The sequence below is a fragment of the Staphylococcus sp. CWZ226 genome, assembly GCF_018986355.1.
Classification (GTDB): Bacteria; Bacillota; Bacilli; order Staphylococcales; family Staphylococcaceae; genus Staphylococcus; species Staphylococcus simulans.
The window spans coordinates 57672-173014 of sequence record NZ_JAHMSB010000004.1; the positions used below are offsets into that span (position 1 = coordinate 57672).

118 protein-coding genes, 1 tRNA gene, 1 other RNA gene and 1 riboswitch (2 of these 121 cut by a window edge) are annotated in these 115343 nt (G+C 35.7%); of the genes, 27 read left to right on the forward strand and 93 right to left on the reverse strand.

Annotated elements, in window-relative coordinates; genetic code table 11:
* The 6 genes from dltB to hepT form a co-directional block, all read right to left on the reverse strand.
* Positions 1–851 carry the 5' portion of a D-alanyl-lipoteichoic acid biosynthesis protein DltB gene (gene dltB / locus KRR19_RS04470; protein WP_023016016.1) on the reverse strand. The gene continues 364 nt to the left of window position 1, outside the view, so 851 of the gene's 1215 nt are visible here — the first part of the coding sequence; it begins with the start codon at positions 849–851; the stop codon falls past the left edge of the window.
* Positions 848–2302: a D-alanine--poly(phosphoribitol) ligase subunit DltA gene (dltA, locus tag KRR19_RS04475; protein ID WP_070848745.1), complete on the reverse strand. Its 1455-nt coding sequence runs from the start codon at positions 2300–2302 to the stop codon at positions 848–850. The genes dltB and dltA overlap by 4 nt, the downstream gene beginning before the upstream one ends.
* 16 nt (positions 2303–2318) lie before the next feature.
* Positions 2319–2471, reverse strand: a complete 153-nt coding sequence (locus KRR19_RS04480; RefSeq protein ID WP_002481629.1) for a teichoic acid D-Ala incorporation-associated protein DltX — start codon at positions 2469–2471, stop codon at positions 2319–2321.
* Positions 2472–2896: 425 nt separating this feature from the next.
* Complete coding sequence (locus tag KRR19_RS04485) at positions 2897–3862, reverse strand: 2-hydroxyacid dehydrogenase (protein ID WP_023016018.1); 966 nt, start codon at positions 3860–3862, stop codon at positions 2897–2899.
* 8 nt (positions 3863–3870) lie between these two features.
* On the reverse strand, positions 3871–4650 hold the full coding sequence (locus KRR19_RS04490) for a TIGR01457 family HAD-type hydrolase (RefSeq protein ID WP_023016019.1): 780 nt from the start codon (positions 4648–4650) through the stop codon (positions 3871–3873).
* Positions 4651–5085: a type VII toxin-antitoxin system HepT family RNase toxin gene (hepT, locus tag KRR19_RS04495; protein WP_023016020.1), complete on the reverse strand. Its 435-nt coding sequence runs from the start codon at positions 5083–5085 to the stop codon at positions 4651–4653. It abuts the gene before it with no gap.
* A gap of 103 nt (positions 5086–5188) precedes the next feature.
* Between hepT and KRR19_RS04500 the strand changes: the two genes are divergently transcribed.
* Positions 5189–5482 carry a DUF3055 domain-containing protein gene (locus KRR19_RS04500; protein WP_002481625.1) on the forward strand — a complete coding sequence of 98 codons (294 nt, stop codon included), beginning with the start codon at positions 5189–5191 and terminating at the stop codon, positions 5480–5482.
* Between the two features lie 54 nt (positions 5483–5536).
* Here the strand turns inward: KRR19_RS04500 and KRR19_RS04505 are convergent, their stop codons facing one another.
* The 7 genes from KRR19_RS04505 to KRR19_RS04535 all read right to left on the reverse strand — a co-directional run bounded on the left by KRR19_RS04505 (position 5537) and on the right by KRR19_RS04535 (position 12376).
* A complete protein-coding gene (locus KRR19_RS04505; protein ID WP_156666746.1) occupies positions 5537–5926 on the reverse strand; it encodes a YutD family protein in 390 nt (129 codons plus the stop codon).
* 174 nt (positions 5927–6100) lie between these two features.
* Positions 6101–7030: a lipoyl synthase gene (gene lipA, locus KRR19_RS04510; protein ID WP_002481623.1), complete on the reverse strand. Its 930-nt coding sequence runs from the start codon at positions 7028–7030 to the stop codon at positions 6101–6103.
* Between the two features lie 82 nt (positions 7031–7112).
* Positions 7113–8432: a bifunctional metallophosphatase/5'-nucleotidase gene (locus KRR19_RS04515; protein WP_105978192.1), complete on the reverse strand. Its 1320-nt coding sequence runs from the start codon at positions 8430–8432 to the stop codon at positions 7113–7115.
* A gap of 14 nt (positions 8433–8446) precedes the next feature.
* Positions 8447–9271: a sulfite exporter TauE/SafE family protein gene (locus KRR19_RS04520; protein ID WP_002481621.1), complete on the reverse strand. Its 825-nt coding sequence runs from the start codon at positions 9269–9271 to the stop codon at positions 8447–8449.
* Between the two features lie 11 nt (positions 9272–9282).
* Complete coding sequence (locus KRR19_RS04525) at positions 9283–10131, reverse strand: DUF72 domain-containing protein (protein WP_156666747.1); 849 nt, start codon at positions 10129–10131, stop codon at positions 9283–9285.
* Positions 10132–10251: 120 nt separating this feature from the next.
* Positions 10252–11322: an NAD(P)H-dependent flavin oxidoreductase gene (locus KRR19_RS04530; RefSeq protein ID WP_156666748.1), complete on the reverse strand. Its 1071-nt coding sequence runs from the start codon at positions 11320–11322 to the stop codon at positions 10252–10254.
* Between the two features lie 13 nt (positions 11323–11335).
* Positions 11336–12376, reverse strand: coding sequence for a hemolysin family protein (locus KRR19_RS04535; RefSeq protein WP_216733480.1), 1041 nt, complete (start codon positions 12374–12376; stop codon positions 11336–11338).
* 279 nt (positions 12377–12655) lie between these two features.
* On the opposite strand from KRR19_RS04535, the gene KRR19_RS12350 reads away from it, so the two are divergent.
* A complete protein-coding gene (locus tag KRR19_RS12350; protein WP_367874713.1) occupies positions 12656–13030 on the forward strand; it encodes a DUF1828 domain-containing protein in 375 nt (124 codons plus the stop codon).
* Between the two features lie 603 nt (positions 13031–13633).
* Here the strand turns inward: KRR19_RS12350 and sufB are convergent.
* The 12 genes from sufB to KRR19_RS04600 all read right to left on the reverse strand — a co-directional run bounded on the left by sufB (position 13634) and on the right by KRR19_RS04600 (position 24287).
* Positions 13634–15031, reverse strand: coding sequence for a Fe-S cluster assembly protein SufB (sufB, locus tag KRR19_RS04545; RefSeq protein WP_002481616.1), 1398 nt, complete (start codon positions 15029–15031; stop codon positions 13634–13636).
* A gap of 198 nt (positions 15032–15229) precedes the next feature.
* On the reverse strand, positions 15230–15700 hold the full coding sequence (sufU, locus tag KRR19_RS04550) for a Fe-S cluster assembly sulfur transfer protein SufU (protein ID WP_023015332.1): 471 nt from the start codon (positions 15698–15700) through the stop codon (positions 15230–15232).
* Positions 15690–16940, reverse strand: coding sequence for a cysteine desulfurase (locus KRR19_RS04555; protein WP_176745483.1), 1251 nt, complete (start codon positions 16938–16940; stop codon positions 15690–15692). Before KRR19_RS04555 ends, sufU begins: the two co-directional genes overlap by 11 nt.
* 189 nt (positions 16941–17129) lie before the next feature.
* Positions 17130–18437 (reverse strand): Fe-S cluster assembly protein SufD, encoded by a 1308-nt coding sequence (gene sufD, locus KRR19_RS04560; protein WP_216733481.1) that lies wholly within the window; start codon positions 18435–18437, stop codon positions 17130–17132.
* A gap of 65 nt (positions 18438–18502) precedes the next feature.
* On the reverse strand, positions 18503–19261 hold the full coding sequence (gene sufC, locus KRR19_RS04565; RefSeq protein ID WP_002481612.1) for a Fe-S cluster assembly ATPase SufC: 759 nt from the start codon (positions 19259–19261) through the stop codon (positions 18503–18505).
* Positions 19262–19620: 359 nt separating this feature from the next.
* Complete coding sequence (locus KRR19_RS04570) at positions 19621–20448, reverse strand: MetQ/NlpA family ABC transporter substrate-binding protein (protein ID WP_023015351.1); 828 nt, start codon at positions 20446–20448, stop codon at positions 19621–19623.
* A gap of 24 nt (positions 20449–20472) precedes the next feature.
* A complete protein-coding gene (locus tag KRR19_RS04575; protein ID WP_002481594.1) occupies positions 20473–21168 on the reverse strand; it encodes a methionine ABC transporter permease in 696 nt (231 codons plus the stop codon).
* Positions 21161–22186: a methionine ABC transporter ATP-binding protein gene (locus tag KRR19_RS04580; protein ID WP_002481593.1), complete on the reverse strand. Its 1026-nt coding sequence runs from the start codon at positions 22184–22186 to the stop codon at positions 21161–21163. Before KRR19_RS04580 ends, KRR19_RS04575 begins: the two co-directional genes overlap by 8 nt.
* A gap of 100 nt (positions 22187–22286) precedes the next feature.
* Positions 22287–22395, reverse strand: a riboswitch (SAM riboswitch).
* Between the two features lie 53 nt (positions 22396–22448).
* The gene (locus tag KRR19_RS04585; protein WP_002481592.1) at positions 22449–22745 is read right to left on the reverse strand and encodes a thioredoxin family protein; all 297 of its coding nucleotides are present in this window, start codon (positions 22743–22745) and stop codon (positions 22449–22451) included.
* Entirely contained in the window at positions 22742–23104 is a 363-nt protein-coding gene (locus KRR19_RS04590; protein ID WP_002481591.1) for a toprim domain-containing protein, read from the reverse strand. The genes KRR19_RS04585 and KRR19_RS04590 overlap by 4 nt, the downstream gene beginning before the upstream one ends.
* Before the next feature lie 291 nt (positions 23105–23395).
* On the reverse strand, positions 23396–23776 hold the full coding sequence (gene gcvH, locus KRR19_RS04595; protein ID WP_156666407.1) for a glycine cleavage system protein GcvH: 381 nt from the start codon (positions 23774–23776) through the stop codon (positions 23396–23398).
* A 154-nt stretch (positions 23777–23930) separates the two neighbouring features.
* Complete coding sequence (locus KRR19_RS04600) at positions 23931–24287, reverse strand: arsenate reductase family protein (RefSeq protein WP_002481589.1); 357 nt, start codon at positions 24285–24287, stop codon at positions 23931–23933.
* Between the two features lie 142 nt (positions 24288–24429).
* Between KRR19_RS04600 and KRR19_RS04605 the strand changes: the two genes are divergently transcribed.
* Entirely contained in the window at positions 24430–24750 is a 321-nt protein-coding gene (locus tag KRR19_RS04605) for a thioredoxin family protein (protein WP_156666408.1), read from the forward strand.
* 68 nt (positions 24751–24818) lie between these two features.
* Here KRR19_RS04605 and KRR19_RS04610 read toward each other — a convergent pair whose 3' ends face one another.
* The gene (locus tag KRR19_RS04610) at positions 24819–25361 is read right to left on the reverse strand and encodes a nitroreductase family protein (RefSeq protein ID WP_002481587.1); all 543 of its coding nucleotides are present in this window, start codon (positions 25359–25361) and stop codon (positions 24819–24821) included.
* 73 nt (positions 25362–25434) lie between these two features.
* The gene (aroD, locus tag KRR19_RS04615) at positions 25435–26160 is read right to left on the reverse strand and encodes a type I 3-dehydroquinate dehydratase (RefSeq protein ID WP_057510585.1); all 726 of its coding nucleotides are present in this window, start codon (positions 26158–26160) and stop codon (positions 25435–25437) included.
* A 407-nt stretch (positions 26161–26567) separates the two neighbouring features.
* Here aroD and KRR19_RS04620 point away from each other — a divergent pair, with 407 nt between their 5' ends.
* The gene (locus KRR19_RS04620; RefSeq protein ID WP_002481585.1) at positions 26568–27083 is read left to right on the forward strand and encodes a GNAT family N-acetyltransferase; all 516 of its coding nucleotides are present in this window, start codon (positions 26568–26570) and stop codon (positions 27081–27083) included.
* A 224-nt stretch (positions 27084–27307) separates the two neighbouring features.
* Here the strand turns inward: KRR19_RS04620 and KRR19_RS04625 are convergent, their stop codons facing one another.
* From KRR19_RS04625 to KRR19_RS04635, 3 genes are all read right to left on the reverse strand, one after another.
* A complete protein-coding gene (locus KRR19_RS04625) occupies positions 27308–27511 on the reverse strand; it encodes a sterile alpha motif-like domain-containing protein (RefSeq protein WP_023015356.1) in 204 nt (67 codons plus the stop codon).
* Positions 27512–27979: 468 nt separating this feature from the next.
* Complete coding sequence (locus KRR19_RS04630) at positions 27980–28837, reverse strand: TPM domain-containing protein (RefSeq protein ID WP_156666409.1); 858 nt, start codon at positions 28835–28837, stop codon at positions 27980–27982.
* Complete coding sequence (locus tag KRR19_RS04635) at positions 28834–29415, reverse strand: LemA family protein (protein WP_002481583.1); 582 nt, start codon at positions 29413–29415, stop codon at positions 28834–28836. Before KRR19_RS04635 ends, KRR19_RS04630 begins: the two co-directional genes overlap by 4 nt.
* Before the next feature lie 217 nt (positions 29416–29632).
* Here KRR19_RS04635 and KRR19_RS04640 point away from each other — a divergent pair, with 217 nt between their 5' ends.
* Both KRR19_RS04640 and KRR19_RS04645 read left to right on the forward strand, forming a co-directional pair.
* On the forward strand, positions 29633–30937 hold the full coding sequence (locus KRR19_RS04640) for a TrkH family potassium uptake protein (protein WP_002481582.1): 1305 nt from the start codon (positions 29633–29635) through the stop codon (positions 30935–30937).
* Positions 30938–31055: 118 nt separating this feature from the next.
* Positions 31056–31802 carry a hypothetical protein gene (locus KRR19_RS04645; protein ID WP_156666411.1) on the forward strand — a complete coding sequence of 249 codons (747 nt, stop codon included), beginning with the start codon at positions 31056–31058 and terminating at the stop codon, positions 31800–31802.
* A 74-nt stretch (positions 31803–31876) separates the two neighbouring features.
* Here the strand turns inward: KRR19_RS04645 and KRR19_RS04650 are convergent, their stop codons facing one another.
* On the reverse strand, positions 31877–32080 hold the full coding sequence (locus KRR19_RS04650; protein WP_002481579.1) for a cold-shock protein: 204 nt from the start codon (positions 32078–32080) through the stop codon (positions 31877–31879).
* Between the two features lie 362 nt (positions 32081–32442).
* Between KRR19_RS04650 and KRR19_RS04655 the strand changes: the two genes are divergently transcribed.
* Positions 32443–33255 carry an oxidoreductase gene (locus KRR19_RS04655; protein ID WP_105978163.1) on the forward strand — a complete coding sequence of 271 codons (813 nt, stop codon included), beginning with the start codon at positions 32443–32445 and terminating at the stop codon, positions 33253–33255.
* 68 nt (positions 33256–33323) lie between these two features.
* Here KRR19_RS04655 and KRR19_RS04660 read toward each other — a convergent pair whose 3' ends face one another.
* On the reverse strand, positions 33324–33932 hold the full coding sequence (locus KRR19_RS04660; protein ID WP_023015360.1) for a flavin reductase family protein: 609 nt from the start codon (positions 33930–33932) through the stop codon (positions 33324–33326).
* Positions 33933–34375: 443 nt separating this feature from the next.
* Here KRR19_RS04660 and KRR19_RS04665 point away from each other — a divergent pair, with 443 nt between their 5' ends.
* Positions 34376–35065, forward strand: a complete 690-nt coding sequence (locus KRR19_RS04665; RefSeq protein ID WP_207021110.1) for a DUF4352 domain-containing protein — start codon at positions 34376–34378, stop codon at positions 35063–35065.
* Between the two features lie 105 nt (positions 35066–35170).
* On the opposite strand, the gene ssrA is transcribed toward KRR19_RS04665, so the two are convergent.
* From ssrA to KRR19_RS04720, 12 genes are all read right to left on the reverse strand, one after another.
* Positions 35171–35531: a transfer-messenger RNA gene (ssrA, locus tag KRR19_RS04670) on the reverse strand.
* 145 nt (positions 35532–35676) lie between these two features.
* Entirely contained in the window at positions 35677–36147 is a 471-nt protein-coding gene (gene smpB / locus KRR19_RS04675; RefSeq protein ID WP_002481575.1) for an SsrA-binding protein SmpB, read from the reverse strand.
* 63 nt (positions 36148–36210) lie between these two features.
* Positions 36211–38574 (reverse strand): ribonuclease R, encoded by a 2364-nt coding sequence (rnr, locus tag KRR19_RS04680; RefSeq protein ID WP_002481574.1) that lies wholly within the window; start codon positions 38572–38574, stop codon positions 36211–36213.
* Between the two features lie 43 nt (positions 38575–38617).
* A complete protein-coding gene (locus tag KRR19_RS04685) occupies positions 38618–39358 on the reverse strand; it encodes an alpha/beta hydrolase (RefSeq protein ID WP_023015362.1) in 741 nt (246 codons plus the stop codon).
* Positions 39359–39451: 93 nt separating this feature from the next.
* Positions 39452–39688 carry a preprotein translocase subunit SecG gene (secG, locus tag KRR19_RS04690; RefSeq protein ID WP_002481572.1) on the reverse strand — a complete coding sequence of 79 codons (237 nt, stop codon included), beginning with the start codon at positions 39686–39688 and terminating at the stop codon, positions 39452–39454.
* An 88-nt stretch (positions 39689–39776) separates the two neighbouring features.
* Complete coding sequence (locus tag KRR19_RS04695) at positions 39777–40244, reverse strand: hypothetical protein (protein ID WP_002481571.1); 468 nt, start codon at positions 40242–40244, stop codon at positions 39777–39779.
* A gap of 192 nt (positions 40245–40436) precedes the next feature.
* Entirely contained in the window at positions 40437–41741 is a 1305-nt protein-coding gene (gene eno / locus KRR19_RS04700; protein ID WP_002481570.1) for a surface-displayed alpha-enolase, read from the reverse strand.
* Positions 41742–41834: 93 nt separating this feature from the next.
* Positions 41835–43352, reverse strand: a complete 1518-nt coding sequence (gene gpmI / locus KRR19_RS04705) for a 2,3-bisphosphoglycerate-independent phosphoglycerate mutase (RefSeq protein WP_002481569.1) — start codon at positions 43350–43352, stop codon at positions 41835–41837.
* Between the two features lies 1 nt (position 43353).
* Positions 43354–44115 (reverse strand): triose-phosphate isomerase, encoded by a 762-nt coding sequence (gene tpiA, locus KRR19_RS12210; protein ID WP_002481568.1) that lies wholly within the window; start codon positions 44113–44115, stop codon positions 43354–43356.
* A 39-nt stretch (positions 44116–44154) separates the two neighbouring features.
* Positions 44155–45345 carry a phosphoglycerate kinase gene (locus KRR19_RS12215; protein WP_002481567.1) on the reverse strand — a complete coding sequence of 397 codons (1191 nt, stop codon included), beginning with the start codon at positions 45343–45345 and terminating at the stop codon, positions 44155–44157.
* 266 nt (positions 45346–45611) lie between these two features.
* Complete coding sequence (gap, locus tag KRR19_RS04715) at positions 45612–46619, reverse strand: type I glyceraldehyde-3-phosphate dehydrogenase (protein WP_002481566.1); 1008 nt, start codon at positions 46617–46619, stop codon at positions 45612–45614.
* A 53-nt stretch (positions 46620–46672) separates the two neighbouring features.
* Positions 46673–47698, reverse strand: a complete 1026-nt coding sequence (locus KRR19_RS04720) for a sugar-binding transcriptional regulator (protein WP_002481565.1) — start codon at positions 47696–47698, stop codon at positions 46673–46675.
* Positions 47699–48001: 303 nt separating this feature from the next.
* Here KRR19_RS04720 and KRR19_RS04725 point away from each other — a divergent pair, with 303 nt between their 5' ends.
* A complete protein-coding gene (locus tag KRR19_RS04725) occupies positions 48002–48226 on the forward strand; it encodes a hypothetical protein (RefSeq protein ID WP_002481564.1) in 225 nt (74 codons plus the stop codon).
* Positions 48227–48270: 44 nt separating this feature from the next.
* Here the strand turns inward: KRR19_RS04725 and KRR19_RS04730 are convergent, their stop codons facing one another.
* The gene (locus KRR19_RS04730; protein ID WP_070626604.1) at positions 48271–49059 is read right to left on the reverse strand and encodes a DUF4887 domain-containing protein; all 789 of its coding nucleotides are present in this window, start codon (positions 49057–49059) and stop codon (positions 48271–48273) included.
* 583 nt (positions 49060–49642) lie between these two features.
* On the opposite strand from KRR19_RS04730, the gene KRR19_RS04735 reads away from it, so the two are divergent.
* Positions 49643–50545 carry a TIGR01777 family oxidoreductase gene (locus KRR19_RS04735; protein WP_002481562.1) on the forward strand — a complete coding sequence of 301 codons (903 nt, stop codon included), beginning with the start codon at positions 49643–49645 and terminating at the stop codon, positions 50543–50545.
* Positions 50546–50894: 349 nt separating this feature from the next.
* Here the strand turns inward: KRR19_RS04735 and clpP are convergent, their stop codons facing one another.
* Entirely contained in the window at positions 50895–51479 is a 585-nt protein-coding gene (clpP, locus tag KRR19_RS04740) for an ATP-dependent Clp endopeptidase proteolytic subunit ClpP (protein WP_002481561.1), read from the reverse strand.
* 148 nt (positions 51480–51627) lie between these two features.
* Between clpP and KRR19_RS04745 the strand changes: the two genes are divergently transcribed.
* Positions 51628–51699, forward strand: a tRNA-Arg gene (locus KRR19_RS04745).
* A 638-nt stretch (positions 51700–52337) separates the two neighbouring features.
* Here the strand turns inward: KRR19_RS04745 and KRR19_RS04750 are convergent.
* The 17 genes from KRR19_RS04750 to KRR19_RS04830 form a co-directional block, all read right to left on the reverse strand.
* Positions 52338–52697 carry a hypothetical protein gene (locus tag KRR19_RS04750; RefSeq protein ID WP_216733483.1) on the reverse strand — a complete coding sequence of 120 codons (360 nt, stop codon included), beginning with the start codon at positions 52695–52697 and terminating at the stop codon, positions 52338–52340.
* An 81-nt stretch (positions 52698–52778) separates the two neighbouring features.
* Positions 52779–53087 carry a phage head closure protein gene (locus KRR19_RS04755; protein ID WP_216733484.1) on the reverse strand — a complete coding sequence of 103 codons (309 nt, stop codon included), beginning with the start codon at positions 53085–53087 and terminating at the stop codon, positions 52779–52781.
* A gap of 101 nt (positions 53088–53188) precedes the next feature.
* Positions 53189–54832 carry a terminase large subunit gene (locus KRR19_RS04760; protein WP_216733485.1) on the reverse strand — a complete coding sequence of 548 codons (1644 nt, stop codon included), beginning with the start codon at positions 54830–54832 and terminating at the stop codon, positions 53189–53191.
* Positions 54825–55145, reverse strand: a complete 321-nt coding sequence (locus KRR19_RS04765) for a hypothetical protein (protein ID WP_060804154.1) — start codon at positions 55143–55145, stop codon at positions 54825–54827. The genes KRR19_RS04760 and KRR19_RS04765 overlap by 8 nt, the downstream gene beginning before the upstream one ends.
* Before the next feature lie 134 nt (positions 55146–55279).
* Positions 55280–55573 (reverse strand): hypothetical protein, encoded by a 294-nt coding sequence (locus KRR19_RS04770; protein ID WP_060804153.1) that lies wholly within the window; start codon positions 55571–55573, stop codon positions 55280–55282.
* Positions 55566–55847, reverse strand: a complete 282-nt coding sequence (locus KRR19_RS04775; RefSeq protein WP_060804152.1) for a head-tail connector protein — start codon at positions 55845–55847, stop codon at positions 55566–55568. The genes KRR19_RS04770 and KRR19_RS04775 overlap by 8 nt, the downstream gene beginning before the upstream one ends.
* Positions 55848–55912: 65 nt before the next feature.
* Positions 55913–57145 carry a phage major capsid protein gene (locus tag KRR19_RS04780; RefSeq protein ID WP_060804151.1) on the reverse strand — a complete coding sequence of 411 codons (1233 nt, stop codon included), beginning with the start codon at positions 57143–57145 and terminating at the stop codon, positions 55913–55915.
* A 1-nt stretch (position 57146) separates the two neighbouring features.
* Positions 57147–57713, reverse strand: a complete 567-nt coding sequence (locus KRR19_RS04785) for an HK97 family phage prohead protease (protein ID WP_213471842.1) — start codon at positions 57711–57713, stop codon at positions 57147–57149.
* A complete protein-coding gene (locus KRR19_RS04790; protein ID WP_216733487.1) occupies positions 57700–58908 on the reverse strand; it encodes a phage portal protein in 1209 nt (402 codons plus the stop codon). Before KRR19_RS04790 ends, KRR19_RS04785 begins: the two co-directional genes overlap by 14 nt.
* A 97-nt stretch (positions 58909–59005) precedes the next feature.
* Positions 59006–59338, reverse strand: coding sequence for a hypothetical protein (locus tag KRR19_RS04795; protein WP_216733488.1), 333 nt, complete (start codon positions 59336–59338; stop codon positions 59006–59008).
* A 320-nt stretch (positions 59339–59658) separates the two neighbouring features.
* Entirely contained in the window at positions 59659–61107 is a 1449-nt protein-coding gene (locus tag KRR19_RS04800) for a DNA primase family protein (protein WP_216733490.1), read from the reverse strand.
* Complete coding sequence (locus KRR19_RS04805; RefSeq protein ID WP_216733514.1) at positions 61104–61973, reverse strand: primase alpha helix C-terminal domain-containing protein; 870 nt, start codon at positions 61971–61973, stop codon at positions 61104–61106. Before KRR19_RS04805 ends, KRR19_RS04800 begins: the two co-directional genes overlap by 4 nt.
* Positions 61974–62113: 140 nt before the next feature.
* Positions 62114–62395 carry a type II toxin-antitoxin system toxin TscT gene (tscT, locus tag KRR19_RS04810; protein WP_216733491.1) on the reverse strand — a complete coding sequence of 94 codons (282 nt, stop codon included), beginning with the start codon at positions 62393–62395 and terminating at the stop codon, positions 62114–62116.
* The gene (locus KRR19_RS04815) at positions 62396–62806 is read right to left on the reverse strand and encodes a pathogenicity island protein (protein WP_216733492.1); all 411 of its coding nucleotides are present in this window, start codon (positions 62804–62806) and stop codon (positions 62396–62398) included.
* A gap of 1 nt (position 62807) precedes the next feature.
* The gene (locus KRR19_RS04820; RefSeq protein ID WP_216733493.1) at positions 62808–63011 is read right to left on the reverse strand and encodes a pathogenicity island protein; all 204 of its coding nucleotides are present in this window, start codon (positions 63009–63011) and stop codon (positions 62808–62810) included.
* A 16-nt stretch (positions 63012–63027) separates the two neighbouring features.
* Positions 63028–63273 carry a DUF771 domain-containing protein gene (locus KRR19_RS04825; protein ID WP_060804141.1) on the reverse strand — a complete coding sequence of 82 codons (246 nt, stop codon included), beginning with the start codon at positions 63271–63273 and terminating at the stop codon, positions 63028–63030.
* Between the two features lie 3 nt (positions 63274–63276).
* Positions 63277–63486, reverse strand: a complete 210-nt coding sequence (locus tag KRR19_RS04830; RefSeq protein ID WP_216733494.1) for a helix-turn-helix domain-containing protein — start codon at positions 63484–63486, stop codon at positions 63277–63279.
* 171 nt (positions 63487–63657) lie between these two features.
* Between KRR19_RS04830 and KRR19_RS04835 the strand changes: the two genes are divergently transcribed.
* From KRR19_RS04835 to KRR19_RS04850, 4 genes are all read left to right on the forward strand, one after another.
* The gene (locus KRR19_RS04835) at positions 63658–64242 is read left to right on the forward strand and encodes a helix-turn-helix domain-containing protein (protein ID WP_216733495.1); all 585 of its coding nucleotides are present in this window, start codon (positions 63658–63660) and stop codon (positions 64240–64242) included.
* Positions 64243–64270: 28 nt separating this feature from the next.
* Positions 64271–65326 (forward strand): site-specific integrase, encoded by a 1056-nt coding sequence (locus tag KRR19_RS04840; RefSeq protein WP_216733496.1) that lies wholly within the window; start codon positions 64271–64273, stop codon positions 65324–65326.
* 939 nt (positions 65327–66265) lie between these two features.
* Complete coding sequence (brnQ, locus tag KRR19_RS04845) at positions 66266–67579, forward strand: branched-chain amino acid transport system II carrier protein (protein WP_002481560.1); 1314 nt, start codon at positions 66266–66268, stop codon at positions 67577–67579.
* Positions 67580–67834: 255 nt separating this feature from the next.
* A complete protein-coding gene (locus KRR19_RS04850; RefSeq protein WP_156666954.1) occupies positions 67835–69019 on the forward strand; it encodes an MFS transporter in 1185 nt (394 codons plus the stop codon).
* A 54-nt stretch (positions 69020–69073) separates the two neighbouring features.
* Here the strand turns inward: KRR19_RS04850 and whiA are convergent, their stop codons facing one another.
* The 19 genes from whiA to fakB1 form a co-directional block, all read right to left on the reverse strand.
* A complete protein-coding gene (whiA, locus tag KRR19_RS04855; protein WP_002481558.1) occupies positions 69074–70018 on the reverse strand; it encodes a DNA-binding protein WhiA in 945 nt (314 codons plus the stop codon).
* An 18-nt stretch (positions 70019–70036) separates the two neighbouring features.
* Positions 70037–71035: a gluconeogenesis factor YvcK family protein gene (locus tag KRR19_RS04860; RefSeq protein WP_002481557.1), complete on the reverse strand. Its 999-nt coding sequence runs from the start codon at positions 71033–71035 to the stop codon at positions 70037–70039.
* Positions 71022–71945, reverse strand: coding sequence for an RNase adapter RapZ (rapZ, locus tag KRR19_RS04865; RefSeq protein ID WP_002481556.1), 924 nt, complete (start codon positions 71943–71945; stop codon positions 71022–71024). The genes KRR19_RS04860 and rapZ overlap by 14 nt, the downstream gene beginning before the upstream one ends.
* A gap of 165 nt (positions 71946–72110) precedes the next feature.
* Entirely contained in the window at positions 72111–73067 is a 957-nt protein-coding gene (gene trxB / locus KRR19_RS04870; protein WP_023015366.1) for a thioredoxin-disulfide reductase, read from the reverse strand.
* Positions 73068–73173: 106 nt separating this feature from the next.
* A complete protein-coding gene (locus KRR19_RS04875; protein WP_156666953.1) occupies positions 73174–74613 on the reverse strand; it encodes a tetratricopeptide repeat protein in 1440 nt (479 codons plus the stop codon).
* Between the two features lie 20 nt (positions 74614–74633).
* Entirely contained in the window at positions 74634–75116 is a 483-nt protein-coding gene (locus tag KRR19_RS04880; RefSeq protein ID WP_057510215.1) for an acyltransferase, read from the reverse strand.
* An 11-nt stretch (positions 75117–75127) separates the two neighbouring features.
* Complete coding sequence (gene lgt, locus KRR19_RS04885; protein WP_023015369.1) at positions 75128–75955, reverse strand: prolipoprotein diacylglyceryl transferase; 828 nt, start codon at positions 75953–75955, stop codon at positions 75128–75130.
* A gap of 5 nt (positions 75956–75960) precedes the next feature.
* Positions 75961–76893 carry an HPr(Ser) kinase/phosphatase gene (gene hprK / locus KRR19_RS04890; RefSeq protein ID WP_002481551.1) on the reverse strand — a complete coding sequence of 311 codons (933 nt, stop codon included), beginning with the start codon at positions 76891–76893 and terminating at the stop codon, positions 75961–75963.
* A 188-nt stretch (positions 76894–77081) separates the two neighbouring features.
* Positions 77082–79931, reverse strand: coding sequence for an excinuclease ABC subunit UvrA (uvrA, locus tag KRR19_RS04895; RefSeq protein WP_156666952.1), 2850 nt, complete (start codon positions 79929–79931; stop codon positions 77082–77084).
* A 10-nt stretch (positions 79932–79941) separates the two neighbouring features.
* Positions 79942–81924 (reverse strand): excinuclease ABC subunit UvrB, encoded by a 1983-nt coding sequence (gene uvrB / locus KRR19_RS04900; RefSeq protein ID WP_002481549.1) that lies wholly within the window; start codon positions 81922–81924, stop codon positions 79942–79944.
* Between the two features lie 329 nt (positions 81925–82253).
* The gene (locus KRR19_RS04905) at positions 82254–82496 is read right to left on the reverse strand and encodes a CsbA family protein (protein ID WP_023015372.1); all 243 of its coding nucleotides are present in this window, start codon (positions 82494–82496) and stop codon (positions 82254–82256) included.
* Positions 82497–82502: 6 nt separating this feature from the next.
* Positions 82503–83144, reverse strand: a complete 642-nt coding sequence (locus KRR19_RS04910) for a YfbR-like 5'-deoxynucleotidase (RefSeq protein ID WP_002481547.1) — start codon at positions 83142–83144, stop codon at positions 82503–82505.
* A 328-nt stretch (positions 83145–83472) separates the two neighbouring features.
* A complete protein-coding gene (locus tag KRR19_RS04915) occupies positions 83473–84408 on the reverse strand; it encodes a COG3942 and LysM peptidoglycan-binding domain-containing protein (protein WP_002481546.1) in 936 nt (311 codons plus the stop codon).
* Between the two features lie 328 nt (positions 84409–84736).
* A protein-coding gene (prfB, locus tag KRR19_RS04920; protein WP_216733498.1) for a peptide chain release factor 2 occupies positions 84737–85853 on the reverse strand; the annotation gives its coding sequence in 2 pieces (ribosomal slippage) (positions 84737–85780 and positions 85782–85853; 1116 coding nt in all).
* Positions 85854–86010: 157 nt separating this feature from the next.
* Entirely contained in the window at positions 86011–88539 is a 2529-nt protein-coding gene (secA, locus tag KRR19_RS04925) for a preprotein translocase subunit SecA (protein WP_023015375.1), read from the reverse strand.
* Between the two features lie 337 nt (positions 88540–88876).
* Positions 88877–89440 (reverse strand): ribosome hibernation-promoting factor, HPF/YfiA family, encoded by a 564-nt coding sequence (gene hpf, locus KRR19_RS04930; protein ID WP_002481543.1) that lies wholly within the window; start codon positions 89438–89440, stop codon positions 88877–88879.
* A gap of 71 nt (positions 89441–89511) precedes the next feature.
* A complete protein-coding gene (locus KRR19_RS04935) occupies positions 89512–90192 on the reverse strand; it encodes a ComF family protein (RefSeq protein ID WP_156666950.1) in 681 nt (226 codons plus the stop codon).
* The gene (locus KRR19_RS04940; protein WP_156666949.1) at positions 90179–91486 is read right to left on the reverse strand and encodes a DEAD/DEAH box helicase family protein; all 1308 of its coding nucleotides are present in this window, start codon (positions 91484–91486) and stop codon (positions 90179–90181) included. The genes KRR19_RS04935 and KRR19_RS04940 overlap by 14 nt, the downstream gene beginning before the upstream one ends.
* An 88-nt stretch (positions 91487–91574) precedes the next feature.
* A complete protein-coding gene (gene fakB1 / locus KRR19_RS04945; protein ID WP_002481540.1) occupies positions 91575–92471 on the reverse strand; it encodes a fatty acid kinase binding subunit FakB1 in 897 nt (298 codons plus the stop codon).
* Between the two features lie 157 nt (positions 92472–92628).
* On the opposite strand from fakB1, the gene KRR19_RS04950 reads away from it, so the two are divergent.
* Positions 92629–93270, forward strand: a complete 642-nt coding sequence (locus KRR19_RS04950) for a YigZ family protein (protein ID WP_002481539.1) — start codon at positions 92629–92631, stop codon at positions 93268–93270.
* A gap of 66 nt (positions 93271–93336) precedes the next feature.
* Here KRR19_RS04950 and KRR19_RS04955 read toward each other — a convergent pair whose 3' ends face one another.
* Positions 93337–94398 carry a glycosyltransferase family 4 protein gene (locus KRR19_RS04955; protein ID WP_002481538.1) on the reverse strand — a complete coding sequence of 354 codons (1062 nt, stop codon included), beginning with the start codon at positions 94396–94398 and terminating at the stop codon, positions 93337–93339.
* Positions 94399–94641: 243 nt separating this feature from the next.
* Between KRR19_RS04955 and gdpS the strand changes: the two genes are divergently transcribed.
* The 4 genes from gdpS to pepT all read left to right on the forward strand — a co-directional run bounded on the left by gdpS (position 94642) and on the right by pepT (position 98393).
* Positions 94642–95706 carry a GGDEF domain-containing protein GdpS gene (gene gdpS / locus KRR19_RS04960; RefSeq protein WP_023015380.1) on the forward strand — a complete coding sequence of 355 codons (1065 nt, stop codon included), beginning with the start codon at positions 94642–94644 and terminating at the stop codon, positions 95704–95706.
* A gap of 162 nt (positions 95707–95868) precedes the next feature.
* On the forward strand, positions 95869–96633 hold the full coding sequence (locus KRR19_RS04965; RefSeq protein WP_002481536.1) for a threonine/serine exporter family protein: 765 nt from the start codon (positions 95869–95871) through the stop codon (positions 96631–96633).
* Positions 96634–96654: 21 nt separating this feature from the next.
* Complete coding sequence (locus KRR19_RS04970; RefSeq protein WP_031262607.1) at positions 96655–97149, forward strand: threonine/serine exporter family protein; 495 nt, start codon at positions 96655–96657, stop codon at positions 97147–97149.
* Between the two features lie 14 nt (positions 97150–97163).
* Entirely contained in the window at positions 97164–98393 is a 1230-nt protein-coding gene (pepT, locus tag KRR19_RS04975; protein ID WP_156666929.1) for a peptidase T, read from the forward strand.
* Between the two features lie 117 nt (positions 98394–98510).
* Here pepT and KRR19_RS04980 read toward each other — a convergent pair whose 3' ends face one another.
* The 3 genes from KRR19_RS04980 to KRR19_RS04990 all read right to left on the reverse strand — a co-directional run bounded on the left by KRR19_RS04980 (position 98511) and on the right by KRR19_RS04990 (position 101239).
* Entirely contained in the window at positions 98511–99650 is a 1140-nt protein-coding gene (locus KRR19_RS04980) for a glycerate kinase (RefSeq protein ID WP_002481533.1), read from the reverse strand.
* Positions 99651–99882: 232 nt separating this feature from the next.
* Entirely contained in the window at positions 99883–100203 is a 321-nt protein-coding gene (gene ytxJ, locus KRR19_RS04985) for a bacillithiol system redox-active protein YtxJ (protein WP_002481532.1), read from the reverse strand.
* Between the two features lie 133 nt (positions 100204–100336).
* Positions 100337–101239, reverse strand: a complete 903-nt coding sequence (locus tag KRR19_RS04990) for an EMYY motif lipoprotein (protein ID WP_156666930.1) — start codon at positions 101237–101239, stop codon at positions 100337–100339.
* A 107-nt stretch (positions 101240–101346) separates the two neighbouring features.
* Here KRR19_RS04990 and KRR19_RS04995 point away from each other — a divergent pair, with 107 nt between their 5' ends.
* The 3 genes from KRR19_RS04995 to KRR19_RS05005 all read left to right on the forward strand — a co-directional run bounded on the left by KRR19_RS04995 (position 101347) and on the right by KRR19_RS05005 (position 103193).
* A complete protein-coding gene (locus KRR19_RS04995) occupies positions 101347–101874 on the forward strand; it encodes a GrpB family protein (protein WP_057510206.1) in 528 nt (175 codons plus the stop codon).
* A gap of 76 nt (positions 101875–101950) precedes the next feature.
* Entirely contained in the window at positions 101951–102874 is a 924-nt protein-coding gene (gene murB / locus KRR19_RS05000) for a UDP-N-acetylmuramate dehydrogenase (RefSeq protein ID WP_023015383.1), read from the forward strand.
* On the forward strand, positions 102867–103193 hold the full coding sequence (locus tag KRR19_RS05005) for a CHY zinc finger protein (protein ID WP_107587317.1): 327 nt from the start codon (positions 102867–102869) through the stop codon (positions 103191–103193). Before murB ends, KRR19_RS05005 begins: the two co-directional genes overlap by 8 nt.
* Positions 103194–103308: 115 nt before the next feature.
* Here KRR19_RS05005 and KRR19_RS05010 read toward each other — a convergent pair whose 3' ends face one another.
* From KRR19_RS05010 to nrdI, 7 genes are all read right to left on the reverse strand, one after another.
* Positions 103309–104337, reverse strand: a complete 1029-nt coding sequence (locus tag KRR19_RS05010) for a ferrated catecholamine ABC transporter substrate-binding lipoprotein SstD (protein ID WP_002481528.1) — start codon at positions 104335–104337, stop codon at positions 103309–103311.
* Positions 104338–104422: 85 nt separating this feature from the next.
* A complete protein-coding gene (locus tag KRR19_RS05015) occupies positions 104423–105181 on the reverse strand; it encodes an iron ABC transporter ATP-binding protein (protein ID WP_002481527.1) in 759 nt (252 codons plus the stop codon).
* Positions 105181–106140, reverse strand: a complete 960-nt coding sequence (locus KRR19_RS05020) for an iron chelate uptake ABC transporter family permease subunit (protein WP_002481526.1) — start codon at positions 106138–106140, stop codon at positions 105181–105183. The genes KRR19_RS05015 and KRR19_RS05020 overlap by 1 nt, the downstream gene beginning before the upstream one ends.
* Positions 106130–107086 carry an ABC transporter permease gene (locus KRR19_RS05025; protein ID WP_207021120.1) on the reverse strand — a complete coding sequence of 319 codons (957 nt, stop codon included), beginning with the start codon at positions 107084–107086 and terminating at the stop codon, positions 106130–106132. Before KRR19_RS05025 ends, KRR19_RS05020 begins: the two co-directional genes overlap by 11 nt.
* 318 nt (positions 107087–107404) lie before the next feature.
* Positions 107405–108379: a class 1b ribonucleoside-diphosphate reductase subunit beta gene (nrdF, locus tag KRR19_RS05030; protein ID WP_002481524.1), complete on the reverse strand. Its 975-nt coding sequence runs from the start codon at positions 108377–108379 to the stop codon at positions 107405–107407.
* Between the two features lie 112 nt (positions 108380–108491).
* The gene (gene nrdE, locus KRR19_RS05035; RefSeq protein WP_023015386.1) at positions 108492–110597 is read right to left on the reverse strand and encodes a class 1b ribonucleoside-diphosphate reductase subunit alpha; all 2106 of its coding nucleotides are present in this window, start codon (positions 110595–110597) and stop codon (positions 108492–108494) included.
* Positions 110560–110961 carry a class Ib ribonucleoside-diphosphate reductase assembly flavoprotein NrdI gene (gene nrdI, locus KRR19_RS05040; RefSeq protein WP_216733499.1) on the reverse strand — a complete coding sequence of 134 codons (402 nt, stop codon included), beginning with the start codon at positions 110959–110961 and terminating at the stop codon, positions 110560–110562. Before nrdI ends, nrdE begins: the two co-directional genes overlap by 38 nt.
* Positions 110962–111845: 884 nt before the next feature.
* Between nrdI and KRR19_RS05045 the strand changes: the two genes are divergently transcribed.
* The 4 genes from KRR19_RS05045 to KRR19_RS05060 form a co-directional block, all read left to right on the forward strand.
* Positions 111846–112733: a DMT family transporter gene (locus KRR19_RS05045; RefSeq protein ID WP_107547365.1), complete on the forward strand. Its 888-nt coding sequence runs from the start codon at positions 111846–111848 to the stop codon at positions 112731–112733.
* Positions 112734–112735: 2 nt separating this feature from the next.
* Entirely contained in the window at positions 112736–113239 is a 504-nt protein-coding gene (queF, locus tag KRR19_RS05050; protein WP_002481520.1) for a preQ(1) synthase, read from the forward strand.
* A 181-nt stretch (positions 113240–113420) separates the two neighbouring features.
* Positions 113421–114944, forward strand: coding sequence for a peptide MFS transporter (locus tag KRR19_RS05055; RefSeq protein WP_216733501.1), 1524 nt, complete (start codon positions 113421–113423; stop codon positions 114942–114944).
* A 294-nt stretch (positions 114945–115238) separates the two neighbouring features.
* Positions 115239–115343, forward strand: partial view of a peptide MFS transporter gene (locus tag KRR19_RS05060; RefSeq protein ID WP_002481518.1) — the 5' portion only. 1398 nt of this gene lie beyond the right edge of the window; the window shows 105 of its 1503 coding nt (coding positions 1–105); it begins with the start codon at positions 115239–115241; the stop codon falls past the right edge of the window.

A 115343-nucleotide genomic window follows, 5' to 3' on the forward strand; every position in this document is an offset into this window, starting at 1 on the left:
TTCGCTTTAAACGGCTGGTTAAAGTTCGGCGGTGTTTTGATACCGTAAATGTAACTAAACGCAATCGCGAACAAACTGTAACCTGCGAAATCAAAGAATAAATACATGCTGTAGGCATACATATATAACCAATAGTTTGTGAAACCATGTAAGTGCAATTGCAACGGCATCACACCGTATTGATTCACAAAATACGCGATAATATATTTATATAAGAACCCTAGCATAATCATATGCACTGCTTTTAAGATTAAACCACGGTATTCATCTTTAGTCGGTACTTTTTTATCATCTTTTACAAATCGTTTATAGCGGTCAATCGGTCCAGATGAAATCGTCGGGAAGAATGAAATGAATTGGAAAACTTTCCCCCACTTGATTTCTTTAATAGAACCGTCACGAATTTCCATAATCAACTGTACACTTTTAAAGGTAACATAAGAAATACCTAAAAAGCCGACAAATTGGATTAATTTGTGTTCGTGGAATTGAATTTGCTGACCACCGAGCCATGTACTTGTCAATACTTTAACAATGGCTAACGGCAAAATTGATAATGCCATCACGATAAAGAATTTTAAGAAAGTATTCTTCTTAGGTCGCGAATGGTAATACCACATAATTAAAAGTGCTTGCCAAACCACATATATTATAAAGCTAATCAGTTGGATACTTAAATATTTCTGCCCGAACAAGTTCAACTTATCGGAAGAAAAGATAATCACAACCATGATTGCTGTACTGATACCATTATAAATATAGCTTCGCTTACCTAAGAAACCTAAGATAATAACAGGTATAAGAATAATAAATGCAATCAGGAAGAAACTAAACGTACCATAAGGAATCATGAATTCAATTCCTCAGCGATTTGTTTACGGTCTAATTTACCGTTATTTGTTAATGGTAATTGATCCATCCATACAAATTTTCTTGGAATCATGTATTCGGGTAAGCTGGATTTCAATTGTTGTTTAAGATCATGCGAATACTGCGCATTGTCTTCCACTGTTTGTGTCGGTACGACTGCGCCGATTAATTGAACGACTTTGCCGTTTTTATAAATCGGTACGACTACCGCTTCTCTCACTAAATCTGACTGTCTCAACAATGCTTCGATTTCTTCAAGTTCCATACGATAACCATTCATTTTGATTTGGAAATCAATACGTCCTTGGATGAACCATTGATCATCTTCAAATTTTGCTTTGTCTCCTGAACGATAGACACGTACGCCATCGACGTTACTGAAGACTTCTTTAGATTTTTCTTCGTTTTTTAAATAACCTGCACTGACACTGTTGCCTGCAATCAGCAATTCACCTTCCTCTGTTGTTGAAAGTGTTGTGCCAGGGCGTGCTTGGCCGACTGGAAGCGGATTGAAACGTTCCAAAATTTCTTGTGTAATCTGTACACTAGTAACCGCTACAGTAGCTTCTGTCGGACCATACGTATTATAGACTACTGCAGATGGGAAGCGTGTAAGCAACGCTTGTGCAGTACGATGCGGCAGAATTTCTCCACAGAAGAAGAACTCTTTCAAGCTTGGATATTGTTTTTCATCTAATGTTGGCAATAATAAGCACATTTCAATAAATGAAGGTGTTGAAACCCAAACATTGATTGGAGTCGCTTGTAACATATCATTCAGCAATTTAGGCTTTTTAATCATGTCTTTATCTACTAAATTCAATGTACCACCAGTAACTAAACATGGATAAATTGCCATCACTGATAAGTCGAATGAAAATGGTGCTTGGTTCAACCATTCCAGATTTTCACCGAATTGATTCAAATCTTTCATCCATGTCGCAAATTCAGTTAAGCTTGCATATTCAATTTGAACACCTTTAGGTTCGCCTGTTGAACCTGAAGTGAAGATTGTATAGACCACATCTTCAGCTTGCATACGTGGTTCAAATGAAGCATTTGAAGCTGTTTCTAAAGCTTCGATAGTTAAGACTTTGCCATGTTCAAAAGTTAATGCTTGTTCTGATACATCAAAAATAAATTCAGGTTGTGTTTTTTCAATAATCATTGCCGTACGATCTTCAGGTACTGAAGTATCAATCGGTACATAACCGCATCCTGCTTTAATACCAGCCATCATCCCTACGATCATATAAGGTGACATATGGCCATATAACACAACTGGTTTTTGACTCTCTTCGATAAGAGAAGCCAATTGGTCAGATTTCTCATCTAATTGTTGATACGTTAAAGTATCATCGATGTGTCTTACCGCCACTGTATCCGGTTGTTTATCTGCGAAATGTCGTAATACACTAATAATATCTGTCATAACTATACTCCTTTAATTAGAATTCATTGTATATAAAGTTATTGTGTGTGTCTCCTGAGCCATATATCAAATACAATGTAATAAATATCGCTAAATAAAGAGCAGTCAATAAATATGGTTTTAATTTGTTAAATGTTTCTGAAGTAGTATTTTGTTCTTTGGATTTCATCTTACACCCCTCTATCTCGGTCATCTTTTTCTCTTTTTTGCGACTCTATGCTTCCTGCTGAATGTCTTCTCCAATTCAACAAAATTATAATTCATTATAATCTTTTTCTCATGTATTTTCAATTGTATATTGGAAAAACCATACAATCTTTTTCATTTGTTCATAATTAATACAGACCAAGTTTGGTGTTCTGTACCAATGCGCTATCAGCCGGTTTTATATCTATTAAATGCACTAATATTTTAGCATTTACAGTTTACTTCTCTTCGGTTGGAAATACAATCCTTTCCACCCTAACAGAATTGTAATGCTTTTTATTTGCTTGTCACATCCGCCCTCAGCCCTATCACAAAATTAAAATGTAAAATAAGAAAAATGCAGTGATACACACTGTTCGTATGTACACTGCATTCTTTTTCTGTTTATTATTTATCAGTAACTGGTGTAATAGCCGGTTGGCCTTGCAGTACTGATTTCACATTATTAATAGAAAGTTGAATCATTCTATCACGCGTTACAACTGACGCACTACCAATGTGCGGTAAAGCAGTAACGTTTGGTAATTGTAATAACGGATGATCTGCACGGATTGGTTCTTCTCTGAATACATCTAAACCTGCACCGCCGATTTCACCCTCTTTTAATGCTTGCAGCAAGTCATCTTCAACAACCGTTGCACCACGGCCGATATTGATAAATATTGCATCATTACGCATTTTCTTAAAGGCTGCCGCATTAAATTTATCTTTTGTTTCCTCTGTTAAAGGTGCTGTACATACGACAAAATCACTGTTTTCTAACAGTTCATCAAATGAGACATAGAGTACACCTAATTCTTTTTCAGCTCTACGGTGACGACTGCGGTTATGATACATCACGTTCGCTTCAAAACCTTTTAAGCGACGTGCAAAGGCTTTACCGATATCACCCATACCGAAGATACCTACATTGGAACCATGGACATCTTTACCTGCAAGCAAGTAAGGTCCCCAGCTTTTCCATTCATCATCTTTAATATACTTTGCTGCTTCTACGATTCTGCGTGCTGTCGCAAGCATTAATGTGAAGCCGAGCTCTGCTGTTGTTTCAGTTAAGACACCTGGTGTGTTCGTTACGGTTACACCATGTTCTTCTGCTAAAGCAATATTGATGTTGTCATAGCCAACAGCCATGTTCGCAACGATTTTTAAATTAGGTGCCGCTTCTAATGTTTCTTCATCAATTCTTTCACTTAGCGTGATAAATGCTGCTTCTGCATCTTTGATTTCTTCTAAGAATTTTTCGCGCGGCATCGGAACGAATTCTTCATCCCACATTTTCACATCCGCAAATTCTTCTAATTGTTGAATAAATTTATCTGGTACTTTACGTGTCACTAACACTTTGGTCATCGTAACACCTACCCTTCTAAGTCTTTGATTACCTCATTCAAATCTTTGAATGTGTAAGTTGGTTGTTGATCTTTTTCTGCTAATTCTTCCTTACTTGTTACACCTGTTTGTACATGAATCGTATCAATACCTGCGTTGATACCTGACATAATGTCAGTTTCATATAAATCGCCGACCATTGCGACTTCTTCTTTCGGCAAATTAATAACATCCATTGCCATATCCATAATAATCGGCTGTGGTTTACCGATAAACGTCGGTTGTACTTTAGTAGATGTTGTAATCACACTTGTGATTGCGCCATTACCTGGTAAGAAACCACGTTCATTCGGAATAGATATATCTTGGTTTGTCGAAATAAACTTCGCACCATTACGCACACCGAGTGTACCTTGTGAGAATTTATCATAATCGACTTTAGTATCTAAACCGACTACGACATAATCCACATGTGTGTCATCAATCAATGTTAAACCTTGATTTAATAATGCTTGACGAAGTCCGCCTTCACCGATGACATAAATGGAAGCTTGCGCATTTTCTTGTTTAATATAATGTGCTGTTGCTAAAGCAGATGTAACTACTTCTTCTGGTTTCGCTTCAATGCCGAATCCAGCTAATTTCTTCACAACATCTTCTGGCACTTTAGTAGAATTGTTTGTCACATACAAATGTGGAATGTCGTGTTGGTTTAAATAATCAATGAATTGCTTAGCGCCGTCAATTTCATCAGCGCCTTTATACATTGTGCCATCTAAGTCAATCAGATAACCTTTGTATTGTTTCATTTATTTCTGGTCTCCTTTTCCAAATGCTGTAACGGGTACATTTTCATTGTTTAAGAAATTGATGACTTCATCAATAAAACGTTCATAGTCTTTAAGTGAAGCATCAAATAAAGGGATTAAATCTTTTGTATCTAATTGATCATATTGATGTACAAATCGTTTACGTACATCTACGGTTTGATTGATACCTTGTTGTGTTTCTTTAGAAATCACACCTTCTAATTCTAAAATGTCAATGACATCTTTATAATTACCTGGATCTCTTAAAACAAAACCATCAATGACCATATTTCCAATATCTACGGAAGACTCAATCAGCATTTGTGCAATTCTTTCAAATGCATAATGGTTCTCTTTATTTTCTGAATAATCTTCTGTTAACTTTTGTAAGTAATTCAGCTTATACGTCAATTTATCTTTATCAACAAAATACATGTTATTCAACTCCTCATCCCCTCAATCATATCACATCTTTGCAGTACAAATCATTTCTGTTTATACTTGAGAAAAGAGAATGTACAAAGGAGTCAATGAAATCATGATAGAGATGTTTTTATACGATGATAACGAAGAAGCTGATGTACAATATGTTGGAATGGTCGGAGAAGAAAGTCGTTATGATTTAATGATGTTCCAAACCAATCGTCATTACGGAAAAGTACTTGTACTTAACATGCAGACAAACAAATTTGGAATTATTGGACCAGACGACTTAGCAGAAGATGGTTATATTGCTTATACATTAGGTGTCAGTGAAGCAGAGGGAGAAGAACTGACAGCATATTTAAAAGATGTCATCCCTAGTGGCACATTTGATAGTGGAGAGTACTAATATTAAACACTAATAACAACTTTAAAATTGATATAACAAAAGGACAGCTATCGATCAGCTGTCCTTTTGTTTTTGATCAGAAGGTAAACTTGGCGCAATTTTAACATCATGTAATTTATCTGATGCATCGACTTCTATTTCTTCTTGTGCACGCAGTTTTTTCAGTTCACGTTCAGGAATGCGACGTAAAATAAAATAAGCACAACCGAAGTTGCAGTATTCTAGTAAGTAATCTTGAATCGTCGCAAAGCGTTTACTGATTTCTACTTTTTTATTAGAGTCTTTGTAAAAACCTTTGAGTCTTAATTGTTCATAGCCGAAGTCACCGACTACAAAATCATATTTATCTAGTATTTCTGAATAACGGTTCGCAAATTGTTCTTCATCGAAACAATCACGATATTGTTCGATCATTTCGAAGTATTTATCTCCTACTTTTATCATGTATGTCACCTATCAATTCTATTCTTGAGCATTTTTGCTTGTTTCAATGTCTCGTGTGTTATTGACTTCAATCTTGAAGATTTACTTATATTATACATTATAACAGTAGTTGAATGACGAAAGAAGCGGACTGATTCAGCCCGCTTCTTCCCCATTCAAATCTATACTTATCAATTATGCTTCAGTTGATTCGTTTAATTTTTCTTCACCAATACGTTGTTTTTCTTTCGCAGCTTCGTTAACTTGCTCATCTGCGTGGTAAGAACTACGTACTAATGGTCCAGCTTGGCAATGTTTGAATCCTTTTTCCATTGCTACTTTTCGTAATTTACCGAATTCTAATGGTGAATAGTATTTTTCAACTTTCAAATGTTTACGTGAAGGTTGTAAGTATTGTCCAATTGTTAAAATATCTACATCTGCTGCACGTAAATCATCCATTGTTTCGTGAAGTTCTTCAATTGTTTCGCCTAACCCAACCATGATACTTGATTTCGTTGGAATATCTGGTTGTAATTCTTTAGAACGTCTTAAGAATTCTAAAGTACGGTCATATGTTGCACGCGCACGAACTCTCGGAGTTAAACGACGTACTGTTTCGATATTGTGGTTTAAAATATCTGGTTTAGATGCCATTAATGTTTCAAGCGCATCATAGTCGCCACCCATATCTGATGGTAAAATTTCAATTGTCGTATATGGATTACGTTCTCTTACTTTTCTTACTGTTTCAGCATAAACGTTTGAACCTGCATCACGTAAATCATCACGCGCAACTGCTGTGATTACCACGTGTTTTAAGTTCATAATTTCTACTGACTCTGCTACACGTTCCGGCTCGTCTAAGTCTAATTCGTTAGGTAAGCCAGTTTTAACTGCACAGAAGCGGCAAGCACGTGTACATACTGCACCTAAAATCATAAATGTAGCTGTTCGACGCTCACCCCAACACTCATGTATATTCGGACACTTTGCTTCTTCGCAAACAGTGTTTAAATTCTTCTCACGCATCATCTTCTTAAGACCAGTATAGTTCTCGTTCGTGTTCAGCTTTATCTTCAACCAGTCCGGTTTACGTAAAATCTCATTATTTTTTGTAGCCATTACAACACATACCCTCCTGTGTACTCATCTTCATCTTATTATAACGAATTTATAACAAAATGAAAACGCTATAAGTCATAATTCATAATTCTAATAATTTCTGTTTGAAAATATCTCTTAAAAATTCTGGCATCAAATATTCTGTCGGCAAGTTTTTAAATAGAGGGAAATAACGTCCAAACGTATACATATCAACAGTTCCTAATGTATAGATGTAATCATCAACAATCTCTTCTCCTTGAACAAAGAAACGAGATTCTGATTCAATATAACCCATTTGATATAAAATATAACCGCCGAAAATATCGCCTCTAAATCCTAAACCTTGCGCATGTTCGTGCATATACGCTTGTTCTTCAGCTGTTAAGATAACTTGTTTTAAATCACGGCCTGTAATTTTGATACGTACTAAATTAATCGGATGCGGCAACATTTGATGCACATCATATTCAGTGACGTTCGGCCCTTCGATGCCTTTGACTACTAACCCAGCGTTAATAATTGCACAATCTGCATGTGTGAACTCACATACACTTTCTGCAAGTAAATACGCTGTTTTGGTAATCATATCTGTTTTTCTTTTTAAGTTTACAGGATGATCAACTAAAGGCGTACTCATCAATGCTCTACCTTCTTCTTTAAAGTTCGTTTCAACTTCTGGCAAGGTGTCTTCAGGATGCAGGATTGCTGTTTTATGTACGACTTTCTTATTTTCAATCGTTAAATTAACTTCACCTAAGAAATGACCGTATTTTCCTGCTGCTGCCATTAAAACACCATTTTTCATTTCGCCTTCTTCAAAATAATGATGGGTATGACTACCAAAAATAACATCAATTTCAGGAATCTCTTCACATAATTTACGGTCGAAGAAGATACCGCAATGACTCATGATCATCAATACATCATAATTACCTGCTTGTTTCTCTACCTCATCTTTTATCGCAGCCATCGGATCAGTAACAACCCAATCTAAAGCACGATAGAACGGTGTGAAAGGTGCAGTTGCGGCAACAAATAAGATACGTACACCTTCAATTTCTTTAATATAACTCGATGTAATATGGTGTGGCAAATGGCCATCTTCATCAAACACATTACTGCAAGTAACCGCAAAATCAGCATCTTCATATAATGCGTTTAAATCTTCATGTGAAATGGTCATCCCTTCATTATTACCGATTGTCGCAATATCACAATGTGCGTCATTTAATAATTCTATATTTTTAAGGCCATGTGTTGCTTCTGTTACAGGTGCTGATAAATCAACATGGTCGCCGATATCTATATAAAGTGAAGGATGGTCTAGTAATGGTCTATGCTCTGCCATATACGCAGCAATACGTTCGTAAGCATGCAGATGGCTGTGAATATCATTCGTATGATAAATCGTTAATTTCAAACTCGACGCCTCCTTTAAAGCAATGATTTAATAATAAGATAAACCCCTAATAACAGCATCACCGTTCTCAGTAAAGCAACCACTGTATTAGATTTGATAGATTGGTTGATTCTAACACCGATTTTAGCTCCGACATAACTTGAAATAACTAAAACAAGCGCATAATGCCAAGCAACGTGACCTTGGAAAGTATGTCCGATAGAACTCATCACACTAGAGAAGAAAATCATCATCATACTTGTACCTACCGCAACGTGCGGTGGGAATCTGAACACTATCAACATTAACGGTGTCATCAAAGCGCCTCCACCGATACCGAAGAGTCCTGTTGTAATTCCAATGAAAAATGTTACCACGAATGCAAATACAGGCGGCACGTGATAATGATAAATCGTCCCATCTTTATCTACATATGTTTTTTCATACTTTTTCTTTTCAAAGAGTTTGATCGGCTTAATTGAATTACGTACTAATAATAAAATCGAAACCAGAATCAAAAACATACCGAAGTACAAATTAAATGAATCTAACGTTAAATAACGACTGATAAATGAACCGAATAAGGAGCCTGGTAATAATCCGAATAAGAATATATAACCATTTTTTGTATCTACTTGCTTAGATTTTAAATACCCTAATGTAGACACTAAACCTGTCACAATTAAAATAATTGAGGAAGTTCCAATCGCTATTTGAGGCGTAATCCCATGGAGTAAATCATGTTCCACACCTAAATAGACTAATGTCGGAACTATAATTAATCCGCCTCCAATTCCGACAAGCGAGCCTAAAATCGCTGATAAGGCTCCTATTAAAATGAGTAAGAGAATACTCACCATATCATCACTTCCTAAAATAATTTAAGCTGCTGCGGTGCTAAGCCTTCGTAGTCAATACCAAGAATTCGTTGAAATTCTTTCGCATTGTTTGCTGCGTGACCGCCTGAGTTGTTATTGAAAACTACATAAATCTTTTTAGCTTTTTGTTGAACAATACGCACATGTTGTGCAAGTTCTTCTAACTCTTCTGTTGTATAGTCATATAAATAGCGGACATCTCGCCACGCTTCGTCTGTCATATCTTGCTTAGTCCAACCATGACGGTTACGTCCATGATAACGTACAAAGGCTGTATCCGTTGTAATGCGGTTGACGAAAGGTGCTGAACCTTCCCCGACTTGCGGTTCATCGACAATCGCATGAATCAAGCCTTGTTCTGTTAAAAAGGTTAAAGTATGTTCTTTCATCTCCCCTTCAAACCAAGTTTGATTTCTGAATTCTATACAAACCGGCACATGTTTTAAATGTTCACGTACATAACGTATGTAATTAATATTTTGAGTCTTGCAGTCAAACCATGGCGGAAACTGAACAAGTACCATCGCAAGTTTATCCGCTTCAATTAATGGTTGAATCATTAACTTGAACTCTTCAAAGAGTTCATTTCGTGTCTCAGCAAAGTCTTTAAAATCCGCATGCAAAGTCAATGCTTGATGAATTTTCACCACAAACTTAAAACGATCGGGTGTTTCTTTTATCCACTTTCTAATATTGCGTTCGGGTTGAATCGCATAATACGACGCATCTAATTCTACCACTGGAAAATGACTCGCATAAGTCTTTAATTTGTCTGTTTTACGACTTAGATCAGTATAAAGAGAATCGTGATCTCCCCACCCTGTCAGTCCAATATCTATCATACATAATCACCAATCTCATTCTATCATATTTTATGTTTAGAACCTGTTCACTTCATCTTAGAATTGAAGTAAAAATAAGTACTGCGCAATGAACAACGCAGTACTTATTCCTCTTCATCTCTATGATTGAAAACGCATATCTTCAATTTGCTGCACTATAGATTCAACGACTTCATTCGCTTTACGGCTTGTCGCAAGTCTTGGTGTCTGACCACTCCATAATGACATTAATGAATGATCATGATTGGCAGTCGATGCTTTACGGATTGCTGAAGTCAATTGGTTTTGAATTGGATATTCTGGCACTTCTCCACGAAATGTAGACAGGTAATCTACAAAATCATTACGGATACCTCGTGCCATTTTGCCACTGAAAGCATTTGTTAATACGGTTGATGTTTCTGTGCTATTTAAAATTGCTTGCTTATACGCAATATCTGCACCGCTTTCTTGTGATGTTAAGAATGCTGTTCCCATCTGTACACCTGACGCACCTAAAATCAGACTAGCAAGTACACCCCTGCCGTCCATAATACCGCCTGCTGCGACTACAGGTATAGACACTGCATCAGCTACTTGCGGCACAAGTGAAATACTGCCAATCATTGGATATTCTCCATCTTCTTGTTTTAAAAATGATCCACGATGTCCGCCTGCCTCACTACCTTGTGTCACAATAATATCAATACCCGCTTCTTCATTCACAATTGCTTCTTCAACAGAAGTCGCGGTACCCATCACTATCATATGATGTTCATGCATTTTACGAATTAAATGGACATCTGGAATACCGAATGTAAAACTAACAATGGGTACACGTTTTTCAATCAAGATATCAATTTGTTGTTCAAGTTGTTGTGTTTCAGATAAATTCACTACGGGTTGTTCTAAATCCAATGCACGACGATAAGGATTTAACCATGCATTCATTAAATCAACTTGCGCACGCTTGATATGTTTTTTACTCGGCACAAATAAATTAACCGCAAAAGGTTGAGTGGTTAATAATTTAACTTTATCTATTTCCTCCGCAAGTATTTCTGAACTGAAATACCCTGCGCCTATCGTTCCTAAGCCTCCGCTATTACTCACACTAGCGACTAATTCAGGTGTTGTATTGCCTGCCATTCCGGCTTGAATAATTGGATACTTGATTCCAAGTTGTGCAGTGATTTTTGTATCTGACCACATATGTGAACACTCCCTATAAAGATGATTGATTCGCTTTTGGCTTTTGTCTTTTTTTCAAACGTTCATCGACTTTATTTTGTTCATGTTGATCCATTTCATCTTCAATATCTAAACCAAGCAATTGCTCAATTAAGTCTTCCATCGTAATAATCGCATCCGTACCGCCATATTCATCTAATACAATGGCGATGTGTTTACGTGTCGCAATCATTTTACGCATGACCCACTCAGCTTTATTGTGCTCATTCACAAAAAGTGGTTTAGAAATATAATCTTCTAATGTTTTATCATAGTGACGACTCCATATTAATAAGTATTTTGAATGAAAGACTCCCACAATATTATCAATGTCTTCATCGTAGACCGGATAACGTGTATATGGGTGTGACATAATAATTTCATACACTTCGTCATATGGTGTGTCTTTTGAGAATGCAGTCACATTGACACGTGGTGTTGTATCTACATCTTTAACACGCAATTGTTGGAAAGTTAAAACACTTTGAAGACGATCTCGTTCATTCTCATTAAATGCCCCTTGTGCCCCTGCAATGGTTACCATTGTACGCACTTCTTCTTTAGACATGGTTTGGCTTTGGAATTTATCATTCGCAAGCATTCGGTTAATCAAACCAGTTAAACCATTTAAAATTTTAGTAATCGGCGTTAAGATTACCACAAATAAATGAATTACCGGATAGACTAATTTAGAAATCGCATCAGGATAAGTTGCTGCAATAGATTTTGGTATCACTTCTGAAACAATAATTACCACAACTGTAATCACTAAAGATGCAATCCCCACGTTCCAACCATGTTGTACAGCAAGAATAGTAACTAGCGTAGGCAACACGATATTCGCACTGTTATTTGCGATTAAAATCGTTGTGATAAAATCTCTAGGTTTATTTAAAAGTGCCAATAACCTTTTTGCCTTTGGATCTCCTTTCCTGCTTTCAGTCTGTAATTTCACTTTATTCGCAGCAGTTAATGCCGTTTCACTGCCAGAAAAGAAGAAAGAAACAAAAATTAAAATAATGATAGCTATAATCATGATGGCCGACGCTCCCTTAAAACTCTTATTGACTCTGTCAAAAAGCGTATATTTCTTATTAATTTCCCATCTCTCTATTTATGTAAACCGAACAAGTTCCACGCTTTTCACGAAGTACAATGATTAATTACCATTGTACCGAATTTTCAGATGAATTGTAGTACCTTTAAAAAATACTTTTAATAAAACAATCCCTCTAGGAGTAATACTGCACTTTAACGTTAGATATCTAACCAAGTAGATTTCAAGAAAATAAATTCACATACACTACGCGTAGAAATTCCTTATAAAGATTGCACGATGGATTACATCATTCTTTATGCTATCTTTAGCGATGATAAGCAGACTATCACACTTTGTGACGATGGCTATACACTATTTAATTTAAAATCTCAAAAACCTGAGTTGTTTGAGCAGAAACCAACACTTAAATTACTATACAAATACATTCAAACATTTAATGTAAATATAGATGAAAGCACTGAAGAAATCTATATTGAATGTGTTATACAGAATTTAAATGAATCACTTCAAAGTTTTACTCAGTCAATCATTTGTATAAATAACTTATTCAACAATAAGACATCGATACAGAATTTGTCTCTAAAAGATACAACTAACGACTTTTTATCATTTAATCATTTACTTTTATGAACTAAAATAAAGCCAGAAAGTAAGATACAGTGTAACTGTTTACTTTCTGGCTTTTAAAATATACTTTTAAAATAAGTAAGTGAGATAGTAGATAAAATGAAACGCCATAAATATTACTGCACAAATTATAGAAATCGTGAGAAAACGATCTCCAACGATATCATTATATTTTTTGATTTTCACACTACAAATTATACTTCCAATCGCAAATAACGGGCTGATAATTGTTAACAATATAAATACTGCTGCTAGAATCTTTAACAAAGTTGGATTATTCTTCATAGGTTTCCCCTCTAAACATTTTCTTTATTTTATCACTTACTTATACCACATTTCAGAATTTTACGTCACGTTAAATTTCAATATAAATTGTATGAGTAGACTTTAACATGTCCTAATTTGCTTAATAAATTACCAAAAATCGTATTAACCCTGAACTTGTTTGACATGCCTGACATAATTCTCTTTAAATCTCGGTAAATCTCTATATTGTTTCATTACACTTATCTTTTCACTTAACTTCAGACATTAAAAAGCAGCACACATACGATTAAGTATGCATGCTGCGTATTTTAATACTTATATTCAATGAACACTATTGGATTAACCGATAGAACCTTCCATTTCGAATTTGATTAGACGGTTCATTTCAACGGCATATTCCATTGGTAGTTCTTTTGTGAATGGTTCGATGAAGCCCATTACGATCATTTCAGTTGCTTCTTCTTCTGAAATACCACGGCTCATCAAGTAGAAGAGTTGCTCTTCTGATACTTTAGATACTTTCGCTTCGTGTTCTAATGAAATGTCATCGTTCATAATTTCATTATAAGGAATCGTATCTGAAGTTGATTTGTTATCTAAGATTAACGTATCGCATTCGATGTTTGAACGTGCACGTTTAGCTTTACGTCCAAATTTAACGATACCACGGTAAACAACTTTACCGCCATCTTTTGAGATAGATTTTGAGACGATAGTTGAAGATGTGTTTGGTGCTAAGTGAATCATTTTCGCACCCGCATCTTGAACTTGTCCTTTACCAGCTAATGCGATTGAAAGTGTACTTCCTTTCGCACCTTCACCAGCTAATACACAGTTAGGGTATTTCATAGTCAACTTAGAACCTAAGTTACCGTCAACCCATTCCATGTTACCATTCTCATGAACTAAAGTACGTTTTGTAACTAAGTTATAAACGTTGTTAGCCCAGTTTTGAATTGTAGTATAACGAACGTGTGCATCTTTGTGTACAATGATTTCAACTACAGCTGAGTGTAGTGAGTTTGTAGTGTACACAGGTGCTGTACAACCTTCAACGTAGTGCACTGAAGCACCTTCATCAGCGATGATTAAAGTACGTTCGAATTGACCCATGTTTTCTGAGTTAATACGGAAGTATGCTTGTAGTGGTGTATCTAATTTAATATTCTTAGGAATATAAATGAATGAACCACCTGACCATACTGCTGAGTTCAATGCTGCGAATTTGTTATCTGCAGCTGGAACTACTGAAGCGAAGTATTCTTTGAATAATTCTTCGTTTTCACGTAATGCAGAGTCAGTGTCTTTGAAGACAACACCTTTCTCTTCTAATTCAGCTTCCATGTTTTGGTAAACAACTTCTGATTCATATTGTGCAGAAACCCCAGCAAGATATTTTTGCTCTGCCTCAGGAATACCTAAACGGTCGAAAGTACGTTTGATTTCTTCAGGTACTTCGTCCCATGAACGTTCTGCTTGTTCAGAAGGTTTTACATAGTAAGTGATATCGTCAAAGTTTAACTCTGACAAGTCGCCGCCCCATTGTGGCATTGGCATTTTATAGAATAACTCTAAAGATTTTAGACGGAAGTCTAACATCCATTGAGGTTCTTCTTTCATTTTTGAAATCTCAGTTACGATATTTTCTGTTAATCCGCGTTCTGATCTGAAAATGGACACATCATCGTCGTGGAAACCATATTTGTAATCCCCAACATCAGGTGCTTTTTTAGCCATTTCAATCACTCCTTTTATATAATCAACACGATACATAGACACGTGGCAATATTTCAATCAATTGATAGAACTTCATGATGATTTATAGCTTTCACAATATTCTATTGAATATTGCTACTTGTATAAACCAGTCTATCATGGAACTGACAAGTTAGAAACCACCTTGCCAGTTACTTATTCTTTACCCGTTATGGGTGCTTATTTTGCATTTTCTTCAGAATCAGTATCTGCTTGACCTTCACGTTCCACAGTACCTTTTTCTAAAGCTTTCCAAGCAAGTGTTGCACATTTAATACGTGCAGGGAATTGAGAAACACCTTGTAATGCTTCAATATCTCCCATATCTTCAGTTAATTCATAATCTTCGCCAAGCATCATTTTAGAAAATTCTTGACTCATTTCTAATGCTTCTTTTAACGAATGACCTTTAACTGCTTCAGTCATCATAGATGCACTAGACATTGAAATTGAACAACCTTCACCATCAAATTTAGCATCCTCAATAATGCCATCAACAATATCGAAAGTAAGGTGAATTCGGTCTCCGCATGTTGGGTTATTCATATCAACAGTTAAAGAGCCGTTATCTAATTTACCTTTGTTTCTCGGATTTTTATAATGGTCCATAATTACAGATCTATATAGTTGATCTAAATTATTAAAATTCATATGAGAAAAACTCCTTCGTTTGGTTTAAAGCGTAAATTAATTGATCAATGTCTTCTTTTGTATTATAGATATAGAAACTTGCTCTTGCTGTTGAAGATTGATTCAACCATTTCATTAATGGTTGTGCACAGTGATGTCCTGCACGTACAGCAACACCTTCTGTGTCTAATGCCGTCGCAACGTCATGTGGATGAATGTCTTTCAAGTTGAAAGTAATCACACCAGCACGTCTGTCTTTTGGCGGACCATAGATTTCTAAGTCTTCAATCGCATCCATTTGTTCGTATGCATATTCAGTCAACTCTTTTTCATGTTGATGAATCGCATCAAAACCAATGTTTTCAAGGTATTTAATTGCTTCAGCTAAGCCAATAGCTTGTGCAATTAAAGGTGTACCTGCTTCGAATTTTGTTGGCAAGTCTGTCCAAGTTGCTTCATATTTACCTACGAAGTCAATCATGTCACCGCCATATTCGATAGGTTCCATATCTTTAAGCAGACTGCGTTTACCATATAAGACACCAATACCTGTAGGACCAAGCATTTTGTGTCCACTGAAACTGTAAAAGTCTACATCTAAATCTTGCACATCAATTTTCATGTGTGGTGCTGCTTGTGCACCGTCCACACTGATAATTGCACCATGTTCATGCGCAACTTTCGCAATTTCTTTCACATCGTTGATTGTACCTAAAACGTTAGATACATGTGCAATCGCTACAATTTTAGTGTTGTCATTAATTGTGGCTTTCACATCTTCGATGTTTAATTCACCTGTTTCTGTCATCGGGATGAATTTTAAAGTTGCACCTTTACGGCGTGCTAATTCTTGCCAAGGTACGATGTTAGCATGATGTTCCATTTCAGTTACGACAATTTCATCGCCTTCTGAAACATTCGCATCACCATAACTACGTGCAACTAAGTTAATAGAAGCTGTTGTACCTCTTGTGAAAATAATTTCTTCAAAGTAACGTGCATTAATGAAACGTCTTACTGTTTCGCGTGCACCTTCATAACCATCTGTTGCTAATGAGCCGAGTGTGTGTACACCACGATGCACATTAGAATTGTAACGTTTATAATAATCGTCAATCGCTTCGATTACTTGAAGTGGTGTTTGACTTGTCGCTGTTGTATCTAAATAAGCTAAGCGTTTGCCATTGACTTGTTGTTTCAAGATTGGAAAATCTTCAATAACTTCATTAACATTTAGTGTTGTTTCGGCCACTATATCCACAGACCTTTCTTCATTAATAATCACTTGTCGTACAAAATAACTTACAAGCTGACAGGATTTAATGAATAATAATTGACTGCGAACAGGTTATTCAAAAGCGTAAAGAGAAGGAGGAATACGACGCAGTGATGCACATATCATCAGCTGACTTCCTCCTGTTTTTAATCTCTCCTGCCTAGCTTATACTTTTTATTTTGATACTCGTAATTCAATAACGTCACGTAATTGACGTTTTACATCTTCTATTGGCAGTTCTCTTACTACTGGATCTAAGAAACCATGAATAATTAAACGTTCAGCTTCTTGTTGAGAAATACCACGACTCATTAAATAGTAAAGCTGTTCGTCATCAACACGACCAACTGAAGCTGCGTGACCTGCTTCTACGTCATCCTCATCGATTAATAGAATTGGGTTCGCATCTCCGCGTGCTTTTTCAGAAAGCATTAACACACGTGATTCTTGGTTCGCAACTGATTTTGAACCACCGTGTTTGATATAACCGATACCATTAAAGATAATAGTCGCTGCTTCTTCAACTACACCGTGTTTAAGAATGTAACCATCTGTTTCTTTACCGTATTGAACGATTTTAGATGTTACGTTTGATTTTTGATCTCCAGTACCTACTGCTACTGATTTTAATACACTTGTAGAACGGTCCCCAATTAAATTAGTTGTGTTATCAATAATTTGGTTACCTTTGTTCATTAATCCAAGTGCCCAGTTAATTGATGCATCCGCTTCAGTAATACCACGACGAACAATATGGCTAGTGAAACCTTTATCTAAATAGTCTACTGCACCATAAGTGATTTTAGAGTTCGCACCAGCAATCACTTCAGAAACAATGTTCACTTGATTGCCTTCGCCACTTGCATCTGACAAGTAGTTTTCAACATAAGTCACTTCTGCACTTTGTTCAGTCACAATAATAACGTGATTGAAAAAGCTTGCATTTTCATCATCATGTAAAACTACATATTGAATTGGATGTTCAACGACTACATTTTTCGGTACATATACGAATAAGCCGCCATTGATTAATGCAGTATGCAACGCTGTTAAACGGTGTTCATCTACGTTAACCGCATCTTTCATCAAATATTTTTGAACTAAATCTCCATGATTCACTAAAGCATCTGCTAAGCCTTCAATAATTACACCGTCTTTTTTCGCTTCTTCTGAAACGTGTGTATAAGCAAGTGTATTATTGTGTTGAATCACTAAGTTTTCAGTTTTTTCAACATCAATGATTTTTTCAATTGAATCTGGAATTTCACTGATATCTTGATAAGTTTCAGCTTTTGTTTCGAATTGTTTAAATGAGTCGAAATCCCATTTTGTGATTTTAGTTTTATCTGGTTTTGGCATTTCTAAAGTTTCAGTTAGTTTCAACGCTTCTTTACGTAATTCTGTCATCCAAGAAGGTTCATTTTGGGCTTGTGAATACTCAACAAGTTCTGCTTCAGAAATGTTCAAAGTTTCAGTCGTCATAACTTAATATCCTCCTAACGATACTTATAACATTTAATCGGTTGTTTCTTCTTTACGTAAATGATTTACGCTTCGCTGAATTCTTCTTTAACCCATTCATAACCTTCATTTTCTAAACGATGTGCTAATTCTGGACCACCAGTTTTAACGATTTTACCGTTGTACATAACGTGTACGAAATCAGGTGTAATGTAGTTTAATAAACGTTGATAGTGCGTAATGATTAATGAACCGAAGTCATCTCCACGCATTTCGTTGATACCTTTAGACACAACTTTTAACGCATCGATATCTAAACCTGAGTCAATTTCGTCTAGGATAGCGAATTTAGGTTGTAACATCATTAATTGTAAAATTTCGTTACGTTTTTTCTCGCCGCCTGAGAAACCTTCGTTAAGGTAACGTTGCGCCATGTCTGGATCCATATCTAGGAATTCCATTTCTTTATCTAATTTCTTAATGAATTGCATTAAGTTGATTTCTTTACCTTCTTCACGTTTAGCATTAATTGCTGAACGCATGAAGTCTGCGTTTGTAACACCAGTAATTTCTGATGGATATTGCATTGCTAGGAATAAACCTGCTTTTGCACGTTCGTCAACGTCTAATTCTAAAACGTTAACACCGTCAAGTAATACTTCACCTTTAGTTACTGTGAAAGCTGGGTGACCCATGATTGCTGCTGATAAAGTAGATTTACCAGTACCGTTAGGTCCCATAACTGCATGAATTTCTCCCGTGTTAATTGTTAAGTTAACACCTTTTAAAATTTCTTTATCCTCAATAGACACGTGTAAGTCTTTAATCTCCAATGTTGATGGCATTAAAAGTCCCTCCGTAAACATAAATAGTATTTCAATTACTAGTTTATAATAATTTTAATCTGTAGTCAAAACTGCACTACATTGGTACATTTATAAATTATAACGCAATTAAACCCCAGAATAAACCTTTTAAGTACCTAAATAAAAAGAATTCTCAAATTGTAATGAGTTTCGTTAAAGCGTTTCAATGTGAAATGTTGCACGAATTTCAAAGCTACTGATTCTCATTTTCTGTCCTTCTATTATCATTACCCATATCTTTGTCACATATTATGATAGGGTATCCTTGCTTCCTATACTATTAATAGACGCAAAAAATCACTCCCAAGCATCTATACTTGAGAGTGATTAATAATTTCTTATTCAGCTGGGATCACAGCACCATCATATTTTTTATTGATGTAATCTTTAATATCTTGAGATTGTAATGCTTTGATTAAAGCTTTGATTTTTTTATCTTTTTCGTGACCTTCTTTAACCGCTACTAAGTTTGCGTATGGGTTATTATCAGGTTTTTCAAGAGCGATTGAGTCTTTTTTAGGGCTTAATTTTTGTTCAATAGCGAAGTTAGAGTTGATAATTGCTGCATCAACATCTTCGTTTTGATAGATTTTTGGTAAATATTCAGCTGATTGTTTGTTGTTGAATTTGATATCTTTTTTGTTTTCTACGATATCACTAAAGTGTGCATCTTGGATTTTAACGCCTTTTTTCAATTTGATTAAACCTTCGTCAACGAAGAATTTCAAGAAACGTCCTTCTTCAGCTGGGTTGTTAGAAACATAAACTGTTGCACCTTTTGGCAATTCTTTTAAGCTTTTATATTTTTTAGAGTATACAGCCATTGGTTCTAAGTGAACGTTACCAACAGATACTAATTTGTACCCTTTATCTTTTTTCTCAGTGTTTAAATAAGGTGTGTGTTGGAAGAAGTTCGCATCCAATTCACCGCTGTTTACTAACTTGTTAGGTGTTGTATAGTCGTTGATTGTTTTGATTTTCAAGTCATAACCTTCTTTTTTCAAGATAGGTTTAGCTTGTTCTAAAAGTTCAGCGTGAGGCGCTGGTGAAGCACCAACTGTGATTGTTTTAGAATCTTCGCCTCCTGCTGATTTATCCTTACTGCCACATGCTGCTAAAACTACAGTTAATACTAAAACCGCTAAAATACTAATAATTTTTTTCATTGGATTGATCCTTTCAAAATAGAATTAACGTTTATCAATTTTATTTGTAGCCCAGTCACCCACAAATTGAATGATGAACACAAACACTAAAATAAAGATTGTTGAAACTAAAATGACATCATTTTGGTTTCGAGTAAAACCAGTTAAATATGCTAAGTTACCTAAACCGCCTGCACCGATAACACCGGCAACTGCAGTAGAACCTACTAATGCGATTGCAGTAACTGTAATACCTGAAATCAAGGCAGGACGTGATTCTGGAATTAACACTTTACGAATAATCGTCCATGTGTTTGCTCCCATAGAACGCGCTGCTTCAATAACGCCTTTATCAATTTCTTTAAATGCGATTTCCACTAAACGTGCATAGAATGGAGCCGCACCAATAACTAATGCTGGAAGTGCTCCTGTCGGACCACTGATTGTGCCAAGTAATAAACTTGTGAACGGAATCAACAGCAAGATTAAAATGATGAATGGAATTGCTCTGAATAAGTTCACAATAAATGACACGATTTGATAAAACACTTTTGCTGTCGGTGATTTACTCTTAGCTGTTAGGAATAATAGTACGCCTAGAATTAAACCGATCACGAACGCAAAAATTGTAGAAATGGCTGTCATATAGAGTGTTTCGTATGTAGCCAGCCAAACTTGGTCCCATTGAACATTCGGCATTGTGACCATTTCACGTAATATATCACTGAACGATTTATCCATTACGAACCACCTCCACACCTACATTACGATTCTCTAATTCGTTTTTAAAATCATCAAAAAATTCAGTTTTCAAGTCTGCAATATGTACAATTAGAAAACCGATTGGTCCGCTTTTCGAATGGCGGATATTCGCTTCTAGTATGTTCACATTCAGATTATATTTTTGAGTGATATATGACACAATCGGTTCTGTCGTCTCTTCACCTACGAAGTTCAAACGTACAATATAACCGTTTGTCGACTCTGGAATCAGTTCCTGAATTGATTCATCAAATTGGTCATTCAAGCCTTCTTTAACGAAACGTTTCGTCACTTGATGTTTAGGGTTTTCAAACACTTCTTTAACTTCACCGCGTTCGATGACCTTACCATTTTCCATTACCGCAACTTCGTCGCAGATTTGGCGAATCACATTCATTTCATGTGTGATAATCACGATTGTTAAATCTTCTTCTTTTCTGATTTTTAATAAGAGTTCTAAAATTTCATCTGTTGTTTGAGGATCTAAAGCACTTGTAGCTTCATCACAAAGCAATACTTTTGGATCGTTGGCTAAGGCACGTGCGATACCAACCCTTTGTTTTTGACCACCAGATAACTCTGACGGATATGCTTTTTCTCGTCCTTTGAGTCCTACAAGCTCAACTAATTCTTCCGCTCTTTTTTCAGCTGCCGCTTTATCCACGCCAGCAATTTCCAACGGAAACTTAATATTATCTAACACTGTTCTAGACCATAATAAGTTGAAGTGTTGGAATATCATACTTACCTTTTGACGCTTTTTCCTTAGTTGCGCTTTGCTGAGTTGTCCTAATTCATCTCCATCTATTATGACTTGACCTGATGTTGGTTCTTCTAAATAATTTAAAATTCTGACAAGTGTACTTTTACCGGCACCTGAAAAACCGATGACACCGTAAATGGTACCTTCCGACACATCTAAATCGACATGATCAACTGCCAGTACTTCTTGGTGTTTCGTCTTATATCTTTTGACGATTTGCTTCAGTTGAATCACTACATTCTCCCCTTTCCTTGCAATACCTACCTACAAATTAAAAAAGCTTTCCCTTATCGCTGCTATGAGCATTAAAGAGAAAGCAATTTGAAATTTCTTTCTCTCATCTTCAAAAGCAGTTCAACTTTTTGTGAATTGGCACCATTTCTTATAAATAAGACGGTTGCCGGGTTTCGTCGGGCACATCCCTCCACCTCTCTTGATAAGAGATAACTATTTAATTGATATTTATCCTACCACTTCACTCAGAAGTAGTCAACAACTATTTTAAATTTTCTAACAAATAAGGAACAGACTGAAATGCGTAAATACGGTCTATCTCCTTATCTTTCGACATCACTAACAAAACAGGAACAGATTGAATTTGATAAGCTTCACTGAAGTCAGGATGGAAATTCAAATCTGCTTTGACCAACGGAAGCTGTAAAATTTCATTAGCTATATCTAACATTCTCTCTGAAACTTTACATGTTCCACACATCGGTGTGTAACCGAAAATCAAGTGCTTGTCTTGATCAAAGTTTTGTTTGATATCTGTAATTTCTTGCTTAACGTTCATTTATAAACTAATCCTTTCACGGGTGCTTCACCTTTTACCATAAAGCCATGGTTTCTAAGCACTTTGGCAAGATAAGGGCGCGGACAACGTGCGACTTCAGAATAAGTTCTATCGACAAAGATATGTTCACTTTCTGATAGATAATGTTTAAACCATTGACGGATGCGACGGCCTTCTTTATCTGCATCCACTAATATATAGACAGGACGTTCATATAAGTGTTCTATCATATCGTCAAGTTTATCAATGCCCATTGTGCCGTGCGTACAAATAATTTGTACAGGCTCATCAATCACTTCTTGTACACGCTTTTTATCTGTTTTACCTTCAACAACGATTACTTTTTCTAACAATGCCATATTCACTACACTCCAATACTCTCGTGATATCATTGCTTCATTACTCGCAAACGTAAATGCTTAGGTTCTGCCAACTTATATAAATTTGTTGCGTAAGTTGATACTTTCATTGTAACGCAGGTGTTGTTTTAAAGACACGCAACTTGTTTAACAACTAAATAAACACGATAAATTATGTATTATTCAGCTGTAAAGGTTCAGCACTTTAGCGCTCTAGTTTGTTATAGCCTATTTCAAATAAAAAATAACCCCAAAATACAAAGTATCTTGGAGTTTGGTTTTTAAAGCCGATTATTCACCGATCATTTCTTTGTATTGATCAGCTGATAATAAATCATCTAATTGGCTTGTGTCATTTAATTTTACTTTAACCATCCATGCTTTTTCGTATGGTGATTCATTTACGAATTCTGGACTGTCTTCTAATTCTTCGTTGACTTCAACTACAGTTCCTGAAACTGGTGCGTATAATTCAGAAACAGTTTTAACTGATTCCACACTTCCGAAAGATTCGCCCTCTTCGATATCATCTTCAGTTTCTGGTAATTCAACGAATACGATGTCACCAAGTTCTCCTTGTGCGTATTCAGTGATACCGATAGTTACTGTATCGTCCTCAACTTTAACCCATTCATGTTCTTTTGAATATTTTAATTCCTCTGGCACTGCCACACGAATCCCCTCCTAATTAATAAATGAATACTCTTTTATGATGCCATATGAAACCTTTTCATTCAACTATTTATAGACATCTTGTAGTTTTTTAATTTTTTGTGTAAATAAAGCGCATAGCAATAAGATATTTACTACCTATAATGACTATAAATTAGTTTACCCAAGTATCTTTGTACTCTTTTTCGTTGAAACCAAGTGTGATTTTATTGCCTGAAACCGCAAGTGGTCTTTTAACAAGCATTCCGTCAGAAGCCAATAAATCTAGTTTTTCATCATCAGACAAACTGTCAAGTCTATCTTTCAGACCTAGTTCACGATACTTACCTCCGCGTTTATTGAATAGCTTATCAATTTCAACGCCGGTTTTATCAATAATATCTTGTAGTTCTCTTTTATTAGGGTTTAGTTCTACGATGTCGATAGGTTCATAACTTACACCATATTCATCTAAAAATTTTGCTGCTTTCTTGCATGTCGTACAGTTTTGGTACTGATAAAATCTAATCATCTTTTGACCTCCTTTAACTATTATGTCTAATATACCAAATTTCTAAAAATAACGCTTTAAATTGTCGGTTTAATATTTTTAAATTTACGTTCAAATTCGCTATAATATATATAATAGGATTAGAAAAAGGAGCGAAATGAAAATGGAAGCAATTAAAACACGTGAAGATTTCGATAAAATTATCGAAAGTAACGAACCTGTGATTATTAAATTCGAAGCAGGATGGTGCCCTGATTGTCGCGCAATGGATATGTGGATTGATCCAATTGTTGAAAAATACAACGACTATAAATGGTACAGCGTAAATCGTGACGAATTAGAAGATGTTGCTCAAGATTACGAAGTAATGGGTATTCCAAGTTTACTTGTTTTCAAAAACGGTGAAAAAACAGCACACTTGCACTCAGCAAATGCTAAATCACCAGAGCAAGTTGAAGACTTCTTAAGCGAAACATTTAAATAAGTCATTTAAATAACGTAATATAGACTAAATAAAGCCAAGCTGATTTCAGCTTGGCTTTACTCATATAATTAATACTCTGAAATAAAGTTCTCAGTGTGACGTGGTTTCTTTGGAGGAATCTTCGTGTCCATATCAGTAAGATATAAAAATCCAACTAAATCTTCATCATCTTCGACACCTATTACTTTTCTCACTTTAGGCATGAAAATATATGGCGGTGTCTTCCAGCACGTACCGATACCCGCTTCATGCAACAGCAGCATCAAGTTTTGTGCATAAGCACCGAATGCCAGATGATTTTCAAGATTTTCTTTTTGTCTAGGATCTCGTTTTACAATTAATACGAGCAATCCACCCAATTTTGTCACTGCATCATAGTGACTTTGTTGTTTCTCTGGTTCATTTCTAAATGCATAACGAGAAACAGTTCGACTTAAATCCCCTAGTCTGTCCTTTGAGACATGAATGATTCTCCATGGTTCTCTCATCCCATGATTTGGTGCATCTGTAGAGAGTTTTAGTGCTTCATATAGCGCTGTATCATCTATATGCATATCATGGTCGAATATCTTCACACTTCTTCTTGATGAAATTGCATCTCTTAATTCCACAATCTAACTCTCCTTTATATTAATGATAACCATTATCAATTACAGTATAGATTGAAATACATATTATATCAAATTATTTGTTTGATTCGTATAATGTCAAAATTTCTTTTAATTTAGTAACATGTATTTGTCCTGGCGCTTGCGGCTCTCCCAAGCAACCATAAGAAATACTTCCACCAAATACACCTTGAGCCGTTCTTGATACTAAACCAAGATGAGACATAGATATACCTACTACTTTCATTTTGACACTTTGAGAAGATACATAGAGTGCATCTAACAGATAGGTCACATCTTCAGGATCTTTTGGCATTACTGCTAGTTTTAGATAATCAGCTTCTGTTTTACTCATTTTAAAATAAGTGAATTTCAATTGTTCAATTGCTGGTGTTTCTTCAAAATCATGTTGAGACAGTACCACTTCTAAACCTGCTGCTTGCGCTTCAGCCACTAATTCAGTGATTTTTTCCTTATACGCTTCTTCCCATTCAATATCAATCATGTCATAACCTTGAACTTGCATTAATTCTTGTAATAGCGCATAATAAGATTCTTGCGCTTTATTGCCATTTCCACCTTGTGAAGCTGTGCGATATGTGATTAACAGCTTAACTTTAGGAAGACTTTTTTGTAACGCAGCAATAAGTGTTTCAATCTCAGCAATTTCAATCGTTTGACGTTGGTCAATTCTTAGTTCAATTATATCGATGGCTGCTTGCGCTTCAATCAACTCCATTTGCAACTTCTGTGTTATGTCAGCTTCTGGTGCTATCGTTACAGCAATTTCTACTTGCGTCATCCTATCTACCCCTTGCTTATATAATATGGCCAGTTTGTTTCTTTAATAATAGTTTAACATTAGTCAGCGTATTAGAGTGTAATGCGCGTTATTTTATACTTTTAAACTACCAATCATTAGACAGTTTCATATTAAAAGTTTGCAGATATTTTATTGGCGAAATATTCATGGTGTGATTAAAAACTACTTTAAAATAAGATTAGCTTTTTGATATACCATATATTTTGGTTAAAATCGTCCAATATTGTGAACAATCGCTTTTCAAACTTTACTTTTTTCTTAGGGACACCTATTAAGTGTTGCTTTGATTAAAAGTATATAATAATATTAAATTAAACTTATCAATAATGACCACATTATTAAATTTAAGCAAAAGTTAAGAAAGTCATAAGAGAGGTGTTAAATCCATGAAAGAAATTAGATTACTAAATCCTGATGATTTAGAAGAGGTCTATCAGCTATTTAAAGAAGCTACAAGTGATCCAAAAAATATTTATACTTGGGCGATTTATGATGAGGACAAAGTGTGCAGGGAATATTTCAAAAAGTTGATAGACGCCAATAACAATGCACAATATCTGTTCGGTGTATTTTTTAATAATGAATTAGTGGGAGCTTTGACATTATTCCATCCAATTATAGTTGGAACACAGCATAAAGCTATAATTGAAAATATGTATGTGAAGGATATTGACCATTTGGATGAGAAGTTATTAAATACTGTCGCAAACTTTTGTACTGAACTTCAAATTGAGAAAATTATGGCCCCTGTTGCTTCAAATAATATCAGCGCACTGACTTTCTATAGTGAGTACGGTTTCTCAAAAATAGGTTTTGAAACGAATTCTCGTAAATATGGCGATGAATATATTGATGAGCATTGGTTGATCTATCCTATTAAAAAGGCTGCAGACGTTAATTAATACGTTGTGAAAAACACTAATGAACGCAAAAAAATTCGGTACATTCCCGTGTACCGAATTGATTAAGTAAAGTAAGTTGTAATTAAGTGACCGTAAATCGTAACGGTTACGTTTTATATTACATGACGTTTCGTTATTTGTAAACCATAAATCGTAATTTTTACGATTTATTTTTATCTATAAGAAAAGCAAGTGCACAATTTTGAGATGCACTTGCTTTTCTTTTAGTTACTTTTATATACACTGATGGCTCTGTTAGCTGATTCTAAAAGATGATGTTCAAAATAATTCTCATGTACATAATCATATATATTATCTATATCTGTTTCTTCTTTAGGAAAATTATGATCTCTTACAATGCAATCGGCTAATTGTCCGAATGGCGTATCATCTTCCATAAAAGTAATAATAAACTTATAAAAACTCATGTAACAACCCCACTTAAAGATATTTCTGAATGAAAAAACATTAACAACGATAAATTTCCACCAAAGAGGAAATCATTCTTATCAGTTAAATAGGCTTTTTCAACAGTATAACATAAGCATCGGAATAAAATACAGTTAATAAAAAAATCTTATTTAACAAACAACTGTATTTATATCCAAACCTTTTCTCTTTTGTAACGCAATGTTCGAAAACTTTAAGATGACTTTGTTCTCTATATGCAATCATTTATACATCTTAATTATAAAGTTAGCCTAAACACACAAGAAATACAAGATATTCTTATTTAAATTGATATATTTTATACACATTTTTTACATAAAATTCATAATTTCGTGCGAATCTTTAAATAGTTATGAGTTCAGAATGAACATTACATTTTAAACAATTAAACCTCATAAAAAAGCAGAGCACGAAATGCTCTGCTTCTGATAAATACAATTCGGTTGTTAGAATCCGCGTCCAGCACCTCCGCCGCCGAAGCCGCCGCCTCCGCCGAAGCTGCCGCCGCTGAAACCACCGCCACTTGATGAACCTCCACCAAAACCTCCAGTGCCGACCCACCAAGTACCTGTATTATCTCTTCTGCGACCGCCCCCTCTTGGAGGTCCGCCGCCACCATTTTTAATGGAGATAATAATGATGATAATGATAATAATAAAAATAATACCAAATAAGCTGAATGGCCCATCACCTTCTGATTGGTTTTGCGCTTTAGGTGTATCTTCAGTAAATTTTTCACCATCATAGCCATAAGCTTTGGCTATTTCTTTCCAAATTGCATTATAAAGTTGTGTGATGCCTTGACTGTAATATGCTTTTTGTTTTTCTTTATTATCAGTCTGTCCTGCTTTTTCAGCATAAGGCATGAAGTTATCATCAATCAATGCGCCGACTTTAGCATCATTTAAGACACCTTCTAACCCTCGGCCAACCGTAACTTGAATACCACGATTTTGATATTCATTGCCGTTATCTAAATTGACTAAAATTACAACGCCTCGACTATGCTTTTGATCACCGACTTTATAATGTCGGCCTGCTTGATAAGCATAATCTTCTTTTGGTGTTTGTCCGATTGATTTCATGGTCATCACCAAAATGTCTGAATCTGTACCGTCTTGAAGTTTTTGGCCTTTTTTAGCCATCTCATCTTTATCTTGGCTCGTAATCAAATCTGCGTGGTCTTGTACAAAAACAGGTTGTTCTAATTCCGGAAATTTATCTGATGCCGCAAACATACTTTGTGCGACGAGTAACATCCCAACCCATATGACAGCTAAGACGCTGGCACTTTTTCTGATCATTGAGATGAGTCAGTGCCGAAATCAACTTTAGGTGCTTTGTCTGCACCACTTTCGGCTTTAAAGTATTCTTTCTTATCAAATCCGAATAGCTTAGCTACAATGGTTGTTGGGAAATGGCGAATCGCTTGGTTATATTTGTTAACAGATGTATTGTAATCATTTCGTGCTACTGCAATTCTATTTTCTGTACCTGCAAGCTCGTCACGTAATCCTGTAAATTGTTTATCTGCTTTTAAATCAGGATAATTTTCACTGATAGCTAATAATCTGCTTAATGCAGAATTGACTTCGCCATTAGCTTCCGCTTTCTCTTTTGGTGTTGATGCACCTGCAAGTTTACTACGTGCATCAGAAACTTGTTTAAATACATCTTCTTCATGCTTAGCGTAACCTTTAACAGTGTTCACAAGGTTAGGAATTAAGTCTACACGACGTTGTAATTGGTTATCGATGTTTGAAAGTGCTGTATTCGTATCTTCGTCCATACCGACAAGTTTATTATATGGGCCAATCATTGTAACTCCAATGATGACAATAACAATGCCGATAATAATAAGCGGTGTAAGTATTTTCTTCATATATTTCTCCTTTTGCTTAAAATTATTCATTTTAATTATACAATATTGATACCCTATCTGGCTAAAGTTGAAGATTGCAATCAACCTTTAAAATCTTTACAAAAAATTAATTTTTATTTTTTGGTAATTGACAGATGCAATTACAGAAAATGGATGTATAATAACAGTTGTATTTAAAATATACACCAAAATCTACCCTATTAAAGAAGGTGTTTATGTGGCTTTCCTAAAGAAACCCTTAACTGTTTATTTATTACTATTTCTGAGCACGACATTACTAGGTGCACTGTTATTATATTTGCCATGGACTGGTAAACAATATACATCTTTTATCGATGCATTCTTTGTCGCATCAAGCGCATTTACAGTCACTGGCCTATCAACTGTGGATATTACTTCGCAATTCAACTGGCTTGGTGACCTTATTATTATGTTTTTAATTCAAATTGGCGGTTTAGGGATTGTGACCATTACGACACTCACTTTAATCATAGCGAATCGCAGAATTTCTATGCATGAACGCAAATTAATCATGGTCACTTGGAATGTTGATGAGCCAGGCGGAATGGTTCGTTTAATTCGACAACTAACACTCTATAGCTTGTCTACAGAATTTATAGGCATGTTATTACTTGCCTTATCTTTCGTACCTAGATATGGCTTCGGCAAAGGATTATTTATCAGCATCTTTACCTCTGTTTCAGCCTTTAATAATGCAGGATTTGCATTATTTTCTAAGAATATGATTGGATTTAATGATGATCCAGTTGTTACGCTTGTCATTCCCATTTTAATTATTATGGGCGGGCTGGGACCAGTAGTCATGTCAGATTTAGTAAAAACTAGAAGATTAAATAAACTAAAGCTACATACCAAAGTTGTGCTTTCAACAACATTAGTCTTAATTTTTGGCGGCATGGCGCTTTACTTTTTATTAGAGTTCAACAATACTTTAAAACCTTTCAGTATGTGGGGTAAGCTTGGGACTTCATTCTTTCAATCCGTCACAACAAGAACAGCAGGTTTCCAATCTGTTGACTTAGAATTAATTCATACCCCTACCGCATTAATGATGATGGTACTTATGTTTATCGGCGGTGCACCGTTTAGTGCTGCTGGTGGGATTAAAGTCACAACTTTCATTGTTATGATTATGTTTGTTTATAGTACTTTACGCAATGAAGACCATACCACTATCTTCAGCAGAACAATCAAACCTAAAACAATTGCGAAAGCCATTGCGGTCACAACAGTCAGCTTTATCTTTGTATTAACTGTCACATTTATTGTTAGTCTATTAAATGAAACAACACCTTTCATGAAAGTCATCTTCGAAGTCGTGTCTGCTTTTGGTACAGTCGGCTTAAGTATGAACTTCACTTCTGAATATGGTACATTAACTAAAATCATCATTATTATTGTGATGATTTGCGGTAAATTAGGTGTTGTCACAGTATTAGCACTCTTCATCCCAAGCAAAAAACGATTTTATCAATATGCAAAAGGTAATATTTATTTATAACCTAATCTTCACTAGACCTGTTTTTACAGGTCTTTTTTATTTTGAAAAGGGTTTCATACCATCTGAAAGATGGCTATAGTTAAGTAATACACATACAGAGAGAAAGGTTGTTGATTCAATGAAAAAGTTATTCGCACTCTTAGCCATGAGTATATTAATCGTTTCAGCATGCGGGCAAAATGATGAAAAACCAAAAGAAGATACCGAAGACAAAGCAGTTACTGAAAAGAAAGACAAATCACAATCTAAAAATGAAGAAAATGAAAAGAAAAAACAAACAGACAAAAATCAACAAAAAGAAAATAATACGCAAGACGAACAACAAGCAAACACTGAACAGCAAAATAAAGATGAATCAACTGCAGAAAAACAGAATCAACAAAATCAACAAAGCCAACAAGTTGATTTAAGCAATATCACCGACAGAGCAACTTTAGAAAATGTAATTTATGGTAATTATGCAGAAATTGATAAGATCAAAGCTTATAATAGTGCCGTTGCGAATGGCGTAATTCCACAAGGCAATGTGACAGAAGGTCCTGCCAGTGCCGCATATGAAAGCTCACTGCGTATAGAAAGTGGTGCTGAACAATCTGTCTACAATCAAAATGCACAGTCACAAGCTGAGGAGCCAACAGAAGATGTAAATGCGGAAATCAATGCAGCGCAAACAGAAGAAGAATATATCGATGCTTTACGAAAAAAATATAACGGCGGATTATCTTCAGCTGAAATTCAAACCAAACATGCGATTGAACAAGGATACTATGATGGTGATGAAGCTGAACAACAAGCAGTTTATGATGAAATAGAACGAAGAGAAGCAGACATCGAAGCTGGTAAATTCGATCACTACAAACAATAAATAAGAAGGTAAACAAAAAACAGCACAACAACCTTTTCAGATTGTTGTGCTGTTTTAATCAGTTTAGGTAAAAATTATGACATTTTTACAACGTTTGCAGCTTGTTCGCCACGGTCGCCTTCAACGATGTCGAAGTCAACTTTTTGGCCTTCTTCTAATGATTTGTAACCTTCGCCTTGGATAGCTGAGAAATGTACGAATACGTCGTTACCATCTTCTCTTTCGATAAATCCAAAACCTTTTTCTGCGTTAAACCATTTAACTGTACCACTATTCATATAAAAATCCTCCGTATGTGCTTTTGCACGAATATTTGTAACTTGTTTATAAAAATCAATGGGAGTAAATTCATACGAATTAAAACTGCAAATCAATTTCACGAACAATTACTTAAGTACTATACTACACCCATTATTTAGGTTTGTATACCCTTTTGCCTCATTTCTTCAAAATAATTTAGTTACCACAATTATTCAGACAATATAATCATTAAATTCACAAATATTTGTCATTTAGATGGTGGAAAACGAAACCTATAAACCTATAATAAGTCAAGTAAAATTGATTAGTATGCAATTTAATTCCATAATTCTCATTAATCAGGTATGATTAATTCACTAAATAGAAAAGGAGTGATGATATGACCAAACAAGTCGTATTAATTACAGGTGCAACAAGTGGAATTGGTTTTCAAACAGCACAACTTTTAGCTGATAAAGGATACATTGTTTATGGTGTTGGTAGAAGAATAGAAAAACTGAACGCTTTAAAAAATATACATGCAATAAAAATGGATATTACAGATGAATCATCCATACAAAAAACTGTTGAACAAGTGATTTCAGAACAAAATCGTATCGATATTCTCATTAATAATGCGGGTTATGGTTCGTACGGAGCTATAGAAGATGTAGAAATTTCAGAAGCAAGAAAACAATTTGAAGTAAATCTTTTTGGTTTAGCACGACTCACTCAATTAGTGTTGCCCTATATGCGTAAACAACATTCTGGGAAAATCATTAATATATCCTCGATGGGTGGCCGTTTCACTTCATACTTTGGCGCATGGTATCATGCCACTAAATACGCTTTAGAAGCTTTCAGTGATGCTTTAAGAATGGAAGTTGAGCCATTTGGCATTGAAGTTTCTATTATTGAACCTGGTGGCATCAAAACTGATTGGGGTCATATCGCAGCAGATCAATTAGCAGCATCAGCTAAAGGCGGTGCATATGAAAAAGCGGCTTTGAAAGCAGCAGAAGGTATGCACAAACAATATAATTCTAATTTACTTTCAAACCCTAAAATTATTGCCGATACTATTTTAAAGGCCGCTTCAAAAAAGAAACCTAAAGCACGTTATTTAATCGGTATGGGCGCAAAACCTCTTGTTTTCTTACATGCCATTTTACCAGCAAGACTCTTTGATCACATTGCTAGACGCTTAAGTTAAAAAAGAAAGGTCTAACATTGATAAAATTCATCCATCAATGTTAGACCTTTTTATACAAATAGCGGCTTTTATTTATCTAATAAATCTTCTACAGGCTCACCAATTCTTACATAATGATTACCTACCACACGTGTAATTGGATTTAATTTTTCAACATCCACATAAGCTTTATCTACATCATAAATTTCATCATCAATGTAAATTGATTTTACTTGTCCTACAAGCATGTCTGTTCCTTTTTGTTCATCTCCTAATTCTAAATGATGAACTAATTCACATTCATATCGAACTTTGGCTTCTTTCACACTAGGAACATTCACAACTTTAGAATCTGTTGTTGTAAGATCAGTCATGTCTAGTTCGTTCACATCAGCCCCATAATTATCGCCTGTTTTCACCACATCTTTAACGATATCTTCATCTACAATATGCACCACAAATTCTTTAGTACTTAGAATGTTTGCACTTGTATCTTTAAGTTCCCCATTATCTTTACCTACAGATATCATCAGCATCGGTGGTTCAGGACACACTACATTAAAGAATGCAAAGGGTGCTGCATTTACATTACCTTTTTCATCTTGTGAAGTGACAAAAGCAATTGGTCTAGGTGTCACTGTACCTATCAACATTTTATACATATTTCCTGTTTCTAAGTCTTTTGGATTTATATACATACTCATATCACCTTTCTATTTCATATCCATACATTCTATAATATTTCTGCACCATCATAAATCTTAAGGACTTATACATGAACAAGTCATTTAATTCAGTTCACAAAGATTAATATTAAAATATTTTAGTGATATTTTAATGACACTTTTTTGACAGTCACCTCAATTTTTTTAAATTATTTAGCCCGTTTTGTTAAAAACAAAGATTAAAGTGATATAATTTAAACGTTATAAAATAATTAAGGTAACTATATTGCACTATTTAGTTATCTATTATCTCTTCGATTCTATATAAAGACAGCAATTTAGATACTAACTACTTATTTACATTGATAAATAAGCGGAAATTGTATTTAACTTTACTTGATTCATAAAATCTAAGATTGATAACTGAGTTTTCTTACGCTTAATTATAAAAACAAACAACATCAGGAGGAATCAACATGAAAGAAAAAGAAAAGTGGTATCAGTCAACTTGGTTCACAATTTTAATGCTATTATTTGTATTCCCAGTAGGATTATTCCTAATGTGGAAGTTTAAGAAAAACTGGAAGTTATGGGTAAAAATCTTGATTACTGTGTTAGTTGCAATAAGTGTGGTTAATATGATGACTAATAAGACACCGACTGACAATAACACAAGCAAGACTAAAACAGAACAAAAATCAGATAAACAAGAGGTAAAAAAAAATGATAAAAAACCAGAAACAAAATCATCGAATAAAATGAACGAAGTTGTTAAAGTCGGAAAAATGGAGTTTAATGTAACTAATAAAGCCATTGTAGATCAAGTTGGAGATGTAATGACAAATAATGCAAAAGGCAAATTCATAGTATTAGATATTACAGTTAAAAATAACGGAGATAAAGCTGTAGACATTACCGATTCGTTCTTTAAACTTTTAAGCGATAAAAAAACATTTGAAACTGATGGTTCTGCAACAATCACTGCAAACCAAGCTGTATCGCCTGATGATTTAGGTTTTATTGGTGACAAAATCAATCCCGAAAGTACAAAAAATGCAAAACTTGTATTTGATGTAGCACCTAGTATTGCCGAAAAAGATAATTTAGTATTGCAAGTACAGTCTGGTTTTTGGGGAACAGAAACAGCAAAAATCGAATTAAAATAAATGTCTATGTTCTAAAACAATTTAGGAACGGTGAATTTCTCACCGTTCCTTTTTCTGTAGCAACAAAAAATAAAAGCCTCTAACCGCAATGGTTAAAGGCTCTATGTATGGAGGCGGCGGGATTTGAACCCGCGTCCAAGGATCCTGATACAAATCTTTCTACGTGTGTAGTCTATTATTCAAATTTCACATGATGGTAGGAAATAGACAACCAACATCATGCTAGTTCGATTAATCTCTTCTAGACAGACTTCGAACAGCAGTGCCTAGCGTATCCTACTAAAGTTGAATCACGTTAACAGCACATAGGCGATGCTGTTAGGTGATGCAGAGTGCGATTAGGCAGCTACTGCTAAATTATTGTTTGTTTTGCCAGTTATTATAAACTGTGTGTGTTGATGACGGAGACAACCCTCCGACACGCTTAATAAGCTCTGGGGACCCCTGTCGAATCCAAAACGCCCCCGAAATAATATTAAATAGATTCTATTCACTAGAATCCAATAGCACTCTTTATCATATCAAATATGCATTTAGTAATCAATATAATTGTTTATAAATGATTTTCAAATAAACTAAGAATGCGGGAAGCAGGTTTAACCTGCTTTCCCTTAATAACGATCTTTCATCGCACGCTGCATGTCGCGTTTAATTGCTTTATCTTTAAGATCTTGACGTTTGTCATATTTCTTCTTACCTCTTGCGACGCCAATCAACATTTTACATACACCATGTTTCAGATACAGTTTTAATGGGATAATCGAATAACCGATTTCTCTTGTACGTGTGCCTAATTTTTCAATTTCTCTTTTGTGTAAGAGTAATTTTCTTGGTCGCACTGGATCATGATTAAATCGATTGGCTTCTTCGTATGGCGCAATATGCATATTATGAACGTAAATTTCACCATTTTTTACTTGAGCGAAACTATCTTTTAAGTTTGCGCTGCCACGACGAATCGATTTAATCTCTGTACCTTTTAACACAATGCCCGCTTCAATCGTATCTTCTACATTATAGTCATGTCTGGCTTTACGATTCTCCGCTAAAGTACCAGGAGACTTTTTCTTCTTCTTCGACATCGTGTTCACCTCTTGTTGAAAATTTTATAAAAAGAGAGGAGCGGCCATCCCACTCAATATCTCTTATTTTTTCTTTTTACGCGCTTTTTGTTTTACCTTTTTACTTTTGTAAAACGGTTTGTGGTTCGTGTCCTTTTGTTTATCACGATTACGTTGGTTTTTACCTTTACGCTGTTTCTTCTTACCTTTTTTCTTGTCGCCGCCTAAGCTTTTACCACGTGTTTTCGTTTGAATCGTTGTGCCACGTGCAGGACGTTCATTTGATTTTCTACGTCTTGGTTCAGGCATACCTACGATTTGGAAATCAATCATACGTTGATCAACATCTACGTTGACGACTTTAATCTTCACTGTATCACCGATACGGAAAACATTACCTGTACGTTCACCAATCATTGCCATTTGACCTTCAGCGAATTGGTAATAATCGTCTGTCATACTTGATACATGAACCATACCTTCAACAGTATTCGGTAATTCTACGAACATACCAAAGTTCGCGACTGAGCTGACAATACCTTCAAATTCTTCACCAATATGTTGAAGCATAAACTCTGCTTTCTTAAGTTCATCTGTATCACGTTCTGCTTCGATAGCACGACGTTCACGATTAGACGTATGTTCCGCAATTTCCGGCAATTTGTCTTCCCATTTGCGAAGTTCTTTGCCGCTCATTGAATCTTCAATCAAGTACTTGCGGATTAAACGATGTACTACTAAGTCAGGATAACGACGAATTGGCGATGTGAAGTGCGTATAATAATCTGCAGATAAGCCGAAGTGACCTAAGTTCACATCTTCATAACGTGCCTGTTGCATTGAGCGTAACATCATTGTAGATACAACCGTTTGTTCTGGAAGACCTTTTACTTTCTCATGAATTTCTTGAAGCGTACTTGGAGATACATCTTCTCCTGTGCCTCTTACTAGAATACCGAAGTTCGTAATAAACTCGAAGAATTGCGTTAAGCGATCTGATTTAGGTTGTTCGTGGACACGATAGATAAAGGGTACTTCCATTTTATTGAAATGTTCAGCGACTGTTTCGTTCGCTGCTAACATGAATGATTCAATTAAACGTTCACCTTCACCACGTTCACGCATCTTCACATCTACTGGAATTCCTTCTTCATTGACAATCACTTGCGCTTCATCAATATCGAAGTCGATTTCACCACGACGTTTACGCATTTGAATTAATGTTTCACTTAATTCTTTTGCTAAGTCTAACATCGGTGTCACATCTGGGTATTGTGCACGCACATTTTCATCATGATCAGTAATGATTTGGTTGACTTCATCATACGTCATACGATGATCAGATTGAATGACACTATCAAAGATTTCATGTTTAACAACTTTACCATCTGAATTAATTTCCATACGACAGCTTAATGTTAAACGGTCAACATTAGGATTCAATGAACAAATACCATTACTCAAACGGTGTGGAATCATTGGAATAACGCGGTCTACTAAGTAAACACTTGTTCCACGATCATACGCTTCTTTATCTAATGCTGAATCTTCTTTTACATAGTGGCTGACATCCGCAATACTGACTGTCAATTGCGTATTACCATTCTTCAATTTCTTAAGCGCAATCGCATCATCTAAGTCCTTCGCATCTGCACCATCAATCGTAATCGTCAATTCATCACGTAAATCTTTACGTCCTTCTAATTCTGACGGTTCAATATACTCTGGTACAGCTTCCGCTTCTTTTAAGACTTCATCAGGGAACTCGATTTCAATACCATGTTGGTAAATGATAGATAAAATATCTACACCTGGATCATTTTTATGTCCTAAAATCGCAGACACATGACCTTCAGGATTATCATTTCCTTCAGCATATTTAGAAATTTGAACTAACACTTTATGGCCTTCAACAGCACCTAAACTTTGACCTTTAGGGATAAAGATATCCTGCATAATACGTTTGTCATCAGGAATCACAAATCCAAAGTGACGGCCTTCTGTATAAGTTCCTACCACTTGTGTGATTGAGTGTTTTTCAATAGATTTGACTTCACCTTCGACTTTACCTTTGAAATCTCCGCGTGAGGGCTGTACTTCTACAATAACAGTATCGCCATCCATCGCACGGTTGATTTTTGTCGGTGGAATAAAGATATCTTCCATATCTTCGTCTTCAGGTCTAAGGAAGGCAAACCCTTTTTTGTTTTGGCTTAACGTTCCTTTTACTAAGTTATCTTTCATATTTTTTTGATTACCCTTTCTTTTGTAGCGGTCTGTTTTTGTTCGTTCAACTAAACCTGATTGTTCCAGTTCAACTAACACCTTTATTAAATCTCTAAATGAGTCGGCATTATCTAAACCTAAACGGTCTTGGAAATCTGAAACTGACATGGGTTCATAATCAGGTTGTTTTATAATTTCTGTGACAGATTGTTTTAAATCCATGATGCCCCCTCCTTTCTTTCTTATTTATATTTTTTGATTCGTCTTATTCAGACCAATCAAGTCCTTCTAAAAACTCATAAATATCTTCAAAGACTTGTTCTTTTTCTTTATCAATGGTAATTACATGCCCTGAATCGGCATACCATTTAATATCTTTTTCGTCAGAAGATGCTTCTTCATAAATCACATTTGCTGAATCAGGATTAATCATGTCATCTTTTTCAGCTTGAATGACTAATAATGGATCCATGACTTCATCTACATGATCTCTGACATTTTGAATTGTTTGTTGTAATTCTTTTAATGTACCTGTAGGTTGGAAAGCTTCCATTTCTCGATCAATCGTCTCTTGATCTTTTCCTTGGTATTTCTTAAAGTTGCGTGCATACTCTAAGACACCTTCGTACATTGAGCCTTCTGTCTTAATAAACATAGGCGCACACATGGTTACAATACCCTCTACATCTCTATTTAAGCTTAATTTCAAAGCAAAATCTCCACCTAAGGATAAGCCGGCTACCGCAATTTCATCATAGCCTTTAGATTTTAAGAAATCATAGCCATCTAACGCATCTTTAAACCAAACATGCGGACTAGATTGTAAAATCTCTTCCGGCGGTGCTGCATGTCCCTCATATTGCGGCGCATAAGAAGTATAACCTTTCTTTTGTAAGAAACGGCCTAATTGGCGCACGTCTGATGAATTCCCTGTAAATCCATGTAATAATAACACTGCTCTATTACCTTCTTCAAAGAAGAACGGTTTAGGCAATTTAATCTGCATGTCGTTCAATCCCTTCATCTCTTTCTAAATATACAATACACCATTACCATTATAATGAAAAAAGCCCGACTTTAACATTGTCGGACCTTACATTTACATATTGAGATAAGTAATTGCGAGCATTAAAACGAAAAACACAATAGATAAGACAATTGTGACACGGTTTAAGAATAAATCCACGCCGCGTTGTTTCTGTTTTCCACCAAAGAGCTGTTCAGCGCCCCCGCTGATGGCTCCTGAAAGTCCATTGCTTTTGCTTTCTTGGAGTAACACAACTGTGATTAATGCGATACAGTCTATAACTAATAAAACTGTCAACAAAATGTGCATGCTTTACTCCTCCATTCATAATATACCTAGCAATTATAACACGTTAGGTGTCTATTTATCAAATTCAATTCATAACACACTGAGGGTTCTATCGATTAAAAGTACTTTTTCGTTTGATAGAAATAATCAACATATACAGCGCCAAAATCAACGATCCTGCTAGTGTAATCCATAATGGTAATGTCATATAGAATGATTTCACATGGACGATACTTTGTAAGATTGGGCCTGCGTTTACTGCTGTAAAGAATGTTTGTGAAATATAAACCGCAAATAAGAACCACCATAAATAAGGGTGTTGATTCCAAATTGCGATCAATCCACACAAATAAGCCAATAAATACATAATTCCTGTTAAGCGATAACTATTTAAGAAATTTCCGACTGCGTTTTTCGTTGCATCAATCTGATGAGAAGTCAATAAGTCTGTAATAACACTTTTATCCAACACTACAAAAATGTATGTGCCGTACATCATTGCTAAAAAGAGTGAAGCATATGCTATAAATCTACCCGATTTTTTTGCACGCATTACTTTATTGTTTTCAGTATCCATGATTTTTTCAAACTCCTTCATGCCTTTAGAATACTTCCATTGTTTTTCATTATATCAGTTCTTGAACATGAGCGGGAGTGTCTGCATTAGAAAGCAAAAAAGAAACTGCTAAGGTTGATGAGACCTTAACAGTTTCTGTAGTAAAGTTACTGAATTAAATTTTGCGTGAACTCAATATCAGTAAAGTCTATCTTATTTGTCTAAGTTGTAGAAAGAATGGATGCCGTCAAATTCAGCTGTTTCGTATAATTCGTCTTCAATACGTAATAATTGGTTGTATTTAGCGATACGGTCAGTTCTTGATAATGAACCTGTTTTGATTTGACCAGCGTTTGTAGCAACTGCGATGTCAGCAATTGTAGTATCTTCAGTTTCACCTGAACGGTGAGAAATAACTGCTGTGTAGTTAGCTTTTTGAGCCATTTGGATAGCGTCAAATGTTTCAGTTAAAGTACCGATTTGGTTAACTTTGATTAAGATTGAGTTACCAATACCTTTTTCGATACCTTCAGATAATTTTTTAGTGTTAGTAACGAATAAGTCGTCACCTACTAATTGAACTTTTTTACCTAAACGATCTGTAAGTTGTTTCCAACCATCCCAGTCGTTTTCGTCCATACCATCTTCGATAGTGATGATTGGGTATTTGTTAACTAATTCTTCTAAGTAGTCAACTTGTTCAGCTGAAGTACGTTTAGCGCCGCCTTCACCTTCGAATTTAGTGTAGTCGTATACGCCGTCTTCGTAGAATTCAGAAGCAGCACAGTCAAATCCTAAGAATACATCTTTACCTGGTTCAAGACCAGAAGTTTTGATTGCTTCTAAGATTGTGTCTACAGCATCTTCAGTACCGTGGAATTTAGGTGCGAAACCACCTTCATCACCTACTGCAGTTTCTAAGTCACGACCTTTAAGAAGTTTAGCTAAGTTGTGGAAGATTTCAGCACCCCAGCGTAATGCTTCTTTGAATGTGTCAGCTCCAACAGGTAAAATCATGAATTCTTGGAATGCGATTGGCGCATCTGAGTGAGAACCACCGTTAACGATGTTCATCATTGGAACTGGTAATTGTTTACCATTGAATCCACCTAAATATTTATAAAGTGGTTGACCTAAGAAGTCAGCTGCAGCACGTGCAACAGCAATAGAAACACCAAGGATAGCGTTAGCACCTAATTTACCTTTGTTTTCTGTTCCGTCTAATTGAATCATCATTTTATCAATTGAAACTTGATCTAATGCTGAGAATTCTCCTTCAACGATTTCAGGAGCAATAATTTCGTTTACGTTTTCAACTGCTTTAGTAACACCTTTACCACCGTAACGTTTTTTGTCACCGTCACGTAATTCTACGGCTTCGTATTCACCTGTAGATGCACCTGATGGTACTAATGCACGACCGAATGCACCGCTTTCAGTTAATACTTCTACTTCAACTGTTGGATTACCGCGAGAATCTAGAACTTCGCGAGCATAAACATCTGTAATAATTGGCATGTTGATAATCTCCTTTTCATAATTGCTTTCATATATATTATAACTTGTCTTGCTTAAAAAATGAATTAATTAAACGATATTGATTGTGAACAATTAATGTTTAATTAATGACTCACCAGTCATTTCTTCAGGTTGTTTAACATCAAGTAAATCAAGTAACGTTGGAGCTAAATCTCCTAATTTACCAGTTTCACGTAATGTCACGCCTTCTTTAGTAACGATAACTGGAACTGGGTTAGTTGTGTGTGTTGTCATTGGTTGATCATCGTCTGTTAATACTTGGTCTGAGTTACCATGGTCAGCTGTAATAATTGCATGGCCACCCATTTCTAAGATTTTGTCTACGACTTCACCAAGACATTCATCTACTGCTTCAATTGCTTTTACAGTAGGCTCTAACATACCACTGTGTCCAACCATATCTGGGTTCGCAAAGTTTAAGATGATTAAGTCTAAGTCACCTTTATCTAACTCGCCTAATAAAGCATCTTTTACTTCATACGCGCTCATTTCAGGTTTTAAGTCATACGTTGCAACTTTTGGAGAGTCAATTAAAATACGACGTTCTCCTTCAAATTCTTCATTGCGTCCACCACTCATGAAGTAAGTAACATGAGGATATTTTTCAGTTTCGGCAATTCTTAATTGTGTTAAGTTGTTTGCTTCAGCAACTTCACCGATTGTTTGTTTTAAATCTACTTTTTCAAATACAACACGACCATCAACTTGATCGTTGTATTTTGTGAAAGTCGCAAAGAATAAATCTTTAGGTTGGTTCACTTCAAAGCCTTTGAAATCTTTGTTTGTGAAGATTTCAGAAAGTTGGCCCGCTCTGTCAGGACGGAAGTTGAAGAATACTACTGAGTCTCCATCTTGAACGCCTTCATTTTGTTCTTTGATTGAGAATGGTACAACGAATTCATCAGTTAAATCATTCGCATAGTTTGCTTCGATACCTTCTTCTGCTGTTGCATACTCAGGTGTATTAATGTCACGAATTGCGTTATACGCTTTTTCTTCACGTTCCCAACGTTTGTCACGGTCCATTGCATAATAACGACCAGAAATTGATGCAAATTGACCAATACCGATTTCTTTGAATTGTTCTTCAGTTTCTTTCACATATTTTAATGCTGATTTTTGATCTACGTCACGGCCGTCTAAGAAACCATGTACATAGACTTTATCAAGCCCTTGTTGTTTAGCTAATTTTAAGATTGCAAATAGATGTGTGTAGTGACTGTGTACACCACCGTCAGATAGTAAACCAAATACATGCAATGCAGAATTGTTTGCTTTAACGTGTTCAATTGCTTCGTTTAATACTTCGTTTTCAAAGAAGTCGCCGTCTTCAATTGATTTATTAATGCGAGTTAAACTTTGGTAAACAATTCGGCCAGCACCAATGTTCATGTGACCTACTTCTGAGTTACCCATTTGACCTGCAGGAAGACCTACTTCAAGACCACTTGCTTCGATTTGAGTTGTAGGATATTTTGCATAATAACGGTCAAAGTTAGGTTTATGCGCTTGTTTAACTGCGTTTCCGTGTACATCTTCTCTATTTGCAAAACCATCAAGGATGATTAATGCTGTAGGTTGTTTCGCCATATTATTTAGCACCTTCTAATAATTTTACATAGTCTTCAACTTTTAATGAAGCTCCGCCGACTAATGCGCCGTCGATATCAGATTCAGCCATATATTCAGCAATGTTGTTAGGTTTTACGCTACCGCCATATTGAATACGTACTGCATCTGCAACTTCTTGGCTAGCAAGATCTGCAACTGTTTTACGAACAAATGCACTCATTTCGTTTGCATCTTTAGCAGTTGAAGATTTACCAGTACCGATTGCCCAGATTGGTTCATAAGCAATGACAACTTGTTTCAATTGATCGTCTGATAAGCCTTCTAATGCTTTTTTCACTTGTTCGCCGACAACTTCTTCAGCTTTTCCGCCTTCACGTTGTTCAAGTGTTTCACCTACGCAGATAATTGGTGTCATACCGTGGTTGAATACTGCATGTGCTTTTTTGTTAACATCTTCATCAGTTTCGAAGAATAATTCACGACGTTCTGAGTGACCGATGATAACGTATTTCACACCTAAGTCAGCTAACGCAACTGGAGAAGTTTCACCAGTGAAAGCACCGTTATCTTCGAAATAAGTGTTTTCTGCACCGATTGCTAATCCTTCAGCTTCACCGTTTTTAACTGCTGTAGTTAATGCATCTAATTGAATTGTTGGTGCACAGATAACAGCTTCAACTTCGTTTGTATCAGGTAATTGAGGTAAAGCTTTAACAAAGTCTTTTGCCTCTTGTACTGTTTTGTTCATTTTCCAGTTACCTGCAATAATTGGTTTTCTCATTATAAAACGCTCCTTGAAAGTTTATTAATAAGTTACAACTTATTTGTCGCTAATTGATGCAATACCAGGTAATTCTTTACCCTCTAGATATTCTAATGATGCACCGCCGCCAGTTGAAATGTGTGTGAAGTCATCTTCGAATCCAAGCATCATTGCTGCTGCAGCTGAGTCACCGCCACCGATGATTGTAGTTGCATCTTTTAATTCAGCAATAGCTTCACAAACACCGATAGTACCTTGTGCGAAGTTTTCGAATTCGAATACACCCATAGGTCCGTTCCATACTACTGTATGCGCACCTTCTAATTCTTTTTTGAATAATTCAACAGTTTTTGGTCCGATATCTAACGCTTCTTGATCTTCAGGAATTTGATCGATATCTACAACTGTGATTTGTGCATCGTTTGAGAATTCTTTAGCTACTTTACCATCAACTGGTAAAACGATTTTGTTTCCAGCACGTTCTAATAAATCTTTAGCAAAGTCTACTTTGTCAGCTTCTAATAAAGATTTACCGATTTCATAGCCTTGTGCTTTAAGGAAAGTATATGCCATACCGCCACCGATTAAGACTTTATCAGCAACATTTAATAAGTTTTCGATTACACCGATTTTATCTGAAACTTTCGCTCCACCTAAGATTGCTACAACTGGTTTATCAGGGTTGTTTACAACGCCACCGATAAATTTGATTTCTTTTTCCATCAAGTCGCCAGCTGCACTTTCTAAGTGAGATGCAATACCTACGTTTGAAGCGTGTGAACGGTGTGCTGTACCGAATGCATCGTTAACGAATACATCACCTAAAGATGCCCAGTATTTACCTAATTCTGGATCATTTTTAGATTCTTTTTTACCGTCTAAGTCTTCGAAACGTGTATTTTCAACTAAAAGTACTTCGCCTTCTTTTAATGCAGCAACTGCATCTTCTAGTTCTTTACCACGTGTTTGCGGTACGAATTTAACATCTTTACCTAATTTTTCGCTTAAGCGAACTGCTACAGGTTTTAATGTTAATTTTTCTTTATCACTTTCTTCTTTAACTTTACCTAAGTGAGAGAATAAAACTAATTTACCACCTTGATCAAGGATATACTCAATTGTTGGTAAAGCTTGAACGATACGGTTATCGTTTGTAATTTCTCCATCTTTTAATGGTACGTTGAAGTCTGCACGTTCTAATACGACTTTCCCTTTTAAATCTAAATCAGATACATGTTTTTTTGCCATCAAAACTTCCTCCTTTGAATAAAAGCGCGAATTTATAAAATGTCTGTAATTTGAGGTTAGCATATGGGCAGAAATAATGCAGATATAAATACAGAATCAAATGAAATTTTTCATGTTTCTGAAAATATCTACTCTAATAACCATGTACTTAATGAAAATAAGCGGAGAAGCGTATGTGCCTCCCCGCTTACTCATAAGCTGGTCATCGAATTTCAACAACACATTACCGCTTGTTAAATTCAGACCTTAATATTATTGTTTATAGATTATTTTACGTCTTTGATAAGGTATTCTAAAGTACGTACTAATTGTGCAGTGTAAGACATTTCGTTGTCATACCAAGCTGCAACTTTAACTAATTGACGACCAGATACAGTCATAACACGAGTTTGAGTTGCATCGAATAATGAACCGAATGTCATACCAACTACGTCTGAAGATACGATTTCGTCTTCGTTGTAACCGAATGATTCGTTAGAAGCTGCTTTCATAGCTTCGTTTACTTCTTCGATTGTTACGTCTTTGTCTAATACAACTGTTAATTCAGTTAATGAACCAGTTGCTACAGGAACACGTTGAGCGCCACCGTCTAATTTTCCGTCGATTTCAGGAATTACTTTACCGATTGCTTTAGCAGCACCAGTTGAGTTAGGAACGATGTTTTCAGCTGCTGCACGAGCACGACGTTTGTCGCCTTTTCTGTGTGGACCATCTTGAGTATTTTGGTCACCAGTGTAAGCGTGGATAGTAGTCATGAAACCTTCTACTAAACCGAAGCTGTCATTTAATACTTTTGCTACTGGAGCAAGTGAGTTTGTAGTACAAGAAGCACCTGAAACGATTACGTCAGAGCTGTCTAAAGTATCTTGGTTTACGTTATAAACGATTGTTTTAACGTCACCAGTTGCTGGTGCAGAGATTAATACTTTTTTAGCACCTGCGTCAATGTGAGCTTGTGCTTTTTCGTCGCTAGTGTAGAAACCAGTACATTCTAATACGACATCAATGTCTAAATCTTTCCAAGGTAATTTGCTTGCATCTGGTTCTTCGAATGATTTAACTTCTTTACCATTCACGCGGAATCCGCCATCTACAACTTCAACTTCTTCAGTGAAACGTCCTTGCATTGTATCGTATTTTAATAAGTGTGCTAACATTTCATCATCTGTTAAGTCGTTTACTGCTACTACATCGATACCTTCAACATCTTGAATTCTTCTGAATGCTAAACGACCGATTCTACCAAAACCATTAATTGCTACTTTAACTGCCATTATTATGGCCTCCTTTAAAAGATATTGTTAAAAAGTGAAGTCACTTTTTTAAACTAAATTGATTGTGATTGAACTATATTTCTTGCTGCGCCTTCATCTGTAATTAGAATTGTGTTCTTAGGAGCAATGGATAGATACGCTCTGATCGCATCTCCTTTTGAAGCACCTCCAGCTACAGCAAAGATATATTGCTTCGATACTAAATCTTCCATTTGAAGTCCTATCGTTTTAACTTTATGAACGATATGACCTTCGCTGTCGAAATAATATCCAAATGCTTCTCCGACTGCATTGTGATGTTGAAGCTTTTCAATCACTTGTTTAGACGAATGACGTCTATTTGCCATTTTCAGCGCATCACCAATGCCGTGGACGGTTATATTTGATTGTTTAATTATTTCTAATGTATTTCGAACTGAGGGCTCTTGAAGCAACAACTCATATGTTGATTCACTGACATTGTCAGGAACATATAATGTTGTATATTCTCCGCCAGTTTGCTGTGCCATACTTGCTGCAATCGTATTCGCCTGATATACCACATTTTCACCTAATCCACCTCTTGCGGGGACATAGAATGTTTTGAATGGTAGTACATGCATTGATTCACTCACAGAGGCCATTGTGGAACCGCCTGTGATAGAAACGATAGCATCTTCGTAAAAAGTTCGTTCTAATAACTGACCTGCCTGGCTGCCCATCTCTTTTTTTACAGCACTATCCATATCGGTATCACCAGGAACAACATAAACGTTTTTAATTTGATAGCGTTCTTTTAACAGTTGTGCTAGATGATAACCGTCTGAATACATGTCAAAGTATGATTCTAAGGATTCAATCAATTCATCGCCTTCAGGAGTTAATTCCATTCCTGTCGGTTTTACCTTGATTAATTCTTGCTTTTTCAACGTATTCGTTTCTGATCTCAACACACGTTCAGTCAAATTCATATATTCACTTAAACTTCTTCTTCCGACTGGCTGGTGCATTTTGATAGTAGTGAGTATTGTAAATCTTCGATACATTTTTTCGACAAGCTCAGGAATCAATTTCTGTTGGACTTTAAGCAAGTCTTCCACTACTATTTCCTCCTCTTTTTATTTAAGGGTCAACATGCAACCATGCTTTGACGTTTTTAGTCCCAGGTGGGACAAAAAAATAACATCTCTTACAATTGTCATAATACTATCATCTGGAATAAAAAGCAAGCTTAAACACTCACTTCAACTTCATTTAAGCAATATTGTTGTGAACAACACTACCTTTACAAATATATTATACCCTTTTTCCACTTAAGAAATCATCTGAAAACCACTTTTTCTTATCATTATATTTTCAGTATTCCCTACTTTATAATGGATATGTACGAAGGAGGTAGTTGCATGACAAATAATGACCAACCTGAAGTCATTGATCCCAATGACCCTCGCTATAAAGATGATGATTACTTTAAACATAGTCCAAGTGAACACCAGCGTTCCCGCTTCGAACAGGATAGAAAAATAAAATATTATTCCTTCGGCTGCACGCCATTCGGATGCGGTTGTTTACCTGTTGTTGCGATTATCGCACTCGTTATCACTTGGCTAATCAGTTTTATCTCATAATGAAAGGACCACAGTGCTTTTTGCATTGCGGTCCTTTTTATGAATTAATCGTCTGACTTCTGTTGGCTCGATTGACTTGAACTTGATTGGTTCGAGCTTGAAGACTGACTTGATTGTGTATTTTGTTGTGGTGCTTGTCTTTGCTGAGTGCTTTGTGATTCATTTACTGACCTTGACTGCTGTTCTTGCCCTGGCCTGGGCTGACTGCTTTGTTGTTGTTTTTCTTGCTGTTGCTGTTTTTGTTGTTGCTGTTGTTTTTGCTGAGCAGCTTGTTGTTCTCGTTGTTGCTGTGCTTGCTCTTTAGCTTGCTGTTGTGCTTGTTCTTGACGTTTTTGCTGAGCTTCTTGTTGTGCTTTTTGTCTTTCTTGAGCTGCTTCTCTAGCTTGCTCACGTTGTTTCTCTGCTTGTTCTTGAGCTTTTTGTTGTGCTTCTTTATCATCAGAACTATCTTTTTGTGGTTTTTGTTCTTTTTGTTGCGTTTTTTGTGTTGCTGCATTTTGACGGGCTTGTTCAGCTTGTTGTCTTTGTTGTTCACGTTGTGCAGCTAATTCATTTTGTCTTGCTTGCTCTGCTGCTTGTTGATCAGCAATTTCTTGTTGACGTTGTTCCTCTTCTTCTTTTTCTTTTTTGCGTTTTTCTGCCTCTCGTTTTTTCTTTTCAGCACGATCTTTTTTCTCTTGCTCTTCTTTTTTCTGTTGTTGACTGTATCGTTCGCTGCTCTTCTTGTTATTATCTACAAAAGCAAAAGTCGCAAATGCTAAACCGAATAATAAGAAAAATACGATTACAGCACTTAGTATCTTAGCGGGTTTGCTCATTTTATTGTTAGACATGTGCTCTCCTCTTTCCAATCCCTTTTCTTTTTCTATAAGTTACTTGAGTTACTTATTTTGATATATTAACTCATACCCTTTTTTACAACATCTTCACTATTATATCTGAGCTGTATTCATTTATATATCATAACATTTTCCACTAGGGTATACATTATTTTGCTTAGGAAACATTTTATAATTTCAATATTTATTTGAATGGGTTAACAGAAGGCAATTGGTCAAAAACCAAGTAAGATGATTAATTGATATAAGATTGTTATAATATACTACATCAACAACCGTAAAAAGACATGATAAAGGACCTATACGTTGCTCGCATAGGTCCAATACTAAAGGGAGTCAAAATTTCACCTTCGCATGTATATTATGGGGTATACTATTTTTAATTAAGAGATGTTTAATTAATTTCGAAGGTACTTCTATTATAACTTAGCTATAAGTGATTTAAACAAGATTACATAGTTTAAATTGACATATTAATGACTAAACATTGAATAAATAATGAATGTTTAGAATGTCTATAATCTATTGGGTTTCGGTATCCAAAACGTTGTTTAATATTAATGAGGTGAATATAAAAATGAAAGAATTTCTTATTACAGGCGGTACAGGTTTAGTTGGCAGTCATTTAGTAGATGCAATACACAGTACAGATTCACATATTACTATTTTAACTCGTCAAGATCGTCAAAACTTAGATGATAAGATCACCTATGTTAACTGGAGTAAAGAAGGTTGGGAAGATAAAGTCCCAGATCATATTGATATTGTGATTAACTTAGCAGGTGCATCATTGAATAAAAGATGGACAGATGAATATAAACAAACTTTGATGTTAAGTCGTATTCAAGCCACACAATCACTTTATGAATTGTTTGAACATAAAGGTAAGTTCCCTGGAATTTTATTCAACGCAAGTGCAGTAGGTTATTATACACCAGATGTGCACCGCACTTACACAGAATTATCAAAATGCGATCCGCATGATTTCCTATCTGATATCACATATCAATGGGAACGTTTTGCGCGTAAATTCGAACAACATGATACGCGTGTCATTATCGGTCGTTTTGGTATGGTTCTTTCAGATGAAGGTGGCGCCTTACCAACCATGGAATTGCCTTACCGATTCTATCTCGGTGGTAAATTAGGCACTGGTTTCCAATGGTATTCATGGATTCACATTACAGATTTAACACGTGCGATTCTTTTCTTAATCAATCAAGATGATGCTTCAGGCGTCTTCAATATGACAACACCTATTGCTGAGCGTCAAAACTTATTCGGTTATGCTTTAGCACGTGCAATGCACAAACCACATGAATTATGGGTACCAAGTGCACTGTTACGCTTAGTCTTAGGACAAAGAGCAACGATTATCTTAGATACGCAAAAAGCAATTCCGAACCGCCTAGATGCTTATGGTTTCAAATTTGCATATCCTGACTTGAAATCAGCACTTGATAGTTTAGTTCATGAGTAAAAAGCTATATAATATATTTGTATTGTGAGCGCTTATTACTAAATGAAATCATAAAAAATTCGAGCGTTTATACAGATATAGCAAGTATAGTGAATGAAGGTGTATGAATGGATAAAAGCAGTCTTGTAACACGTATTTTAGTAATCATTGCTGGATTACTTTTAATATGTATCGGCAGTTTTTCAATGACGCGAGCTATCCCTTCTTTATATATTGCACTGTTTTACCTAATAGTTGGAATTATTATATTAGGGTGGACCGTCATTAACTTAATAAAACATTATAAAAGACAAAAATAAGAGTTCCGGAAACCCCCGGAACTCTTTTCATTTCTATATTTAATAACAACTTATTTTTCAGGTTGCATAACTTCGTCGATCAAGCCGTATTCTTTAGCTTCATCTGCAGTTAAGAAGTTATCACGATCAGTGTCTTTTTCAATTTGTTCAATTGATTGACCTGTACGTTCTGATAAGATTTTGTTTAATTTAGCACGTGTTTTTAAGATGTGTGTTGCTGCGATTTCGATTTCAGTCGCTTGACCTTGTGCACCGCCTAGTGGTTGGTGAATCATTACTTCAGCGTTAGGTAATGCGAAACGTTTACCTTTAGCACCTGCTGCAAGCAAGAATGAACCCATTGAAGCAGCCATACCGATGCAGATTGTTTGTACATCTGGTTTAATGTGTTGGATAGTATCATAAATTGCGAATCCAGCTGTTACACTACCACCTGGAGAGTTGATATATAGATAAATATCTTTCTCAGCATCTTGTGCTTGTAAGAATAACAATTGTGATACGATTGAGTTTGCTACGTTATCATCAATTGCTGAACCTAACATAATAATACGGTCTTTCAATAATCTTGAGTAAATGTCATAAGCACGTTCGCCGCGATTTGTTGTTTCAATTACTGTAGGAATTAAATTCATTCTATTTCCTCCTTGTACTTTTATGAATTATCCTTATTTTAACCTAAAAGTCAAAAATGGTCAAAAATAAAACTCACACCTTTATAATATCATCATATTGACCACTCTACACGAGACAGGTACACTAATAATTGCATGTTAATATTTACCCCTCGTAGTGTAATGGATAACACGTAAGATTCCGGTTCTTGAAATGGGGGTTCGATTCCCTCCGAGGGGGTAATTCATGTTTTTTTGAACCTTATCACTAAAGGGTTTTCTTGAAAAATAGGGAAAATTTAAGGAAATGTATATTGTCTTTTACTTTTCCCTACACTATCTCACTTAAATATGTTAATATACATATATACCCAAAAGGTATGATTAACAGTTTCTATGTTAATTTAACCAACGCTTTTTATATTTTTGATTCAACCACCAATAAAGGTGGTTTTTTTGTTATTTCGACATAGCAAAAGGTTATAGTTTATGATTTTTTCTTATAATCTATGATTCTTAATTCAAAAATAGCTTTCTCAGCATAAAAAAACCGCCATATAGGCGGTTAAATCACTTTAATATAAAGGATTTTACAATGAATAGAAAAAACATTTTCCCGGGACATGAATCGTCACTGTTCGCTAAGCTACTATTCCCTAAAGTCACTATACTATATTTTAACCATATATACAAGACCCCCCATTCACACGAGAGAATAAGGGGGAGTCAATATAGGGATGCATTTACAAACAAATGCGTGTGTTTTGCAGTGTAGATTTGGTCAATATCTACACAATAAATATATTACCACTTATAGTAGAGTTTAAACATAAAAAATACATAACTATTTAACCCATTTCTTCTGAAAAGTTCCTATAATCATTTAATACTATCTAATAATTTATATGTTTCGTTATACACTTTCGAATACATATTATACTCTTCTGTAATCCATGATATATTATTTTCTTTACCAGTAATAATATCAGCCAGATTATAGTAAAACAATCTTACATGCACAACGTAGTCCTCTATAAACCTATGAAATTGATCATCTGTTATACATAAACCTTCAATGACATCAATGGTTGAGTATAATTCTGCTAATTTTAAAGTATCTGATCTACTATATTCTAGTTCTTCAGGTTCCATAATTATATTATACAATTTACCTATAATATAATCGACTTTTTTCACTTTATTTTTTAAATACTTACAATAGTCTATATTTATAGTCATAATTACCTCCTCATTTTAAATTACACTAATAATTGTGAGGCGTTTCTTTCCTCAATGCAACACAGACACTCTCTCAGCACACTATTTATATGCTTTAGCGTATATAGTTAGCGTCCTATTCAAGCCGTTATCATTTTGCACAGATTCAATATCAAAATCTAAGTCATTCCATTTAATACGTTGTTGTGCTGTAATGCCTTCTCTATATCTAATAATGAACCTCACAGGTATCTCTGATACAGTTAAGCCTGAACCCAAATACTCATTACCACGTATTGTTTTTATGTCTGCCCAAGGTTCTGCAATTACTTTTTCTTTATAATTGTTAGGCATTGGTCCACTACTAACCCTTTCAACTATCTTGATTTTATTATTAAAATGATATGCCATTGTTAACCTCCTTAAACGTGCACATGTGCACTATTTTTTCCATAAATGTGGAAAACTAAAGTGTTCGACATCGAACGTTAGAGTTTCAAGCGAGCGCTCGCTTACATCGCTCTCAAGAACTGTTCATAGTTATCAAACAAACCCACATATGCATCTAATAAAGACGCTGTGCCATCAATACGACGTTTAGGTGATTGATTCTTAACAGGTACAATGTTACCGTTTCTATCGGTCTCTATGCCTGTATTGGTCAAACACCACTTTAATATAGGATGGTTATTATAATTCACTTTATGCTTCTTTAGATCAGCACCTAAATTCTGCATAGGCAAACTTAAGGTTCTAGCACCTTGTGGCGTACGCACCATTTTAAAGCCGTGTCCTTCCATCTCATCCACCCAATACCGTGCTGAATAGTTATCATAATAAATCCACAGTGGCGTTATTTCATAATCCTCAATCATTTCAACAAACCACTCTGTAATGTCGCTGTAATTAATCGTATTACCACGACACAGACGCAATAAGCCTTGTTCATGCCATTTGTCATAAGGTATCTTGTCATTGTCCACACGTTCCCTCAGATTGTCCTCAGGCAACCAATACATCTGATAGACATAGCGCATTTCAGTTTCTGGATCTACAAATAACAATGTGGCACAACTAAGGTCAGTGGTAATTGAAAGGTCAGCTCCGCCTATTGCATACCAATCAGCAAAATCTTTAATATCGAATGTAGCTGTATTGTTAATCTGTTCAAAGGTCAACCATGCATTATGGCTAGTTTCACGTACGTTGAAATCTTTGGTGAGTATGCCTGTAAGATTGTTTGCGTCGTTCTCTGCACGTGCTACTTTACGCTCTAAATCTTCAACACGCTTCGATATATTTAGTGAAGGATTAGCTTTTTGCCAACATTCAGGATTTTTATATTCTTTCTTTTCATCCAATTCATACATAATTGGTAAAAAGTTATCATCTTTAAAATTACCATCTACTACATTACACGCATACTCATATAAATCATCAAAGATAGTTCCCCGATGAGTACCTGCTGTGGTAATCATGATAAGTAATGGCTGTGTACGTGCAGATTGTGATTGTTTCATCACTTCATAAAGGTTTCTATCTTGTATAGAATGTAATTCATCAATCACGACCAAATGCGCATTCAAACCATCTAATGAGTTTGAGTTCTTGCCCAGTGACTGCATTTTAGAGAAGTTGTGACTGAAATATAAATCACTCTTGCGTTTTCTGATGTTACGGCTCAAATCAGGGCTTTGCTTAATCATCTCATGTGCTTGGTCAAATAAGATATTCGCTTGGTCTCGTTTAGAGGCCACAGAATAAACTTCTGCTCCGCTTTCTCCGTCTGCTATCATCATGTATAGTGCTATTGCACTAAGCATTGTTGTTTTACCATTCTTACGCGCTACATAGAAGAATGACTCAGTATAACGGCGTTTACCTGTCTCTTTATCTACAAAGCCGAATAGTGCTGAAATATAGGCTTTTTGAAACAAGTCTAGTATTAATGGTTTACCTGCAAGTTCACCCTTTGAATGCCTGCAAAACGTTTCTATGAACTTGATAGGACGTTCTGCTTTAGCATGATCATAAATATATTGAGGGTGGTTGTACATATCATCAATGAGTTTTTCATATTGTTTTGTGATGCGTTTAGATGCCACAATATCCCCGCTTTTGATTTGACGGTAATATTCTTCAATATAATTAAGCATTGTTTACAAAATCCATAAACTCATTGGATTCTTCTACGTTATCAGGTAATAACGTCAGCAGCTGCTTATATGTGGCGTTGTATTTAGTCACAGTGGTATTGTATGCCTTCATTGCGGGGTTTTCTTTAAGATACGACTGTTCACCTTGTGTAAAGATATATGTTGCGCCATGCTCACGTACAGTATGCTTTAATTCTTCCATTGTAGCTTTCATAAAAGTTAACTCTTCTAACAAATCATAAGCGATATGTTTATTATTAACATTATTTTCATCTATATACTTTTTAAGTTTTTCTAAATTAATCGATTTCATATTTAATTACTCCTAACTTTATTTTTAGCCACCCCTAAACTTTGGAAAGTCGGGTGGAGGATAAGTTAACTCCCAGCACCGTTTCCCAAGCGTTCCTTTCATATCAAGGTTATAGGGGGTATCCTATTTTTATTTTATTTAATTTTTATAATGTTTCCTTTTTCATCAAATTGTAATCCTTCACCAATTGCGATACTTCCAAAATGTTCCTGATTATGACACGTTTGACACAATGCTTCCAAATGGTCGTGATTAAGTGATACATATGGATTCTTATAATTCTCAGCATTCAGATATACTTTATGATGGCAAATACTCGCTAGCGCCCCACATCTTTCACAAATATAATTTTGCTTAGCCATATAACTGTTTTTACACTTAATCCATTTAGCAGACTTATAAAAGGACTGCGGAATACTTCTAGCCATCAAAATCACGTCCTAATGCTGTTAAAGATACTAACAAACTATCAATCGTACGCTTCAATCGTTCACTATCTTGTGTCTGTGGATCAAACCATAGTTGTAATATGAACTTAGCTGTTGTCTGTGCTAATGGTTGTACTGATTCATCTAACCAATCACGCCCAGTTGTTAGGTACAAGTAGTTAGGTATCGCCTCGACTAATGGAATGATAATCTCATCGTTAAAGTCTCCATCCACTCTTAAAGTATTGCGCGCATCTTCAATAGATATAATCATTGTGAACACTCCTTTATGAATAAAGGACACCAGCTAATCACTGATGCCCTAACTGGTTTATAATATTATGCTGATGCTGATGATGTTGTAGATGAACCCGATAACTTCACAAATGCTTCATCAACTAATACACGTGTATCTGCAACTGCCATAGCACGATAATCAATCAGACCAGAACGGAATGATGACTCACGTGAACTTTCAAGCATAATACCTTGTGGCAAGTTATAACCGATATAATTAAAGTCACCTAATAGAATTGTACCGTCTTCGATATTGTCATCAATGATAACGGGTTTACCAAAGATATATCCGACATTCTCACGTTGTGCATCTTGGATAAAGATAGGTCTTTGGTTAGCATCCATCACACCGTATACTTGGTTATACAATGTTGCATTACTCATTGCGAACTTAGCATTTTGTGCATAACCACGTGCAAGCATTCCTAGCGCTTGTGTGAAGTCTGTGTACTTGCCTGTTAGTGTTAAGCTGTTTGACTTATCCCATGTGATACCTGTTAAGATACCTTGACCTTGGTTTTTACCTGTACCATTGATAAGTGCATATTCAATTGCTTCAACAACACAGTTAGTCAATTCTTCAACAAGATATGATTCGAAAGCTGAGATTGACATTGTTTTTGCTTTAACTGAAATGCTGAAGATTTTAATAATCTCATTCGCTTCAAATGACACGGCTGTTGTAACTGCTTTGTCTGCTTCAACATATGCGCCTTCTGTATGCCATTCTGCACGTTCTTGTGGTGTACTAATTGGGATACGGATTTTAGTAGGCATATTGAATGAACGTACATTAGCTAGTAATCCACCTTGTGTTCTAGCACGACGAATGACTTCATTCAATGTTTGTTCAGGAATCACCGCACTCGCATTTGATGAAGATGTAAACTCATCTGCGCGATGTTCAGTTTTTTGTAAATCCATTGCATGATTGAATGTACGTTGTTCCACGTTAGATAATTCTTGTCCTAACATTGTTTTGAAAAATGCTGATCTATATTCATCTGAACCAAAGATATTTTCTTTTGGTACATCTTGAGTTTTAAATTGTTGTCCTGTAATTGGATTATATGAACGTTGTTCCACTTGTTCCTGCTCCTTTTCTTTGATATTTTCTTTCGCTTGGTTTAATCCTTCAATCTCGATATTTAACTTAGTCACATCTGCTTCAGGGTCATTTTCGATTGTGCCTCTGATTTCCCCAGCGCGTGTTTCAATATCTTCAAGCGATGCATTGCGATAATGGTTAAATGCTTCTTGTACTGTATTGAACATATTATTTTAACTCCTTCATAAATAGTTTATTTAAATTGATTTTCGCTTTATTAATTTGCTGTTGTCTCATTTCTGCTTCCTGCATTTGACTTCTGGCTTCAACAGATGTTTCTGAATAAGCAGGGAAATTTACCACAGAAAACTCTAATACTTTATCTATCTTTGTAATTGTACGTGTGCGTGTTTCTACATCGTATCGACTGCCGTCTGATACTGTGAAACCAAATGATACGCCTGACATATCTCCACGTTTGATAGCTTCATAGACTGAACGGGCTTCTTCGGTATTTGCCAATACTGCCCTGAAATGCATGCCTGCATCATCTCGCCATATTTTCATCGTCTTAGGAGATTTGGCTAATGGTAAACGGTTATGATCATGTGACACTAATAAACGTGTGTCATTGAATTTTAAACCGTCCAGCGCATTACGTTTGATGACTTCAGTATATGAGCCTGTCGGTGTATTAATCAGTGCAGGTTTATCAAAGACGATTGCTGTACCTTCAAGTACCATTTCATCGTCTCGAGTTTCTGCTTGTATTTCTGCACTTCTAATCTCTTTCATCAGGTGTCGCCTCCTTATCTCCGATTTGATATTGTTTTGCTAATTGTTTTTCTATATAGTTCAAGGATTGTATGCGTGAATCGCCGTCATCGCCTTCAACATGAGACAGATTCATTAAGTCCCTTGCTTCATTGATTGTTAATAATCCTAGTGGCAACAACTCTTTAATCACAGTAGCTTTTGATTTCGTACTCGCATACTGCAGACGTGACGCTTCAAAAATAATACGGTTGCTGAATGCCTGTTCACGTTCGGTAAATACCTTATCTGTCAATTCTGAGGATAACTGTATGGCGAATGGTTCAATGATAGATTCATAGAATGATTGCCATTGGTCTTCACTATAGTTACCTGTGATTATAGCTTCATTAATGCCTAGATAGTCATATATCTTTTGTTTGACGGCTTGAATTTGTGGCGTTTCAATATCTGCCTCATTTAAACTCAATGGGACATAATCCAAAGTAGCATCTAAAGGAATGACACCGCCGTTATTATCCATCGTCATATAATTGTTCATGAACTCGTCTTTGGCTTCTTTCAGCTTTTTAGGTGCTAATGTCTGATTGTATTTCAACAAGCCTCTGATTTGTGCTGAGTTTTTAATGCTATTGCTGAGTCCTTCTTGTTGTGTATAAGCAAGATCTAATGTATTCATAATTGCGTCATTCGTATCACCTAATAACTCATTTGAATTAAAGTGACGACGCAGCACCGCAATTTCTGAATGATGAAAATGTACAATATCACCACTGTTAAATAGGAATTTCAAATACATTTCACCTGAACCATCAACCACATATTCAACACTTGAAGCTGATAAAGGATATAGTCCGCTGAGATTACCTTTTGAGTCTTTCTGAATTAAGATAAATGCATTGTTATACAAATAGTAATGTGTGGCCACTTTATATAAAAAGTCATATCCGCTCATATAAGGATTAGGGCGATGTCTTAATATACGGTTGATTTTTGAATAGTTATCGTCACGCATACCATTCGCCACATGCTTACCAGATAACTTGGCAATGTGTCTTGCGATTGTATCAACTGCACTGCGGTATATGTCATTACTCCATGCATCACCGTTGAAGCTGCCTAGTGTGCGGAAGTTGCCCGTTAACATTTCATATTGTTTTGTCGCTTGTTGTTCTAATTGTTTGATTCCAAGTATCTTATCTAACCACTTCGGCACTTTTTCACCTGCTTTCTATTAACAAGAACATTTGTTCCGTTTTAGTACATACGTTCGATTTATTTATCTAAATTATACCACACTAGGGTATATAACGCTAGTTGTGGCAAGGGTTTGAATGTTTTCCTTCTAATTCTTTGATACTTTTTTCACTTGCATTAAAATGCCAATTAAGACGCGTTTCATCTTTAACCTTGAATCCTGCTTTCATCATTGCACCTTTGAATTGACCGTTTGTAATATAACTACCTTCAAAAGTTCCTGATAATGCTTCACTATATATACGTTCAAATACATGTTTTAAACCATACGAGGAACGCCTAACATTGAACGTTTTATTTTTATTGATCGAGTAACAAAACTCAAGTAGTGCGTTTTTCTTTACCTCATTCAATTCTTCAAAGTGTTCTGGTTTATTAATATCAGTCATTTAAATTCTCCATTCTATATTTATTGTGTGTGGGGAGTGTAAGAATAAAAGTTGCTACATTTCGAAAATGTTGCTACATAAACCCAATAACTGTTGTTATTTAGGCAACCAATAACTTTTTCAAGTCTTTGAAAAGTTGCTACTTTACTTGCTACAGATTTACATAAGTGGCTACAAGTTATATATTTATATATAAACTTGCTACATATTTTGTAAAAGTGACTACATGACATTAAGAAGTTGCTACCATTAAAACCCTTGACTCATAAGGAATGTATTGATTATGTAGCAACTTTTGTAGTATGTAGCAACTTTTTCTTCTACTCTCCATACACAGATTTTATTTTCTTATACAAATTGCTTCCTTTTTGCGGATTAATAATATTACTAGAATCATTGTACTTATCATCGATATCATGTGGAGCGACATCATACAGTACCTTACTATTTTTATGATAAAACCTTATAGGATACCCTTTATATGGCGAACGTGCCATCTCTACTGTGTACCCTAATCTGATTAATTCTTTAGTAAAGCTATGAACCTTCATCACTTCGTATCCATATCGTTTTGCCCATTGGCGATAGATTTCATATGCTACTTCTCTCGCTCTGCCATCTACGGGATGAATGGGTCTTTCGCCTTCCATATCCAAAAAGTGACGCACGGGTTCATTTTCATATTTGTAACTCTGAATTAATTCATCGCTCTCATCTACTTTCGTAAAGTCACCTGTTTCTAACAATTCTGGCAAATGTTCCAAACACTTGTTCAATAAAGCGGACATCACATCAGGATTATTTAACTTCTTATTAAGTCCTAATTCTTTAGGGTAGTAGCCTTCACCAAATGTACGATTCATTGGCACGATCACCATTCTTCGATAAAAACCATCTGTTTTATCGCTTGCTGGTGGTATATTATTACCAGCAAAAAGAAGCTTGTTATGTGGTGTGAAATCAAAATCTTGTTTTCCTTTAGGATTCACATTGATACGGTTACCTGTGGCAATTGATTTATAATTTCCAGTATCCTTGATGTACGTGTTATCCATGTCATCATCAATATTAACCATCTTGCTCATTAGTCGTGCTGGTTTAAATTCGTGGCTCAAATCTTTAAATTTAAGAGATGTCGTGTTCCTTTTACCAATAAAGTCTTGAATTAATTGAAGTATCGTTGATTTACCGTTACTTCCATTTTTTGTTTTAACACCCGCACTATAAAAGAAAATAGTTTTACCAATAAAGTTTTCTTTATACAAACAATACGCTATAATTTGATATATAAGTTGCTCGATTTGAGCATCTTCATTTGATATGCTCGTTATAAAACTTTCTAATTTTTCACTTCTTTTATTTTGGTCAAAAGTCACATCCATTTTCGACGTCGAAATATGTTCAGACGAATGTTTATAAAGTTGATGTGTCTTTAGATCCAAAACACCATTATTAAGCACTAATTTATGTGGTTCTAATTCTTCTTCTTTAAACTTAATTGACATCGCTTTTATTTTATAAAACACTTCACGATTTTGATGTTCTTTAATATTTGGCATCTCCAAATAAGTCAATTGCCTCATAGTTTCCTCGTCTAAATGCTGGTAAAACTCACCATTAAAAAAATGAATGTTTTCATCAATCATAATCATATTGTATTTTCTAGCCAACATCTCACTGAACTTCGTATGATTAAATTTGTCATCATATTCAATATCTTCGTTGTACTTCTCTATTAAATGATCATCAATATTACTAACTTTATTCATTGTTCCCCCCCTTTTTCATTCAAATGTCTTCTTAAAATTGAATTAAATGTTTTAGCAATCTCTTTTTCATGCATAGGTGGACTACAATTTTTTCCCCACGCTAACGCCAAACCATAAACTAGGTGACCATCAACATGTCTACGTAAAAGGTGACCTATAATAGAAGCTAACGCCTGATTTCTACTGCCTTCTAACACTCCAAACGCAATATCACGCCAATATGCGCTGTCACGTTTAGCTTTATATGAGACGGTAATAGGCTTATCCTCTTGTTTAATTTCGTTGGCCCAATCTTCTATAGTAGGACATTCCAATATTGGAGCGTCATTACATCTATACATAAACGCACGGTTTTTATCTTTTATAACGGGTAATGCCATTGCCCTACTAGGTTGGTATGAACCTTCATCTACTTTATGACCAATTTTAGAAGCTATTACCTTTGTATACTTGCGGTACTCTTCGCCATTAATACGTTTATTTAAAGGGATAAACAAGCGTAATCTAGGGGCTTCTGTGTGGTGGTTATAACTTGTATGCCAAAAGTAAGCAAATGCTCCTAAATGTGCTTTAAACGCTTCATTCAATGCCTTTAAATCAGAAATATCATCATAATCTAATACCAATACATCTCGATAGATCACATTATTATCTGCACGGTACTTTTTACCTTTATCACTATCCGCAAGGTCGCCATAAACGGCAACCCCACGACTATATTTATTATTATTAATTTGTGGTATAGCTAATCTATTAACAAGCTCACTCCACTTAGGTTGTGAGAACTGTTTAAATGAACCAGCGTCTAAACTGTCATACCACACCACGCTTACTTGAGTTTCATATTCCAATTTAATTTTATTGATTTTTTTAACTGCCATGTAATTCCTCCTATTTTATGGATTAACCTTTAAAAACAGATGAGGAAGTGGTATAATAAAAACAGAGTTTATACTAGCCTCATTCTATTTTTAAATTAATTAATCCATCGTTTTTACGCGTCTCTTTAGGTTTGGTCACCACTAGGAGACGCTTTTTCTAATTCATGGAACTTTTGAATGACCTCATCGAACTGCTCAATATATGTGTACATTAAGTCAAATAATTGTTCACAGTGAATACGCTGTTCATCATAACGGCGCCCATGATTCTTTACATCTTCCATATTATTCAGTTGATTATACGGAAACGCTTCTGAAATAAACCAACCATGCGTACTTTTTAAATCCTCGAACTTTTCTTTAATCACTTCAATATCACAAATTAAGTCGATAATTCTTACATTCATTTAAATGTCCTCCACTTCGATATTTCCAACGATATAATCTAATGCCCATTCTAAAATCCCAATCACATATCCTTCACGATCTGTTGTGTGTTCATGCTCTCCTGCACTGTCTTTGACGGTATAGTAGTAAGTTTCCTCATCTCCGTTCATAACGTCGCTTAATGTCATAGTCACTTCATCAATGATTGGAAATGCCTCATCTTCAAAATCTAGCTCTGCAAGAATGTTAAACAACTCTTTATGGACTAACTTTAAAATGTGTTCGTAAAACGCTGTATCACTATATTTATGATTAGTAATTGAATGAAATCTGTCTTTCGCTGATAAGAAAACACCTTTATCCTTCTCATATAAAACTTCCTCTAATACTTTAATTACTTTTGACAAATAATATCTTTGCTTAATTCTCACTTTAATTACCTACCTTTTTCTTATTTTTAAGTTCTAAAATTCTGCTAATATCAAGCTCCATGCACGCAATATAAGTATCTTCGCTGACTTCTGGAAAATGCTCTTTAAAAACGTCTGGTGCGATGTTGAGTAATAGATTGTGGTCAGTATCCTTGATGTTGTACCAACCTACAACTGACTTAGTAATAATCACTTGTTGTTTCATGTCAGTTACCTGCTTTCTAAAATATTCGATTGTGATTTTCTTCGATGTATTGCTTCATATACTTAGCAACAAAAGACCAATGGTCATTTTTATGTGCTGGTGCATGCGTGAATTCTGCAATTTTCGATTGGTGCTTTGGGTTCAACAATAACTTTTTTAATAATGTATTTCTGCTTTTGTTCGTATGCGCCATTAGATCGTACATCGTCCACAGTGTCTTATGTTCAAGTAGTGTTGTTGTGTAGTCTTTTTCTTGTAGCATTGGTTACACCTCCTTTAATTCATCAATTCCTAGAAATTCATTTGGTGTTACTTTTAAAAATTTACATAGTTTCATAATTGTAGGTAGACTTGGTTTTTTCGTTTTTTCATGATAAAGACCATATAAAGTTGTTTTAGCAATACCTGTTCTCTCAAATACATCAGCTATAGTTAACTTTTTAACAGCAAGTATTACTCTGAAATTATTATTCATTTATCCCACCCCCCTTTTTTATTGTTCATGTATAAATTTTAGTTTAATCAATTATATATATTAGACTACACTAAATATTTACAGATGTCAAATAACGCTTTCATATTAGTATCTACTGTAACTATTTAGTGTTATATAGTAAAATATAAATCAATTAGGAGGTCTTGCTATATGATAAAAAGTAGATTATCAATATTAATGGCTGAAAGAGGTTTGAAAATAGCGGATTTATACGAAGATACTGGTATTTCAAAAACAACACTAATGGCTATTTCTGAAAATACTGGCAAAGGAGTTCAATATGATACTATAGACAAGCTATGTATTTATCTAGGTGTCACACCATGTGAATTTTTTGATTATGCTCCTTTTCAAATTAATATAAGTCAAACAATTAACTCCTCAGATGAAATTGGCGTTAACGTCAAGACAAATTCATCTGAGAGAACATATTATTTAACTTTCAAAATAGAATCAGATTCTTCGGATGAAATTTTTATTGAAGACAAGAACATAACACACTTCATTACAATAGATATATCAGAAAAGAACTATAGTGAAGAGTTATTTGATATTCTAGATAAGGTTTCAATATCATTTATTACAGAAATCAAAAGAAATTTAATCGATACAATTACTCTTATTTTAAAATCACAAGAAATTAGCGAGCGTTATAACCTTAGAAAAGGTAATATGATTCTTATATCTATTTTTAAAGATACAGAGTACGAAGTAATGAAAAGAGTTTCTTTATAAATATCTAAATATTAAGCAAGGTGATTAAATGGCTTCATTCGAAAAACAAAAGAATGGTAAAACATGGCGCTACATCATTTCATACAAAGATGATGAAGGTAAATATAAGAAATATCAAAAAGGCGGATTCCGTACGAAACAAGAAGCAAAGGTACATGCTACTGATATGGAATATAACTTAAAGCGCGGATACAATATCAATAATGATGTGATCTTTGCAGACTATTTTAAACAATGGTATGAAGTAACAAAGAAACCGCATGTGTCCGCTAAAACATTAACGCGCTATGAAGCGATGCATACACATATAAGGAAATTTTTCAAAAATACTTTATTAAAAAATATTACACCTACAGATTACCAGCAGTTCATAAATCATTATGGCAGCAATCACAATATAGATGGAGTGAGAAAGTTAAATAGCTCTATTCGTAATTGTTTCCACCAAGCGATCCACGAAGGTTTGGTATTGCGTAATCCCACATTCAAAGCACAATTAAGCGGGTCTAATCCAAGTAAAAGTGAAGAGTTAAAATATATAAGCTATACTGAATACAAAAAGTTGAAACATCATCTAGAACAAAAAGACACTGTTTCATCATTAGTTTTGCTTATGCAGCTTGTAACAGGTGCTAGATTCTCAGAAGTAGTAAATATGAAACGTGAAGATTTTTATGTAGGAGATAATAAAGTACACTTACCAGGTACAAAAACTACGACATCAGATCGTATTGTTAGCATTGATACGAAAACTTTAAACAAGGTCAGAAAATTTATTAAAGAAAGTCCATCAGACATTAACGGTTATGTATTTACAGTAAATGGTTCTATTATTACCAATGCATCTGTTAATAAAGCATTAAATAGTGCATGCAAGAAATTAGGTATCAAAAGTATTACCACACATGCATTACGACATACGCACGCTTCTGTGTTAATCCATAATGGATACAGTGTTCAATATATATCAAAACGATTAGGCCATTCTTCTACATTAGTCACACAGTCGGTGTACCTGCACTTATTAGAAGAGACATACCAGCGTGAAGAAGAGAATTTGATAGAGTTTATGGATAGATTATAATAAGGAAAAATTAGGGAAAATGATTTGATATTCTGTATAAACGAATGATAACGATATAACTAAAAACCTTGTTATAAAGGTATTTTGATAATGAGAGAAACTGAATAATATCCCATATTCTCCCTCCGAGGGGGTTATGTAGTTAATATTAATTAACTTGAAACCTTTGAAACGTTGATGTATCAGCGTTTCTTTTATTTTGCTATTTAAGTCATCGGACAGTTGTTAAAAAATCAAAATAGCTTTTAATAAAAAACACCGCTAATAGCGGCGTAAGTTAAAATATTCAAATAATTATTTTTATGTATATAATTTGAAACAATTAACACATAGTATTACTTAAGTTGTTCAATAGCTTTTAGTAAATTGGCTACTGACTTAGCTGTAAATTTATATTCAGTTGTAAAACTTTTAGTAGCCATATAACTCACTTCTTTCATAATAAAGTTTAATCAAATCCATGAAATACAAAAGCCTGTTCTTATGATTAGTTTTTTAAATTCAACATTAACTTTTCAACAATACCATTGGTTGCTTGTACAAGCACATTTATATTGCAAGAACTACATCATTTTTGAAATTAAATTCAACTTCCTAATATGAACCTCAAAAGAAATGAAGTCTCTTAAAAGCAAAGTAGTAATCCATTACACTAATAATAAACTAGGCTCACTTCTTCTTCAATATATAGGTTTTACACTCCAACTCCAATTTATTAATCATGCAATAAATTATCAATTCTACAATTTTTTAGTTACTCTTTTCCCTTTAACACGATATTTCCAATTAATTTCTTTCATTTCATCTAAAATATCTGAATATATGCTTTTTTAATATTTAGAAATGTGTTAAAGTTTATTTGTTTGAAAGAAATTCATCTACATAAATTGTCAGAAATTTTTGTAAATAGAGAGAAGTTTTCAACACCAGGAGGTTATTATGAAAAAAGTAATTCTAATATCAGGTTTAATGCTCTTCTCGTTATTCTTCGGAGCAGGCAACTTGATCTTTCCACCTATGCTCGGATATACCGCGCAAAGCAATATGTGGACAGGTATGACAGGTTTTGCGATTACAGGTATTTTATTACCTTACATCACAGTTATTGTCATTGCCTATTATGATGGTGGCGTGGAGTTTATCGGGGACCGCGTCCATCCTAAATTCGGGTTTATTTTTGCAGTTTGTATTTATTTATCTATCGGGGCACTATACGGGATTCCACGTGCTGCGAACGTGGCTTATGAAATCGGCGCAAAATCAATTCTGCCTATTCACAACACATGGACATTGGTAGGTTTCTCCCTTGTATTCTTTATTGTTGTAGGGTTAATCGCTTTATACCCAACAAAAATTGTCGATAACTTAGGGAAAATCTTAACACCTGCCCTATTATTGATTATTGGTGCTTTATGTATCGCAGCGATTATTAATCCTGAAGGAAAAGTCGGACAACCACATGATAAATATGCGGAAACACCTTTCATTTCAGGAATCTTAGAAGGTTACTACACAATGGACTTAGTAGCAGCTTTAGCCTTCTCAGTCGTTATCGTACAAAGCTTTAAACTCGCAGGTATTTCAGACAGCAAAAAGATAGTGAGAAACGTTATCTTATCAGGTCTGATTTCAGCGTTATTATTAACAGTGATTTACTTCTCATTAGCATACTTAGGTATCACGACAAGCAAACCAGGCTTTGATAATGGCGCAAGCATTCTAACATATAATTCAGTACGATTATTCGGATCATTCGGTAATATTTTATTCGGTATGATTGTAATTTTAGCTTGTTTAACAACTTGTATCGGCTTGGTGAACGCAAGTTCTGCATTCGGATTGAAGAAGTTCCCACAAATTTCATACAAGACTTATGTACTGTCATTCTCAGTAGTCGGATTCTTAATTTCAATCTTAGGGCTCAACATGATTTTACAAATCGCAGTTCCATTACTGACATTTATTTATCCGATTTCTATTGTGTTGGTACTGATTTCATTTGTCGCAATTGCGATTCCGACAAAATTAAAAATCGCTTATATTTTACCGACGATTTCAACATTAATTATTTCAGTACTTGAAATCTTCAACACATTTAAACTGATCAAACCACTAAATGCAGTCTATCAATTCTTGCCATTATCTGATTTAGGATTGGCTTGGTTACTACCATTTATTATCTTAACTGCAATTGGTATTGCGATAGACTTTATGCGCAATAAGAAACATACACAACAACCCGCAACATCTTAATATTGATTGAAATGCCTTTCTCATTTTACGAGAAAGGTATTTTTATTTGACCAAAGCTTATTGTCACAATATTTCAATAATATTTCTATCTATTTCATTATAATTTGTTTGTGTTAAAATGAATCATGCATTTTTAATTTGAAACAAGCATTGTTTCAATCTTCACACTTCCACAACATATATGCGATACACTTATATTAAGGTTCATCAATATAATCTTTATTAAATAATTCATCATAGAAAGGGAGGATATATTTGAAACAACCGTCGCTCAATTATAATTTAATTACGACTGTATTCTTTATTTCAGGTATTGCGGTTATGTGCAGTCTTTACTCTGCCATTCCTTTAATGCCGATTATGGGGAAAGAATTACATTTAAGCGAAGGTGCCACAACATTAATCGGTGTGGTATTCTCAGTTTCTTATTCAGTCAGCTGTATGTTTTATGGAATCATTGCCGACAAGTTTGGTAAGAAGAAGGTCATATTAATCGGCTTGGCTATGCTCACACTTACAACTTTTGCGATCGGCTTTATTCATAACTTTGCGCTATTACTGTTTGTACGTGTTTTACAAGGGATAGCTACCGCAAGCTTCTCACCTGTGTCATTAACATATGTGACAGAAGTGTTCCCTATTCATAAACGTGTTACCGCAATCAGTTTTATTAGTACCAGCTTCATGTTATCTGGTGTTATCGGTCAAAACTTAAGTGATATTATCGCCGCACATATGAGTTGGCGTATCGTTTACTTCGTATTGACTGTTGTTTACTTATTGCTGATTGTTTGGATTTACCGAGCTATTCCGAAAAGTCCTTATCATATGCCTGATACAAAATTCTCAGTGTTCTTTAAAAACATGAGACATATTTTTGATAATAAAGGCATTGTATTATGTTTCTTTGTTTCATTAACTATCTTAACGTCATTTGTTTCTATGTATGCTCTGCTAAATGAATATTTGACATCTGACCCAATCAACGCTGATTTAACGACAATATCATCAGTGAAGCTATTTGGTTTAATTGGTATGTTATTAGCGTTATCTGCAGGTCGCTTAAGTGATTTCATCGGTGTAAAACGTATTATTCTAATCTCATTAATCACTGCAGGTATCTCATTGATACTGATGGGCGTGACACACAATCTCATTATCATCACATTGTTCAGTGTTATCTTTATCGCAGGTATCTCTTTTGTGATTCCTTCTGTGATATCACAAATCGGTCTACTGACTACTAAAGATAAAGGCTTCTTCTTATCTATCAATACCTTTATGTTATTTATCGGTACAGCGATTGCACCTGTATTGTCTATGCAGTTGTTAAACAATATGCAGTCATTTAAAATGATGTTCATTGTATTATCAATCGTGAATTTCATCGGCTTTATTATAGCTTTAGGAATTCCGAAAAAATCAGTCGTAGATCAATAACGATAAAAAGCAGTCACTCATTTCAATTTTCAAATGAGTGACTGCTTTTCTTTATCACATTTCAATATGTTCACCGCTTCTAATCTTATCTGCTAACTCATTCAACTTACGTAAACGATGATTAACACCTGATTTCGAAATTGTGCCTGTAGAAACCATTTCTCCTAATTCTTTTAGAGAGACATCTTGATTTTCCACACGCAATTTCGCAATTTCTCTTAAACGGTCTGGTAAGTTTTCAATGCCGATTTCTTGATCAATCAACTGAATACTTTCAACTTGTTTCATCGCTGCACTAACTGTTTTGTTTAAATTAGCTGTTTCACAGTTTACTAAGCGATTTACTGAATTACGCATATCTCTGACAATACGCACATCTTCAAATTTCAACATCGCTTGATAACCTCCGATTAAACTCAAGAAATCAGAGATTTTCTCCGCTTCTTTCAAATAAACGATATTTCCTTTTTTACGTTCTAAATGTTTCGCATTCAATTCATATTCATTCATTAAAGCAGTTAAGCCTTCTGAATGACTTTCGTATAAAGAAAATATCTCTAAATGATAAGAAGATGTTTCTGGATTATTCACAGAACCGCCAGCTAAGAATGCACCGCGTAAATAACTTCGTCTCATTTCATCGTCACGAATCAAATCTAAATCAATAGCGTGTGTAAACACACCGTCTTTTAAGATACCAAGTTCATGTAAGATTTCACGAGACTTCATTTTCGTTCTGCAGATATAAATGTTGTTCTTCTTCAGCTTCATTTTCTTTCGAACAAGAATTTCAACTTCAATATTGAATACTTTCTTAATCAGAGAGTATATACGTCTGGCTGTTGTCGCATTTTCAGTTTGTACATTGATGACAAATTGCTGATTCGACAAACTGAGTGCACCATTCATCCGTATCAATGCGCTAAGTTCCGCTCGCGCATTTTTATCATCGACATCGATTCTTGTCAATTCATTTTTCATGTCTGATGCAAAGCTCATGCCGCGCCATTCCCTTCTTTAAAATTTTCTATTTTTCGGATTAAATTGGATTGTGCTTGTTAAATCAAGTGCCAATTCATAAATCATGCGTGCTAAGCGTGTTGTATTATGGCGCACACGATTTTTCGAAGAAACATGGACTAAATCTTGTGCAGTAATGGGTTCAATACCTGCCGCTTCAATCGATTCTTTATGATAAGTCACAGGTTCTGCCTGTTCTTTATGGTAATTTTCTAAAATGTCTTTACTGTACTGATGATTCTCACAACAAATCACATAGTCAATAAAATTTGTTTTCATGTGATTATGCATTGCTTGAATATGATCCATCACATCAAAATGATCTGTTTCGCCATGTTGCGTCATCACGTTTGAAACATAAACTTTAGGTGCCGCACTATCCACAATCGCTTCACCGATACCTGGCACACATAAATTGGAAATTACGCTCGTATACAATGAACCAGGGCCTAATACGATTAAGTCCGCATCTTCTAATGCCTCTACCGCTTCTTCCATCGGCTGCACATCTGCAGGCTCTATAAAGACACGTTTAATTGTTTTTTGACGCTTCGGTATATTAGACTCACCATACACGATTTCTCCATCTTCCATCTCCGCATTTAAACGAATACTAGAATTCGTTGAAGGAATCACGCGTCCTTTGATATTTAAAATTTTACTTAATTCTTTAACCGCATGACCAAAGTCATCCATAATATTTGTCAGTGCCGCAATCAATAGGTTTCCTACTGAATGACCTTCCACTTGATTCTCTTTGAAGCGGTACTGAAACAGCTCCTTTAAAGTCGGTTCTGTATCACTTAAGGCCGCAATAACGTTACGGATGTCCCCAGGAGCGGGAATGTCCATTTCACTTCTGATTTTACCTGTACTTCCCCCATCGTCTGCTACCGTCACAATTGCGGTAATATCGATAGGATAATCTTTTAAACCACGAGCCAATACAGATAAACCTGTACCGCCCCCGATTAATACGATTTTAAGCTTTTTCATTTCTCTCGCCACTTTCGATATGTGCATCTCTATGATGAACGTAAACATTATAGTCGTAACTATCATTCAAGTCTTCGGCTAATCGTTTCGCTAAAGCAACAGAACGATGCTGTCCGCCTGTACATCCGATCGCAATCACTAATTGTGTCTTGCCTTCTTTTTTATAGCCCGGAATCATAAATTTCAATAAGTCTAATAACTTATCATAAAAGATGGCTGTTTCTTGCCATTTCATGACATATTGATATACAGCGTCATCATTACCGGTTAAAGGACGTAACTCTTTTACATAAAACGGATTCGGTAAGAATCTCACATCAAAGACTAAATCTGCATCTTGTTGGATGCCATGTTTGAAGCCAAAGCTCGTTACACTAATACTAAATGTTTCGATATCATCTCTATTAAACAATTTGTTTATTTTTGCACGTAATTCTTTTGGATTTAAGTCTGTTGTATCTATGACAAAGTTCGCAAAACTACGGATTTCAGATAATGATTGACGTTCTTCTCTAATAGAATTAATCAATGAATTTTGACCGTTATCACTTAATGGGTGTGCACGGCGTGTTTCTTTATATCTTGAAATTAATTTTGCTTCACTTGCCTCGACAAACATCACGTCTACTATAATGCGATTCTTGCTGCGTAAAAAATCTACTTCTTTTACTAAGGATTTGAAAAATTCGCGACCGCGTAAATCAATCGCAATTGCTACTTTTTGTAAAGATGGTGTGCCTTGCTCCATCAACTCCACAAATTTCGGCAGTAAAATCGGTGGTAAATTGTCTACACAAAAGTACCCTAAATCTTCTAAACTCTGTAAAACTACAGACTTCCCAGCCCCCGACATACCAGTAACCACTAATAATTCACTCTTATTTACGACTTCATTTTCTTCATGTTGCATAACGACACCATCCTGTAATTAATTCGCTCATAATATCCTTATCTTTATCATAGTATCATATTACATTCTAACTTGAACATGATTACTATGGAATATGTAAAAAGGTTTGAATAGATGCATGGTTTAAACCGCTTCATGCACTACTCAAACCTTCTTCGTTTTTTATTATGCTTCTTCTGCTTCTAGTTTATCTTTCAATTCTTCGATATAGCCTTGCGCATTTTGAGCTGCGATACTACCGTCTCCAGTAGCTGTAACGATTTGTCGTAAACCTTTTTCACGCACATCGCCTGCTGCGAAGATACCAGGAACTTTTGTTTCCATTTCTTCGTTTGTTACGATGTAACCTGCTTCGTTTGTGATACCTAAATCAACAATCGGTGCAGTTAAAGGTTTCATACCGATATAAACGAATACACCATCAGCGTCTAATGTTTCTTCTTTACCATCTACTGTAGATTGTAAAGTAACTGAGCCGACTTTACCGTCTTTTTCATTAATAGATGCTAATGTGTGATTCCAGATAAAGTGCATTTTTTCGTTTTTGAATGCACGATCTTGCAAGATTTTTTGTGCACGTAATTTATCTCTACGGTGAACGACAGTAACACTGTCCGCAAATTTAGTTAAGAAGTTACCTTCTTCTACTGCAGAGTCTCCACCGCCGATAACGTATAAGTTTTTGCCTTTGAAGAATGCACCGTCACATACTGCACAGTAACTTACACCGCGGCCGCCAAGTTCTTCTTCACCTGGCACACCGATTTTTTTGTATTCTGCACCTGTTGCGATAATCACCGCATATGCAGTAACAGATTTATCTCCATAAAAGACTTCTTTAATATCGCCTTTATCTTCAATCGCTTTAATATCGCCGTACTGATAAACAGCGCCGAATTTTTGCGCATGATCAAACATTTTTGTTGATAAGTCAGGACCAGAAATTGATTCGAATCCTGGGAAGTTTTCAACATCTTCAGTGTTTGCCATTTGTCCGCCTGGCACACCACGCTCGATCATTACAGTTTTTAAGTCCGCGCGAGAAGCATATACGGCTGCAGTCATACCTGCTGGGCCTGCGCCGATAATTACAACATCATAATCAGGTTGTTGTTTAGTCATTCTTCTTGCCTCCTAGTATTTAATCACACTCATTATAAGATAGAGCTTTCTTGAAATATACTTTTATGCTCAAATTGTGAATTGTACTATTTTACATACACAACTTTTAAACTTCTAGTAGAATTTCAATTGATTTATTCAAACGGTACATAGATATACCGAACCATTCTGTAATAGCTTTTTTCGTATAAGCATCGGGTCGTGTTTTAAAGAAGAGATATACACACGCTGCCACATACCCTTCTACTTTTTCCAAATCATATTCTTGTGCAATGATTCCTTCAGCTCGATCAATCCAATGTACAAATAAAGATTGATATTCTCTTAAAGCCTCTTTCTCATACAAGGTTAACATGCCTCGATGAATGAAATCTAATTTGACTAATTTCAATCCTTTTATCAAATATGTCAGATATAGTTTTTCGTATTCATTCATCGTTTCTAATACATTCCAAATTTCTTCTGTAATTAATAGTTCTCTGCCATTCATCTGTTCTAATAAGAAAATCCCATAAATACGTTTATGGCTGTCTTCACTAATCAATAGCGGCGCAATATGCGAATGGAAATAGAGATTTTTCTCAGAAATCAACCAAGGTGGCGGTCCTGGAGGTGTATCTGTCATTGCTTCAAGCTTTTCCCAAAACACCTTACTTTGTTCTTTATTTCCCAGGTGATAAAAGTTGACGCTTAACGCATGAAACATTTGCATGGAAATGAATTTACCTTTTTTAAACAAAGGATACAATAATTTTTGCGAAGCACTGAACTTTTGTAGATAGCTGAGGACAATACCAAGTTTGAAACTTTCTTCATCATTCATTGGTACAACTTTAGACAATGATTGCAGATAGTTCGGATAAGCTTTGTCATTTGTGTTATAAAGTAATAACGTATAATGACATAATGCATAAACATCCGTCTGATTTTCTTTTAAAAGCTGTTTCAACATATTACGTGCGATATCATAGTTTCCTAAATACAGATGTATCATTGCTAATAAATTGCGTACACTTTCATGCGTACGTACTGTCATTTCTTGGCGTTGAATAAACTTTTTCGCTTCTTCTAGCTTGCCTTGAGAGAAAAGATATTGAAAAATAATCTGAACTGCGAATACTTGGCTCTCTTTTTCAAGTACATCTACATCCTTATAGACAACTTCAAAGGTTTCTTCTAGTTCTTTTCTATAGTCTTCATCCTCTGACAGCAACACATAATTCATCCCGAAACAAAATGCTTTATTCGGATCTTGTAAATTCGTATATATTTGACTGAGTTGATAATAGGATGATTCTACATGTTCACCTTTCGCAATGAAATCATAATAACGTCCAACAACTTGCTTAGCTTGGCCCACTTCAGTCAGTGCGGTTGTATAATCTTGAAGCGCTTCAAAGTCAGAAGGCGACAATTCAAGGACTTTATGATAGTACTCTGCGGCTTTTTGATAATCTCTATGTTTTAGTTTTGACGCTGCCAGTCGTTTAAAAAGTGATGCATCTTGCGTCATTGGAATCACTTTTTTAGATGGTTCTGATGTCATTGTATTGCCCCTCCTCTCACTTATAATCTGATCTGCATGGGATTGCCGAAAGCTAAAGCGCCATCTGGTACATCTTTATTAACTACCGTACCTGCACCGATTTTGACATGACTACCAATTTTAACCCCAGGTAAAATTGTCACATTGGCACCGATTAATGTATGATGACCGATTTCAACTTTTCCCACTCTCAACTCTGAAACTAAAAATTCATGGGTCAATATTGTTGTATTATACCCTATCACACAATTATCTCCAACTTGAATTAGATGCGGATATAAGATATCCGGCATCACTTTATAGGCAAAAGCTGTGTGCTTTCCAACCTGCATACCTAAACAAGCACGGTAAATCCATCGTTTTAATTTCAACGATGGAATATACCGTGCAATCTCAATCATAATCGTTTGTCTAAACGCTTTTTTCACTGTGATAAAATGATACATTCTCCAAAGCGGATTAATCTGTGATTGACTGCCCGCTACTTTTTTATAACGTCTCATTTAATCTCCTCTTATTTCGGCCATGCCAAGTTTCTGGCATCTTTAAATTTAGGTGGTTGTTTCTTCATTCGACGATAGATAATCATAACGACACTGATAATAATCAAGATAACAGACATCACCTGTGCCACTCTGATATTGCTTGTCAACATTAAACTATCTGTACGCATACCTTCGACAAAGAATCTGCCGATTGAATACCAAATCAAGTATAAGAAGAATGTTTCACCAATTCTTAAGTGCTTACGCAAAAATAGCAATAACGCAAAGCCGAGCACATCCCAAACTGATTCATATAAGAAAGTCGGTTGATAGTACTGGCCATCAATATACATATTATCAATAATAAATCTTGGAATATGAAGGTTCTCTAGGAAACTTTGAGACACAGGTCCCCCATGTGCTTCATGATTCATAAAGTTCCCCCAACGTCCAATACCTTGCGCTAAGATAATACTTGGTGCAACAATATCTCCAATTTGCCAAGGGTTATGATTGTTCATTTTACACACAATAATGCCTGTGATAAATCCACCAATCAAACCACCATGAATGGCGATGCCGCCATGCCATATCATCGGTATCTCTGAAGGATTTGCGGCGTAGTATGGCCATTGGAAAATCACGAAATAAATCCGTGCTGCCACAAAGCCGAAAATAGCACTCCAAAAGATAATATCAATCAATGCATCTTGATGATAGCCTACTTTCTTTGCGGTCGCCTGCGCAATAAAATAACCTAATAAGATGCCGAAGGCAATAATAATCCCATACCATCGCACATCAATCGGGCCTAAGCTGAAGGCCACCGGATCAATATAACCTAAGTTAAACAACATCTAGCTTACTCCTCTTTGTGTTCATTTTTTCTAAGTATTTCGGCATTTAAACGTTCGTTAAATTCTTCAGCTGTATTGATGCCCATAATGTTCAAGCGATAATTCATCGCCGCAACTTCAATAATAACTGCCACATTTCTGCCCGGTCTTACCGGAATTGTTTTCTTTGTGATTTCAGTATCTAAAATACGTAAGGTTTCTTCATTCAAACCTACACGGTCGTATAGCTTATCTTTATCCCAGTTTTCCAAATTGATATTCAAACCGATTTTCTTCTCTGTCAAAATCGAACCTGCACCAAATAACGTCATTACGTTAATAATCCCAAGTCCTCTGATTTCTAATAAATGTTCGATTAATTTCGGTGGTTTACCAATCAATTCATCTTTCGTGATTTCACGAATCTCCACATTATCATCCGCAACAAGACGGTGTCCACGTTTTACTAACTCTAACGCTGTTTCACTTTTACCGATACCAGAATCACCAGTAATTAAAACACCTACACCATATACGTCTACTAATACACCATGTAAAGATGTTGTTTTCGCAAGTTCATGTTCAAGATATGTAGTTAATCGGCTCATTAAACTTGTTGTCGCATCTTTAGATGTGAGTAATGGTACACTGAGCTCTTGTGCCGCATTGACTAATTCTTCTGGCGGCTCAATATCACGTGTAACGATAATTGCCGGTGTATCAGGACGGCATAACTTACGTAATCTGCCTTGTCGTTCTTTATCTGGTAATAAATTATAAAATGATAATTCAGTTGTCCCTAATAATTGAATACGGTCAGACGCATAATGCGAAAAGTACCCCGCCATTTCCAAACCTGGGCGTGAAATATCTGTATTATGAATCGGACGATCCAATCCTTCTTCTCCGGCTACTAAATTTAACTTGAATCTGTTTACTATAGCTCTAGCACTTAACATATTTTCACCTCAATCAACATTCTTCGTTATATGCTCATCTCTATCATATCAAAAAAGAATGCAGAAACGTTATTGGTTTTATCTCTATTCATCTTATCATTTCTTATATGTGTTCAAAAATCAAACTTTTTTCTTTGAAGTCATAAAAAAAGACACTCCACTGCTTTAAGTGAAATGTCTTAATCTGGTTATTGACTTGTTTGTGCTGCATCACGTTCTAATACTGTTTTCAAATATTTGCCTGTATAAGAATCTGGAGATGCGGCGATTTCTTCAGGTGTACCTGTCGCAACGATTGTTCCTCCGCCATCGCCGCCTTCAGGACCTAAATCAATCAAGTAATCTGCTGTTTTTATGACATCCAAGTTATGTTCAATAATCACAACAGTATCTCCGTTATCTACAATACGGTTCAATACTTTTAATAAACGACGAATGTCATCCACATGCAGACCTGTTGTTGGTTCATCTAAGATATAGATAGAACGGCCTGTTGAACGTTTATGCAGTTCTGATGCGAGTTTCACACGCTGAGCTTCCCCGCCTGACAATGTCGTCGCAGGTTGGCCGAGCTTCACGTAACCTAAACCAACATCGACTAATGTTTGTAGCTTACGTTTGATTTTAGGGATATTTTCAAAGAAATGTGTCGCATCTTCAGCGGTCATTTCTAATACTTCAGAGATATTTTTACCTTTATAAGTCACTTCTAACGTTTCACGGTTATAGCGTTTACCGCCACATACTTCACAAGGTACATACACATCTGGTAAGAAATGCATTTCAATTTTGATAATCCCGTCACCTTTACATGCTTCACAACGTCCACCTTTAACGTTAAAGCTGAAACGTCCTTTTTGATACCCTCTGATTTTCGCTTCGTTTGTTGATGCGAAAACATCACGGATATCATCAAAAACGCCTGTGTAAGTTGCTGGGTTTGAACGTGGTGTACGTCCAATTGGGGATTGGTCAATATCAATCACTTTATCAAGTTGATCGATACCTTCAATTTTATCCACTTTACCTGGTCTGATTTTCGAACGGTTTAATTTTTGTGCCAATGTTTTATACAGCACTTCGTTCACTAATGAACTTTTACCTGACCCAGAAACACCTGTAACAACAGTCATTGTAGAAAGCGGGAAGTCTACATCTACGTCTTTTAAGTTGTTACTGCTGGCACCGCGTACTTTTAGTTTACGGTCTGTCACAGGTCTGCGGTGTTCTGGGACTTCAATACGTTTCTTACCGCTCAGATACTGACCTGTTAATGATTTAGAATTACGCATGACTTGTTTAGGTGTACCTGCTGCGACAATTTCACCACCGTAATCGCCTGCACCAGGGCCTACGTCTACAAGATAATCCGCTTCTCTCATCGTATCATCATCATGTTCAACCACAATCAGCGTATTACCTAAATCACGCATTTCTTTCAATGTGTTGATTAAACGGTCATTATCTCTTTGATGCAAACCAATAGAAGGCTCATCTAACACATATAATACACCCGTTAAACGTGAACCGATTTGTGTAGCTAAACGAATACGTTGCGCTTCTCCACCAGATAATGTACCTGATGAACGATTTAACGTTAAATAATCTAAACCGACGTTATTTAAGAAATACAATCTTGAGATAATTTCTTTCAAGATTAAATCTGCAATCTTACGGTCTTGTTCAGATAAATCGATATTTTCGAAGAAATGCAATGCTTCTTTAATGGAATACTCTACAACTTCTCCGATATTCAAACCTGAAACATACACAGATAATGCTTCTTGGCTTAAACGTTTACCATGACATGTTTCACAAGGTAATTCCGTCATATATTTCTGCATCATTTCACGAACATATTCTGATGGAGATTCATGATAACGACGTTCAATGTTCGGCACAACGCCTTCAAACTCCATCGTTCTTGTGCGTGATGCACCATTACGTTGTTCGAAAGTAAAAGTAATCTCTTTACCTTTTGAACCGTATAAAATGATATCTTTTTGACGGTCGGTTAATTTTTTAAACGGTCTGTCCATATCAATTTTATACACTTCTGCGACACGTTTTAATAATGTCGGATAGAAGTCAGAACTTTTTGGTTCCCAAGGTACAATCGCACCTTCACGTAACGATACATTCGGATCTGGAATAACCAAATCTACGTCTACTTTTAATTTTTGTCCTAAACCATCACATGTTGGACATGCACCGAATGGGCTGTTGAAACTGAACATACGCGGTTCTAATTCACCAATGCTGAATCCGCAAATCGGACAAGCATGATTTTCAGAGAATTTTAAAGGTTCTCCGCCAATCACATCGACTGTTAAGTTCCCTTCTGCTAGTTCTAACGCTGTTTCAATAGAGTCAGCCAGACGTGATTCAATACCTTCTTTCACCACAAGACGGTCAACAACAACTTCAATCGTATGATTTTTATTCTTATCTAGTTCTGGCACATCATTGATATCATGAATGTCACCATCTACTCTGACACGTACATAACCTTTTTTACTGACATCTTGAAGAAGTTTTTCATGTGAACCTTTACGGTGATTCACAATTGGTGCCATCAACTGAATTTTAGTACGTTCTTCTAACTCTAAAATACGGTCAGCCATTTGTTGTACTGTTTGTGATTCAATTTCAATACCATGATGTGGACAAAATGCTTTTCCGACACGTGCATATAATAAACGAATATAATCATAAATTTCGGTTACCGTCGCAACCGTAGATCTCGGGTTTTTACTTGTCGTTTTTTGGTCAATCGAAATTGCCGGAGATAACCCTTCAATCGTATCAACATCCGGCTTATCCATTTGTCCTAAGAATTGACGTGCGTAAGCACTTAATGATTCTACATAACGACGTTGACCTTCTGCATAAATCGTGTCGAAAGCCAAAGATGACTTACCTGAACCTGATAGTCCAGTCATCACAATCAATTTATTTTTAGGTAATTCCACATTGACACTTTTTAAATTATTTTCACGTGCACCTTTGACCACAATAGATGGATCTTTCTTACTCACACATGTCACCTCACCCTTCTGCTTTCAGTTCAAACAACATGTCTCTTAGCTCTGTTGCTCGCTCAAAGTCTAAGTCTTTCGCTGCTTGTTTCATTTCTTTTTCTATATTTTCAATTGTTTTTTCACGTTCTTTTTTCGTTAATTTCTTAGGTACGACTTTTTGTTCTTTTTCATTTTCTTCATCTGTTTCCACTGTCGCACTAATAACGTCATGGATTTTCTTACGAATTGTTTTCGGTGTAATACCATGTTCTTCGTTGTATGCTTGTTGAATTTTACGACGACGTTCTGTTTCATCAATCGCATACTGCATAGAATCTGTAATCTTATCCGCATACATGATTACTTCACCATGCTCATTACGCGCAGCACGGCCGATGGTTTGAATTAATGAACGGTTAGAACGTAAGAAACCTTCTTTATCCGCATCTAAAATTACAACTAAAGAAACTTCTGGGATATCAATACCTTCTCTTAGTAAGTTAATACCGACAACCGCATCATACGTACCCATACGTAAGTCACGAATGATTTCAATTCGTTCTAATGTTTTTATTTCTGAATGCAGGTAATTGACTTTAATTCCCGCTTCTTTCATATAAGTCGTTAAATCTTCACTCATCTTTTTCGTTAACGTTGTAATGAGTACACGTTCATTTTTATCAATTCTATCTTGAATTTCACTTAATAAATCATCAATTTGATTCTTCGTCGGACGGACATCTATTTTAGGGTCTAATAAGCCCGTTGGTCGAATAATTTGCTCAACAACTTCATCTGAATGTTCTAGCTCATAAGGCCCTGGTGTCGCAGTCACATAAACTAATTGATGTGCTTTTTTCTCAAACTCTTCGAATGTTAATGGACGGTTATCCAAAGCACTCGGAAGTCTGAAACCATGGTCAACTAAAACTTGTTTACGTGCCTTATCTCCGTTATACATCCCTCTGACTTGTGGTAATGTAACGTGAGATTCATCAATCATAATTAACCAGTCATCACCGAAATAATCTAATAACGTATACGGTGTTGAACCATAATCTCTTAAACTCAAGTGGACTGAATAGTTCTCAATTCCTGAACAAAAGCCCATCTCTCTCATCATTTCAAGGTCATAGTTCGTACGTTGTTCTAAGCGTTGTGCTTCTAATAATTTATTATTCTCTCTTAAATACTTTAAGCGATCTGCTAATTCTTTTTCGATACGTTGAATCGCTAATTCCAATTTTTCATCTCTAGTTACGAAGTGGGATGCCGGGAAGATAGAAAAATGTTCTCTTTCACGTAATACTTCACCTGTTAAATAGTTTACTTCGCTGATACGATCAATTTCATCACCGAAGAATTCTACACGGATACACATTTCATCTCGAGACGCCGGGAAGACTTCTACTACATCACCGCGAACTCTGAATGTCCCGCGTTTAAAGTCGATATCGTTTCTTGAATATTGAATATCTACTAATGCACGTAGAAATTGACTGCGATCCATTTCCATTCCTTGACGGACGTTAACTACTAAACTGCTATATTCAGAAGGATCCCCTAAACCGAAGATACTGCTGACACTGGCAACGACAATGACATCGTCACGCTCAAAGAGTGAGCTTGTTGCTGAGTGACGTAATTGGTCAATTTCATCATTGATTGTCGCATCTTTTTCGATAAATGTGTCAGTAGATGGCACATAAGCTTCTGGTTGATAATAATCATAGAAGCTGACAAAGTACTCTACTCTATTTTCTGGGAAAAATTCTTTGAACTCATTATATAATTGACCAGCTAAGGTCTTGTTATGGGCTAATACTAATGTCGGTTTGCCCGCTTGTTGAATGACATTACTCATCGTAAAGGTCTTACCTGTACCTGTTGCTCCGAGTAACGTTTGGTGACGTTTACCTTCTTTAATACCCTTTGAAATTTTTTCGATAGCGGCTGGTTGGTCACCTTGCGGGGTAAACTCAGAAACAATTTTAAATGGATGATGTTCCATAAAATTCGGTATCCTCCTTTATTGACACTTCTATAGAAAAATATGAGTTTTAAAATATAAATAGGTTGAGACACTTGTCGTCTGTCCCAACCATATACTTCATGTTGAGATTGCAATTAAGCTGGTTAATTCGCAACTTCTCAAAATCTCATTTCATCGTTCTATTTAGTCTTTCTATACTCTCAATTACTCTATTTCAAACTTTTTACATCACTATATATTGTAACAGATTCTGTCAAAAAGATACAAACATCTGTTCGTAAAACTACTCTTTTTCCCCAAACAAAAAGCACTTGTCTTTTTTAGACAAGCACCTGTTTCATTTCTATTCAACGATCATCTTCATGCTGTTTATGAAGACGCAATTGATCTACAATCACAAAACCAGCCAGCAGAGATACAACATCTATAAAAATAATCCATTCACTATGAAAGAATCCTTTATATATAGAACCGCCGATCAGCATTAATGTCACAATTGCGCCGACCCATTTATTTTTCGTTACTACACTAAATAGTACAACAAGTATACATGGGAAAAATGAGGCACAAAGATACCAAATGAGAAGCATAAGCGGTCACCCGTCTCTTTTATTTAAAATCGACATTGTTAATTCTCGTAACTCTGAACGTGGAATGAAGTTTTCCGTTAACATTTCAGGGATGACGTTCTCGATAAAATCTTGAACGGACACTAAGTGATCAAACTGCATAATGGTTTCTAAAGACATTTCATAAATTTCAAAGAAAAGTGAGTCTGGATTACGCTTTTGAATTTCACCAAATGTTTCATATAACAAGTCGATTTTATCAGCTACTGCCAAAATTTGACCTTCTAAAGAATCATCTTTGCCTTCTTGCAGACGTTCTCTGTAAACATCTTGATATTCTTCTGGAAATTCTTCTCTAATAAAATTATCTACCATCTCTTCTTCCACTTGCGAGAACAATTTCTTCAAATCACGGCTGGCATATTTCACAGGCGTTTTAATATCCCCTGTAAATACTTCCGCAAAGTCATGATTCAAAGCTTTTTCATATAAGCTTTTCCAATCAATTTCATTGCCATGATGTTCTTCTACTGTGGCTAAGTATTGCGCTATTTTCGTTACTTTAAATGAATGTGCTGCTACATTATGCTCAAAATACTTGAATTTACCAGGCAAGCGTATCAGCTTTTCTAAATCAGATAATCTTTTAAAATATTGATGTACACCCACGTTGAGCTCACCCCTTATCTATTTAATCAAATATTATACCCGCATACACGAATATATATCAAGCACTTTATCACGATTACTTTCAATTTTATTAAAACATTTTTCTTTTACTAGCGGAAATATAACGAATAAAGAGTTTATATTTATGAACTTTATAATAATGTATGTGGTTTTCCTTCACACAATGTCTGAAGTTGCTTTAACTTTACCATTTTTCTTTCTGTAATTTAAAGCATTTATTTCCGATTTACTTAACCTTTACATTTAACTTGTACCAATAAAAAAAGCACCATCCTCTTAATAGAGAACAGTGCGAATCATTTTTTAATTAGTGAATGAAGTTATAACCGCTTGCTTGACCAGCTGAAATCGTACGTGAAGTTACGACACCTGGACCATAGCCGTAGTTCATTTCAGATACACGAACTGAACCGTCGCTGTTAACACCTTCAACATATGCTACGTGACCGTAAGCACCTGCAGAAGATTGCATGATTGAACCTGCTGCTGGAATATTGTTTACTGTGTGTCCCGCTGCTGCCGCTGCGTTTGCCCAGTTATTTGCGTTACCCCAAGTTGAACCTACTTTACCGCCTGCACGATCGAATGCATATGAAGTACATTGACCTGCTGTGTAAAGGTTTGCACCTGAATAGTAAGATGGTGCACTTGTTTGATATGAAGGTGCACTATAAGAAGTTGTTGGTGCACTATATGATTGTGAATAGTTATAAGATGGTGCTTCATAACTAGTGTAGCTTGTGTTATAAGCTGCATCAGCAGTGTAGTTTACAGGAGCTGATGTTGTGTGTGCTGGTGCATCATAGTTTGCTGTTGCTTGACCAGATTTTTGTTCTGTTTGTGGTACAGCTTTACCAGTATGTAACGCTTCTAAATGCGCTGCACCTTTGTCAGAAACTGCTAAAATATCGCCAGGTAAAATGATGTGTGTCACGCCTGGGTTTAATTTGTATAATTGATCTAAAGAGATTTTATGTGCTGCTGCGATTGATTTTAAAGTGTCTCCTGCTTTAACTTCTACAACGTCTGTGTCAGGTAATACTAAAGCAGTGTCTTTTTTAACTTCGTCTTGGCTTAATTTATTAAGTGATTTAATTTCATCAGTAGTAGTGGCAAACAAAGCTGCAACTTCGCTTAACTTAGCATCTTCTTTAACTACATGCGTTTGTTCTGCAGATGCAACACCATTCAATGCTGTTAATAGAGTTAATGATGATGCTGATAGTAATAAAGCTTTCTTCATTTATTATTTCATCCTTTGCTGTCATTTTTTAATCATTAATTGATAAATCCAATATAGCACAACCCTTCCGCTCTAGGTGGAATGTTATAGAGTTGTAATATAAACGTTATACTATCGTTTAATCTCTAAATCAAAGAAACTTTCTGTCAATTAAACTAAATCATTGGCACTAGTACGCTTATTAACCTTTTTAATAGGATTATTTGTAACATGACAGTAATATTAACTCATGCATTTAACATCTAAATTTACTTTTATCAATAATGTTTTTTGTTCGATAAAAAATAAAAGACCAAAGTATATTATACTCTGGTCTTGATCTGTGACATTACGCGTCACGGTTATCCATTTGTGTACGTAAGTACGCTTCAATGAATGGTCCTATTTCTCCATCCATTACTGCGTTAACGTTACCTGTTTCTTCATTCGTACGGTGATCTTTCACCATTGAATATGGATGGAAAACATAAGAACGAATCTGACTGCCCCAGCCGATGTCTTTTTGTTCGCCTCGGATTTCAGTCATTTCTTTTTCTTGTTCTTCTAATTTCAATTGATACAATTTAGATTTCAACATTTTCATAGCCGCTTCACGGTTCTTAATTTGTGAACGTTCATTTTGGTTATTTACCACAATACCTGTTGGATGGTGGGTAATACGGATGGCAGACTCTGTTTTGTTGATGTGCTGACCACCGGCACCTGAAGCTCTGAACGTATCGACTGTAATATCATCCGGGTTAATATCGATTTCTATTTCATTATTATTGAATTCAGGGATGACATCACAAGAGACGAATGATGTATGACGTCTGCCTGATGAGTCGAACGGTGAAATACGTACTAAACGATGCACACCTTTTTCAGCTTTTAAATAGCCATACGCATTATGACCTTTGATTAACAATGTCACACTTTTAACGCCCGCTTCATCACCAGGTAAATAATCTGCTACTTCTACTTTAAAGTTTTTATCTTCAGCATAGCGTTGATACATACGAAGCAACATGCTCGCCCAGTCTTGTGATTCTGTACCGCCGGCACCTGGATGCAATTCTAAGATTGCATTGTTATCATCATAAGGTCCATTTAATAATAACTGTAATTCAAATTCGTCTAATTTACTTTTAAAGTTTACAGTTTCTTCTTCTAAGTCTGCTTTTAAATCTTCATCATATTCTTCTTGCAGTAATTCGTGCGTCGCGTTCATATCTTCGATTTCTGCTTCTAAATCACGATAGCCTTGCACTACTGACTTTAACGCATTATTTTTATCGATAATTTCTTGCGCTTTATTTTGATCATCCCAGAATGTCGGTTCTGTCATCATTTCTTCATATTCTTGGATGTTTGTCTCTTTTTCTTCTAAGTCAAAGAGACCCCCTAAGTTGTTCTAATTTTTCACTATAGTTCGCGATATTACGCTTAATTTCAGATAGTTCCATCTTTTTTCTCTCCTGTACATTGATTGATTAGTTTGTTCTATACTTTTCCTATTTTAGCATAACTTAGAGATATGCTTGTATGAAAAAAGAACCGACTGCCTGTAAGGAAGACCAAATTTTCTTCCTTACAATACGCAATGGTTCTTAGAAATGCATACTATTTGCCGCAGCAGTTTTTGTATTTCTTGCCGCTTCCGCATGGGCAGGGATCGTTACGGCCGACTTGGTCGCCTTTCACAATCGGTTTCGCTTTGACTTTCTCTTTACCGTCTTCAGCTGAGACATGCTGCCCTTTATACTCCTTTGCTTTATCACGTTCCACATCATCTTCTACTGTGATGACAGACTTAAGGATATATTTGCTGACATCTTCTTCGATATTCATCATCATATTATCGAACAGTTGATGTCCTTCATTTTGATAATCACGAAGTGGGTTTTGTTGTCCGTATGAGCGTAAATGAATACCTTGACGTAATTGGTCCATCGTATCGATATGGTCTGTCCAACGACTATCGATAGAACGTAATAAAATCATACGTTCGAATTCATTAAATTGCTCAGGAATATTAGCTTTTTGTTTTTCATAAGCAGCTTCAACTTTTTCCCATACTGTATCAAAGATATCTTCTCTATCTTTACCTTTGATTTCAGAGATATCTAATTCACCTTCATGTAAGAAGACATCTTCTACATAATTAATGAATGGATCGTAATCTACTTCATCTAAGTCATCATTTACATAATAACCGATGGCGCGATCTAGTGTTGAACGCATCATTGTTTTTACAAGATCAGAACTTTCTTCATTATCGATAATGCTGTTACGTTCACCGTAAATAATTTCACGTTGCTTACGTAATACTTCGTCATATTCAAGGATACGTTTACGCGCATCGAAGTTATTACCTTCTACACGTTTTTGTGCAGATTCTACAGCACGAGAAACCATTTTAGATTCAATCGGTGTAGAATCATCCATACCTAAACGGCCCATCATATTTTGAAGACGTTCTGAACCGAAACGTACCATTAATTCGTCTTGAAGTGATAAGTAGAAACGACTTTCACCTCTGTCACCTTGACGACCAGAACGACCACGTAATTGGTCATCGATACGACGTGATTCATGACGTTCTGTACCGATAACTGCTAAACCGCCCAGTTCTTCGACACCTTCGCCAAGTTTGATATCTGTACCACGACCGGCCATGTTTGTCGCAATCGTTACAGCACCTTTTTGACCTGCAGTAGAAACGATTTCTGCTTCACGCTCATGGTTTTTCGCGTTTAAGACGTCATGACGTACGCCGCGTTTTTTCAATAACTTAGAAATGTATTCACTGGTTTCAACCGCTACTGTACCTAAAAGAATCGGTTGACCTTTTTTATGTTTTTCTACAACATCTTCAACCACCGCATCGAACTTACCTTTTTGACTGATATAAATTAAATCAGGTTTGTCGATACGTTGTACAGGACGGTTCGTCGGAATTTGCGTAACTGTCATGTTATAGATATTACGGAACTCTTCTTCCTCAGTTTTCGCTGTACCTGTCATACCAGATAATTTGTTGTACATACGGAAGAAGTTTTGGAACGTAATCGATGCCATTGTCTTAGATTCATTTTGGATTTGCACGCCTTCTTTTGCTTCAATCGCTTGATGCAACCCTTCTGAGAAACGACGACCTGGCATTGTACGACCTGTAAATTGGTCAACGATTAATACTTCACCATCTGTCACCATGTAGTCGACATCACGTTGTAGTGTATAGTTGGCACGTAATGCTGTATTGATATGTGTAATAATATCTACGTTGTTTAAATCATATAAGTTATCCAATTTAAACATACGTTCAGCTTTATCTGCACCTTGATCTGTTAATTGAACAGATTTTGTTTTCTCATCATAGTTATAATCATCTTCAGCTTTCAACATTTTCGCGAATACGTTCGCTTGTGTGTAAAGTGATGTTGATTTTTCTGCTTCACCAGAAATAATTAAAGGTGTACGTGCTTCGTCGATTAAGATAGAGTCGACCTCATCAATGATGGCGAAGTGAAGCGGCCGCATAACACGTTCTTCTGCATAATTCACCATGTTGTCACGTAAGTAATCGAAACCAAGTTCGTTGTTAGTACTGTACGTGATATCTTCATTATAGGCTTGGCGTTTCTCCTCTGTTGATAAACTGTTTAAGTTTAATCCTACAGATAAACCTAAGAAGTTATATAACTCAGCCATTTCTTCACTTTGTACACTTGCTAAATATTCGTTGACTGTAATAACGTGTACACCGCGACCTGCTAAAGCGTTCAAATACGTCGGCATTGTCGCTGTCAACGTTTTACCTTCACCGGTTCTCATTTCTGAAATATCACCGTTATGAATCGCGATACCACCCATGACTTGGACACGGTAAGGTGACATATTGAACACACGTTTAGCCCCTTCTCTTACTAAAGCAAAGGCTTCAGGAAGGATTTCGTCTAATATTTTATCTTGTTTAACTACATCTTCTTCAGCTTGAACTCGTTCTTTAAGTTCTTGTGTTTTATTTCTAATTTCTTCATCAGTAAGAATCGACATTTCCTCTTCCAATGCGAGTACTTTGTCCGCTTGCTTACCTAGGCGTTTAATTTCTCTCTTATTGCCGTCAACAATTTTTGATAAAAAACCCATTCTGTTCGCTCCTTTGGTATAAAAACTGTTTGGCTTACAACAATTCATCTTACCATTTATATCGTAAAAGTTACACTTATATACTCATTCTAATAGTTGATAACTCTTTATTTATAAGTATCAGTGCTTATGATTTTCTTCACTTAATCCAAAGTTTCTATTTGTGTTGTTGGTGCATTACACGTTTCAAACATATCCTCTATATTTTGACACGTTCAACTTACTGAAATCAATCAAATACAATCTTATTAATACAAACTTAATCTTTGAAATTAGTAGTCATTAAAAAAGAGACTCGCAACCTCACAGCTGCGAGCCTCTCATGAGACATTAATTATTAATTTTCAACTGTTTCAATTAAACCGTATTTTCCATCTTTTCTGCGATAAACGATGCTTGTACCATCTGTATCACGGTCTGTAAAGATGAAGAAGTCATGACCTAATAAGTCCATTTGTAATACGGCTTCTTCAGAATCCATCGGTTTTAAGCTGAATTGTTTAGAACGAATGATTTCGATTTCATCATTGTTATCTTGATCAGCAGTTTCTGGTGTAGCTGCTGGGATTGATGGGAATGGTTCTTTCTCATTCTCTTTACGTTTTTTACGATTAACGCGTGTTTTGTACTTACGCACTTGACGTTCTAATTTGTTAGTGATTAAATCAATGCCCGCATATAAATCGTCGTTTCTTTCTTCTGCACGAAGTGTCACGTCTTTAAGCGGAATTGTCACTTCAATTTTAGTGCTTGAATTGGCGTAAGTTTTTACTTTAACATGTGCATCAACGTTCGGCACATTTGTAAAGTAACGTTCTAGTTTACCAACTTTGTCCTCAATGTAATTACGAATTGCGTCTGTAATAGTGAGGTTGTCTCCATGAATTTCAAATCTAATCATAGTGATCGACTCCTTTAACCTCTATATATGTTTTGATTGGTAATGCTCACCTTTATAATAACATGTTTCAACTATCTAGCAAAAGCAAATACATCTATTTTTCCAACTTTTCTGATAAATAAAGCTTCAATCGCATGATGGGCCGTTAGCCCTGTTGTATAAATATCATCTACGAGTAAAATGCGCTTATTTTGTAAATCTACATCTTGAAATGCAGGATTAATATAAAATGGATTGGGAGCTTTGGCACGCATCGCTTTATTCAAAGTGGATTGTTTCGGTCTAACGTCTGTTTGCAGTATCAGATGATACTTAACCCCTTTTGCAGCTAAAACCATTTCTACTGGATTAAATGTTCTTTGTTGATCCCTTGCGATTGGTGAAGGAATTGGAATGATATAGTCATACTGTTGCTTCGGCAATCGAATAAGGTTTGCGATGACTTCACATAATGCCGTATCTCCAGCAATTTTATATTGATGAATCGTCTCGCGTACTTTTCCTGTATAACGGTAATCACAATAAAGTTGATGCATTAAGTTGAATTTGCGAGCTAAAAACTGACAATCTAAACAAGCTTCTTCACTTTCGTCTAACGGTTTTAAACAACGCGGACAGCGTTTCACTTTTTCTAGACGACATGTTTCGAATGCCTGTCGACAATGTTCACACAGAATTTCAGGTGATTTATAAAAATTCGCGGCAGTTAAAGGTTCCGAAAATAGAGTTAAGCATAGTTTACATTTCGGCATCCAACCACCCCTTTTGTAACCCTAATTGATTCATTTGTTTAATTTGGCGTTTAGCTTGTACCATAGATAAGGTGACCCCATTATGCAAAAACAACGCTAAGCCGCTGGTATCTTGTAATTTACGTCCTGTACGTCCTGCAATTTGAACTAAAGCTGCAGTTTGGAAACTTTGGCTGTCGATGACAATGACATCTAAATGTGCCATCGTGAAACCCCGTTCTAAAATCGTGGTCGTGAAGATAATCGGATGTTTACCTGCTCTTAAAGCTTCTACTTTCTCAAAACGTAAGGCATCTTCACTATGAACTGCCACCAAGTCTTTGAAATATTTTTGATAGTGTACCAAGGCTTGTTCCATCGCTTCAATTTGATTAAAGAAGACTAAAGTGACGCGTTGGTTTTCAAGTTGTTTTCGAAGAAGTTCGAGTAAATAGCGCTGCATGCGTTTCGGTTTGAATTTGAAGTAGTGGAATTTGGGGACGGGAAGCGGTTTACGATGATAACGCGCTGGTAAAGTAATGATATTCTCTTTTTTGAATTGTTTTAATAAACGTGAGGAAGGCGTAGCTGTCATATAAATATGACTATAAGCAGAAGCTGAGGCTTGAATGAGTGTCTGCATCAATAAAGGATCCATCGCAAGCGGAAATGCATCAACCTCATCAATATATATCACATCAAAATGTTGTTTAAAGCGATATAATTGATGCACCGTCGCAATGACAAAATGACCTTGATACGTCTGGCTTTGTCCTTGGTACAAGACGTCTATATGTTCACCTTTAAACGATTCGATAATACGCTTGCTGATTTCAATGACCACATCGACACGCGGTGATACAATCGCCACATTCATACCTTGTTGTCTGGCATGTTGAATTCCCGCAAACATCATTTCTGTTTTTCCTGCACCTGTTACCGCATATAGTAATAAATTTTCCTGCTGTTGAATCGCTCGAATAATATGCGAGGAAGCATAGGCTTGTTGTTCAGACAGTTCAAAGTCCAAATGATATTCCCCTAAGCTTATTTGATGTGCAGTTTTGGTAATATATATTGGCTTAAAGCTATCCATACGACCGAGTGATAAACAACTTCGACAATAAGTTATCGGTTGATCGTGAATTTTTGAATGATACGTATAATACTCGTCTTGATGAGGTGTTCCACATTGCTGACAATACCATTTTCCTTTGTCATTTTGTATCACACCTGGTCCTTGATAGATAATCGTTTCATCAGTCAGATGTTTCGTACTTCTGACTAACTTTCCATAATGCTTAATTGTTGTCAGTATAATCCCTCCTAAATAAAAAAAGACAAATCAAGTCACTGTCTGATACAGTGGACTTCATTTGCCCGAAAAATTGTATTTAATTTTATTATTGTTCTACATAGTCCTCTGGACGATTTTCTAAAGATGGAATACGTTTATTAGTGAAACCTAATGCGACACTGCCGACACCTAAATGCGATGCGATAACCGGACTGAAATCCGAATAGTTGATCACATAATGATCAGGGCAACGTTTTTTCAAATTCTCATAAAGTTTCAAGCCATCTTCTCTTGAATCACCATTAACGACATAGAGTGTAACCTCATCATAATCTTTCACTTTTTCTAACACACCGTCTTCAATGCGTTTGACAGCACGTTTTTTCGTACGCACTTTATCTAATGGTACAATCACGCCATCCTCGAATTTTAAGACAGGTTTCATTTTTAACAATGTACCGATAAACGCTTGTGCACCTGTAATACGGCCGCTCTTTTGTAAGTTCTTTAAGTCATCTACAACAACTTCTGCCCCTGTATGTTCACGCATCTCTAATAATTCATCGATGATTGTTTCTGGAGATGCACCTTCTCTTACGCGTTCAGCAGCATAAACCACATATCCGCCTAAAATCATACCTGATAATTTTGAATCGAATGTGTGCACGTTAATGCCTTCGACCATTTCGCCAGCTTGTGTTGCTGATTGGTATGTACCACTGATACCTGCTGATAAGAATAAACCGATAACATCTGTATATCCTTCATCTTTGAGTTTCTCATATTCTTCTACGACTTTACCAATAGCGGGCTGACTTGTTGTCGGAATTTGCGTTTCTGAACGCATACGCTGATATAATTCACTTGGTTGAATATCCTCTCTTTCAATAAAGGAATCTCCATTTTCAAATATCACACTTAATGGCACAACCGAAATATCATATTCATCTAATAAAGCTTGTGTTAATGATGTTGTAGAATCCGTCATTACAGCAATCTTCATGATTTTCCTCCTCAAATATACTCATTGTCAATCATACCCTATTTTATTAAAAAAGAAAATTGATTCTTCCATTTAGAAAAAATATCCGGAGCATGTATAATAGAAGCAAAGACAAGCAATTCTATTGTCATAGGAACTAGTTAAAGGATGTCATAAAATGGAGAATCATATTATTACGATTAAACAAGAATACGTGATTGAAAACGTGATTAACAAGTCACGTTTTATCGCTCATATTAAGCCAGTAGAAAGTGAAGATGAGGCAAAAGCTTTTATTGATGAAGTTAAAAAAGAACATCGCGATGCCACACATAACTGTTCAGCGTATACCATCGGCGATAGTATGTTGATTCAAAAAGCAAATGACGATGGAGAACCAAGTGGTACAGCTGGCGTACCAATGTTAGAAATTCTAAAAAAACTTGAGACACATAATACTGCAGCTGTAGTGACACGTTACTTCGGCGGCATCAAACTTGGTACAGGCGGCTTAATCAGAGCATACAGTGGCGCCGTTCGTGATGCGATCAAAGAAGGCGGACGTGTTGAATTACGTAATGCGATACCCACTACAGTTACAATCAGTTATGAACAGACAGGTAAATTCGAATACGAACTGCAATCAACAAACTTCATTTTAAGAGATACGATGTATACAGATAAAGTGAGTTACCGTATCGATGTATTAGAAGATGATTACGAAGACTTTATCAACTTTTTAAATCGAATTACTGCAGGTACATTCGAATTAGATGAAGAACAAGTAACGCGCCTGCCTTTCGATATTGAAACAAATTAGATATAAAAAACCGCTTGAATTTCACAAGACGAAACTCAAGCGGTTATTTTTATGTGATTTTACATATTATTCTTTGTCGTGTCTGCTACCACGTTTCTCAAGCATACTCAATAACGGACGATAATTGTCATCAATTAATCCTGTAAATTCTACAATCAATTCAATCGTGACTAGAATTAGAATCAACATCATCACAACGCCCCATGGCTGTGATAAGTATAAAATAACACTTGAGATACTGAACATAATCGCAATCGAATAAATTAAAAACACGGTTTGACGGTGTGTATAACCAAGTTTTAATAACTTGTGATGTAAATGCGATTTATCCGGCTGCATAATACGTTGTCCCTTTTTCGCTCTTCTGATCATCGCAAATAATGTATCGATAAACGGTACGGCTAAAATCACCATCGGGAACAGTAACGAGAAGAAAGTAATATTCTTGAACCCGAGTAAAGAAACAAAGCTGATAATAAAGCCGAGTTGTAGTGAGCCGCTGTCTCCTAAGAAAATCTTTGCGGGATGTGAATTATAAAATAAAAAGCCGAGCAGCGAACCAATCATGACTGAACAAATCATCATGATAAAAATATCTGCTTGTAATATCGCAATAAAACCAATCGTCATAAATGCAATAGTTGAAACCCCTGCGGCTAAACCATCTAGCCCATCGATTAAGTTAATCGCATTGGTAATCGCAATAATCCAAAAAACAGTAATCGGAATACTTAAAATACCGAACTGAATCGTGCCTGGAACGAACGGCAATTGAATGAAGTCAATTGTGACACCGTGATACACTACCACTAGTGCAGCTAAAATCTGGCCTGCAAGTTTGTACAACGGTTTTAAGTCATGCACATCATCAATCAAACCGACAAAATACATAATCATCGTTCCAAGAATTAAAGGAATAATCTCACGTTCAATAGGATGACCAATCCAAATTCCTAAAATAAACGCAAAGAGTATCACCGTTCCCCCTAGTACAGAAACAGGTTTCGTGTGCACTTTTCGATAATTCGGCTTATCCATAATATCCAGCTTTTTGGATATTTTAATCACAATCGGCGTCAAAATCACACTTACCGCCATGGTAACTAATATCAGTAAAAGTGTTATCATTTTATATCCATTGCCAAAATACTGTTCAATCTATGTCATACTTAAAGAGAACACGCTGTTATCTGCCTTTTGACAAGGGAACCTCCCTTCAATGCTCATATGTATACAATATCAATAATCTATTTTAACACGAATTATTGATTATTGTAGTAGATTATAATAACAGTTATCAATGTTTCAGATGACAAAATGTATATTTTCACTTACAATAACTAAGTGGTTATACAAAGGAGCAGATCAATTATGATTGAAGCTATCATTTACAATACTTCGGTGACTGTTGCAGGTATCTATCTCTTTCATAGACTGCAATATTCAGAAACGAAACAAATGAAGTTTTCACAAACTTATGTCACGATTCTTATGACTGTCGTCGCACTTTTACTTGCGGCCTATCCGATACCAGTTCATAATTATTTACTTTATTTAACATTTGTGCCGCTCTTATTCTTAGGACGTTATACAAACGTCTTCTTTACTATGGTGGCTGCAGCTATTATTTTTGTCGTAGATGTTTTCGTTTACGGCGATCCTTTGGCATATAATATTGCTTTATTAATTATCGCCTTAGCTGTAAGCATCATCGGACCCTTTATCAAACAAAATGATATTGTGTCACTTCAAATCTTGAACGTCGTAAGTTTAGTTATCTTAAGTGTCGTTTCAATGATTACGCACTTCTATACATTACAAGAAATTATATACTTAATTCCGATATCATTTATCGTTACTATCGCATCTTCCATTATCTTTGTAGATATTTGGCGTTTCTTTACACTTGTCCAACGATATGAAAACGAAGAACGTTATGATTATTTAACTGGACTTGGCAATGTAAAAGAATTTGATCGTCATTTAAATAAAATGACAGACAAAGCAGATGATAAAAATACAAGTTTAGGTTTACTTTTAATTGATATCGACGGCTTCAAAGATGTAAACGATGCCTTTACGCACCGTTCAGGAGACGCAGTCTTAAAACAAATCTCACAACTATTAATCAACTATGTGCCACCGAACATGAAAATATTCAGAAACGGCGGCGAAGAATTCTCAGTAGTACTACTTGGTTATTCACTTGACCAAAGTGTAAAACTGGCTGAAAGTATTCGTGCAGGCGTGGAACAATCAACATTCCACTTGCCGAATAAAGAAGTCATCAAACTCTCTGTATCTATCGGTATCGGTTATTTAACCGCAGACGATTACAAATCACAACGTAAAGTCTTTAAAGATGCAGATGATATGTTGCATATGGCTAAAAATGAAGGGCGTAACCAAGTGATGTTTAACCCAATTGTTAAATAAACCATTTGTTTCAAAAAATGACATATTGAGACAAGAATCTATTACGGTTCTTGTCTCTTTTTTTCATTTCTATTGCAATCATCGATGTTCTATTGCAACTTTTTACTGTTCCCTGTAAACTTTCAAGTGTCAACAAAATCAAACGAGAAGGAGCGCAAAAAGGTGCCTGAAGAAGCAATTACCATAATAGATGAGAACAAAGTGATAGACGTTGTACTCACTGCAGGAAAGATATTACTTGAAAGCGGTGCAGAAACATATCGTGTTGAAGATACGATGTCTCGCATCGCTTATAGTTTTGGTTTAGATAATACCAACAGTTTCGTGTCGAATACTGCGATTATATTCTCATTAAACGACCGAACGAACACACGATTGATTCGTGTGCGTGATAGAACAACGGACTTAGAAAAAATTGCCCTAGCCAATAATATTTCACGTAAAATCGCTAAAAATGAACTAACGATTGATGAAGCAAAATCAGAATTGATTCATTTAGAACATGCTTCACTGCAATATTCATATTTAACTAAATTTTTAGCCGCTTCTATTGCCTGTGGATTTTTCTTATTTATGTTTGGAGGCGTTGCACAAGATTCCATTTTTGCCATTTTGGCGGGTGCAGGTGCTTTCTTAACATTCGATTTCGTTCAACGTTTTATTCAAATCAAATTCTTTTCTGAGTTTATCAGTGCCATTGTTGTCATTAGTGTCGCCGCCATCAGTCATAAACTCGGACTGTCCATCAACCAAGATATTATTACCATTTCAGGGGTCATGGTCTTAGTACCAGGTATTTTAATCACTAATGCAATCAGAGATTTAATGGCCGGTGAATTGCTTGCTGGGATGTCACGCGGTATGGAAGCTGCATTGACTGCCTTTGCGATTGGTGCCGGTGTTGCGATTATTTTACTCTTCTTTTAAGAAAGGCGTGTTACAGAATTGATCTTACATTATTTATTTCACTTTGTTATCAGCTTTTGTTCTACATTGCTATTTTCAATCCTATTCAACGCGCCGCGTAAACAATTGCCGGCATGCGGTTATGTAGGCGCAATGGGATGGACCATCTACATCATTTCGATGGATTTGAACTCAGGTAAAGTAGCTGCTTCTTTCCTAGGCAGCTTTATCTTAGCAATTATGAGTCATGCGATGGCAAAACGTTATTTCCAACCTGTCATTATCTTTATTGTGCCAGGTATCATTCCCCTTGTACCTGGGGGCGCTGCGTATGAAGCCACACGTTTCCTAGTCACAAATCAATATACCCATGCAGTCAACACTTTTTTAGAGGTTACCTTGATTTCAGGTGCCATTGCTTTTGGTATATTATGTGCAGAAATCAGTTACCATATTTATAATCGTATTAGAATCAACTATGGTAAAATGAAAGGTAAATCCTATAGGAAACAATTTAACATGAATAATAGAGGTTAAGGGGTGCATATCAAGTGAAAGAACAATTAATCGACAGACTGAAACGTTACGCGGAGATTGATACACAATCTAATCCAGACTCAGAAGCAACACCATCAACTGAGAAACAATGGGATTTGTTAAATGTGTTAAAACAAGAATTAGAAAATCTTGGTTTAGAAACAGACTTAGATGATAATGGCTATTTATTTGCGACATTAGAAAGCAATATCGCAAAAGAAGTACCGACTGTAGGCTTTTTAGCACACGTTGATACTTCACCAGACTTTAATGCGACAAATGTTAAGCCGCAAATTATTGAAAACTACGACGGCAAGCCAATTCAACTCGGCGATACGGACCGCGAATTAAACCAAACTGTCTTCCCTGCTTTAAAATCAGTAGAAGGCCACACTTTAATGATTACAGACGGTACATCATTACTTGGCGCAGACGATAAAGCGGGTGTTGCTGAAATTATGACTGCTTTAAACTATTTAGTTGAACATCCAGAAGTGAAACACGGACGTATCCGTGTCGCATTTACGCCAGATGAAGAAATCGGACGTGGACCTCATAAATTCGATGTAGCTCGTTTCGGGGCTGACTTTGCCTATACAATGGACGGCAGTCAATATGGCGAATTACAATTTGAAAGCTTTAACGCAGCTGAAGCAACGATTACTTGTCATGGTGTCAATGTACATCCAGGTTCTGCGAAAGATGTCATGGTTAATGCGATTAAATTAGGCGAACGCTTCGACAGTCAATTACCACAAGATGAAGTGCCAGAAGAAACAGAAGGCTACGAAGGTTTCTTCCACTTGATGAACTTCAATGGTACAACTGAAAAAGCTCAATTGAAATATATCGTACGTGATCACGACCGCAATCGCTTTGAAGCACGTAAAGCATTACTTGAAGATATTAAAAATGAAATTAACGCAGATTATTCAAATAATCCAGTTGAAGTAGAAGTCCATGACCAATACTTCAATATGGCTGAAAAAATCAATGAAGTACCTGAAGTCATCGAGGTTCCAAAACGTGTCTTCAAACAATTAGGTATTGAACCTAATACCGAACCGATTCGCGGTGGTACAGACGGCTCACAACTATCATTTATGGGTCTACCGACACCAAACATCTTCACAGGTTGCGATAACTTCCATGGCCCATTTGAATATGCTTCTATCGATGTCATGGAAAAAGCAGTACAAGTGATTGTAGGTATCGCAGAAGAAGTAGGCAATACCGAAGCATAATACAACTTTAACGTTACTAAAGAGACGTCACTATGTACGTATAAATATAAAAATGGCTGAACCTAAATTACAAAGGGTTCAGCCATTTTTGATTATTCATTTAAGATTATTAGTTGATTATGCTTTTGTTTGTGATTTTTGCGTATTGAATGTTGTTGTTAGGAGCTTTAAAGCTTGGACAGCGTAGAAGCGGATTTGTAAACCGGCTTCAAAACTTGTATAGCGCTTCGGCATTGTCATAAATAAGTTGAACATACCTGTAACACCTAACGCTTCATAACGATCGAATTTATCTGCTGTCGCATTAATCGCAATGCAAGGCTTATGATATTTTGTCGCAAGCTCTGCAATTCTTAATGATGTTGTTTCTAATAAATGATCTTGTTCATTGATACCTTCACCGAACATAATTAAATCTGCTTGTTCAATCAAGTTTTCTAAGTGCGTAATTTGATCCACTAAGCTATGACTTGTTAGAACTTCTGCGTTATAAAGTGCAGCTAAGACAGCCGCAATACCGCCACCTGCACCACCGCGTTCTACTGTACTTGTCACCGTACGTGTTTCATTTTTTAAGATTTCGCTGAAATACCAAACTAAATTATCAATCGTCGCAGCTTCTTCTCTAGAAATCTCTAACAATTTATAAACTTGCATGATTTCACTTTCTTTACCATACATCTTGCTGGCAAAGTCAGAGACGAGTTGGATACGCGTTTCTTTTAATCGTTGATCAAGGCCTGAGAAATCTACACGACGAATGTATTTTAATACGCCTACGCCTTCTTTCGCATCGACAGGTTCACCTTCATCGTTGTAATATTTGGCACCTAACGCTTGCAGCATACCAGCACCGCCGTCAAAACTTGCGATATTACCGAGTGAAATCACTAAATGCTTGGCATCATTATCTAATGCTGCCGCAATCAATTCACCTAAACCATAGCTGGTACGCTCTGTCAGCGGTCGATTCCCTTGTAAGAATAAATCCGCTTCAATAATCGTCATGCCGCTCTCAGTCTTACCATAAACACCTTCAACTTGTTTCATATCTGCATCATGGACATTCACACGATATTTCGTGCCAGACTGCCATAAGAAGACAGAGTCCATCAATTCATGACGCCCATTGAACAGCGGCACTTGGACAATATCCGCTTCTTCAATTTGACTAGCGACCGCTTCTTCTACATATCGATTCGCCTCATAACTTGAAACGATTCCATTAAATTCATCCATTGCGACTAATACTCTCATTTTGTCACCTCAAATAAAGTTTCCCAATGTTTGTTCAATTCACTTAAATATTATACAGGGCTTATTTCAAAAAACCTACTGTAACGCCTAATGCTTGTTTTGCTTTAAATTAAAAAAACTCCAAGCTTTCAGATTGTGTTGGAAACATATACCCTTCATGTCCAACGTCTAAAAGCATGGAGTCCGCTTTTTACTTTATGTTATTAGTGCTTGTGTCCCCTGACAAGCAAGTTTACTCTTCAGCTTGTGCAAGTGAAGTCACATTAATGTCATCATGACTTGCATGCCATTTAACTTCACCATCAACAAAATAAAAAGCTTGTGGCGATTCATGCTTCACGCCAGTTTGTTCTGCAATGTAATCAGATACATCTCTTTGTTCTTGCACAATTAAATAATACCCATCGATATCACGTTCATATAAGAATTTATTGAACTGATCGTAAGCATTTGCTGAAATTGGGCAAGTGTTACTGTGTTTCATAATAAATACATATTTGTTGTCGTTAATTACTTGTTTAAACTGGTCAATTGAAGTCAGCTTTGTAGCCATTCTATTCACCTCTAAAAATATTTATCACCTAAAGTGATAGTCCCATTCATTCCATTTCCTATTTCAATGTGTCTAATTATACACACTTTATATTTCAATGTTAACCAAAATACTAATATTTTTCTTGCTTTTTTCAATCATTCTGATGTACATCGTTCTTTAAGCCCTTGAAATCATTACGGAATTGATGGTGGTACTTATCTAATTCATTCCCTATTAAAGGAGTTTTATTCATATCATATTGCTCCAATTTACGGCTGATGTCAATGGTTCTTTGTCGTGTCTCGTAATAATTTTGCAGACTATAATACATTTCGATTGCGGTCTGATGCGCTTTTGCAGTCTTTTCTTCTGATACACTTGCTTGATTCAACTCTTCAATTTGTTTGCTGATTAAAGGTTGAATTTTTTCTTTGATGACTGTTTTAGTGTTTTGAGGATTGTCAGCATCTAAATATTTCTTCGCAATCTTCTGCAACTCCTTATTATGATGTTTTAATTTACTTGTAAATTTATCTATACTCTCAGTTTCACCATTTTGACGTGCTTCTGTTACTTGCTTCTCTAAAAGTGCACGATTCTTCTCAAATAATCTCGTGTAATTTAAAATATCTTCATTCGCTTTGATGGATTGATTACATAAATGTACGAAGCTACGAATATCTTTTAATGCTTTTTCTTGTTGGTCTACCTCATGCAAATACGTGTGACGTAATTGTTTCACCTTTTTAGTTTCTGCAGGAAGCTGTTTTGCGGCTTTTTTATAAGATTTAAAGGCCGGCATTAATTTCTTATCGATATCTTTCTCCATTTGTTGAAAGTCTGTTTTGTTTCTATCTGTTAAATCTGATTTGCTTAATTCACTTAAACGATTTAAATGAATATCATCCATGACTTGTTTAACATGTTTCTCTTCTTTATCCACTTCATGCTTCGCTTTTTCAAAGTGATTTAAATCTGACTGTGTTTTACTATTGCATGCCGCAAGAGACAGCGTTAGACAAACAATCGTTATTGCGAGAAGCCATTTTTTCACATTGTCCACTCCTGTCTTTTTATCTGTATAGTTTGCATGATTAATGTTTGAGTATGTCAGAATTCATAATATAATACTTTTAGAACTTTTACAAAGGACGGTTGAATATGTATTCTAAAACGCAGCCCTTAATCAAAGATAGGCAAGCGCTTCAAAATTATCAAAATCAATTTCAAGAGTTAAGCGACTTATTACTCGGTCTACTTAATACACCTGTTAAGACAGTCCACCATATCGGCGGTACTGCACATTTTAATTATCCAACAGAACCGATTTTAGATTTATTAGTCGGCGTTACTAATTTACATGATATTACAGCTTTAGATGAAAAACGATTAAATTATGCCGGTTTCTATCGCTTGCACCACCGTTATAAGAAAAAAGTAGTAATGGCGCAATTCAATAATATGAAAGAACTTAAACAAATCGTTCGTCTGCACATATTACAAATTGAATCTGATCAATATGACCACTATTTAACGATGCAAGAGGCTTTAACCCATAATTCTGAGTTACAAGCAGAATTTGCAGAAGCAAAACAAGCTTTACATGCTAAATCAGAGACTATTCGTGACTATGAAACAGGTAAATCAGCTTTGTTTGAAAAGTTGTCACGAAGATACGGGTTGAATTAAGCGGATTGTATTTCACAAAAAGCCTGTTTCATTGCTATAATAAGAAAGTGAAAATAATTGAAAGGGAGTTCTATCGTTGCACAAAGATGACATTCTTACAGAACTGAAAAAAGTTCTGCCAGAAGAAATTATTAAAGTTGATGAACCATTAAAACGCTATACTTATACGCAAACAGGAGGAAATGCTGACTTCTATCTCAGTCCGACAACTTTTGAAGAAGTTCAAGCCATCAATCACATTGCTAGAATCAACAACATTCCTGTCACTTATTTAGGCAACGGCTCTAATATTATTATTCGTGAAGGCGGTATTCGCGGGATTGTATTGAGCCTATTGTCTATGGATTATATTAAAGTTGAAGATAATGTCATAATTGCAGGAAGCGGTGCAGCGATTATTGATGTCTCCCGTACTGCACGTGATGAATCTTTAACTGGCTTAGAGTTTGCTTGCGGTATCCCAGGATCAATTGGCGGTGCTGTCTTTATGAATGCCGGTGCTTATGGCGGCGAAGTCCGTGATTGTATTGATTACGCGGTATGTGTTAATGAACGCGGTGAACTTGTACAACTTACACGTGATGAATTAGAACTTGGCTACCGAAGCAGTATTGTTCAAAAACAACACTTGGTTGTGCTAGAAGCTGCATTTAACTTAACACCTGGCAAACAAGATGAAATCCAAGCCGTTATGGACGATTTAACAGAACGTCGTGAGTCAAAACAACCACTTGAATATCCTTCATGCGGCAGTGTTTTCCAAAGACCACCAGGCCACTTTGCGGGTAAATTAATTCAAGACTCTGACTTACAAGGCCACCGTATCGGCGGTGTTGAAGTTTCAACGAAACATGCTGGATTTATGGTCAATGTTGATAACGGTACTGCGACAGATTATGAAGACTTGATTCACCATGTACAACAAGTCGTTAAAGAAAAATTTGATGTCGAATTGCATCCAGAAGTACGTGTTATTGGTGATCATCCAGAAGATGAATAATAAACATCATACCGTTCATGGTATCGGTCTAGACAATGAGACGCGTTGTACGCATTACCATACACCTGTTGATGTTATCGCCATTAAATTCAAATGCTGTAATAAATTCTATGCATGTATTCATTGCCATAATGAATCAGAAGATCATGCCCCTGTGCCATGGTCAAAATCAGAATTCGATGAACATGCGATTTTATGTGGTGTATGTGACACCACATTGTCAATCAAGGAATATATGGAAACAGACCATTGTCCGCACTGTGATGCGCAATTCAATCCAAGATGCGCTGCACATTATCCTTTATACTTTGACGTTTAAAGTAACAGTATACAAACTAATGACGATTTAAACTAAATAAAACCGAGCCGGAAATTATTGCATTCCGACTCGGTTTTTTTAATTACCATCTTCCCCCTCTTAAAAACGGTAATTATTATTTAACAACCTCTTTTAATTCGTCAATTTGTTTCATTGTTGTAGTTGTTGAACCTGAAGCAAAGTACCATAATTTCGGATCAAGTTCATAAATTTCATCGTCTTTAACTGCTTTAACATTCTTAATTACATCGTTTCCTAAGACTTGTTTCGCAGTTGATTTACTACCGATAGCTTGACCACGGTCCATTGCTAAAATCACATCTGGATTTTTCTCATTGATGTATTCGTTTGTTACGTTTTGACCATGTGAGCTGCCTTTGATTTTGCTGTCAGCTGGTTTAAAGCCTAATGTGTTATAAACTAAGCTGCCGAAACGTTCTTTAGGACCGAAAGTAGATAATTCACCTTCGTTTACTAATAAGTACATTACTTTTTTATCAAAATCTTTTGTTTTATCTTTCATGTCAGCGATTTTTTTGTCTAATTCTTTATTTAATGACTTCGCTTTATCTTCTTTGTCGTAAATTTTACCTAAGTTTTCAGCATTTTTCTTCACTGAATTTACATAGTCTTTATCATCAGCACCTACATAAACAACTTTAGCGTCTGGTGCTGCTTTTTTGAATTCATCTAAATTCTTTTGGTTAGCTGTACGTGATGAAATGAAGATAACTTCTGGTTTAGCTTGCGCAATTTTGTCGAAGTTCACTTCTTTTAAAGAACCTGTGTTGATGTATTTGTCATCTTTAAATTCTTTTAAGAAGTCTGGTAATGTGCTGTTGCCTTCACCTTTAGGTACTGCTTTAACTTTATCTGCGACACCCATAGCTTTAAGTGTATCTAATGCACCATAGTCTAAAACGACAGCATTTTTAGGGTTCACTGGTACTTCAACTTCATTTTTAACCCCTTTTTCATCGCCGCCTTTAGGATCTTCACTTCTTAATTGGTAATTATTTTCAATTTTAACTGTCTTTTTATCTGATGAACCTTTTTCTGAACTTTCTTTTGAATCACTGCCATTACCACACGCAGCAAGTAAAAACATAATACTAACTAAAATAAATAAGCCTAATTTCTTCATTTTTCTTTATCCTCCTGAAATGTGTTAGACCCCCGTCTTGATATGCCGTAAAAAATCGGCATCACCCCTTTCAAATGGTCAGTGTTTAACTATAATATAGGCAAATTCTTTGGCCTCTGATGCATTCGATATCGACATCCATGTCATAAAGATGTCTTAAGATGCTCGGTTGAATAACTTCGTCTCGTTCACTCGCTTTGACGATTTCGCCATCTTTCATCGCAATTACATCATCTGAATAACTAGACGCAAAGTTGATATCGTGTAATACAATTACAATTGTTTTGCCATGTTCTCGTGTTAGCTTTCTCAATGTTTTCATAATTTCTACTGAATATTTCATGTCTAGATTATTCAGCGGTTCGTCTAATAAGATACATTCTGTATCTTGTGCGATTGTCATCGCAATATAAGCACGTTGACGTTGACCACCTGAAAGTGTTTTAAGATTACGATCTCTGATTTCTTGTAGTTGGAGTAAATCTAAAGCTTCATTGATTTTTTCTTTATCTGTATCGTCTAATCGGCCTTTAGAGTATGGGAAGCGACCGAATGCGACTAATTGTTCGACTGTAATATTTAGTTCCGTATGATTCGTTTGTTTTAAAACTGAAAGCTTCTTCGCAATTTCATTACTTGTAAATGCGCCAATACCTTCGTGTTCAAGTTCTATAGAACCTGTATCTATATCCATTAAACGGCTGACCGCAGATAATAAGGTACTTTTACCTGCCCCGTTTGGACCTATTAATGACGTCAAACGTCCTTTACGAATTTCTACGTTAATATCTTTAAGAATCGGTTTATCATGAATCGTTTTATTTAAATCTTGAACTTGTATCATCATGAATTTCTCCTTTTAATCAATAAGTATACGAAGTAACTTCCTCCGATTAAGTTGATGAGGATACTTACTTCTGTCGTGGCTTCAAATAAATGTTCTACAATCCATTCTGCAGTAAATAAGCTGATCCAGCTTAAAAATATTGTCGCAGGTAATAAGTATTTATGTTCATATGTTTTCATGACTTCATGCGCAATGTTCACAGTTAATAACCCTAAGAATGTAATCGGACCAACAAGCGCTGTAGCGATTGAAGTTAATAACGCGACCATAATCATTAATAAACGTGTCATTCGTGTATAGTTGACACCTAAGTTCAATGCCTGTGCTTTCCCTAATAGTAATACGTCTAAATAAGGCAAGATTTTAATTGTAATTAAAATTAGAATAACTAAGACAATGCTGCTGATGGCAACTAATTTTGAGTTCGATGCATTAAAGTTCGCAAACATTGAACTTTGTACAGCTAAGAAATCTTCAGGGTTGATTACGAGTTCGATAAAGCCAGTGATACTTCTAAAGAATGTACCTAAAATCACACCGATTAATAAGATAAAGTACACTGAGAAGTTACCGTATTTAAAAACACCCTGGAATAGAATGAGTGCGAATATAATCATTGCGACTAATGTTAACGCAAAGTTGAGATAAATATTTGTCACTGCCATTGATTGAATACCAAAGATAAAGACTAAGACAACTTTGACAAACATATAGACCGCATCTAATCCCATCATAGACGGTGTTAATAATCGGTTGACTGTAATCGCTTGGAATATAATGACAGAGGTACCAATCGCTGCACCGACTAAAATCATTAAAATCAGTTTCCTGATTCGACTTTGTATCTGATACGCAAAGATATCAAAGTCAATGCCTAACAAGAGATATAAAATACCCGTTACCACAACTACACCCAATAATATAAATAATCTGATATTACTTTGTTTATGACTCATAGTTGCGACTCCCTTTAAATAACATTACTAAGAAAATTAATGTCCCGAAGACACCAATAGTCAATCCGATATTGATTTCATATGGATAAACAATCACACGTCCTAAGATGTCGGACACCAATACAAAAATCGCACCTAAGACAGCAGTGTGCGGCAAGGCATTTTTTAAATGGTCTCCTCTATAGATAGACACAATATTCGGCACAATTAAGCCTAAGAACGGTAAAGTACCAACTGTCACAACGACTAATGCGGTCATTGTTGCGGTAATCGTTAAGCCGAACATCATAATTCGATCGTAGTTGACTCCTAAGTTATGGCTGAAGTCTTTACCCATACCAGCAATAGTGAAATAGTTGGCAAAAATATACGTAACAATAAGCAATGGGATGCTTAAATATAAGACTTCATATCGACCGCTTGTGATAATCGCAAAGTTACCGTTCAACCAGTTCCCAATACTTTGCAGTACATTCGTCCTTAATGCCACAAACGTTGTTAAACTAGATATAATACCGCCAATCATAATACCGAGTAACGGCACGAATATAACATCTTTAAAACGTATAATTTGAATCAATTTCATAAAGAAGAATGTTCCGCCGATACTAAGTACCATAGCGAATAACAGCTTAATTAAAATATGCGCTTGCGGAAAGAAGATTAATGAGATGAGGATCCCTAGTTTCGCCCACTCCATCGTCCCTGCAGTTGTCGGACTGACGAACTTGTTTTGCATCATCTGCTGCATAATCAGTCCAGCCAGTGCTAAAGAACTGCCTGAAATGATAATACTGACTGTTCTTGGAATACGGCTCGAAAAAAGTATATTTTGCTGATCTGCGGTTAAATGAAAAATTTGTGTAATAGAAAGCTGACTAACGCCCACAAACAATGAAAGGATAGTCAAAAATATAAAAAGAATTAATAAAACTGGAAAGCGCATGAGTTGTTTAATCATTTGAAACTCCTATCCCCTCTAAAAACAATTAATGATCAACTGTAACTGATAATCATTTTCACTTACTTTCTATCGTATCAGTTTCTCCCGTTTTATCAATGCTTTTCAAACATTTTCAGGAAAATTCTTTTAAAAATATAGGCTATTCCCTGAGATAGAATGTATTTTTTCTCTCTTTATTTCGATTAACTCTTTTGCTTCAACATATTTTATTTTCAATTATATTTTTTTAAAACAAAAAAAAGAGCAATGACTTCAAACCGTTTTCACAGTCAGAATCAATGCTCTTCAAAATGATATTATTTATTTTTCATCATCAAAAATAAAGTCTTCATCACGTAATGCTTCTACGTTTAACGCTAACGTATAACCGTCACCTTTAACTGAGAAGAAGTCATGGTTTTTCGTTGACGTATCTAATGCGTTTTCGATAATTGGGTTGAATTCGCGTTCTTCGAAATAAGGTTCAAAACCTAAGTTGGATAATGCTTTGTTTCCGTTATAACGTACATAGTTCAATACATCATCTGTTAAACCAATTTGGTCATATAGTGAATGTGTATAAGAAACTTCGTTTTTGTATAACTCATCTAATAGTTTATACATTTCTTGATCTGCACGTTGTTTTTCATTTTCTGAAAGTTCATTACGCATGTGTTGCGCATCTAAACCAGTGAACACACCGTGGATAGACTCGTCTAATAAAATCTTACGGATGATTTCACCAGATGTTGTCATACGACCTTGTCCAGCAAGATAAAGTGGATAGTAGAATCCAGAATAGAATAAGAATGTTTCTAAGAACACACTAGATACACGTGCCATATATTGGTCATATACTGATGCATCTTTTCTCCATAATTTATGATAGTTACCCACAATTTTATCTGATTTGAATTTTAAATGTGGTTCTTCAAGTACCCATGTATCTAAAAGATAGTTTGTCTCACTAGATGGTAATAATGTTGTGAAAATGTGAGAATAACTTTTCGCATGGATTTGTTCCATCATACCCATAAATGAGTAGACAGCTTTTTTACGTAAATCTTTTGTATGCATCATGACTAAAGGCATGCCGTCATCAGCTTGATGTGTATCTAAACCTGTTAAACCTGCAAGTGCCTTCTTAAATGTATCTTGTTCTTCTGGTGTTAATGTTTTCCAACTCGCAATATCTTTAGAAACTTTAAATTCAGTTTCTACCCACATTTGGGAGATGTTTTGTCGCCAAAACATGTTTGTCATATCTTCTTGCGTGTTCCAATTGACAGCAATCATCAAAGTGCATTTCCCCATTCTTGATTTTTAATTTTACTCGTTCAAATTCCGTTTAAAAAATTTATATGATTAGAGGAACAACCTCATTAGGATTGTTCCTTGATAGGCTTCATTAGATTGCGCAGCTTGTACATTCTTCTACGCTTAATAATTTGTTACGTGTATAATAAAGTGATTTTAGACCTTTATGATGTGCATAGACATATAAACGTGCTAATTCACGTGTAGAGATTTCTGAGTTAACGTAAAGGATTGTTGAGATACCTTGGTCAACGTGTTGTTGGATTGTTGCTACTAAATCAATTAAACGCATTTGATCTGTATTGAATGCTGATTTGTAGTACCACATTGTTTGTGGTGATAAGAATGGCATTGGATAGAATGTTTCTGCGTTGCCATACGTACGACGTTCGATTTGATCAACAATCGGCATTACTGAACTTGTTGCGTTTTGCACGTAAGAAATACTTTGTGTTGGCGCAATCGCAAGACGATAAGCATGATATAAACCATATTGCTTAACATCTTCTGCTAAAGCTTTCCAATCTTCTGCAGTAGGGATTTCTAAACCTTCAAATAAAGGTTTAACTTTTTCGTATTCAGGCACGATATCCGCTTCTGTATACTTTTCAAAGTATTTACCGCTCGCATAATCTGATTTCTCAAATTCTTTATAAGCTTCGCCGCGTTCTTTCGCAATTTGCATTGAACGCTCGATTGAGTAATAGTTCATCATCATGAAGAACACATTTGCGAAGTCTTTTGCTTCTTCAGATTCATAACCGATTTGGTTCTTCGCAAGGTAACCATGCAAGTTCATAACACCTAAACCAACAGAGTGCAATTCACTGTTTGCTTTACGTACACCTGGTGCGTTTTGGATGTTTGCTTCGTCACTTACAACAGTTAAAGCATCCATACCTGTGTGTACAGAATCTCTGAATTTACCTGATTCCATCACATTGACAATGTTCAACGAACCTAAGTTACATGAAATGTCACGTTTGATTTCATCTTCCACACCATAGTCATTGATAATAGATGTTTCTTGTAATTGGAAGATTTCAGTACATAAGTTACTCATTTTGATTTGTCCAATGTTTGAGTTGGCATGTACTTTGTTTGCGTTATCTTTAAACATTAAATAAGGATAACCTGATTGTAATTGTGTTTGAGCAATTGTATTTAACATTTCACGTGCATCTTTTTTACGTTTTAAGACATTCGGATTTTCGACCATTTCATCATAGTATTTATCAAGATCGATATCATCTAATGTTACACCGTATTCATTGTAAACTGTGTGTGGTGCGAACATGTAGAAGTCTTTACCTTCTTTTGCAAGTTCAAAGAATTTAGCAGGTACGATTAAACCTGTAGAAATTGTTGCTAGACGAAGGTCTTCATCTGCGTTTACTTTTTTCGTATCTAAGAATTCTTCAACATCATAGTGGAAGATGTTTAGGTAAACAGCACCAGCACCTGGTCTTTGACCTAATTGGTCTGCGTAGCTGAAGCCGCCTTCAAGTGATTTTGCTACAGGTAAGACACCTTTTGCGACGCCTTTGATTCCTTTGATTGCTTCACCACGTGCACGAAGTTTAGATAAGTTGATTGCGACACCGCCGCCGATTTTACTTAATTGTTTCGCTGTTGAATCAATAAAGTTGATAGAGTTTAAGCTGTCGTCTACTTCTAATAAGAAACATGATACAAGCTCACCTCTACGGGCACGGCCTGCGTTTAAGAATGTTGGTGTTGCAGGTTGGTAACGTTGTTCAATCATAGATGAAATAAATTGTTTTGCTTGCGCTTTGTCACCATCTGCTAAATAAAGTGCGACAATAGTCACGTGTTGTGTATAGTCTTCTAAATATTGTTTTTTATCGTTTGTTTTTAATGCATAATCTTTAAAGAATTTACTTGCTGACATATAGCTCGCAAATGTAAATGGAATACTGCGTGCATACTCAGTAATTTCTTTTAAGTCTTCTTCACTATATGTTTGGAATACATCTACATAGAAATCATTATCTACAAGATAGTGCAAACGTTCGATTTCTGAATCGAAATAAATCGTATGATCTTTGATTTCTTCTAAATAAACTTCTAGCGCTTCTTGGTCTTTTTCTAAGCTGAAGAAACCATTTTCTTTACGCTTTGTAACCTCATTATTTAACTCAATATGATTGTATTGCTTTTCGTTCATAGTCTTCATATAAATGCCCCACCTTATCTTTAAACTCTTCTACGTCTTTCTTTGTACCTTGTACTTCAAATTTCATTAATAGCGGAACGAGATATTTTCGAGAAATGGTCTCGCTGGCTTTCGCAAAGTTTTGACCCCAGTTACGGTTACCACTGCCGACCACTGCTCTGATCATGTTTCCGTTATGACTTAAAAATGTTTTGACAACATCTGGCACTTCTCCAAAGCCGATTGTACTAGTGACCAATACATAAGGCTCATCCAAGCGCACATCCGCGCAGTTATCATTTGTAATCTCTAAAGTGTCCTCAAATTCAGTTCTTGCAACAAATCGTCTCACGTTACCAGTAAATGAAAAATATACTACCTTCATTGAATCACCCGCTTTCTTACAAAGAACGCGCTTAATCGTCACATAGCGTCATGCACATATTATTCATAATTAAAAAACATGCCAGGCTGCCGTACTGGTATTGCTGTTTCTAAAAAGAAGTTGTGACTGCTGCATGTTTTAGTTTATTTCGATATGTTAAATGCATTGCTCCCTGCCACTACATATTGTGTTGGTAATCAGTTAACCGAGTATTCCTTCACAATACTCTTGTCCAAATAAGTACAATTACTCATATTTCTATTTGCTTAGACATGACTTGTCATCACAACTTTGAACACGATTTCTCAACTATACAGAACATATTGGTTAAACCCCTAACCAATCTGTTCATCTTGCAAATTCTGTGTGAAATTGCCTTAAAATAGTGAAATATAATTTTCTTATTTTTGGACTCGACCACAATATATAGTGTTAGGTTCCGTTCTTCAATACTATATTATGTGATTCATTATACCGAACACCTATTATAATTTCAAAGAGATTCACCCGCTAAAATTTTCTTTAAATTTGTCAAAATTGATGAAAGTAGCGTCATCTCTATGCTTGGCGTTCTTAAATTTTTCCAAAAATCATTTTAAAATAAATAATTGTAATTTTGCTCTTGATTTTTTGAGAATTTGTGTACCGCTTGTCATCACAAGATTCCGCTGATTTGCGTCATGAAAGGCTTAACACAATTTATTCATCAACACAAAATAATCATTCCTTTCAGTTAGTGACGTGTCATTTAATCTAATAGATAGAACGTACGTTCGGTTTATAGTATACCATGTTCATTTTCTTTAGCAAGTCTATATAGGCACTTATTTCTATATATGCTAAGATGATATACGTTAAGTTTTGAGGAAAGTTGAGGAAAGTATATGGATCCAAAAATAAAAGGAATCATTGCGATACTTGTTTCAGCTATAGGATTCAGCTTTATGTCCCTATTTTTCAGACTTGCTGGTGATTTACCCGTCTTCCAGAAGTCACTCGCTAGAAACTTAGTCGCAATGCTCATCCCACTGTATTTCTTATATAAATACAAACAACCCATGTTTGGTAAATTAAGCAGTCAGCCCTTATTAATTGCACGTTCAACCCTTGGTTTAATCGGTGTCTTATTCAACATTTACGCTATAGACCATATGCTGTTAAGTGACGCAGATACATTGATGAAGCTTAATCCTTTCTGGACGATTTTACTCAGTATGATTTTCTTGCATGAGAAAATCCGTAAATATCAAATTACAGCGATGTTAGTCGCAATTGTCGGTATGTTATTTGTTGTACAACCGCAATTCTCTTCAGAAATGATTCCAGCTATCGTCGGATTATTCTCAGGTATCTTCGCCGCATCAGCTTATACTTGTGTACGTGCATTAAGTACAAGAGAAGCACCTTATACGATTGTCTTTTACTTCTCTTTCTTCTCAATTATTGCTTTAATTCCATTCGTTATCTTTACGTATGTACCGATGTCAGGCCTACAAATGATTTATTTAGTAGGTGCCGGCTTATCAGCTGCTGTCGGTCAAATCGGAATTACACTCGCATATAGTTTTGCACCTGCAAAAGACATTTCAATCTTTACGTATGCTTCCATTATCTTTACAGCGTTAATGGGCATTGTCATTTTCGGAGAATCACCGGATTTATATGCTACACTAGGTTATGTCATTATTATCAGTGCCAGCTACTATATGTTCGAAAAAGCACGCAGACAAAGCAGAAAACCAGTACAATCGTCTCATAGAGGAGGAAAATAAATATGTCACAACAAGGCAGAAGCAAAGAAGATTTAGAAGATCTTACATTGCTTGGTAATCAAAATAACCAATATGACTTTAATTATCGTCCAGATGTGTTAGAGTCTTTCGATAATAAACATCAAGGACGCGACTACTTTGTAAAATTCAATTGTCCTGAATTTACATCATTATGTCCGATTACAGGCCAACCAGATTTCGCTACTATCTACATTTCATATATTCCGAATATCAAAATGGTAGAATCTAAATCATTGAAACTTTATTTATTCAGTTTTAGAAATCATGGTGATTTCCACGAAGATTGTATGAATATTATTATGAATGACTTAATTGAATTAATGGATCCGCATTATATTGAAGTTTGGGGTAAATTCACGCCACGCGGCGGTATTTCTATCGACCCTTATACAAACTATGGCCGTCCTGATTCTAAGTATGAAAAAATGGCTGAATATCGCATGATGAATCACGATTTATATCCAGAAACGATAGATAATAGATAATTGCAGATTTATTTGAAGAACAACCTGATTAAATTCGGGTTGTTTTTTATTTTGTGGGAAGCGGATACATAACTTTTTATTACAAAAATGTAAAAGGTAGCTTCATTAATTTTCAGAATTTTCTTGTATATACACTTTTAATAGCTTAAAATTATTTTAAGTCATTCTTAGGGGGAAATTTATGAACAAGAAACAATATACACGCGAAGAAGTTATTCAAAGCACACCACGAACTGGTTTCTTTGGTCATCCGAAGGGATTAAGCACCTTATTCTTTACTGAGTTTTGGGAGAGATTCAGTTACTATGGTATGAAAGCTATTTTAGTTTACTACCTGTATTATTCTGTAGCTAAAGGCGGATTCGGCTTAGATGAGTCTGTAGCCATGCAGATTGTTGCTTTATACGGAACGTTAATCTATATGTCTGGGGTTATCGGGGGCTGGATTGCTGACCGTATCACAGGAACACAACACGCTGTGTTCTTCGGCGGTATTCTCATTATGTTCGGTCATATTATTTTAAGTTTACCGGGCAGCCTAACCGCCGTTATGATTGCTTTATTACTCTTGATTATCGGGACAGGTTTGTTAAAACCAAACATTTCTACAACAGTCGGCGAATTATACGATAAAAATGACAACCGCGTTGATGCAGCCTTCACTATTTTCTACATGGGGATTAACTTAGGTGCTTTAATTTCACCTATTTTAACTGGTGACTTACAAACACGTGTTGGTTTCCATGCTGGTTTTGCAACAGCAGCTGTCGGGATGTTTATCGGTTTAGTTGTTTACTGGTCTAAACGTAAAAAGTATTTAAATTTAGCAGGGTTATCTGTACATAATCCATTAACAAAAGAAGATACTAAGAAATTCTCTTTAATCGCTTTAGCAATCGTCGCAGCGTTTGCCATTTATTTAATCGTTTTAAAGTCATTCAATGCATTAACAATTGAAAACTTCAGTTTATTAGTTACATTTATCGGAATTGCTTTACCAATTTACATTGTAGTTTACATGCTTGTCAGCAAGAAAGTGACACCAGAAGAAAAATCTCGTGTCGGCAGTTATGTACCGTTATACATCACTTCTGTAGCTTTCTGGATGATCCAAGAGCAAGGTTCTACAATCTTGGCAAACTTTGCAGATAAGAAAACAGAATTAAGCTTAGCTAAATTAACAGGCGGCGCGATTCATTTCGATATTCCAGCTGCTTGGTTCCAATCATTGAACCCTATCTTTATCGTAGCGTTAGCACCACTCTTTGCGATGTTATGGGTCAAACTCGGCAAACACAACCCACCTACTGTCATTAAATTCGCATTAGGTGCCATCATCGGTGGGGTTTCATATTTAATCATGGTCGTTCCTTTAGCTGGTGGATTAGCACCTGGAGAACTGATTCACCCTATCTGGTTAGTCTTAAGCTTCTTATTAATCACAATCGGTGAGTTATGTATCTCACCTGTCGGTCTAGCTACTACGACAAAACTTGCACCATATGCCTTTACAGCACAAATGATGAGCTTATGGATGTTAAGTAATGCGACTGCACAAGGTCTGAATGCGCAGCTAGTTGTTGTATACGCTAAAATGGATTCAGGTCAATACTTCTTATACTCTGGTTTACTGACACTAGCTATCGGGGTATTGCTTGTGATTATTTCACCATTTGTACGTCGTGCAATGAAAGGTATTCACTAATACAAAATCGAACAAATTTAGTCTGAAATCTCTCAGAGGTTTCAGGCTTTTTCTATGGTCAATTTTTCACTTTCACTTTTTTGCCATATTTCAATCTGCATACCTTCTTTAGTTAAAATCTTCTCAAATTACGCCTTTTCTTCTAATTAAGCTTGATTAATCATGTTTTATATCTTATTCTTTTCAGAAAATTGTTAATATTTTTATTTTTAGAAAATTATTGAAACTCTCTTTTTTACATAGTAGAATCGAATATAATCCACTCCGTTATAGGATAGAAAGGTCGGGGTTAGTTTGCAGAACAATTTACATCAAAAGCATGTCCAAGAAATACCACAGAAAGGGTTCTTTGGACATCCAAAAGGATTAGGAGTCCTCTTCTTCGTAGAATTTTGGGAG

Excerpts from the sequence above, each read along its gene's own strand:
- dltA (WP_070848745.1), bottom strand. The coding sequence starts at position 2,302 with ATGACAGATATTATTAGTGTATTACGACATTTCGCAGATAAACAACCG.
- KRR19_RS04480 (WP_002481629.1), bottom strand. The coding sequence starts at position 2,471 with ATGAAATCCAAAGAACAAAATACTACTTCAGAAACATTTAACAAATTA.
- KRR19_RS04485 (WP_023016018.1), bottom strand. The coding sequence starts at position 3,862 with ATGACCAAAGTGTTAGTGACACGTAAAGTACCAGATAAATTTATTCAA.
- KRR19_RS04490 (WP_023016019.1), bottom strand. The coding sequence starts at position 4,650 with ATGAAACAATACAAAGGTTATCTGATTGACTTAGATGGCACAATGTAT.
- hepT (WP_023016020.1), bottom strand. The coding sequence starts at position 5,085 with ATGTATTTTGTTGATAAAGATAAATTGACGTATAAGCTGAATTACTTA.
- KRR19_RS04500 (WP_002481625.1), top strand. The coding sequence starts at position 5,189 with ATGATAGAGATGTTTTTATACGATGATAACGAAGAAGCTGATGTACAA.
- KRR19_RS04505 (WP_156666746.1), bottom strand. The coding sequence starts at position 5,926 with ATGATAAAAGTAGGAGATAAATACTTCGAAATGATCGAACAATATCGT.
- lipA (WP_002481623.1), bottom strand. The coding sequence starts at position 7,030 with ATGGCTACAAAAAATAATGAGATTTTACGTAAACCGGACTGGTTGAAG.
- KRR19_RS04520 (WP_002481621.1), bottom strand. The coding sequence starts at position 9,271 with ATGGTGAGTATTCTCTTACTCATTTTAATAGGAGCCTTATCAGCGATT.
- KRR19_RS04525 (WP_156666747.1), bottom strand. The coding sequence starts at position 10,131 with ATGATAGATATTGGACTGACAGGGTGGGGAGATCACGATTCTCTTTAT.
- KRR19_RS04530 (WP_156666748.1), bottom strand. The coding sequence starts at position 11,322 with ATGTGGTCAGATACAAAAATCACTGCACAACTTGGAATCAAGTATCCA.
- KRR19_RS04535 (WP_216733480.1), bottom strand. The coding sequence starts at position 12,376 with ATGATTATAGCTATCATTATTTTAATTTTTGTTTCTTTCTTCTTTTCT.
- sufB (WP_002481616.1), bottom strand. The coding sequence starts at position 15,031 with ATGGCTAAAAAAGCACCTGATGTTGGGGATTACAAATATGGTTTCCAC.
- sufU (WP_023015332.1), bottom strand. The coding sequence starts at position 15,700 with ATGAATTTTAATAATTTAGATCAACTATATAGATCTGTAATTATGGAC.
- sufD (WP_216733481.1), bottom strand. The coding sequence starts at position 18,437 with ATGACGACTGAAACTTTGAACATTTCTGAAGCAGAACTTGTTGAGTAT.
- sufC (WP_002481612.1), bottom strand. The coding sequence starts at position 19,261 with ATGCCATCAACATTGGAGATTAAAGACTTACACGTGTCTATTGAGGAT.
- KRR19_RS04570 (WP_023015351.1), bottom strand. The coding sequence starts at position 20,448 with ATGAAAAAAATTATTAGTATTTTAGCGGTTTTAGTATTAACTGTAGTT.
- KRR19_RS04575 (WP_002481594.1), bottom strand. The coding sequence starts at position 21,168 with ATGGATAAATCGTTCAGTGATATATTACGTGAAATGGTCACAATGCCG.
- KRR19_RS04585 (WP_002481592.1), bottom strand. The coding sequence starts at position 22,745 with ATGAACGTTAAGCAAGAAATTACAGATATCAAACAAAACTTTGATCAA.
- KRR19_RS04590 (WP_002481591.1), bottom strand. The coding sequence starts at position 23,104 with ATGGCATTGTTAGAAAAAGTAATCGTTGTTGAAGGTAAAACAGATAAA.
- KRR19_RS04600 (WP_002481589.1), bottom strand. The coding sequence starts at position 24,287 with ATGATTAGATTTTATCAGTACCAAAACTGTACGACATGCAAGAAAGCA.
- KRR19_RS04605 (WP_156666408.1), top strand. The coding sequence starts at position 24,430 with ATGGAAGCAATTAAAACACGTGAAGATTTCGATAAAATTATCGAAAGT.
- aroD (WP_057510585.1), bottom strand. The coding sequence starts at position 26,160 with ATGACGCAAGTAGAAATTGCTGTAACGATAGCACCAGAAGCTGACATA.
- KRR19_RS04620 (WP_002481585.1), top strand. The coding sequence starts at position 26,568 with ATGAAAGAAATTAGATTACTAAATCCTGATGATTTAGAAGAGGTCTAT.
- KRR19_RS04625 (WP_023015356.1), bottom strand. The coding sequence starts at position 27,511 with ATGAGTTTTTATAAGTTTATTATTACTTTTATGGAAGATGATACGCCA.
- KRR19_RS04630 (WP_156666409.1), bottom strand. The coding sequence starts at position 28,837 with ATGATCAGAAAAAGTGCCAGCGTCTTAGCTGTCATATGGGTTGGGATG.
- KRR19_RS04635 (WP_002481583.1), bottom strand. The coding sequence starts at position 29,415 with ATGAAGAAAATACTTACACCGCTTATTATTATCGGCATTGTTATTGTC.
- KRR19_RS04645 (WP_156666411.1), top strand. The coding sequence starts at position 31,056 with ATGAAAAAGTTATTCGCACTCTTAGCCATGAGTATATTAATCGTTTCA.
- KRR19_RS04650 (WP_002481579.1), bottom strand. The coding sequence starts at position 32,080 with ATGAATAGTGGTACAGTTAAATGGTTTAACGCAGAAAAAGGTTTTGGA.
- KRR19_RS04655 (WP_105978163.1), top strand. The coding sequence starts at position 32,443 with ATGACCAAACAAGTCGTATTAATTACAGGTGCAACAAGTGGAATTGGT.
- KRR19_RS04660 (WP_023015360.1), bottom strand. The coding sequence starts at position 33,932 with ATGTATATAAATCCAAAAGACTTAGAAACAGGAAATATGTATAAAATG.
- KRR19_RS04665 (WP_207021110.1), top strand. The coding sequence starts at position 34,376 with ATGAAAGAAAAAGAAAAGTGGTATCAGTCAACTTGGTTCACAATTTTA.
- smpB (WP_002481575.1), bottom strand. The coding sequence starts at position 36,147 with ATGTCGAAGAAGAAGAAAAAGTCTCCTGGTACTTTAGCGGAGAATCGT.
- rnr (WP_002481574.1), bottom strand. The coding sequence starts at position 38,574 with ATGGATTTAAAACAATCTGTCACAGAAATTATAAAACAACCTGATTAT.
- KRR19_RS04685 (WP_023015362.1), bottom strand. The coding sequence starts at position 39,358 with ATGCAGATTAAATTGCCTAAACCGTTCTTCTTTGAAGAAGGTAATAGA.
- secG (WP_002481572.1), bottom strand. The coding sequence starts at position 39,688 with ATGCACATTTTGTTGACAGTTTTATTAGTTATAGACTGTATCGCATTA.
- KRR19_RS04695 (WP_002481571.1), bottom strand. The coding sequence starts at position 40,244 with ATGGATACTGAAAACAATAAAGTAATGCGTGCAAAAAAATCGGGTAGA.
- eno (WP_002481570.1), bottom strand. The coding sequence starts at position 41,741 with ATGCCAATTATTACAGATGTTTATGCTCGCGAAGTTCTAGATTCTCGC.
- gpmI (WP_002481569.1), bottom strand. The coding sequence starts at position 43,352 with ATGGCGAAACAACCTACAGCATTAATCATCCTTGATGGTTTTGCAAAT.
- tpiA (WP_002481568.1), bottom strand. The coding sequence starts at position 44,115 with ATGAGAAAACCAATTATTGCAGGTAACTGGAAAATGAACAAAACAGTA.
- KRR19_RS12215 (WP_002481567.1), bottom strand. The coding sequence starts at position 45,345 with ATGGCAAAAAAACATGTATCTGATTTAGATTTAAAAGGGAAAGTCGTA.
- gap (WP_002481566.1), bottom strand. The coding sequence starts at position 46,619 with ATGGCAGTTAAAGTAGCAATTAATGGTTTTGGTAGAATCGGTCGTTTA.
- KRR19_RS04725 (WP_002481564.1), top strand. The coding sequence starts at position 48,002 with ATGACAAATAATGACCAACCTGAAGTCATTGATCCCAATGACCCTCGC.
- KRR19_RS04730 (WP_070626604.1), bottom strand. The coding sequence starts at position 49,059 with ATGTCTAACAATAAAATGAGCAAACCCGCTAAGATACTAAGTGCTGTA.
- KRR19_RS04735 (WP_002481562.1), top strand. The coding sequence starts at position 49,643 with ATGAAAGAATTTCTTATTACAGGCGGTACAGGTTTAGTTGGCAGTCAT.
- clpP (WP_002481561.1), bottom strand. The coding sequence starts at position 51,479 with ATGAATTTAATTCCTACAGTAATTGAAACAACAAATCGCGGCGAACGT.
- KRR19_RS04750 (WP_216733483.1), bottom strand. The coding sequence starts at position 52,697 with ATGACTATAAATATAGACTATTGTAAGTATTTAAAAAATAAAGTGAAA.
- KRR19_RS04755 (WP_216733484.1), bottom strand. The coding sequence starts at position 53,087 with ATGGCATATCATTTTAATAATAAAATCAAGATAGTTGAAAGGGTTAGT.
- KRR19_RS04760 (WP_216733485.1), bottom strand. The coding sequence starts at position 54,832 with ATGCTTAATTATATTGAAGAATATTACCGTCAAATCAAAAGCGGGGAT.
- KRR19_RS04765 (WP_060804154.1), bottom strand. The coding sequence starts at position 55,145 with ATGAAATCGATTAATTTAGAAAAACTTAAAAAGTATATAGATGAAAAT.
- KRR19_RS04770 (WP_060804153.1), bottom strand. The coding sequence starts at position 55,573 with ATGGCTAGAAGTATTCCGCAGTCCTTTTATAAGTCTGCTAAATGGATT.
- KRR19_RS04775 (WP_060804152.1), bottom strand. The coding sequence starts at position 55,847 with ATGATTATATCTATTGAAGATGCGCGCAATACTTTAAGAGTGGATGGA.
- KRR19_RS04780 (WP_060804151.1), bottom strand. The coding sequence starts at position 57,145 with ATGTTCAATACAGTACAAGAAGCATTTAACCATTATCGCAATGCATCG.
- KRR19_RS04785 (WP_213471842.1), bottom strand. The coding sequence starts at position 57,713 with ATGAAAGAGATTAGAAGTGCAGAAATACAAGCAGAAACTCGAGACGAT.
- KRR19_RS04795 (WP_216733488.1), bottom strand. The coding sequence starts at position 59,338 with ATGACTGATATTAATAAACCAGAACACTTTGAAGAATTGAATGAGGTA.
- KRR19_RS04800 (WP_216733490.1), bottom strand. The coding sequence starts at position 61,107 with ATGAATAAAGTTAGTAATATTGATGATCATTTAATAGAGAAGTACAAC.
- tscT (WP_216733491.1), bottom strand. The coding sequence starts at position 62,395 with ATGAATGTAAGAATTATCGACTTAATTTGTGATATTGAAGTGATTAAA.
- KRR19_RS04820 (WP_216733493.1), bottom strand. The coding sequence starts at position 63,011 with ATGAAACAACAAGTGATTATTACTAAGTCAGTTGTAGGTTGGTACAAC.
- KRR19_RS04825 (WP_060804141.1), bottom strand. The coding sequence starts at position 63,273 with ATGCTACAAGAAAAAGACTACACAACAACACTACTTGAACATAAGACA.
- KRR19_RS04830 (WP_216733494.1), bottom strand. The coding sequence starts at position 63,486 with ATGAATAATAATTTCAGAGTAATACTTGCTGTTAAAAAGTTAACTATA.
- KRR19_RS04835 (WP_216733495.1), top strand. The coding sequence starts at position 63,658 with ATGATAAAAAGTAGATTATCAATATTAATGGCTGAAAGAGGTTTGAAA.
- KRR19_RS04840 (WP_216733496.1), top strand. The coding sequence starts at position 64,271 with ATGGCTTCATTCGAAAAACAAAAGAATGGTAAAACATGGCGCTACATC.
- brnQ (WP_002481560.1), top strand. The coding sequence starts at position 66,266 with ATGAAAAAAGTAATTCTAATATCAGGTTTAATGCTCTTCTCGTTATTC.
- whiA (WP_002481558.1), bottom strand. The coding sequence starts at position 70,018 with ATGAGCTTTGCATCAGACATGAAAAATGAATTGACAAGAATCGATGTC.
- KRR19_RS04860 (WP_002481557.1), bottom strand. The coding sequence starts at position 71,035 with ATGAAAAAGCTTAAAATCGTATTAATCGGGGGCGGTACAGGTTTATCT.
- rapZ (WP_002481556.1), bottom strand. The coding sequence starts at position 71,945 with ATGCAACATGAAGAAAATGAAGTCGTAAATAAGAGTGAATTATTAGTG.
- trxB (WP_023015366.1), bottom strand. The coding sequence starts at position 73,067 with ATGACTAAACAACAACCTGATTATGATGTTGTAATTATCGGCGCAGGC.
- KRR19_RS04875 (WP_156666953.1), bottom strand. The coding sequence starts at position 74,613 with ATGACATCAGAACCATCTAAAAAAGTGATTCCAATGACGCAAGATGCA.
- KRR19_RS04880 (WP_057510215.1), bottom strand. The coding sequence starts at position 75,116 with ATGAGACGTTATAAAAAAGTAGCGGGCAGTCAATCACAGATTAATCCG.
- lgt (WP_023015369.1), bottom strand. The coding sequence starts at position 75,955 with ATGTTGTTTAACTTAGGTTATATTGATCCGGTGGCCTTCAGCTTAGGC.
- hprK (WP_002481551.1), bottom strand. The coding sequence starts at position 76,893 with ATGTTAAGTGCTAGAGCTATAGTAAACAGATTCAAGTTAAATTTAGTA.
- uvrB (WP_002481549.1), bottom strand. The coding sequence starts at position 81,924 with ATGGAACATCATCCATTTAAAATTGTTTCTGAGTTTACCCCGCAAGGT.
- KRR19_RS04905 (WP_023015372.1), bottom strand. The coding sequence starts at position 82,496 with ATGCTTCTCATTTGGTATCTTTGTGCCTCATTTTTCCCATGTATACTT.
- KRR19_RS04915 (WP_002481546.1), bottom strand. The coding sequence starts at position 84,408 with ATGAAGAAAGCTTTATTACTATCAGCATCATCATTAACTCTATTAACA.
- secA (WP_023015375.1), bottom strand. The coding sequence starts at position 88,539 with ATGGGTTTTTTATCAAAAATTGTTGACGGCAATAAGAGAGAAATTAAA.
- hpf (WP_002481543.1), bottom strand. The coding sequence starts at position 89,440 with ATGATTAGATTTGAAATTCATGGAGACAACCTCACTATTACAGACGCA.
- KRR19_RS04935 (WP_156666950.1), bottom strand. The coding sequence starts at position 90,192 with ATGCCGAAATGTAAACTATGCTTAACTCTATTTTCGGAACCTTTAACT.
- fakB1 (WP_002481540.1), bottom strand. The coding sequence starts at position 92,471 with ATGAAGATTGCTGTAATGACGGATTCTACAACATCATTAACACAAGCT.
- KRR19_RS04950 (WP_002481539.1), top strand. The coding sequence starts at position 92,629 with ATGGAGAATCATATTATTACGATTAAACAAGAATACGTGATTGAAAAC.
- KRR19_RS04955 (WP_002481538.1), bottom strand. The coding sequence starts at position 94,398 with ATGATAACACTTTTACTGATATTAGTTACCATGGCGGTAAGTGTGATT.
- gdpS (WP_023015380.1), top strand. The coding sequence starts at position 94,642 with ATGATTGAAGCTATCATTTACAATACTTCGGTGACTGTTGCAGGTATC.
- KRR19_RS04980 (WP_002481533.1), bottom strand. The coding sequence starts at position 99,650 with ATGAGAGTATTAGTCGCAATGGATGAATTTAATGGAATCGTTTCAAGT.
- ytxJ (WP_002481532.1), bottom strand. The coding sequence starts at position 100,203 with ATGGCTACAAAGCTGACTTCAATTGACCAGTTTAAACAAGTAATTAAC.
- KRR19_RS04995 (WP_057510206.1), top strand. The coding sequence starts at position 101,347 with ATGTATTCTAAAACGCAGCCCTTAATCAAAGATAGGCAAGCGCTTCAA.
- KRR19_RS05005 (WP_107587317.1), top strand. The coding sequence starts at position 102,867 with ATGAATAATAAACATCATACCGTTCATGGTATCGGTCTAGACAATGAG.
- KRR19_RS05010 (WP_002481528.1), bottom strand. The coding sequence starts at position 104,337 with ATGAAGAAATTAGGCTTATTTATTTTAGTTAGTATTATGTTTTTACTT.
- KRR19_RS05015 (WP_002481527.1), bottom strand. The coding sequence starts at position 105,181 with ATGATACAAGTTCAAGATTTAAATAAAACGATTCATGATAAACCGATT.
- KRR19_RS05020 (WP_002481526.1), bottom strand. The coding sequence starts at position 106,140 with ATGAGTCATAAACAAAGTAATATCAGATTATTTATATTATTGGGTGTA.
- KRR19_RS05025 (WP_207021120.1), bottom strand. The coding sequence starts at position 107,086 with ATGCGCTTTCCAGTTTTATTAATTCTTTTTATATTTTTGACTATCCTT.
- nrdF (WP_002481524.1), bottom strand. The coding sequence starts at position 108,379 with ATGATTGCTGTCAATTGGAACACGCAAGAAGATATGACAAACATGTTT.
- nrdE (WP_023015386.1), bottom strand. The coding sequence starts at position 110,597 with ATGAAGACTATGAACGAAAAGCAATACAATCATATTGAGTTAAATAAT.
- nrdI (WP_216733499.1), bottom strand. The coding sequence starts at position 110,961 with ATGAAGGTAGTATATTTTTCATTTACTGGTAACGTGAGACGATTTGTT.
- KRR19_RS05045 (WP_107547365.1), top strand. The coding sequence starts at position 111,846 with ATGGATCCAAAAATAAAAGGAATCATTGCGATACTTGTTTCAGCTATA.
- queF (WP_002481520.1), top strand. The coding sequence starts at position 112,736 with ATGTCACAACAAGGCAGAAGCAAAGAAGATTTAGAAGATCTTACATTG.
- KRR19_RS05055 (WP_216733501.1), top strand. The coding sequence starts at position 113,421 with ATGAACAAGAAACAATATACACGCGAAGAAGTTATTCAAAGCACACCA.